At 70.8% G+C, this 115343-nt stretch carries 101 protein-coding genes and 1 tRNA gene (2 of these 102 cut by a window edge); 38 read left to right on the top strand and 64 right to left on the bottom strand.

Annotated elements, in window-relative coordinates; translation table 11 throughout:
• On the bottom strand, positions 1-871 hold the 5' portion of the coding sequence (locus tag FSY98_RS05185) for a 3-keto-5-aminohexanoate cleavage protein (protein WP_144874570.1). Its footprint begins 62 nt before the window's first position; 871 of the gene's 933 nt are visible here — the first part of the coding sequence; the start codon lies at positions 869-871; its stop codon lies off the left edge, out of view.
• A 6-nt stretch (positions 872-877) separates the two neighbouring features.
• Positions 878-1882: a DUF6282 family protein gene (locus FSY98_RS05190; protein ID WP_186307550.1), complete on the bottom strand. Its 1005-nt coding sequence runs from the start codon at positions 1880-1882 to the stop codon at positions 878-880.
• Between the two features lie 199 nt (positions 1883-2081).
• Here FSY98_RS05190 and FSY98_RS05195 point away from each other — a divergent pair, with 199 nt between their 5' ends.
• The 7 genes from FSY98_RS05195 to FSY98_RS05225 all read left to right on the top strand — a co-directional run bounded on the left by FSY98_RS05195 (position 2082) and on the right by FSY98_RS05225 (position 8782).
• Positions 2082-2846: an IclR family transcriptional regulator gene (locus tag FSY98_RS05195; RefSeq protein WP_144874572.1), complete on the top strand. Its 765-nt coding sequence runs from the start codon at positions 2082-2084 to the stop codon at positions 2844-2846.
• Positions 2847-2863: 17 nt separating this feature from the next.
• Positions 2864-3736 carry an ABC transporter permease gene (locus FSY98_RS05200; protein ID WP_144874574.1) on the top strand — a complete coding sequence of 291 codons (873 nt, stop codon included), beginning with the start codon at positions 2864-2866 and terminating at the stop codon, positions 3734-3736.
• Between the two features lie 2 nt (positions 3737-3738).
• Positions 3739-4608: an ABC transporter permease gene (locus FSY98_RS05205; protein ID WP_144874576.1), complete on the top strand. Its 870-nt coding sequence runs from the start codon at positions 3739-3741 to the stop codon at positions 4606-4608.
• A 21-nt stretch (positions 4609-4629) separates the two neighbouring features.
• Positions 4630-5784 (top strand): ABC transporter ATP-binding protein, encoded by a 1155-nt coding sequence (locus FSY98_RS05210; protein WP_144874578.1) that lies wholly within the window; start codon positions 4630-4632, stop codon positions 5782-5784.
• A gap of 114 nt (positions 5785-5898) precedes the next feature.
• Positions 5899-6996, top strand: a complete 1098-nt coding sequence (locus FSY98_RS05215; RefSeq protein WP_144874580.1) for an extracellular solute-binding protein — start codon at positions 5899-5901, stop codon at positions 6994-6996.
• 4 nt (positions 6997-7000) lie between these two features.
• The gene (locus FSY98_RS05220; RefSeq protein WP_144874582.1) at positions 7001-8014 is read left to right on the top strand and encodes a cyclase family protein; all 1014 of its coding nucleotides are present in this window, start codon (positions 7001-7003) and stop codon (positions 8012-8014) included.
• A 21-nt stretch (positions 8015-8035) separates the two neighbouring features.
• Positions 8036-8782 carry an IclR family transcriptional regulator gene (locus FSY98_RS05225; protein ID WP_144874584.1) on the top strand — a complete coding sequence of 249 codons (747 nt, stop codon included), beginning with the start codon at positions 8036-8038 and terminating at the stop codon, positions 8780-8782.
• Between the two features lie 63 nt (positions 8783-8845).
• On the opposite strand, the gene FSY98_RS05230 is transcribed toward FSY98_RS05225, so the two are convergent.
• Complete coding sequence (locus FSY98_RS05230) at positions 8846-10477, bottom strand: amidohydrolase (RefSeq protein WP_144874586.1); 1632 nt, start codon at positions 10475-10477, stop codon at positions 8846-8848.
• A gap of 98 nt (positions 10478-10575) precedes the next feature.
• A complete protein-coding gene (locus FSY98_RS05235) occupies positions 10576-11844 on the bottom strand; it encodes an MFS transporter (protein ID WP_222119111.1) in 1269 nt (422 codons plus the stop codon).
• A 150-nt stretch (positions 11845-11994) separates the two neighbouring features.
• Between FSY98_RS05235 and FSY98_RS05240 the strand changes: the two genes are divergently transcribed.
• The 8 genes from FSY98_RS05240 (at position 11995) to FSY98_RS05275 (ending at position 20536) form a co-directional block, all read left to right on the top strand.
• The gene (locus tag FSY98_RS05240; protein ID WP_144874590.1) at positions 11995-12891 is read left to right on the top strand and encodes a LysR family transcriptional regulator; all 897 of its coding nucleotides are present in this window, start codon (positions 11995-11997) and stop codon (positions 12889-12891) included.
• 186 nt (positions 12892-13077) lie between these two features.
• Positions 13078-13554: a GtrA family protein gene (locus FSY98_RS05245; protein WP_144874592.1), complete on the top strand. Its 477-nt coding sequence runs from the start codon at positions 13078-13080 to the stop codon at positions 13552-13554.
• Complete coding sequence (locus FSY98_RS05250) at positions 13551-15032, top strand: glycosyltransferase (protein WP_144874593.1); 1482 nt, start codon at positions 13551-13553, stop codon at positions 15030-15032. The genes FSY98_RS05245 and FSY98_RS05250 overlap by 4 nt, the downstream gene beginning before the upstream one ends.
• Positions 15029-17041 carry a glycosyltransferase family 39 protein gene (locus FSY98_RS05255; protein ID WP_144874595.1) on the top strand — a complete coding sequence of 671 codons (2013 nt, stop codon included), beginning with the start codon at positions 15029-15031 and terminating at the stop codon, positions 17039-17041. Before FSY98_RS05250 ends, FSY98_RS05255 begins: the two co-directional genes overlap by 4 nt.
• Positions 17042-17103: 62 nt before the next feature.
• Positions 17104-17952: a DUF4397 domain-containing protein gene (locus FSY98_RS05260; RefSeq protein WP_144874597.1), complete on the top strand. Its 849-nt coding sequence runs from the start codon at positions 17104-17106 to the stop codon at positions 17950-17952.
• The gene (locus tag FSY98_RS05265; RefSeq protein ID WP_144874599.1) at positions 17952-19109 is read left to right on the top strand and encodes a glycosyl hydrolase family 8; all 1158 of its coding nucleotides are present in this window, start codon (positions 17952-17954) and stop codon (positions 19107-19109) included. The genes FSY98_RS05260 and FSY98_RS05265 overlap by 1 nt, the downstream gene beginning before the upstream one ends.
• Positions 19109-19726, top strand: coding sequence for a class F sortase (locus FSY98_RS05270; protein WP_144874601.1), 618 nt, complete (start codon positions 19109-19111; stop codon positions 19724-19726). The genes FSY98_RS05265 and FSY98_RS05270 overlap by 1 nt, the downstream gene beginning before the upstream one ends.
• A gap of 18 nt (positions 19727-19744) precedes the next feature.
• Complete coding sequence (locus FSY98_RS05275; protein ID WP_144874603.1) at positions 19745-20536, top strand: polyprenol monophosphomannose synthase; 792 nt, start codon at positions 19745-19747, stop codon at positions 20534-20536.
• Positions 20537-20582: 46 nt separating this feature from the next.
• Here FSY98_RS05275 and FSY98_RS05280 read toward each other — a convergent pair whose 3' ends face one another.
• On the bottom strand, positions 20583-21425 hold the full coding sequence (locus tag FSY98_RS05280) for a MerR family transcriptional regulator (protein ID WP_260857287.1): 843 nt from the start codon (positions 21423-21425) through the stop codon (positions 20583-20585).
• Between the two features lie 141 nt (positions 21426-21566).
• Between FSY98_RS05280 and FSY98_RS05285 the strand changes: the two genes are divergently transcribed.
• The gene (locus FSY98_RS05285; protein ID WP_144874605.1) at positions 21567-22676 is read left to right on the top strand and encodes a hypothetical protein; all 1110 of its coding nucleotides are present in this window, start codon (positions 21567-21569) and stop codon (positions 22674-22676) included.
• 21 nt (positions 22677-22697) lie between these two features.
• Here FSY98_RS05285 and FSY98_RS05290 read toward each other — a convergent pair whose 3' ends face one another.
• Complete coding sequence (locus FSY98_RS05290; RefSeq protein ID WP_144874607.1) at positions 22698-23261, bottom strand: TetR/AcrR family transcriptional regulator; 564 nt, start codon at positions 23259-23261, stop codon at positions 22698-22700.
• Between the two features lie 78 nt (positions 23262-23339).
• Between FSY98_RS05290 and FSY98_RS05295 the strand changes: the two genes are divergently transcribed.
• Positions 23340-24476, top strand: a complete 1137-nt coding sequence (locus FSY98_RS05295; RefSeq protein ID WP_144874609.1) for a zinc-binding alcohol dehydrogenase family protein — start codon at positions 23340-23342, stop codon at positions 24474-24476.
• A gap of 18 nt (positions 24477-24494) precedes the next feature.
• Here the strand turns inward: FSY98_RS05295 and FSY98_RS05300 are convergent, their stop codons facing one another.
• From FSY98_RS05300 to FSY98_RS05330, 9 genes are all read right to left on the bottom strand, one after another.
• Positions 24495-25394, bottom strand: a complete 900-nt coding sequence (locus tag FSY98_RS05300; protein ID WP_144874611.1) for a siderophore-interacting protein — start codon at positions 25392-25394, stop codon at positions 24495-24497.
• A complete protein-coding gene (locus tag FSY98_RS05305; protein ID WP_144874613.1) occupies positions 25391-26212 on the bottom strand; it encodes an ABC transporter ATP-binding protein in 822 nt (273 codons plus the stop codon). The genes FSY98_RS05300 and FSY98_RS05305 overlap by 4 nt, the downstream gene beginning before the upstream one ends.
• Positions 26209-27270 carry an iron chelate uptake ABC transporter family permease subunit gene (locus tag FSY98_RS05310; RefSeq protein WP_144874615.1) on the bottom strand — a complete coding sequence of 354 codons (1062 nt, stop codon included), beginning with the start codon at positions 27268-27270 and terminating at the stop codon, positions 26209-26211. The genes FSY98_RS05305 and FSY98_RS05310 overlap by 4 nt, the downstream gene beginning before the upstream one ends.
• On the bottom strand, positions 27267-28301 hold the full coding sequence (locus FSY98_RS05315; RefSeq protein ID WP_222119112.1) for an iron ABC transporter permease: 1035 nt from the start codon (positions 28299-28301) through the stop codon (positions 27267-27269). The genes FSY98_RS05310 and FSY98_RS05315 overlap by 4 nt, the downstream gene beginning before the upstream one ends.
• A gap of 8 nt (positions 28302-28309) precedes the next feature.
• A complete protein-coding gene (locus FSY98_RS05320; RefSeq protein WP_144874617.1) occupies positions 28310-29341 on the bottom strand; it encodes an iron-siderophore ABC transporter substrate-binding protein in 1032 nt (343 codons plus the stop codon).
• A gap of 175 nt (positions 29342-29516) precedes the next feature.
• Positions 29517-30137 carry a zinc-binding dehydrogenase gene (locus FSY98_RS05325; protein ID WP_144874619.1) on the bottom strand — a complete coding sequence of 207 codons (621 nt, stop codon included), beginning with the start codon at positions 30135-30137 and terminating at the stop codon, positions 29517-29519.
• The gene (locus FSY98_RS17020; protein WP_396652343.1) at positions 30107-30325 is read right to left on the bottom strand and encodes an alcohol dehydrogenase catalytic domain-containing protein; all 219 of its coding nucleotides are present in this window, start codon (positions 30323-30325) and stop codon (positions 30107-30109) included. Before FSY98_RS17020 ends, FSY98_RS05325 begins: the two co-directional genes overlap by 31 nt.
• Positions 30326-30328: 3 nt before the next feature.
• Complete coding sequence (locus FSY98_RS16640; RefSeq protein WP_186307551.1) at positions 30329-30496, bottom strand: hypothetical protein; 168 nt, start codon at positions 30494-30496, stop codon at positions 30329-30331.
• A gap of 85 nt (positions 30497-30581) precedes the next feature.
• Positions 30582-30672 (bottom strand) — tRNA-Ser (locus FSY98_RS05330).
• 203 nt (positions 30673-30875) lie between these two features.
• Here FSY98_RS05330 and FSY98_RS05335 point away from each other — a divergent pair.
• Positions 30876-31652 (top strand): hypothetical protein, encoded by a 777-nt coding sequence (locus FSY98_RS05335; RefSeq protein ID WP_144874621.1) that lies wholly within the window; start codon positions 30876-30878, stop codon positions 31650-31652.
• 185 nt (positions 31653-31837) lie between these two features.
• Here the strand turns inward: FSY98_RS05335 and cydC are convergent, their stop codons facing one another.
• The 5 genes from cydC to FSY98_RS05360 all read right to left on the bottom strand — a co-directional run bounded on the left by cydC (position 31838) and on the right by FSY98_RS05360 (position 38523).
• The gene (gene cydC, locus FSY98_RS05340) at positions 31838-33517 is read right to left on the bottom strand and encodes a thiol reductant ABC exporter subunit CydC (RefSeq protein WP_144874622.1); all 1680 of its coding nucleotides are present in this window, start codon (positions 33515-33517) and stop codon (positions 31838-31840) included.
• Positions 33514-35220: a thiol reductant ABC exporter subunit CydD gene (gene cydD, locus FSY98_RS05345; protein ID WP_144874624.1), complete on the bottom strand. Its 1707-nt coding sequence runs from the start codon at positions 35218-35220 to the stop codon at positions 33514-33516. The genes cydC and cydD overlap by 4 nt, the downstream gene beginning before the upstream one ends.
• A gap of 91 nt (positions 35221-35311) precedes the next feature.
• A complete protein-coding gene (gene cydB / locus FSY98_RS05350; protein WP_144874625.1) occupies positions 35312-36340 on the bottom strand; it encodes a cytochrome d ubiquinol oxidase subunit II in 1029 nt (342 codons plus the stop codon).
• A gap of 14 nt (positions 36341-36354) precedes the next feature.
• Complete coding sequence (locus FSY98_RS05355) at positions 36355-37770, bottom strand: cytochrome ubiquinol oxidase subunit I (protein WP_144874627.1); 1416 nt, start codon at positions 37768-37770, stop codon at positions 36355-36357.
• Between the two features lie 90 nt (positions 37771-37860).
• Complete coding sequence (locus FSY98_RS05360; protein WP_144874629.1) at positions 37861-38523, bottom strand: metalloregulator ArsR/SmtB family transcription factor; 663 nt, start codon at positions 38521-38523, stop codon at positions 37861-37863.
• A gap of 100 nt (positions 38524-38623) precedes the next feature.
• On the opposite strand from FSY98_RS05360, the gene radA reads away from it, so the two are divergent.
• Complete coding sequence (radA, locus tag FSY98_RS05365; protein ID WP_144874631.1) at positions 38624-39991, top strand: DNA repair protein RadA; 1368 nt, start codon at positions 38624-38626, stop codon at positions 39989-39991.
• A 24-nt stretch (positions 39992-40015) separates the two neighbouring features.
• Here radA and FSY98_RS05370 read toward each other — a convergent pair whose 3' ends face one another.
• The 5 genes from FSY98_RS05370 to FSY98_RS05390 all read right to left on the bottom strand — a co-directional run bounded on the left by FSY98_RS05370 (position 40016) and on the right by FSY98_RS05390 (position 45527).
• A complete protein-coding gene (locus tag FSY98_RS05370; RefSeq protein WP_144874633.1) occupies positions 40016-40426 on the bottom strand; it encodes a dehydrogenase in 411 nt (136 codons plus the stop codon).
• 701 nt (positions 40427-41127) lie between these two features.
• Positions 41128-41820, bottom strand: a complete 693-nt coding sequence (locus tag FSY98_RS05375; RefSeq protein WP_144874635.1) for a hypothetical protein — start codon at positions 41818-41820, stop codon at positions 41128-41130.
• Positions 41821-41861: 41 nt separating this feature from the next.
• Complete coding sequence (locus FSY98_RS05380; protein WP_222119113.1) at positions 41862-42920, bottom strand: ABC transporter permease; 1059 nt, start codon at positions 42918-42920, stop codon at positions 41862-41864.
• Positions 42917-44416 carry a sugar ABC transporter ATP-binding protein gene (locus FSY98_RS05385; protein WP_144874637.1) on the bottom strand — a complete coding sequence of 500 codons (1500 nt, stop codon included), beginning with the start codon at positions 44414-44416 and terminating at the stop codon, positions 42917-42919. Before FSY98_RS05385 ends, FSY98_RS05380 begins: the two co-directional genes overlap by 4 nt.
• Before the next feature lie 73 nt (positions 44417-44489).
• Positions 44490-45527 (bottom strand): substrate-binding domain-containing protein, encoded by a 1038-nt coding sequence (locus FSY98_RS05390; protein ID WP_144874639.1) that lies wholly within the window; start codon positions 45525-45527, stop codon positions 44490-44492.
• Positions 45528-45772: 245 nt separating this feature from the next.
• Between FSY98_RS05390 and FSY98_RS05395 the strand changes: the two genes are divergently transcribed.
• On the top strand, positions 45773-46663 hold the full coding sequence (locus tag FSY98_RS05395; protein WP_144874641.1) for an AraC family transcriptional regulator: 891 nt from the start codon (positions 45773-45775) through the stop codon (positions 46661-46663).
• Between the two features lie 19 nt (positions 46664-46682).
• On the opposite strand, the gene FSY98_RS05400 is transcribed toward FSY98_RS05395, so the two are convergent.
• From FSY98_RS05400 to FSY98_RS05420, 5 genes are all read right to left on the bottom strand, one after another.
• Entirely contained in the window at positions 46683-47615 is a 933-nt protein-coding gene (locus tag FSY98_RS05400) for an aldose 1-epimerase family protein (RefSeq protein ID WP_144874643.1), read from the bottom strand.
• Entirely contained in the window at positions 47612-50590 is a 2979-nt protein-coding gene (locus tag FSY98_RS05405; RefSeq protein ID WP_186307552.1) for a DUF5107 domain-containing protein, read from the bottom strand. Before FSY98_RS05405 ends, FSY98_RS05400 begins: the two co-directional genes overlap by 4 nt.
• Positions 50591-50791: 201 nt before the next feature.
• The gene (locus FSY98_RS05410; RefSeq protein WP_144874647.1) at positions 50792-51754 is read right to left on the bottom strand and encodes a hypothetical protein; all 963 of its coding nucleotides are present in this window, start codon (positions 51752-51754) and stop codon (positions 50792-50794) included.
• 347 nt (positions 51755-52101) lie between these two features.
• Positions 52102-52602 carry an amino-acid N-acetyltransferase gene (locus FSY98_RS05415; protein WP_144874649.1) on the bottom strand — a complete coding sequence of 167 codons (501 nt, stop codon included), beginning with the start codon at positions 52600-52602 and terminating at the stop codon, positions 52102-52104.
• A gap of 99 nt (positions 52603-52701) precedes the next feature.
• Complete coding sequence (locus FSY98_RS05420) at positions 52702-55227, bottom strand: ATP-dependent Clp protease ATP-binding subunit (protein ID WP_144874651.1); 2526 nt, start codon at positions 55225-55227, stop codon at positions 52702-52704.
• Positions 55228-55452: 225 nt separating this feature from the next.
• On the opposite strand from FSY98_RS05420, the gene FSY98_RS05425 reads away from it, so the two are divergent.
• The 3 genes from FSY98_RS05425 to FSY98_RS05435 are packed head-to-tail and all read left to right on the top strand — an operon-like array spanning position 55453 to position 57070.
• Positions 55453-56070, top strand: coding sequence for a hypothetical protein (locus FSY98_RS05425; protein ID WP_144874653.1), 618 nt, complete (start codon positions 55453-55455; stop codon positions 56068-56070).
• A complete protein-coding gene (locus FSY98_RS05430; protein ID WP_144874655.1) occupies positions 56070-56843 on the top strand; it encodes a hypothetical protein in 774 nt (257 codons plus the stop codon). The genes FSY98_RS05425 and FSY98_RS05430 overlap by 1 nt, the downstream gene beginning before the upstream one ends.
• A complete protein-coding gene (locus FSY98_RS05435) occupies positions 56840-57070 on the top strand; it encodes a helix-turn-helix transcriptional regulator (RefSeq protein WP_144874657.1) in 231 nt (76 codons plus the stop codon). The genes FSY98_RS05430 and FSY98_RS05435 overlap by 4 nt, the downstream gene beginning before the upstream one ends.
• Positions 57071-57086: 16 nt before the next feature.
• Here FSY98_RS05435 and FSY98_RS05440 read toward each other — a convergent pair whose 3' ends face one another.
• A complete protein-coding gene (locus tag FSY98_RS05440) occupies positions 57087-57461 on the bottom strand; it encodes a YbjQ family protein (protein ID WP_144874659.1) in 375 nt (124 codons plus the stop codon).
• Between the two features lie 106 nt (positions 57462-57567).
• On the opposite strand from FSY98_RS05440, the gene FSY98_RS05445 reads away from it, so the two are divergent.
• Positions 57568-57906 carry a hypothetical protein gene (locus FSY98_RS05445; protein WP_144874661.1) on the top strand — a complete coding sequence of 113 codons (339 nt, stop codon included), beginning with the start codon at positions 57568-57570 and terminating at the stop codon, positions 57904-57906.
• A 176-nt stretch (positions 57907-58082) separates the two neighbouring features.
• Positions 58083-59498, top strand: a complete 1416-nt coding sequence (locus tag FSY98_RS05450; protein WP_144874663.1) for a dicarboxylate/amino acid:cation symporter — start codon at positions 58083-58085, stop codon at positions 59496-59498.
• Between the two features lie 185 nt (positions 59499-59683).
• On the opposite strand, the gene FSY98_RS05455 is transcribed toward FSY98_RS05450, so the two are convergent.
• Positions 59684-61417 carry a sodium:proton antiporter gene (locus FSY98_RS05455; RefSeq protein ID WP_144874665.1) on the bottom strand — a complete coding sequence of 578 codons (1734 nt, stop codon included), beginning with the start codon at positions 61415-61417 and terminating at the stop codon, positions 59684-59686.
• Between the two features lie 212 nt (positions 61418-61629).
• Between FSY98_RS05455 and FSY98_RS05460 the strand changes: the two genes are divergently transcribed.
• Both FSY98_RS05460 and FSY98_RS05465 read left to right on the top strand, forming a co-directional pair.
• Positions 61630-62718: an LLM class flavin-dependent oxidoreductase gene (locus FSY98_RS05460; RefSeq protein WP_144874667.1), complete on the top strand. Its 1089-nt coding sequence runs from the start codon at positions 61630-61632 to the stop codon at positions 62716-62718.
• A gap of 121 nt (positions 62719-62839) precedes the next feature.
• Complete coding sequence (locus tag FSY98_RS05465; RefSeq protein WP_260857288.1) at positions 62840-63046, top strand: methyltransferase; 207 nt, start codon at positions 62840-62842, stop codon at positions 63044-63046.
• Positions 63047-63101: 55 nt separating this feature from the next.
• Here the strand turns inward: FSY98_RS05465 and pheA are convergent, their stop codons facing one another.
• Positions 63102-64052, bottom strand: a complete 951-nt coding sequence (gene pheA / locus FSY98_RS05470) for a prephenate dehydratase (RefSeq protein WP_144874670.1) — start codon at positions 64050-64052, stop codon at positions 63102-63104.
• A 150-nt stretch (positions 64053-64202) separates the two neighbouring features.
• Between pheA and pgm the strand changes: the two genes are divergently transcribed.
• A complete protein-coding gene (gene pgm / locus FSY98_RS05475; RefSeq protein WP_144874672.1) occupies positions 64203-65846 on the top strand; it encodes a phosphoglucomutase (alpha-D-glucose-1,6-bisphosphate-dependent) in 1644 nt (547 codons plus the stop codon).
• Positions 65847-65881: 35 nt separating this feature from the next.
• Here the strand turns inward: pgm and FSY98_RS05480 are convergent, their stop codons facing one another.
• From FSY98_RS05480 to FSY98_RS05505, 6 genes are all read right to left on the bottom strand, one after another.
• Positions 65882-66982, bottom strand: coding sequence for a glycerate kinase (locus FSY98_RS05480; protein ID WP_144874674.1), 1101 nt, complete (start codon positions 66980-66982; stop codon positions 65882-65884).
• On the bottom strand, positions 66979-68037 hold the full coding sequence (locus tag FSY98_RS05485) for a LacI family DNA-binding transcriptional regulator (RefSeq protein WP_144874676.1): 1059 nt from the start codon (positions 68035-68037) through the stop codon (positions 66979-66981). Before FSY98_RS05485 ends, FSY98_RS05480 begins: the two co-directional genes overlap by 4 nt.
• Before the next feature lie 130 nt (positions 68038-68167).
• On the bottom strand, positions 68168-69031 hold the full coding sequence (locus FSY98_RS05490) for a sugar phosphate isomerase/epimerase (RefSeq protein ID WP_144874678.1): 864 nt from the start codon (positions 69029-69031) through the stop codon (positions 68168-68170).
• Positions 69028-70206, bottom strand: coding sequence for a dihydrodipicolinate synthase family protein (locus FSY98_RS05495; protein WP_144874680.1), 1179 nt, complete (start codon positions 70204-70206; stop codon positions 69028-69030). Before FSY98_RS05495 ends, FSY98_RS05490 begins: the two co-directional genes overlap by 4 nt.
• On the bottom strand, positions 70203-71366 hold the full coding sequence (locus tag FSY98_RS05500) for a Gfo/Idh/MocA family protein (protein ID WP_144874682.1): 1164 nt from the start codon (positions 71364-71366) through the stop codon (positions 70203-70205). The genes FSY98_RS05495 and FSY98_RS05500 overlap by 4 nt, the downstream gene beginning before the upstream one ends.
• 215 nt (positions 71367-71581) lie before the next feature.
• Positions 71582-72607, bottom strand: a complete 1026-nt coding sequence (locus FSY98_RS05505; RefSeq protein WP_260857289.1) for a LacI family DNA-binding transcriptional regulator — start codon at positions 72605-72607, stop codon at positions 71582-71584.
• Positions 72608-72743: 136 nt separating this feature from the next.
• Here FSY98_RS05505 and galT point away from each other — a divergent pair, with 136 nt between their 5' ends.
• The 3 genes from galT to galE all read left to right on the top strand — a co-directional run bounded on the left by galT (position 72744) and on the right by galE (position 76201).
• A complete protein-coding gene (galT, locus tag FSY98_RS05510) occupies positions 72744-73928 on the top strand; it encodes a galactose-1-phosphate uridylyltransferase (RefSeq protein WP_144874684.1) in 1185 nt (394 codons plus the stop codon).
• The gene (galK, locus tag FSY98_RS05515) at positions 73925-75109 is read left to right on the top strand and encodes a galactokinase (protein ID WP_144874687.1); all 1185 of its coding nucleotides are present in this window, start codon (positions 73925-73927) and stop codon (positions 75107-75109) included. The genes galT and galK overlap by 4 nt, the downstream gene beginning before the upstream one ends.
• A 114-nt stretch (positions 75110-75223) precedes the next feature.
• On the top strand, positions 75224-76201 hold the full coding sequence (gene galE / locus FSY98_RS05520) for a UDP-glucose 4-epimerase GalE (protein ID WP_144874689.1): 978 nt from the start codon (positions 75224-75226) through the stop codon (positions 76199-76201).
• Positions 76202-76246: 45 nt separating this feature from the next.
• Here the strand turns inward: galE and FSY98_RS05525 are convergent, their stop codons facing one another.
• The 4 genes from FSY98_RS05525 to FSY98_RS05540 form a co-directional block, all read right to left on the bottom strand.
• Positions 76247-77572, bottom strand: a complete 1326-nt coding sequence (locus tag FSY98_RS05525) for an MFS transporter (RefSeq protein ID WP_144874691.1) — start codon at positions 77570-77572, stop codon at positions 76247-76249.
• Complete coding sequence (locus FSY98_RS05530) at positions 77569-78477, bottom strand: polysaccharide deacetylase family protein (protein ID WP_144874693.1); 909 nt, start codon at positions 78475-78477, stop codon at positions 77569-77571. The genes FSY98_RS05525 and FSY98_RS05530 overlap by 4 nt, the downstream gene beginning before the upstream one ends.
• A complete protein-coding gene (locus tag FSY98_RS05535; protein WP_144874695.1) occupies positions 78474-79616 on the bottom strand; it encodes an ROK family transcriptional regulator in 1143 nt (380 codons plus the stop codon). The genes FSY98_RS05530 and FSY98_RS05535 overlap by 4 nt, the downstream gene beginning before the upstream one ends.
• A gap of 78 nt (positions 79617-79694) precedes the next feature.
• Entirely contained in the window at positions 79695-81128 is a 1434-nt protein-coding gene (locus FSY98_RS05540) for a gamma-aminobutyraldehyde dehydrogenase (protein WP_144874697.1), read from the bottom strand.
• Positions 81129-81228: 100 nt separating this feature from the next.
• On the opposite strand from FSY98_RS05540, the gene FSY98_RS05545 reads away from it, so the two are divergent.
• Genes FSY98_RS05545 through FSY98_RS05555 form a run of 3 tightly spaced genes read left to right on the top strand, consistent with a single transcriptional unit; the run spans position 81229 to position 83496 of the window.
• Complete coding sequence (locus tag FSY98_RS05545; protein WP_144874699.1) at positions 81229-81696, top strand: Lrp/AsnC family transcriptional regulator; 468 nt, start codon at positions 81229-81231, stop codon at positions 81694-81696.
• 49 nt (positions 81697-81745) lie between these two features.
• Positions 81746-83152, top strand: a complete 1407-nt coding sequence (locus FSY98_RS05550) for an FAD-binding oxidoreductase (RefSeq protein ID WP_144874701.1) — start codon at positions 81746-81748, stop codon at positions 83150-83152.
• Positions 83149-83496 (top strand): cupin domain-containing protein, encoded by a 348-nt coding sequence (locus tag FSY98_RS05555; RefSeq protein WP_144874703.1) that lies wholly within the window; start codon positions 83149-83151, stop codon positions 83494-83496. Before FSY98_RS05550 ends, FSY98_RS05555 begins: the two co-directional genes overlap by 4 nt.
• 198 nt (positions 83497-83694) lie before the next feature.
• Here FSY98_RS05555 and FSY98_RS05560 read toward each other — a convergent pair whose 3' ends face one another.
• From FSY98_RS05560 to FSY98_RS05640, 17 genes are all read right to left on the bottom strand, one after another.
• Positions 83695-84297, bottom strand: a complete 603-nt coding sequence (locus FSY98_RS05560; RefSeq protein WP_144874705.1) for a hypothetical protein — start codon at positions 84295-84297, stop codon at positions 83695-83697.
• A 781-nt stretch (positions 84298-85078) separates the two neighbouring features.
• The gene (locus FSY98_RS05565; RefSeq protein WP_144874707.1) at positions 85079-86542 is read right to left on the bottom strand and encodes a carboxylesterase/lipase family protein; all 1464 of its coding nucleotides are present in this window, start codon (positions 86540-86542) and stop codon (positions 85079-85081) included.
• Positions 86543-86570: 28 nt separating this feature from the next.
• Positions 86571-87593 (bottom strand): site-specific DNA-methyltransferase, encoded by a 1023-nt coding sequence (locus tag FSY98_RS05570; protein WP_144874709.1) that lies wholly within the window; start codon positions 87591-87593, stop codon positions 86571-86573.
• Positions 87572-88621 carry a lipoyl protein ligase domain-containing protein gene (locus tag FSY98_RS05575; RefSeq protein ID WP_144874711.1) on the bottom strand — a complete coding sequence of 350 codons (1050 nt, stop codon included), beginning with the start codon at positions 88619-88621 and terminating at the stop codon, positions 87572-87574. Before FSY98_RS05575 ends, FSY98_RS05570 begins: the two co-directional genes overlap by 22 nt.
• Before the next feature lie 40 nt (positions 88622-88661).
• Positions 88662-89399, bottom strand: a complete 738-nt coding sequence (locus tag FSY98_RS05580; RefSeq protein WP_144874712.1) for a DUF1684 domain-containing protein — start codon at positions 89397-89399, stop codon at positions 88662-88664.
• 411 nt (positions 89400-89810) lie between these two features.
• Positions 89811-90665, bottom strand: coding sequence for an alpha/beta fold hydrolase (locus FSY98_RS05585; protein WP_144874714.1), 855 nt, complete (start codon positions 90663-90665; stop codon positions 89811-89813).
• 43 nt (positions 90666-90708) lie between these two features.
• Positions 90709-91464: a copper homeostasis protein CutC gene (locus FSY98_RS05590; RefSeq protein ID WP_144874716.1), complete on the bottom strand. Its 756-nt coding sequence runs from the start codon at positions 91462-91464 to the stop codon at positions 90709-90711.
• Between the two features lie 49 nt (positions 91465-91513).
• Positions 91514-93136, bottom strand: coding sequence for a CdaR family transcriptional regulator (locus FSY98_RS05595; protein WP_144874718.1), 1623 nt, complete (start codon positions 93134-93136; stop codon positions 91514-91516).
• Between the two features lie 16 nt (positions 93137-93152).
• Positions 93153-94259 carry an o-succinylbenzoate synthase gene (gene menC, locus FSY98_RS05600; protein WP_144874720.1) on the bottom strand — a complete coding sequence of 369 codons (1107 nt, stop codon included), beginning with the start codon at positions 94257-94259 and terminating at the stop codon, positions 93153-93155.
• Entirely contained in the window at positions 94256-95065 is an 810-nt protein-coding gene (locus FSY98_RS05605) for a GNAT family N-acetyltransferase (RefSeq protein ID WP_222119114.1), read from the bottom strand. The genes menC and FSY98_RS05605 overlap by 4 nt, the downstream gene beginning before the upstream one ends.
• Positions 95053-96192: a M20 family metallopeptidase gene (locus FSY98_RS05610; RefSeq protein ID WP_144874722.1), complete on the bottom strand. Its 1140-nt coding sequence runs from the start codon at positions 96190-96192 to the stop codon at positions 95053-95055. Before FSY98_RS05610 ends, FSY98_RS05605 begins: the two co-directional genes overlap by 13 nt.
• On the bottom strand, positions 96189-99554 hold the full coding sequence (locus FSY98_RS05615; protein ID WP_144874724.1) for a serine hydrolase: 3366 nt from the start codon (positions 99552-99554) through the stop codon (positions 96189-96191). The genes FSY98_RS05610 and FSY98_RS05615 overlap by 4 nt, the downstream gene beginning before the upstream one ends.
• Before the next feature lie 55 nt (positions 99555-99609).
• Entirely contained in the window at positions 99610-100359 is a 750-nt protein-coding gene (locus FSY98_RS05620; protein WP_144874726.1) for an ABC transporter ATP-binding protein, read from the bottom strand.
• Entirely contained in the window at positions 100356-102197 is a 1842-nt protein-coding gene (locus FSY98_RS05625; protein ID WP_144874728.1) for a dipeptide/oligopeptide/nickel ABC transporter permease/ATP-binding protein, read from the bottom strand. The genes FSY98_RS05620 and FSY98_RS05625 overlap by 4 nt, the downstream gene beginning before the upstream one ends.
• Complete coding sequence (locus tag FSY98_RS05630) at positions 102194-103189, bottom strand: ABC transporter permease (RefSeq protein WP_144874730.1); 996 nt, start codon at positions 103187-103189, stop codon at positions 102194-102196. The genes FSY98_RS05625 and FSY98_RS05630 overlap by 4 nt, the downstream gene beginning before the upstream one ends.
• Before the next feature lie 40 nt (positions 103190-103229).
• The gene (locus FSY98_RS05635; RefSeq protein ID WP_144874732.1) at positions 103230-104807 is read right to left on the bottom strand and encodes an ABC transporter substrate-binding protein; all 1578 of its coding nucleotides are present in this window, start codon (positions 104805-104807) and stop codon (positions 103230-103232) included.
• Positions 104808-104876: 69 nt separating this feature from the next.
• Positions 104877-106298 carry a serine hydrolase gene (locus tag FSY98_RS05640; protein WP_144874734.1) on the bottom strand — a complete coding sequence of 474 codons (1422 nt, stop codon included), beginning with the start codon at positions 106296-106298 and terminating at the stop codon, positions 104877-104879.
• 143 nt (positions 106299-106441) lie between these two features.
• Between FSY98_RS05640 and FSY98_RS05645 the strand changes: the two genes are divergently transcribed.
• From FSY98_RS05645 to FSY98_RS05655, 3 genes are all read left to right on the top strand, one after another.
• The gene (locus tag FSY98_RS05645) at positions 106442-106882 is read left to right on the top strand and encodes a MarR family winged helix-turn-helix transcriptional regulator (protein ID WP_144874735.1); all 441 of its coding nucleotides are present in this window, start codon (positions 106442-106444) and stop codon (positions 106880-106882) included.
• Positions 106883-106887: 5 nt separating this feature from the next.
• Complete coding sequence (locus FSY98_RS05650) at positions 106888-108240, top strand: MFS transporter (RefSeq protein WP_144876620.1); 1353 nt, start codon at positions 106888-106890, stop codon at positions 108238-108240.
• Positions 108241-108308: 68 nt separating this feature from the next.
• Entirely contained in the window at positions 108309-108740 is a 432-nt protein-coding gene (locus FSY98_RS05655) for a hypothetical protein (protein ID WP_144874737.1), read from the top strand.
• Positions 108741-108904: 164 nt separating this feature from the next.
• Here the strand turns inward: FSY98_RS05655 and rocD are convergent, their stop codons facing one another.
• From rocD to FSY98_RS05670, 3 genes are all read right to left on the bottom strand, one after another.
• On the bottom strand, positions 108905-110116 hold the full coding sequence (rocD, locus tag FSY98_RS05660) for an ornithine--oxo-acid transaminase (protein ID WP_144874739.1): 1212 nt from the start codon (positions 110114-110116) through the stop codon (positions 108905-108907).
• A complete protein-coding gene (ddaH, locus tag FSY98_RS05665) occupies positions 110113-111003 on the bottom strand; it encodes a dimethylargininase (RefSeq protein WP_144874741.1) in 891 nt (296 codons plus the stop codon). The genes rocD and ddaH overlap by 4 nt, the downstream gene beginning before the upstream one ends.
• A gap of 218 nt (positions 111004-111221) precedes the next feature.
• On the bottom strand, positions 111222-114875 hold the full coding sequence (locus tag FSY98_RS05670) for a proline dehydrogenase family protein (protein ID WP_144874743.1): 3654 nt from the start codon (positions 114873-114875) through the stop codon (positions 111222-111224).
• Between the two features lie 21 nt (positions 114876-114896).
• Between FSY98_RS05670 and FSY98_RS05675 the strand changes: the two genes are divergently transcribed.
• Positions 114897-115154, top strand: coding sequence for a hypothetical protein (locus tag FSY98_RS05675; RefSeq protein ID WP_144874745.1), 258 nt, complete (start codon positions 114897-114899; stop codon positions 115152-115154).
• 2 nt (positions 115155-115156) lie between these two features.
• Here FSY98_RS05675 and FSY98_RS05680 read toward each other — a convergent pair whose 3' ends face one another.
• Positions 115157-115343 carry the final stretch of an SDR family NAD(P)-dependent oxidoreductase gene (locus FSY98_RS05680; RefSeq protein WP_144874747.1) on the bottom strand. It continues 674 nt past the right edge of the window, so 187 of the gene's 861 nt are visible here — the last part of the coding sequence; its start codon lies beyond the right edge, outside the window — the gene reads right to left on this strand; it ends in the stop codon at positions 115157-115159.

Genomic DNA, 115343 nt, shown 5'->3' on the forward strand with positions numbered 1-115343 from the left:
CGATCTCGCGGCCGAGGTCCTCGACGACGGATCGGATCTTCTGCACCTGTTCGGCGTTGCTGCGGGCGAGCCTGCCGCGGCCGATCCACAGGCTGTCCTCGAGCCCCACACGCACATGGCCGCCCAGCCACGCCGAGTGCGTCGCGAACTGCATCTGCGCGCGCCCCGCGGCGAAGGCGGAGAACTGGTAGTCGTCGCCGAACAGCGTGTCGGCGATGCGCACCATGTGCTCGAGGTTGGCGTGGTCCGCCCCGATGCCGCCCAGGATGCCGAAGACGCCCTGGATCATGAACGGCGGCTTCGCGAGGCCCTTGTCGACGAAGTAGGCGAGCGAATAGAGGTGGCCGATGTCGTAGCACTCGAACTCGAAGCGCGTACCTCTCTTCTCGCCGAGCTCCCGCAGGGTCTGCTCGATGCGATCGAAGCTGTTGATGAACGGGTGACTGTACGTCCCCCGCACATACGGCTCCTCCCAGTCGTGCTTCCACTCGGTGACCTTGTCGGCGATGCCCGAGTAGACGAAGTTCATCGACCCCATGTTCAGGCTCGCGAGCTCGGGGCTGAACCGGTTCGCCCCGGCGAGCCGCTGGTCCATCGTCATCTGCGACGATCCGCCCGTGGTGATGTTGATGACCACGTCGACCTCGTCGAGGATGCGCGGCACGATCTCCTCGTAGATCTCCGCCTCCCAGGCCGGGCGTCCGTCCGGATGCCGGGCATGGAGGTGGATGATCGCCGACCCCGCGGCGGCGGCGTCGAGCGCCGACCGCACCACCTCGTCGGTGGTGATCGGCAGGTGGTCGCTCTGCGACGGCACGTTGACGCTGCCCGTCACCGCCGTGGTGATGATGACCTTCTCCGCGATGTGCACGGCGACCTACGCTCGGCCGACGGTGTCGCCCGACCACGGGAGGACGCGGCTGCCGGTCTGCGCCGACGGCTCAGGCGAGTCCTCCAGGCCGAGGAGGTAGGCGGGGTTGTGCACGATCATCCGCCGGACGTCCTTCTCGGAGATGCCGTGATCGAGCAGCGCCTGCACCACGTAGAGGTAGCCCTCGGTGGGCGGCGGGTTGTCGCGCTGGCCGAGATCGGAGTCGATGACGGTGCGCTCGGGGCCGATCCGCTCGATCCAGTCGATCAGACGGGAGATCGGCCACCCGGGCGCTGGGACGCCCGGGTGGTACATGGACATCTCGTGCTCGACGAAGGCGCCGTAGGAGAGGATCTCCTTCACGTTGCTCTCGCTCGCGCCGATGATGAAGTCGGGGTGGTGCAGCAGGAGCCGCTTCACGCCCTGTTTCTGCGCGGTGGCGAACCAGGCCTTCTGCGACTCCACGTCGAGGTGGCCGCCGGTCAGCAGGATGTCGGCCTCCGCCACGAGCTGCGCGACGCGCACCGTCTCTGCCGAGACGTCGCCGTTCTCGTCGAAGATCGACTCCTCCTTCTCTTCGAGGTTCGACCCTGCCGACGGGAAGCCGTCGTCGTGATTGTGCGCATCGATGTGCTGCTTCGCCGAGACGGTCGGCCCCCACACCGCGCGGCCGCCCATCTGGATGGCGACGGCCACCGCCGAGGGGTTCACCCCGCCGACCTCGGTGTTGAGGGCCACGCCGCCGTATGCCGGGACGGGCGCCTCGCGGAGCTGATCGCGCATGGCGAGGAGGTCCATCACGGTGTTGTGGTGGTGCGACTTGATGAGGATCGCTCGCAGACCGATGCGGCCGGCGTCGTGCGAGGCCTCGACGTGGTTGAGGCGGCGCGGGAACGGGCTGGGGCCGGAGTGCGTGTGCAGATCGACGGCGCCGTCGATGACCTTCAGCAGAGCGGGCGTGGGCTCTGTGGCCGTGTACGACGGCATGTCGTGTGCGTCGGTGGTGCTCATCCGACGACCTCCTTGTGTTCGGATTGTGAATAGCTGCGTTCACCATATGACACACATCCCGGCTTGTCCATCGCAACTTTCCCGTCGCTGTTACTGCGACACGACCTGTTGACATCGCCGATCAGACACCCGTATCGTTCATATTCTGAATACCGCGGCTGTAATGTGAACGTCACGACCACTCGACGAGGAGGTGGGCATGGAACTCGACGACGACGAGGAGACCCCGACGTCTCTTCCCGAGATCGAGCGAGGCGCGATCCAGTCGATCGAGCGCGCGTCGGCCGTGCTGGCGCTTCTTGATCAGGACACCCGCACCCTGACCCCCGCCCTGGTCGCCGGACGGCTCGGACTCAACCGCACGACCGCGCACCGCTACCTGCAGTCGCTGCAGGGCGCCGGATTCCTGGATGCCGGCTACGGCCTCGGGCCGCTCTTCGATCAACTGGCCGCCCTCATCTCCGGGCGACAGCAGATCTTGAGCCTCGCACCGGGGATCATGCGCGAGCTCTCGGATGCCGCGGAGTCGACGTGCGTGCTCAGCATGCTCGGACGCGGCGGCGCGGTGGTGACCCTCGTCGAAGAGGCACTGCGGGGCACGATCATCCTGACCGTCAAAGTCGGGACGAATCTCGAGGTGCGCGCGGCGCAGTCCCGCGCCCTCCTCGCGTTCCAGAGCGACCCCGACGTCGTCGCCCGCGCGCACGCCGGCCTCGCGCCCGCCGAGATCGCCCGGGAGTCCCAGGAACTCGCGCGCGTGCGCCGAGAGCGTGTCGCCTGGGGCGACCTCGGGCGCATCGGGCTCTCGTCGGTCGCCGCGCCCGTGTTCGGCGCCCACGACATCCAGGCGGCCATCGCGCTGCTCGGCACCAGCGCGATGCTGCCCTCCGGGGAGTCACGCACCGAGAAGGTGCAGCTGCTCCGCGACGCCGCAGACCGCCTCAGCGACCTTCTCACCCCCTGACCGGCCCGGAGAGGACCATGACGACATCACAACGACGGCGACCACGGGCAGCATGGCTGCTCCTCGTGCCGGCGCTCGCCCTGCTGGCCGGCGTGCTGCTGATCCCGCTCGGACAGAGTCTCGTGCGCAGCTTCCAGCTGCCTCCGAGCGCGGGCGGCGGATGGACCGTGGCGAGCTACGTCCAGCTGTTCACCGACGGGGTCACCCTCACCGTGCTCGGCCGCACCGCCACCACCGCCCTCATCGTGACGATCGTGGCCTTCGCCCTCGGCTACCCCTACGCGTACCTGATGACACGGGTGAGCGACACCACCAGGGCGCTGCTGCTGGTGGTCGTCCTCATCCCGTTCTGGACGTCGGTCATGGCCCGCAACTTCGCCTGGCTGACCATCCTGCAGCGCGGGGGACCCGTGCACACCGCACTGTCCTGGATAGGACTCGGCGACATCCAGCTCGTGGGGTCCCAGATCGGCGTCACGATCGCCATGAGTCAGGTGCTGCTTCCCTTCATGGTGCTGCCACTGTTCTCGTCGCTCAGCGGCATCGACCGCCGGCTCCTCCTCGCCGCGCGCGGACTCGGTTCATCCCCGCTGGCCGCGTTCTGGAAGATCTACTGGCCGCTGTCCCGCGGCGGCGTCGTCGCCGGACTGATCCTCGTGTTCACCCTCAGCCTCGGCTTCTACGTCACCCCCGCCCTGCTGGGGTCGCCGCAGCAGTCGCTCATCGCCCAGCTGCTCGCGCAGCGCACCACGCAGCTGCTCGACTTCGCCGGCGCGAGCGCGCTCGGCATGCTCGTGCTCGTCGTCACCCTGGCCCTGGTCTGGTGGGCCAACCGGGTGGGCGGGGCCGTATCCGCGATCGGCGTCGTCGCGACGTCGGGGAAGAGCTGATCATGACCGACCTGAAGCCGAGGGTCGACGACGCGACCGAGACGGCGACCATCACCGCCGGTCGCCGCGGCCGACGTCGCCGCGACCGCTCCGTCGACCCCATCCCGTGGTGGCTCATCGTGATCGGCGCAGCCGTGGCCCTGTACTTCGTGCTGCCGACGCTGTTCGTCATCCCGATGAGCTTCGGCGGATCCGGCAGCTTCCAGTTCCCACCGCGCGAGTGGTCGCTCGACCTCTACCGCAACTTCTTCACGAACCCGAAGTGGATCGGCTCCCTGGGCAATTCGCTCCTGGTCGCCGTACTGGCCTCGCTGTTGGCGACGACGGTCGGCACGGCCGCCGCGGTGGGGCTGTACTCGCTGTCCGGCCGGCTGCCGCAGTTCGTCCGCACACTGCTCATGGTGTCGATGGTCACGCCTGCGATCGTCGTGGCGGTCGCCGTCTACATCACGTTCCTGCAGTGGCACCTGGTCGGATCCCTCGGCGGCTACGTCCTCGCGCACGCCGCGTTGGGCGTGCCGTTCGTCCTCGTGTCCGTCACCAGCGCGCTGGGCGGCTTCGACGCCCGACTGCTGCGCGCCTCGGCGTCGCTCGGCGCCTCGCCCGCCCGGACCTTCGTGCGGGTGACGCTGCCGCTGATCGGACGCGGCGTGCTCACCGGCGCCATCTTCGCCTTCGTGACCAGCCTCGACGAGGTCGTGATCGCGCTGTTCCTGCGATCGCCGACCTTCCAGACGCTGCCCGTGCAGATGTACACCGCGGTGACGGTCGAGGTCGACCCCACCATCGCCGCGTCCTCGAGCCTGGTGGTGGTCACGGTGACCCTCCTCCTGCTCATCCCCCTCCTCGTCCGCCGCACGCGGCGCCGCTGAGCCGCCCAGAAGGAGCCTCCGATGACCATCACGACCACCGCCGCCCAGGCGATCACCGACACCCGACAGGGCACCGAGATCCGGCTGCAGAACGTCACCAAGGAGTACGGCTCGGCACAGCCGGCCGTCGACGCCATCTCGCTCACGATTGCCCCCGGCGAGTTCATGACCCTGCTCGGCCCGTCCGGATCCGGCAAGACCACCACGCTGAACCTCATCGCCGGGTTCGAGACGCTGACCGACGGCTCGATCGCCCTCGACGGCACCGACGTGAGCGCGCTCCCTCCGCATCGCCGCGAGCTGGGCATGCTCTTCCAGAGCTACGCGCTCTTCCCGCACATGACCGTCGCCCAGAACGTCGCGTACCCGCTGAAGGAGAGGCGGATGCCGCGCGACGTGATCGCCGCGAAGGTCGCCGCCGTGCTCCAGCTCGTGCAGCTCACCGGTCGCGACGACGACTACCCGACCCAGCTGTCAGGCGGGCAGCAGCAGCGGGTGGCCCTGGCCAGAGCCATCGTCTTCGACCCGAAGGCCCTGCTGCTCGACGAACCGCTCGGCGCGCTCGACCGCAATCTGCGCGGAGCGCTGCAGACCGAGATCCGCCGCATCCACCGCGAGGTCGGCTCGACGTTCGTGTTCGTCACGCACGACCAGGAGGAGGCGATGAACCTCTCCGACCGCATCGCTCTGTTCAACGCGGGGCACATCGAGCAGGTGGGCAGCCCGGAGCAGCTCTACCGCGAGCCCGAGACGCTCTTCACGGCCCGGTTCCTCGGCGATTCGAACGTCTTCGCCCTCGATGGCGGGGTCGGCGGCGGGATCGACGGCGCCCGCGGCGGCGAGCGCGAGACGGTGTGGGAGGACCGCAACTGGGGCGTCGACCCGACCACGGTCGCCGCGCACCCCGGCGTGCGGACGCGTGCGGCGATCGTGGTGCGGCCGGAGGACGTCGGCCTCGCCGCCTCCGCCGCCGACGTCCCCGCCGGCGCGAACGCCGTGTCCGCCCGCGTGACCGACGTCGAGTACATGGGCTCGTACCGCACCGCGCAGCTCGCGCTCGGCACGTCCGAGACCCCGGGGCAGGCGCGTCTCGACGCCGTGGACGCGACGGTCGCGCCCGGCGACCTCGTGATCGCGCACTGGCGCCCCGGGCGGCAGCGCATCGTCGCCGCCTGACAGACCTCGCGGACGCCTCGGCGGACGCGACCCCTCGACGGCTGGGACTCCGTCGACAACTCCGAGAACGGCTCCGGAACGGAGCACCACACACCAACCAGGAGGTGGACAGCGATGTCCCAGATCACACCCATCCCCCGCCGCGGCGCCATCGCCGCGGTCGGCGCGCTCGCCGTCACCGCAGTGCTGTCCGGCTGTGCCGGCTCGGCCGCGCCCGCCACGTCGGAGTCGGGCGCACCCGCCGCCGGCCCCGTCACGATCACCTACGTCGGATACGGCGGGGCGGGTCAGGACGCGCAGATCGAGGCGTGGCAGAAGCCCTACACCGAGGCGCACCCCGAGGTCACCTTCGTCAACACCTCGCCGCCGGACGTCGCGCAGGTGAAGGCTCAGGTCGACGCCGGCGCCGTGCAGTGGGACGTCATCGCCACCGCACCCTACGCCGCCGAGCAGAACTGCGACACGCTCTTCGAGCCGCTCGAGATCGAGCTCACGGTGCCGGAGGGCGACCTCGTCGACGGTGCCGTCGGCGAGTGCTACACGGCGAACTGGATCAACGCGACGCCGCTCGCCTACCGCACGGACGCCTTCCCCGACGGCGGCCCCGAGACGATCGAGGACTTCTTCGACGTGGAGAAGTTCCCCGGGTCGCGCGGCATGGTGACGAACCTGCAGAACGGCATCCTCGAGTACGCGGCGATCGCCGGCGGCGCCGACCACGACGACCTGTACCCGCTCGACGTCGACGCAGCGCTGGACGAGCTCGACACCATCCGCTCCTCGACCACCTTCGCCCCGAACGTCGGCGCACTGCAGCAGGCGGTGTCATCGGGTCAGGTCGACATGTTCTTCCTGCCGGATTCCCGCATCGTGCCGCTGCTGCAGGAGGGGACGGACGTCACGGTCGTGTGGGATGTGACGATCGCTTCGATCAACGCGTTCGCCGTGCCGAAGGGGTCGCCGAACAAGGCGGCCGTCGAGGACTTCCTCGCGAGCGTGATGGAGCCCGGGCCCGTGGCGAAGATCTCGGAGCTGCTGGGCGTCGCGCCGATCAACTCGGCGGCCGAGCCGACGCTCGACGAGTTCACCTCGACGGTCGAGGCGTACAACACCGACACGAACACCGGCACGACGGTCCTGCAGGACATCCCCTGGTACACCGAGAACTTCAACGACGCGTCGACGAAGCTCACCAACTGGCTGGCCGGCTGAACCGATGACCACCGACCTCCCCGCCGGGCGGGGACTCCCGCCCGGCGGGGAGTCGCACCCGCGGTACGACGACCTGCCCGACGGGGCGAGCTGGGATCACTTCGGTCGAGGAGACCAGCTCGGCACCGTCAACTTCCTCACCCCCGAGCGCGTGGCGGCTGCCGCATCGCTCATCCGATCCGGGCGACGCTTCGGTCTCGACTACCCGGTCGACGCCTTCGAGCCGTACCCCACCGGCACGCGGCGCCCGATCGAGCACCATGTGTTCTCCGGCAACGAGTTCCACCGCGACGACTGGGTCGATTCGTTCTACCTGCAGTCGTCGTCGCAGCTCGACGCCCTGCGCCACATCGGGCAGCCTGGCAGGGGCTTCTACGGTGGGCTGTCGCCCGCGCAGAACACGCAGACGTCGACGGCCCTCGGCATCCATTCGTATGCGGAGGCGGGGATCGCCGGGCGCGGGGTGCTGCTGGATGTGCCCGCGTACTTCGCCGCGGAGGGGATGCCGTACACCGCCGACAGCACGATCGCGCTCGATGCGCCCCTGCTCGACCGCATCGCCGCTCACCAGGGCGTGCGGTTCGCGGGCGGCGACATGCTGCTGCTGCGCACCGGATGGGCGGAGAACCATCTCGCGAAGTCGGTCGACCAACGCGCTGCGACCCCCTGGCGGCTCTCACCGGGGCTCGCCCAGCGACGCAGCGTGCTGCGATGGCTGTGGGACCACGAGATCGCACTCGTCGCCGCCGACAATCTGGCGGTCGAGGCCGACCCGGTCATCGACAGCGACTTCCGCTCCCCCGACGACCGCCCGCCCGAGCGGGGTGTCGACCACGCAGGCATGCTGCACCGCCCCCTGATCGCCCTGCTCGGAATGGCCGTGGGCGAACTGTGGCGTCTCGGCGAGCTCGCGGCCGACTGCGCGCGCGACGGGCGGTACGAGTTCTTCCTCACCGTCAAGCCGCTCCATCTCGTCGGCGGTGTCGGCTCGCCGCCGAATGCGATCGCCATCAAGTGACCCGGGTGGTTGACTTGGCCCATGCCCAGCACCACCCCCACGAACGCGGACGACCGCGGACCGATCCAGTCGATCGATCGCGCGGCCGCTGTGCTGGGTCTCTTCGACGAGAACACGCGCGCACTGACGACCGCGCTCGTGGCCGACCGGCTCGGCATGAACCGCTCGACCGCGCACCGCTACCTGCACGCGCTGCAGACCGCGGGGTTCCTCTCGCCGGGCAACGCACCGGGTCCGCTCATCGATCAGCTCGCCGCCCTCGTCTCCAGCCGGCAGCAGGTGGTCGCGCTCGCGCCGCCCATCCTGCGCCGCCTCGCCGACCGGGTCGGCCTGACCGCGGTGCTGAGCTTCCGCGCCCGCGAGGGGGCGGTCGTGACCCTCGTCGAGGAGGCCCCAGAGGGCACCATCCTGCTGACGGTGCGGCCGGGCACCGTGCTCGAGCTGCGCGCGGCGCAGACCCGGGTGCTCCTCGCGTACCACACCGAGCCGTCGGCGGTGGCCCGAGCACTCGCCGATCTGACCCCGGCGGAGGCCCGCCTCGAGCAGGCCGAGCTCGCGAAGGTGCGGCGCGACCGACTCGCCTGGGCCGACCTGCGCCGCACCGGACTGGAGTCCGTGGCCGTCCCCGTGTTCGGAGGCGGCAACGACGCGGTCGCCACGATCGCCCTGATCGGCACCACCGCTCTGCTCGGGGGCTCAGCGGGCGAGCCGCGGGTCGAGGCGCTGCGCGCCGCCGGCGAAGAGCTCACCGCGGCGCTCGCGCTCTGACTTGTCTCCCGCGGAGGACGCCCGGCACTCAGCCGCTCCGCGCCGGCATCCGGCCTCCGGCACTCAGCGCTGGAAGACCACCTCGCCGCCGACGACGGTCGTCGTGACCTGCTGGTCGGAGATGCGCTCGGGCGCGATCTCGTAGAGGTCGTCGCTGAGCGTGATGAAGTCCGCCAGCATCCCGGCCCGCAGGGTGCCTGTGGCGTGTTCCTGTCCCACCGCGTAGGCCGACCCGAAGGTGTACGCCCGCACGGCCTCGTCGACGCTCACACGCTCACGCTCGCCGAGCACGGCTCCGCCGCTCGTCCGCCGCAGCACCATGTCGCGCAGCGACACCAGCGGATTCGCGTCGGAGATCGGGGAGTCGGTCGATCCGTTCAGCACGATCCCCGCATCAGCGAGCGACTTCACCCGGTAGATGTCGTCGCGACGGTCGTCGGCGACAGCCGCGGCCATGCCGTCGCCGAAGTCCGAGACGAACACGCCTTGTGGCACCGGGATCACCCCGAGGCGCGCCGCCCGGGCGATGTCGTCGTCGCTCGCGAGCGCGAAGTGCTCGATGCGGTGCCGCACGTCCGGCCGCGGCGCGATGCTCTGCGCGTGCTCGATCGCGTCGAGCACGTGCGTGATGGCGCGGTCGCCGATCGCGTGGGTCGCGACCGTCCAGCCGGCCAGATGCGCACCGACGATGTAGTCGCGCAGCGCCTCCGGCTCGTGCAGCAGCACTCCGAAGTTGTCGGCCTCGCCGTGGAAGCAGGCGTGCATCGCGGCGGAGCGTCCGATGAACGATCCGTCAGCGACGATCTTCACCGGCCCCACGCGCAGCCTGTCGTCACCGAGTCCGGTACGGATGCCGAGGTCGAGCCCCAGCACGTCCTTGTCCGGCAGATCGGTGAACGGGTGCAGCACCGTGATGTAGGGCATCAGGGTCGTCCGCACCCGCAGCTGCCGCTGCTCGACGGCGGTCTGATACGCGTGGTAATCGAGCGGGCTGTTGCCCACCATGCGGATCTCGCCGATGCCCGGTTCGGTCACCGAGGTGAGGCCGTAGCTCAGCGCCTGGTCGCTCGCGAGACCCAGGTTGCGCTGCACCTCGTCGAGTCCCATCGGCCGCACGAGAGCGAGGAGCGGAGCCATCGCGGACTCCTGCAGCAGCCCCTCCGGTCGCCCGTCTCGGTCGCGCGGGATGCCGCCGCCCGCGATGTCGGGGAAACCATCGCGCCCCGTGTATCCGGCGAGCTCGAACGCCCGGGTGTTCACGACCATCATGTGGCCGGAGACGTGCTCGAGGATCACCGGTCGGCCGCCCGCCACCCGGTCGAGTCCCTCGGCGGTCGGGTGCCCCTCGAGGAAGTTCTGGTCGTACCCCGACCCCCGCACCCAGGCGTCGGGCGCGAGTCCCGCGGCGTGCTCGCGCACGGCCTCGTAGAGCTCGGCGAGCGAGTTCACGGCGCCGGGCCGCAGGTTCAGCGACGCGAGGCGGAACCCGGTCAGCGACAGATGGTGATGCGCGTCATGGAAGCCCGGCAGCACCGGCTGCCCGCCGAGGTCGACGACCTGATCCGCATCGACACCGTCGAGCTCCTCGTCGAAGCCGACGATGCGCCCGTGCAGGGTGCCGATGCGGCGGGCCGTCGGCCGCGCCGGATCGAGCGTGCGGATGCGGGCGTTGGTGAAGATCGTGTCGACGCGCATGGTTCTCTCTCGCGGTTCTGGTCGGGTCAGCGGACGGGTGGCCAGCGGACGGGTGCCCAGCGGACAGCGGGTCAGCGGACGGGTGGCCGGCGGGCGGGTCAGCGCACGGCGGCCGCGGTCTCGGCGTGCGCCGTCCGCGTGATGCGCCGCTGCAGACCCCAGACGCCGGCGATCGTGACGAGGATCATCACGGCGTAGAACGCCGCGACGGCCCACACGCTGCCGCCGGAGGAGTTGAGGATCCACTGGGCGACCAGCGGCGTCGACCCGCCGAACACGGTGGCGCACAGCTGGTACGCGAGCGAGACGCCCGAGTAGCGGATGCGCGCGGGGAACGCGGAGGCGAGCAGGGTCGCGAGCAGGGCGTAGTAGGCCGTGCTGCCGAGGATCGTGACGTAGAGGGTGACCGTGATCCACAGCGGCGACGCCGCCTGGATGGCGAGGAAGTACGGCACGGTCAGCACCACGCTCAGCACGAGTCCGGCGAGCATGACCCTGGCGATGCCGACGCGCTCGGCGATCTTCGCGGCGATCGGCTGCCAGATGAACTGCAGCACCGCCATGCCCAGGAGGATGTTCAGCATGAGCTGACGGTCGATGCCGAGCGAACCGGTGGTCCAGGCCAGGAGGAACGTGTTCGAGAAGTACGCGTTCGAGATGCCCATGACCGAGGCCAGCACCCCGAGGCCGATGAGCAGCGGGGCGGTGCGGATCGCGACGAGCACCGGGGCGCTGACGACCTCCTGCGACTGCTTCGCCGCCTCGAAGTCCGGCGACTCCTCGACCTTGACGCGGATGACGAGTCCGACGATCACGAGGATCGCCGACACGAGGAACGGGACGCGCCAGCCCCACGAGATGAACTGCTCGTCCGGCAGCAGGCCGACCAGCAGGAACATCACTGTGGCGAGGATGGAGCCGGCCGGCGAGCCCTGCTGCACCCAGGCGCCGGCGAGGCCCTTCTTCTCGGCACGGGCGTTCTCGGTGGACAGCAGCACCGCGCCGCCCCACTCGCCGCCGACCGCGAAGCCCTGCAGGCCGCGCAGCACGACGAGGAGGATCGGGGCGAGGATGCCGATCTGGGCGTACGTCGGCAGCAGGCCGATCAGCGTGGTGGCCGAACCCATGAGGATGAGGGTGAGCACCAGCACGTTCTTGCGGCCGAACTTGTCGCCGAAGTGGCCGAAGACGAGACCGCCGACCGGACGCATCAGGAAGCCGACCCAGAAGGTCGCGAAAGAGGCGAGCAGAGCGGCGCCGGGCGCCACCTCGGGGTAGAACACACGGCCGAAGACGAGGGCGGCGGCGGTTCCGAAGATGTAGAAGTCGTACCACTCGATCGCCGTGCCGACGAAGGCACCCACCATCGAACGACGTTGCCGGGCAGGACTGATCTCAGTGCGTGAAGTAGCCATCGGGGGGGCTCTCTGTTCGGAGGAGTCGGGATCTGCTCATCCTCACCGGCTCGGCCCATGCTCGTCCAATGAGAAAAGCGGGTCTCGACATACGATTCTCGTATGTACGGTGAACGTGAGCTCGAGGCCTTCGTGGCCGTCCTCGACTGCGGATCGGTGAGCCTCGCAGCAGAACGCCTGATCAGGACGCAACCCACGGTATCGCGGCAGATCGCCTCCCTGGAGCGTCAGGTGGGCGCCGCGCTGTTCCGTCGGATGCCGCAGGGCATGGTCGCGACCTACGCCGGCGACCGGCTCGAGCCGATGGCCCGCGACCTCGTGCGGCGCGGGCGTCGGGCGCGCGAGGTGATGAGCGGCATCGTGCAGGACGAGCGCTCCTTCGTCGCCGCCGCCCCCGAGATGACCAGCGTGCTCGTGCTCGCGCCGTTCATCGCGCGCGGCGGACCGATCTCCGACGTCGTGGTCGCGACACCGGCCGAGACCTACGACCGCCTGCGCTCCGGCGCCGATCTCGCCGTGACGACCAGTCCTCCGGATTCGCGTCTGCGCAGCATCCGCATCCTCGATCTGCCCCTCTACTGCCAGCTTCCGTCCGCGCACCCCCTCGCCGCGGGGGAATCGGTCGAGCTCCGCGACCTCCTCACCGGCCCATTCCTCACGTCCGGCGTCGGCTCAGCCGCGTGGACGCAGATCCAGCGGGCGGCCGAGAGCGAGGCGTGGTCGCTCGAGATGGCGAGCTTCGGTGCGGACGCCCCGATCGTGCAGGCCCGATCGGCCGCCGGACACGGTCCGTGCGTGGTGGTCGAGCCCCCGCGCTTCGGCCTGGTCTCCAAGCCCCTCCATCACCGCGGCGCCCCCATGCAGTGCGCGCTCTACGCGAGCTGGGAGCGCACGCACTACGCCCGGGACGACATCCGCGCCGTGATCGATCAGCTCGCCGATTTCGTCGCCGATCACGTGTCAGGACTGCACGAGAAGGCCGCGCTCCGCTCCGCCTGACGACGCCCCGGCCACCGCCGCGAGGGCTCCGAGCACGTCCGAATCGGGTGCTGCTTTACGTCCGGTCCTTTCATTCTCGGGGGGCGGGGTCCGTGAAAAAAACTTCCTGCTCGTATCCGTGCAGACACGCCGCCGAGGCCGGACCTCCCGGCAATCCGCCCTGGGGTGTGCCTCCGAACCGGGACTATGACGCTCTCCCCCTCCGCGCCATTCCTTCGGCTGTCCCGGCTCTCCGCCGCGGTGCGGCGAGCCGTGCCGCAGCTCGCCGCGTTCGGCGGTGTGGGTCTCATCGCCTTCGTCGTCGACGTCGGCGGCTACAACCTCCTCCGCTCGACCGTCATGCCCGATCAGGTCATCTGGGCCAAGGTCATCTCGGTCTCCGTCGCCACGGCTGTCGCGTGGCTCGGTCATCGCTATCTCACCTTCCGTCACACACGGCGACCCGCCGTCGCGAAGGAACTGCTGCTCTTCGTCCTCGCGAACGGCGGCGGGCTGCTGGTCGCCGCCGGCTGCCTGTTCGTCTCGCACTACGTGCTCGGCTTCACCAGCCAGCTCGCCGACAACATCGCCGGGAACGTGGTCGGCCTGATCCTCGGCACCGCGTTCCGCTATCTCACCTACCGATTCCTGGTCTTCCGGACGCCTCAGGAGGCAACACCATGACTCTCCTCGCGCACGCCCTGTTCCACCCCTTCGAGAGCGACCCCGCTCCGGGTCCGCTGCTCCCCCCTGCACCGGACGATGCACCGGCACCCGGGGTACCCAACCGCGAAGTCCTCGACCCCGGTCTGGTCGAGACCTCGCAGAGCGCCTCGGGCGTCGACTGGCTCGCCGTCGCCGGGCACGTCGGGCTCGTCGCCGTCGCGCTCGCCCTCACCGCGGTCGCCGTGACGACGCTGTGGTGGATGCTGTACGCCTGGCGCTCCAAGAGCACCTACGACAGCACCGCCTTCTCGCGGGAGCCGCGCCCCGCGCAGCACACCTTCACCCTCCTGGTGCCGGGCCGGCACGAGGAGGAGGTCATGGGCGAGACCCTCGATGCCCTGGCCGCGCAGACCCACCCCGACGTGCAGATCATCGCGATCGTCGGCGACGACGACCCCGGCACGACGGCCGTCGTCCGTGCGGCCGCGGCGCGGCACCCCGACCGCATCGAGGTCGTGGTCGACGACAGCGTGCCGAAGAACAAGCCGAAGGCGCTCAACCGCGCCCTCGCCTACGCCGGGGGTTCGATCGTCGGCGTGTTCGACGCCGAGGACGAGGTGCACCCTGAGCTCCTCCGCCACATCGACTCGCGGTTCACCGAGACCGACGCCACGGTCGTGCAGGGCGGCGTGCAGCTGATGAACTTCCGCTCCTCGTGGTGGTCGCTGCGCAACGTCCTCGAGTACTACTTCTGGTTCCGCTCGCGGCTGCACTTCCATGCCGGAGCGAAGTTCATCCCGCTCGGCGGCAACACGGTGTTCGTGAAGCGCGACGCCCTCGAGCGCAACGGCGGGTGGGATGCCGAGTGCCTCGCGGAGGACTGCGAGCTCGGCGTGCGCCTCTCCAGCCAGGGCGAGAAGGTCGTCGTGGCCTACAGCCCCGAGTACGTGACCCGTGAGGAGACCCCCGGCACGCTGCCGTCGTTCTACAAGCAGCGCACCCGCTGGAATCAGGGCTTCCTGCAGGTGCTGCGCAAGGGCGAGTGGCGTGCACTGCCGACCCGCGGTCAGCGCATGTTCGCGCGCTACATGCTCGCCATGCCGTTCCTGCAGGCCGCAACGGGGCTGCTCATCCCGCTCTCGCTCTTCCTGATCTTCGTGGTGAAGGTGCCGACCATCGTCGCGCTTCTCACGTTCATCCCCCTCGCTCCGACGCTCGTGACGGTCGCGGTCGAGATCGCCGGACTCGGCGAGTTCGGTCGCCTGTACGGCGAGAAGGTGCGCGTCCGCGATTACGTACGACTGGTGCTCGGCACCATCCCGTTCCAGGTGCTCCTCGCCGGTGCCGCCATCCGCGCCGTGTACCGCGAGCTCCGCGGCGAGCGCGGCTGGGAGAAGACCGAGCACAGCGGGGCGCACCGCGAGCCCGCGGCCGCGGGAGCCGCCGCACCCGCCCCCGCCGCATCCGCTCCGATCCGCGAGGAGGTCGCCGCATGAGCACGACACTCGAGAAGACCGCCGAGATCGAGCGGGAACCGGCCGGCTCCTCCACGCCCACGGTCGACGGGGCGTCCGCGAAGACCCCATCCGGCCCCGGCCGCGTGTCGCTGTGGTTCCGCACGCACGGAGGAGACCTCCTCTGGCTCCTCCCGGTGCTGCTCGTCAGCGGTGTGGTGAACTTCCTCAACGTGGGCGGCTCGCCGCAGCGCATCGACGACGAGGGCACCTATACCGCGCAGGCCTGGGCGGTGACCCACCTCGGCGAACTCGCGCACTACACGTACTGGTACGACCACCCACCGCTCGGCTGGCTGCAGATCGCCGGCTACACGCAGCTGACGGGCGCGTTCGAGCGCTGGGACGTCGCCGTGCTGGCCGGCCGCGAGGCCGTGCTCGTCGCCGCACTGATCTCGATCGTGCTGCTGTGGGCCCTCGCCCGCCGGCTCGGGATGTCGCGCTTCGCTTCGGCTGCGACGGGCCTCGTCTTCGCCGTCTCTCCCCTCGCGCTGCAGTTCCACCGCACCGTCTACCTCGACAACATCGCGGTGCCGTGGCTGCTGCTCGCATTCTTCCTGGCCACGAACCGGAGGGGTCAGCTCGCCGCGTTCGCAGGATCCGCCCTGGCGTTCGGCATCGCCGTCCTGACCAAGGAGACGTTCCTGCTCGCCCTGCCGATCCTCGCCTGGGTGATGCTGCGCAGCGCACGCCGCGAGACCCGCCGGTACACCCTCTCGGTGGCCGCCAGCATCCTCGTGCTGATCGGCGGCAGCTATCTCCTGCTCGCCGCGGTCAAGGGCGAGCTCCTCAGCGGTGCCGATCGGGTGAGCCTCATGGAGGGCATCACCTTCCAGCTGGCGTCGCGCGAGAGCAGCGGATCGATCGCCGATCCTGACTCCCTCATCAACCGGACGCTGAGCATGTGGTGGCAGCTCGATCCGGTGTTCATCGTGGTGAGCCTCATCGCGGCCGTGTACGCCCTGCTGCTGCCGCGACTGCGCCCGTACGCGGTGCTCGTGCTCGCGATGACCGCGTTCATGTTCCGCCCCGGCGGGTACCTGCCCGTGCCGTATGTGATCATGCTGATCCCCTTCGGCGCCCTCCTCATCGCCGGTGCTGCGGACAGCGCGGTGGTCCGCTTCCGTCACAAGTCGGCGACCCGGCGCGGCCTCGCGGCCGGGTTCGTCGCGGTCGCAGCCGTGGGCGCGATCGTGGCGGTGCCGCTGTGGAGCACTCAGCTGCGCGGCTTCGTGCTCGCCGATCTCGACGCTCCGCTCCGGGGCGCGGAGCAGTGGCTCGACGAGAACGCCACGACCGACCAGCGCATCATCGTCGACGACGCGATGTGGGTCGACCTCGTGCGCGCCGGCTGGGATCGCGACAACGTGATCTGGTACTACAAGCTCGACACCGACCCCGCCGTGCAGGCCGACTCGCCCAACGGCTGGCGCGACGCCGACTACGTCGTCACGACCGACTCCATGCGCACCTTCCCCGGCGCGTTCCCGCAGGTGCAGGAGGCGATCGACAACTCGGTCGTCGTGGCCTCGTTCGGCACGGGACCGCAGGCCGTCGAGGTGCGCCGCGTGACGATCGACGGCGCCGAGCAGGCCGCGATCTCGCAGGAGGATGCCGTCGCGCAGCGCGCACAGCTCGGCGCCCAGCTCGCGACGAACCCCGCAGTGGTCCTCACGGGCGCGGATCGCGACCGGCTGGTCGCCGGTCAGATCGACGTGCGCATCATCTCGGTGCTCGCCGCGGTCGCCGGCACCGGCTCGGTCTCCGTCGCGGGCTTCCCCGTGGTGGATGGCGAGGGCGACGAGTCGTTCCGGCAGCTCGAAGTCTCGGCGATCGGCGGATCGCCCGTCGCCGAGGGCGGCCGGGTGACCCCGGAGGGTCGTGCGTTCCTCGACTCTCTGACCGGCGCCTACGAGCCGACGGAGGTCGCCGTCTCCGACGACACCGTCGTCCTGCGGTACCCGATCTCGCTGCAGCCCGTGCTGCCCTGACCACACCCCCTCACCGACCGACCTGCACCACGCACGCACGATCCATCGAGAAGGAGCACATCATGACGAATTCACGATTCCCGCACCTGAAGACCGGCATGGCATGGGGAGCGGCTGCACTGCTCGTCAGCGTCGCCGCCCCGCTGCCGGCCGCGGCGCAGACCGCTGCCGCCGACGCCCGTCCGGCTGCCGCCCCGACGGCGGTCGACGCCACCGCCGGCTGGCTGCGCCTCGGCCACCTCTCGCCCGACACGAAGTCCGTCGACGTGCGGGTCTCGGCCGTCGCCGGCGGGTCGACCCAGTTCGAGCTCGACGGCGTCGGCTACGGCGACGTCTCGTCGTATCAGGAGCTGCCTGCCGGGTCGTACACGGTGAGCATGGTCCCGGCCGGGTCGTCGGGCACCGACGTCCCGGTCATCTCGCAGACGGTGACGGTCGACGCCGGCACCGCCACGACGGTCGCCGCCTACGGCCCGACCGACGACCTGCAGGTGCGCGCCTTCGACGACGACCTATCCGAGCCCGCCGCCGGATCGGCGCGCATCCGACTCATCCAGGCCTCGACGACCACCCCCGAGGTCGACGTGACCACCGCCCAGGGCGACCCCATCGCGAAGAACGCGAAGGCCGGCTCGGCCACCGGGTACGCCGAGATCCCCGCCGGGGACTGGACCCTGGACCTCACCGGGGAGGGCGTGGAGGACACGGCCGACGTGTCCGTGGCGCCCGGCAGCGTCACGACGCTGTTCGTGCTCGACACCTCGAGCGGCGGTCTGACGATCCTGCCGATCCTCGACAGCGCCTCCGTCGGAGACGTGCCCGACGGTGGGGTCGACACCGGCGGCGGCTACCTCGCGGATGCGACGGTCGACGCACAGGCCCCGGCGAAGCAGGTGCGGGAGGCGTTCTGATGCGCCGCTCAGCCCTGATCGGCATCGCTGCGGGCGCCGTGGTGGTCACCGCGGGCACCGCGGCGATCGCCGTCGGCCTGCACGCGGCCGACACGGGTCCGCCGGATTCGTCGCCCGCGGCGACCTCATCGCCTCTGCCGCCCGACGAGACCGTCGCACGGGACATCGTGGCGGCGGATCTCGCGACCTCGTTCCTCGACGAGTGGGTCGAGGACGGCCGTGTCATCCGCCGCGACGAAGGCGGCGACACGGTCAGCGAGGGGCAGGCGTACGGACTGTTCGCGGCCGTCATCGCCGATGACGAGGAGCAGTTCGACGAGATCTGGGACTGGACCACCGCCGAGCTGGTGCGCGAAGACGGGCTCCTGGCCTGGCGCTGGGACGACGGGAAGGTGGTCGACGACGAGCCCGCGACGGATGCCGATCTCGACGCGGCGCGCGCGCTCGTGCTGGCTGGCGATCGCTTCGGCCGCGACGACCTGCTGGCCGACGGCGTGGAGCTCGCGACGGTGATCGCCGACCGCCTCACCGCGCAGACCGCGCAGGGGCGCATCCTTCTTCCCGGCCTGTGGGCCGCCGACCGCGAGCCCTACGCATACAACCCCAGCTACGCCTCGCCCGTCGCGTTCGACGTCCTCGGGGCGGCGACCGGGGATCCGCGCTGGGCGGAGCTGCAGGCGGGCAGTGCGCAGGTCACGAGCGACATCCTCGACGCCACGGATTTGCCGCCGGACTGGGCACAGGTGCACGCCGACGGTCTCATCGAGCCCATGCCGGGCCCGCGGGGTGGAGGCGAAGCCGTGCAGTACGGGTTCGACGCGCCCCGACTGCTCCTTCGGTTCGCCGAGTCGTGCGATCCGTCCGAGGTCGCGCTCGCCGGACTCCCGCTCGACACCCTCGACCGCGTCGACCAGGTGGCGTCCCGCCTCGACCTCGGCGGCGGCCCCCTGACGTCCGACGAGTCCGCCTTCGCGTACACCGCGCGAGCGGCGTCGGCGTACGCGAGCGGAGACGGAGACGCCGCGGCATCCGACCTCGAGCGCGCCGCGCAGTTCAGCGGTCGGTACCCCACCTATTACGGCGCGGCCTGGGTCATGCTCGGCGCCGCGATGCTCACCGACGACGCCCTCGGCGGCTGCGGGACGGGAGAGGTCTGATGCGCCGACCGGGCGGGATCCACATGCTCGCGGCGATCGGCGTGCTCGCTGCGACGCTCGTCGTGTCGGCGTGCGGCACCGCCGACGTCGCGGCGCCCGCCCCCACCGCGACTCCGAACGGATTCTCGGCGGGCGGTCTGCAGGACCCGGCCACCCCGGCACCGCCGGCGGAGGATGCCGTGCCGACGCGGGTCTCGATCCCCGCGCTCGGCGTCGACTCGGCGTTGGAGGACCTGTCGCTCGACGGCACCGGTCGCCTCACCGCTCCGGTCGACTACGACCTCGCCGGGTGGTACTCGGGCGGAGTCGTGCCGGGCGAGGTGGGGCCGGCGATCATCGCCGGCCACGTCGATTCGCCGTCGGCTCCCGCGGTGTTCGCGGGGCTCGGCTCGCTCGCCGCCGGTGACGAGATCGTCGTCACGCTGTCTGACGGGTCGCAGAGCGTGTTCACGGTCAGCGACAGCATCCAATCGGCGAAGGCGGAGTTCCCGACCTCGTCCGTGTACAGCAACGTGCCCACTCCGGAACTGCGCCTCATCACCTGCGGGGGGATCTTCGACCCCTCCACGGGTCACTACCTCGACAACCTCATCGTCTTCGCCGAACTGCAGAGCTGACCTCCGAAAGGATCCACCATGAACGAGACGCTCGTCATCATCCCCACGTACAACGAGATCGAGAACCTCGAGTCGATCGTCGGCCGGGTGCTCGCATCGGCGGACGTCGACATCCTCGTCGTCGACGACGCGTCGCCCGACGGCACCGGCGAACTCGCCGATGCGCTGGCCGCGCGGCACCCCGAGGTCTCGGTGCTGCACCGCACCGAGAAGAACGGTCTGGGCGGCGCCTACCTCGCCGGCTTCGCCCTGGGGCTCGAGCGCGGCTACGGGGCGCTCGTCGAGATGGATGCCGACGGCTCGCACCGGCCCGAAGAACTGCCCCGCCTGCTGGAGCAGCTCGTCGACCACGACCTCGTGCTCGGGTCGCGGTGGGTGCCCGGTGGCAAGGTCGTCAACTGGTCGCGGCATCGCGAGGTGCTGAGCCGCGGCGGCAACCTGTACGCCCGACTGGCTCTGGGGATCGACGTGCGCGACTCGACCGGCGGCTACCGGGTGTTCAGCGCGTCCGCGCTGCGGCGCATCGATCTCTCCGAGGTCGCGTCCCAGGGGTACTGCTTCCAGGTCGATCTGCTGTGGCGCGCGCTGGAGCGGGGGCTTCGTGTCGTCGAGGTCCCGATCATGTTCGTCGAGCGCGTGCACGGCGAGTCGAAGATGAGCGGCTCCATCGTCGCCGAGTCGCTCAGCCTCGTCACCTGGTGGGGGCTGCGACGGCGTCTGTCCGGAATCTCGCTCTTCGTGCGACGCGGCCAGCGGCTGCGGTCGGTGCGCGCGCTGTCGCACCGGATGCTCCCACCAGTGCAGTCCTGAGCCGCGGCGGCGGGCTCGCGCATCGGGCGAGCCCGCCGTCGTAGCGTCACACCTTCTCAACCGGCGCCTGCAGCTCGGTGAGCCAGTCGGGACCCGGTTCGTGCCCATCGGCCTCCAGGTAGACCTCGCGCGTGGGGCCGACGATGCGGTAGCCGTCGGCGACGATCTGCTGCATCAGCGTCGACCACGACTCCTCGATGCCGCTCATGTCGCCCCGATGCTGCAGCGTCGCCGCGGTGGGGATCTCGGGGAGCTCGACCACGTCGTAGCCGTCGCCGGCCACCGGCTCGGCCTCTGCGGGGTACGAGACGTGCACGCCGACCTTCTCGTCGTCGGCGGCGTCGTACCAGAAGATGCCCGGCTCGAGTAGCGGGCGGCCCGCGGCTTCGAGAGCTCGATCGAGCCCCTCGATCAGGGGGCCGATCAGCGGGCTGACGTTCTCCGGGCCCATCCCGGGAGCCGTGCCGTGCGCGGCGTAGACCGTGACGGCGGGAACGTGCGTGTAAGCGACCTGCGACATGATGTCTCCTTCGAGGTGACGGAGGCGCCGCTCGATCCGGGCGATGCGCAGGCGGTCCGCGGCGATCGACCCCTCGAGGTCGTGCCGGCGCTCGACGAGCAGGGTGCGCAGCGCGGCGTCCTGATCGTCGGCCGCCGTCAGCTCCGCGATGCGATCGAGCCCGATGCCGAGTTCTCGCAGCTCCACGATCGTCAGCAGCAGCGGCAGCTGGTCGATCGAGTAGGAGCGGTAGCCCGTGCGGGCGTCGACCCGCGTGGGCGTCAGGAGACCGATCGCGTCGTAGTGCCGCAGCATGCGCACGCTCACCCGGCCGAGGGCGGCGAATTCTCCGATGGTGTACATGATGTCGACCACACTCGACCATGACACAGTGTGAGGGTCAACAGTCCGGCCGCGACGGATTTCCGCGCCTCCGACCCGCTCGACCCGATAGGTTGCAGAGAGAGGCGGCCGGCCCGGCACTGCAGACGGGTACGGTCGGGTCATCGACGGTCTGGGGAGACGGTGGGCATGGGGACGGAAGACAGCAGAGCGCAGGGGCGCGGCATCCTCACCCCGCTGGCCGTGGGGATCGCACTCGCGGTGCTCAGCGCCGGGGCGGCGGTGGCCTCCACGTTCTTCATCGCCGATGTGCGAGTCGGCGTCCTCGCGGCGATCGTGCTGTCGTTCGGCTGCGTCGGCGTCGCCGCCGGGCTCCTGCTCGCTCGGCGGGGAAGCTGGGCGAACCGGACCTGGCCTCCCGAGCCGCGGTCGACGACCCCCAGCGCCCGCCGCACTCGTCGCGCCACCCTCCTTTACGGCCTCTTCCTCCTGCTGGTGGCTCTCGGCAGCACCGCCGGACTGCTGGTCACGAGGCCCGACGAGAGCGACCACGTGTCGCGGACCTGGGTCCTCGTCGGCCTTCTCACCATCGGCGGACTCGCGATGATCGTCGTCGGCGCACGACGGGTGCCTGAGCCGGTGCGCGCCTCCGAGCGCCCGGTCGGCTCGGCGATCGACGGCGACGCGGAGTGGATGCCGATGGGCCCGCCCCGCCCGGGCGGACTGTTCTCGTGGTGGGCGCCGCTCGCCGTCTCCACCGAGCCCTTCTTCCTCGTCCTGCTGCTCTCGACGCTGTTCCCCCTGGCGTCCCTGCGTCTCGATCCGGTGACGTGGGTGTCGATCGTCGCGGGGCTGGCCCTGCTGGCGGTCATCCTGGTCGTGGTCCTGCGACGGCGGTCCGGTCAGCCGCTCCTCTCGCGCGACGGCGCCCGGGTGCGCGTCGGGAAGAGGGAGGTGCCGACGGCGGATCTGATCAGTGCGATGGCGATGCCCTCCCGGTGGGAGCCTGACGCCACCGAGCGCAGCCTCGCGATCGTCCTCGCCACGGCGGCGAAGACCCGAGCCGTGGTCACCCTGCGGCACCGCGGGCGCATGGCGCTCACCGACGAGCAGACGGCCGCTCTCGCCGCGGCGCTCGAGCAGTCGCAGATCGAGTTGCCGCACGACAAGGACGACCCGAACGGACGGTTCTCGCGGACCCTGTACCCGAACTATCTGACGAAGCGACAGGCGATCGAGATGGTGGAGTACCCACCGGGCGACGGCGAGCCCCTCGGGGTCGCCCCGCCGTCTGCGTGACGAACGGCGTCGAGTCGCTCCTCATTCGCCCATCGAGTCGCGGACCTCGTCCCAGACCGACACGAGGACGTCGTCGAGCGGGAGGTCGGGCGGACCTTCGAGCCACCGGTCGATCGCGAGGTCGAAGCACGTCACCGCGATGGCCGCGAGTGCGTGCGCTCGTCGAGGGTCGGTGCCGCGCTGCGTGAGGGACTCCTCGATGGCGCGGGCGAGGTGATGACTGCGCAGGAGGTCGCGCTCGTGCAGGGCCGGCTCGCTGCGGACGATGCTGCGCCGCCGCGCGATCGGCTGGCGCCACTGCTGGATGCCGCGGCATGCCGCCTGCAGGCCGGCGCGCACCGTCGCCGCTCCGGCGCTCTCGGGTGCGGCCGACTCCATGAACTCGCTCACCGCCTGGGGGAACTCGCGGTCGCGGAGGAAGAGCACGTCGCGTTTGTCGGAGAAGTGGCGGAAGAACGTCCGCGTGGTCAGTCCGGCCTCTGCCGCGATCTGCGGAACCGTGGTCTTCGCGAACCCCTGTCGCTCGAACAGCACCATCGCCACGGCTTCGAGCCGCAGCGCGGCATCCGGTGACCATCGAGGCATTCGTCCATGATGTCACGTCGTGTCGTCAGGTGTACAGTGATGACACGAGATGTCATCACTGTACGAAGGTGGACCGGAATGAGCGACAACACTGCGGCATGGATCGATTCCCCCTACGCGGACCTGACGATCCGCGAGGCTCCCCGACCGACGCCGGGGCCCGGCCAGCTGCTGATCGCCGTGCGCGCCGTGGCGGTGAACCCCCTCGATGCGATCATCCAGTCCAACGGCACCGTGATGTACGGGTGGCTGCGCTACCCCGTGATCCTCGGCGAAGACGTGGCAGGGGTCGTCGTCGAGACCGGTGCGGACGTGGTCGGCTTCTCGATCGGCGATCGCGTCGTCGCGTACGCGATCGGCCTGGAGAAGGGCAGGGATGCCGTCACCGAGAGCGGATTCCAGACCTACGTCGCCGTCGATGCGAGCCTCGCCGCTGCCCTGCCGGATGCGATGCCCTTCGAGGACGCGGCGGTGCTGCCGCTCGCGCTCTCGACCGCGGCGGCCGGTCTCTTCGAAGAGGATCAGCTCGCCCTCGACCACTCCCGACTCGGGCAGTCCGCACCGCGCGACGAGGTCGTCGTCGTGTGGGGCGGGGCGACAGCCGTCGGCGGCAACGCGATCCAGCTCGCCCGCGCGGCCGGATACCGCGTCATCACGACCGCCTCGCCCCGCAATCACGAGCGGATGAGGGAGCTCGGGGCGGAGGCGGCCTTCGACTACCGCGACCCCCGTGCGGTCGAGCGGATCGTCGGAGCCGTGAACGGATCGCCCGTCGCCGGCATCCTCGCCGTCGCCGTCGGCTCGGCCGAGCCCTGCCGCGAGATCGCGCGACTCACCGGCGCCGGGCGGATCGCCATGGCGAGTCCCCCGGTCTCGTTCTACGAGCAGCCCCGCAGGCCGGGACTCTCGCTGCAGCGGATCCGCCTGTTCCTGCGCCTCGGCACACGGACGGCGCTGATGCAGGTCCGCAGCCGCATCCGCGGCATCCGCCCCTCGTTCATCTGGGGCAGCGCCATCGCCGGCTCCGCCGTGGGTCCCGCCGTCTGGGGAGCGTACCTCCCTGCGGCGCTCGCGGCGGGCAGCCATCGCCCGTACCCCGAGGCCCGCGTCGTCGGCGAGGGCCTACCCGCGATCCAGGGAGCAGTCGACACCCTGCGCGGCGGAGTGTCGGCCGAGAAGCTCGTCGTCACGCTCCCCGCGCCGGCCGACTCCTGAGCTCGGCACCGCCGCGGGTCAGGCGCCCTCGGCGCGACCCGCCTTCCAGTAGCCCATGAACGCGACGTCCGTCCGCGAGATGCCGAGCTCGCGCACGAGATGGCGGCGGAGACCCGTGATGACGGTCGCTTCGCCCGCCAGCCAGGCGTAGTCATCACCGGCGGGTCGATCCGTCACCTCCCAGAGCAACGTCTCCGGCGCGAGGTCCTCGACCGGCTCCCCCGACTTCCCCGAGCGGTCCTGCCCCCAGCCGATCACCGCCTCACGCAGCACCTCCCCGTACGGCCGACCCTCGCGAGGCAGCCAGACGACATCGACACCCGAGCGGTTCGCGACCGGGATCCGATCGTCGACGCCGGGCACTTCGATGAAGGCGACCCCCCGCGCCTCCTCGGGAAGCGACTCGACGATCCCGCAGATCGCCGGACCCGCGGTCTCGTCGCCGGCGATGAGCAGCGACCCGGCATCTCCCGGATGCCACTCCGCTCCGCCGCGGTGAGGTCCGTCGGCGCGCCGGTCGGGTCCGATGAGGGTGATCTCGTCACCCACCCGCGCCCGGTCGGCCCACGCCGAGGCGGGGCCCTCCGTGCCGTGCAGGACGAACTCGATGTCGACCTCGCCCGTGGCGGGGCGCACGGTGCGGAGGGTGTAGGTGCGCAGCGGGTTGCGCTCGGCATCCGGCAGGTCGCGCCAGCGCTGATACCACTCGGTCACGAGGGGGCGCGGCTCCGCGAAGAGCCCGAAGTCCGTCTCGGTCCCGTCCTCGAAGGGGATCAGCAGCTTCACTCGCTGATCGGGACCTCGCAGCACGAGGTGCTGCGACTCCGGCCCGGCGAACGTGAAGCGCACGAAGTGCTCGCTCAGCCGGACGATGCGCTGGACGGTGAGACGATAGGCCCGACTCGGAGCGAAGGTCATGACACGCCCCCGGGGTTGTCGAGCTGATGGTGTCGCCCGATCGGCAGCATGAGCGGCTTCCCCGACGTCGGATCGATGATGATGCGGCTCTCCATGCCGAACAGATCGCGCACCACGTCCTCCGTCAGCACGTCGACCGGATCGCCGAGCGCCCGCAGCCGGCCCCCTTCGAGCGCGATGAGGTGGTCGGCGTATCGCGCGGCGAGGTTGAGGTCGTGGAGGACCATGACGACCGTCGTGCCGCGAGACCGGTTGAGGTCGGTGAGGAGGTCGAGGACCTCGACCTGGTGGCTGACGTCGAGGAAGGTCGTCGGTTCGTCGAGCAGCAGCACCTCGGTCTCCTGCGCCAGGGCCATCGCGATCCACACGCGCTGGCGCTGGCCTCCGGAGAGCTCGTCGACAGGGCGATCGGCGAGCGCGGCGGTCTCGGTCGCGTCGAGCGCACGGGCCACCGCGAGGTCGTCGTCGTGCGTCCAGCGGGTGAACATCCCCTGGTGCGGATGCCGCCCGCGACCGACGAGATCGGAGACCGTGATGCCCTCGGGGGCGATCGGCGACTGCGGAAGCAGGCCGAGCGTGCGCGCGAGTTCCTTCGCGGGCATCCGGTGCACCTCCTTGCCGTCGAGCAGCACGCGTCCGCCCTGCGGAGCGAGCAGACGGGACATCGATCGCAGCAGCGTCGACTTCCCGCACGCGTTCGGGCCGACGATGACGCTGATCCGCCCCGCGGGGATCTCGAGGTCGAGGTCGCTGATGACGGCCCGGTCGGCGTAGCCGAGAGTCAGATCCTCGGCAGCGAGTGTGTGCGCGGACGTCACAGGGATCCCCCGTTTCGGTTGGTGCGGATGATGAGGTACACGAGGTAGGGCGCGCCGAGCGCGCCGGTGACGACGCCGACGGGGAACCGGGTGCCCAGGGCGTACTGCCCGATGAAGTCGGCGACGAGCACGAGGATCGCGCCGACGAGCGCGGACGGCACGAGCATGGATCCGTTCGGCCCCACGATGCGCGCCGCGATCGGCCCCGACAGGAACGCGACGAAGGCGATCGGCCCCGCGGCCGCCGTGCCGAAGGCGATGAGACCGACGGCAGCGATCACGACGATGATGCGGGTGCGCTCGATCCGCACACCCAGCGCCGCCGCTGCGTCGTCGCCGAGCCGCATCGTGTGCAGGTCGCGCGACTGCGACAGCAGCACGGGGCCCAGCACGGCGAGGGCGATCAGCGCCGGCAGCGTCGCCTGCCAGCTCGCTCCGTTCAGGCTGCCACTGAGCCAGCGGACCGCCTCCTGCAGGTCCCACTGCCCCGCCTGAGACAGCACGTACGCCGTGACGCTCTCGAGCATCGCGGCGACGCCGATCCCGATGAGGATCAGTCGCGTGCCCGCCACTCCGCTCCGGCTCGCGAGAGCGTAGATGAGCAGGGCGACGATGAGGCCGGCGGCGATGGCGATGACCGAGACGGCCGTGCTGCCCAACGACAGCATGACGATCGCGAACGCCGCCGCCGCGCTGGCGCCCGCACTGATGCCGATGACGTCAGGGCTGGCAAGAGGGTTTCGCAGCATGGTCTGGAAGCTGACGCCGGCGAGCCCGAAGCTCGCGCCGGCGACGACGGCGAGCACGGCCCGGGGCAGTCGCAGCCGACCCACGGTGAAGGTCGCGCCGTCGACGTCGTGCCCGAGGATCACGCCGATGACGTCGCCGAGCGAGTACACCGTGCGCCCGAAGACCAGGGAGCAGACGAAGACCACGACGATGACTGCGACGAAGACGGCGATCACGGTGCGTCGGCGGCGGGACCTGCGGACCCGGCTGCCTGCGACGAGCGCCACGGTCGCCTCGTGGCCGGTGTCGGCGAGGACGGGGGCGGTCACAGTTCGCGCACTTTCTGCCTGCGGACGATCGCGATGAAGACCGGCCCGCCGATGAGGGCGGTGAGGATGCCGACGTCGATCTCACTCGGACGGGCGATGACGCGCCCGATGATGTCGGCGAGGAGGAGCAGGGCGGCGCCGCCCGCCGCGGAGAACGGGAGCAGCCACCGGTAGTCGGGGCCGAAGAGGAGGCGTAAGAAGTGCGGGACGACGAGTCCGACGAACGCGATGGGGCCGGCGAGCGCCGTCGCGGCACCGGCGAGGATGACGGCACCGAGGGCGGCCAGGCCCCGCGTGACGGCGACCCGCTCGCCGAGCCCGGCCGCGAGATCGTCGCCCAGGGCGAGGGAGTTGAGACCGCGACCGGAGGCCAGGCTGAGAACGAATCCCGCGAGGAGGAAGGGGAGCACGAGGGAGAGCGACTCGAACGTCGCGCCGCCGACGCCGCCGATCTGCCATGAGCGGATGGTCGCGGAGAGATCGGCTCGGGGAAGAGAGATCGCGGTCACGAAGGAGGCGAGCGCGGCGGATGTCGCCGCGCCGGCCAGCGCCAGCTTCAGCGGGGTGGCTCCCCCGCGTCCGAGCGACCCGACCACGTAGACGAACACCGCGGCGACGGCGGCTCCGGCGATCGCCGTCCAGATGTAGGCCGAGGCGCTGGAGAGACCGAACCACGCGATGCTCGCCACGATCGCGAGGGAGGCGCCCATGTTGACGCCGAGGATGCCGGGATCGGCGAGCGGGTTGCGGGTGACTCCCTGCATGACCGCACCGGCCAGGCCCAGTGCCGCACCCACGAGGATCGCCATCGCGGTGCGGGGCAGACGGGTCTGCACAGCACCCTGGCCGAGGTTCTCCACCGTCCCCGAGAGCCCGGCGACGATGTCGTCCCACGAGACGTCACGCGACCCGACGGCGACCGACAGGAGAACGAGCACGACGACCGCGGCGACGACGACGAGCAGCCAGAGGAGACGCTGACGATTCGGACGCCGCACCGCATGCACAGTGGCGACGTCCGAATCGATCACGGTCCTGGTCACTGGGCGTTGTCGGCCGCGGCGCTCAGGAGAGACAGGTAGTCGTCGAGCACGTAGGAGATCGCGAGAGGCGTCGGGTTGGCGGCCGTGCCGAGCGTGTCGGAGCCGAGCAGCACCATCGACCCGTTGGCCACAGCGGGCATCTGCGACAGGAGCGCGTTGCCCTCGAGGGTCTTCACGAGCTCCTCGTCGCCGTACGTGACGATGATGTCGACATCCGAGAAGGTGTCGACCTGCTCCGCGCTGATCGTTCCCGAGAACTTGTCCTTATCCTCCGACGCCTCGGCGATGCTCGCCGGGGTCGACAGGCCGAGGTCCTCGAAGAAGGCCGCGCGCGTGTCGTTCGCGGTGTAGAAGCTGACCTCGCTGAGATCGCTGGGGTCGACGTGGGTGAGGAACATCGTCGACTTGCCCTCGAGCTGCGGGTGCTCGGCCATCGCGTCCTGGATCTCGCCCTCGATGTCGGCGACGAGCTGCTCACCCTCCTCGGCCATGCCCATGCCCATCGCGTTGTACTCGATGACATCGCGCCACGACGTCGCCCAGGGGCCCTCGGGGTAGGCCACGACCGGCGCGATCTCACTGAGCGTGTCGTAGTCCTCCTGGGTCAGGCCCGAGTACGAGGCGAGGATCACGTCGGGGTCGGTGTCCGCGACCGCTTCGAAGTCGATGCCGTCGGTCTCGTCGAACAGCACGGGGGTCTCAGCGCCGAGCTCGTCGAGCTTCTCCTTGACCCACGGGAGCAGCCCGTCGCCGTCGTCGTCTCCGAAGTTCGCCGCGGCCATGCCGACGGGCACGACGCCGAGCGCGAGCGGGACCTCGTGGTTGGCCCACTGCACGGTGGCCACGCGCTCGGGCTTCTCGGTGATCTCCGTCGTGCCGAGCGCGTGCTCGATGACGATGGGGTAGCCCTCCGCGGAGGCGGAGCCCGTGTCCGCGGAGTCCGAGTCGGGGGTCGTGCTGCAGGCGGCGAGGCTGACGACGAGGGCAGCGACCGCTGCCCCCGCAGCCGCGAGACGATGAGCGCGCATGAGTATCTCCAGTGCGTGAGTGAGGGTGGGGTGCCGTGACCGGAACACCGCGCGAATGATCGGAGCGCAGCTTAGGTGAGGCTTACCTCACGCTAGCGTGCGTGCCGAACCCGACGCAAATGCGCGGCGAGCCGTTGCCCTGTGTGTGTGCGGGGCAGAACGGCGCCGACCGTCTTCAGGCGTCGAGGTCTGCGGAGCTCTCGTCGGCGATGACCACGATCTTGCCGACCGCGCGACCGGTGACCGAGCGGGCGTAGGCGTCTCGGACGCGCTCCAGCGGATACCGGGAGTCGATGGGCACCTCCACATCGCCTCGCACGATGAGGTCTGCGAGCTCGGCGAGTTCCGCCGTGCCGGCGTCCGCACCGCCGACTCCTCGCACCGCGTGTGTCGCGAGGGCGTCGTAGTCGGCGATGGTGTTGATCCGATGCGCCATGACGCCGAGTCGCAGGGCTGCGTCCACGGTGCCGTGGCCGACGGTGTCGAACACGGCGGAGATGCCGTCGGGTGCGGCTGCCCGCAGCCTGTCGACGAGACCCGGCCCATGGGCGATGGGTTCGACCCCCAGTCGCCGCAGCAGCGGATGATTGGCGGTCGACGCCGTGCCGAGCACGCGCGCCCCGCCGATACGGGCGAGCTGAGCAGTGAGTATCCCGACCCCGCCCGCTGCCCCGCCGACGAGCACGACGTCGCGTGCTGTGACCTGTTGCGACCGCACGCTCGCGACCGCGGTGCGCCCCGCCACGTTCAGCACACCGGCGATCGTCAGCGACATGCCGTCGGGAACCCGCGCCACCTGCTGCGGATCGATGAGCAGGTGGTCGGCTTGCGCGTGGAAGCGCAGTCCCCGAACACCCGGTCGCCGGTCAGCCAGTCCCCCGCGACGCGGGCACCCCGAGCCACGATCGTGCCGGCGAAGTCGTACCCGGTCCCCGAGGGCAGCGACCGGTCGTACGCATCGTGCAGCGGTTCGCCGCTGAAGATCTTTCAGTCGACCGGATTCACCCCGGCGGCCGCCACACGGACGAGGACCTCCGTCGGCCCGGGGACGGGCACGGGGCGCCGTTCGATCTCGAGCACCTCGGGACCGCCGAAACGGCGATACACCACCCGCCGAGAAGTCCCGCCGTCCGCCCCGCCCGCACTGGTCGCCATGGATCCACGCTACGCCGACGCTCGTCGGCTCGGAACGACGAAGGCCCCGCATCCCGGTCGTTTCGACGGGGCGGGGCCTTCGTGGTGGCGGTGACGGTGGGATTTGAACCCACGGTAGGGGGTTACCCTACACAACTTTTCGAGAGTTGCACCTTCGGCCGCTCGGACACGTCACCGCGGACTAGCTTACGACACGGCGCGCCGCGGCGCGAATCGGCATCCTCCCCTCCTTCGGTCGGCACCCGCTGCCGCAATTCCCGTTGAATTCCCGCAGGAGGGGCCACCTCGACGGGCGCGTCGCGAGGTTTTCTCCGGCCGCGGGGTCCCGGCGTCGCCCCGGCGACCAAGTTAGGATTGCCTAAACGGGAGGATCCGCATCATGGCTTTCATCACGTCGGCGGCTCTCGCCGAGACCGGATACGTCGTCCTCGACGACCACGACCAGGCCGCCGACCCCGCCGAATGGCTCGACCTGCAGTACATCGGCTGGCGGTCGTCGGGCGTGACCCGCTTCGCCCCTCTCGCGAGCTATGCGGGCGAGATCGAGTGCAACGGGTTCTGGAACCAGACGCCGCCGCGCACCGACAAGGACGGCGTGTGGGTGCCGTCGCAGGTCGCGCTCGCGCCGACCCTGCAGCGCCGCGCGCTCGAACCGGGCGCCGGCGTCGGCCGCTGCCGCGTCATCGAACTGCAGCCGAACACCTACGCCGACGCGATCTACAACCTCCACCAGGACGACAACAACCGCCTCAATGACGACGGCTCCGGGTGGGTCGTCCGCGGCTACTACAACCTCACCGACGACCCCGACTCGCTGCTCATCCTGCGCTCCGACCGCTTCGACCCGGCGACCGAGATCAGGATGCCGTTGCACGCCGGCTCGCGCATCGTCGTCGACACGCAGCGCTTCTGGCACGCGGTGTGGCATCGGGGCGCCGCCCCGCGCTTCGCGCTCATCACCTCGTGGACCTCCGGCCCTGAGCTCGACGCGTACATCGCGGCGAACCACGGAGATCCCCACCCGGTGACCGTGAACCTCGACCCCGGGCTCGTCGACGAGGCTCAGCAGGAACTCCATCGCCGCATCGAGGAGCGCCGCCGCGTCTTCGAGGCGCAGGGGATCGTCATGGAGCCCCGCGCCGACCTGAGCGTCTGACGCGCCACTGCCCCCGCACGACGCTCACCGCGTTTCGTCTCGTCGCTGCGCTCCTCGCTCAACGACCCGCGAAGGAGGCACACCCGCGAACCTCAGTGCTCCGCGCTCGACGACCCGCAAGCCCCCCGGTCGTTGAGCGAGCGAAGCGAGACGAAACGCGCCACACCCCGCGGAACCTCGTCGTGTCAGACCGTGCGTCCGTCGACGAGCCGCACGACGCGGTCGACGCTGCCCGCGGGCGGGGCGACGTGCGAGATGAGCAGCACCGACTGGTCCCCCGCGGCGCCGAGCAGATCAGCGAGCAGGGCATCCGATGCCTCCGGATCGACCCCGGCCGTCGGCTCGTCCAGCACGAGGACCGGGAACCCGCGCAGCAGCGCCCGGGCGAGCGCGATGCGCTGGGCCTGCCCGCCCGATACGAGGCCACCGCGGTCGCCGACCCGGGCATCCAGTCCGCCGCGCTCGTGCACCCACGCCCCGAGCCCGACCCGGTCGAGCACGGCGAGCAGCTCCTCGTCGGTGGCGGTGTCGCGGGCGAACAGCAGGTTCTGCCGCACGTCCTCGTCGAACAGCTGCGGACTCTGCTCGCACAGCCCGATGGTCCGCCGCAGCGCCGGACCAGACAGCGCCGACGCGTCGACCCCGCCGATCGTGTACGAGCCCTCCGCACGCAGGAACCCGACGAGCACGGCGGCGAGAGAGCTCTTGCCGGCGCCGCTCGGCCCGGAGACGAGCACCCGCTCCCCCGGCCTCAGCTCCAGATCGACGCCGCGCAGCGCCGGGGCACCGCCCGGCCACTCGGCCCTCACGTCGCGCAGACGCACAGCGGGCGTGCCCTCGATCTCGGTGTCGTCTCCGTCGTCCGGCCGCAGCTGCTCCGGCATCCGCTCGGGCAGCACGTCGACGATGCGCTCGGCGCTGCCGCGCACGCTGCGCCAGGATGCCGCGGCGATCGGCACCGCGCCGAAGACCTCGAACACCACCATCGGCACGAGCACGGCGACCGCGAGCCACGGACCGTCGATGGCTCCGGTGATGAGACCGGGAGCGGCGGCGGCGAGCGCCCAGACGGACGCTGCCCCCGCCACGGCCGACACGACTCCCGCGGCGACGGCCTGCGCGAACGACGCCCGGCCGACGGCCTGGCGCAGCGCGGCATCCGCCTCCTGCACGCGCTCTCGAGCCCGGGGCTCTGCCCCATAGGCGAGCAGCACGTCGAGGCTGCCGAGGTAGTCGGTGAGTGCGGCGGTCAGGTCGCCGCGCCTGGTCGACACGACGGCTTCGGCCCGCGAGCCGAACAACCAGCCGAGGCCGACGGCGGCCAGCGCAGCCACGACGAGGCACACCGCGAGCGTGACGGCAGCGGGCACCGACACGAACAGCAGGAACCCGACCGCGCCGAACGCGACGACTGCGGACACGGCGAGCGGCTGCACGACCCGCAGCGGCAGATTCTGCAGGTTCTCGACGTCGTCCACCAGGGCCGACAGCACACGTCCGTGGTCGGTGCGTCCGAGTCCGGCGGGTGACAGGGGCGTGAGTCGGCGCACCATGTCGGCGCGTGTCGTGGAGAGCTGCCGCAGGGCGGCGTCGTGTCCGCTCAGGCGTTCGAGGTAGCGGGTGACGGCACGGGTCACGGCGAAGAACCGCACACCGACGACGGCGACCGACAGGGGCACGAGCGAGTCCACGATCGAGGCGCTAACGATGAGCCAGCCGCTCACCGCGAGCAGGCTCACGGCGGCACCGGCCGACAGCACGCCCCAGATCAGCCCGGGCAGGAACCGCCGGAACGGCGGCTGCGCGAGCCGCAGCACATCCCGGATGCGGAGGGCGCGCGATTCGGAACGGATGCCGTCGCTCATACCCGCACCCCCAGCTCGACGACCTGGTCGGCGATGCGTCGCGCCGAGCGGCGGTGCGAGACGACGAGCACCGTCGCGCCCGCATCCGCCCGCACGCGCAGTGAATCCCACAGCCGCTGCTCGGTGTCGGCGTCCAGCGCGCTCGACGGCTCGTCCAGTGCGAGCACCGCCTCGGGTCGCCGCGCCTGCCGGTACAGCGCCCGGGCGACGGCGACGCGCTGCGCCTGTCCGCCGGAGAGTCCGCTCCCCTGCACGCCGAGCTCCAGCCTTGGATCGAGGTCGGCGCATGCGGCGTCGAGCGCGCGGCGTACCCCTGCGGCATCCTCGTCATCGCCGAGTGCCACGTTCGCCGCGATCGTGCCGCGGCTCAGCTGCGGCCGCTGCCCCGCCCACGCCATCCAGTCGGCGGGCGACAGCTCGCGCACGTCGATGCCGCCGACGCCGGCCGACCCCTCGAATGCGACGGCGCCGCGCAGCGCGGCCAGCAGACTGGACTTGCCGGATCCGCTCGGACCCTCGATCAGGGTGACCGTGCCAGGGGAGGCCGTGAACGATACCGGCGGGAGGTCGCGCACGCGCAGGTCATGAACGATGAGCGGACCACGGGGAGGCGCGCTGCGCCACGAGGCGCGTTTCGTCTCGTCGCTGCGCTCCTCGCTCAACGACCTTCCCCCGGTCGTCGAGCGAGCGAAGCGAGCGCCGTGCTGAGCGAGCGGAGCGAGTCGAAGTGACGAAACGTCGAGCCCCGCCTCCGCAGCCCCCGCCTCGTCGAGCACCGCGAACACGTCTTCCGTCGCCGCGACGCCCTCCGCGGCGGCGTGGAACTGCACCCCGACCTGGCGGATCGGCAGGAACGCCTCCGGGGCGAGCAGCAGCACGAAGAGCCCGACCTCGAGCGACAGGTCTCCCGACAGCAGGCGGAAGCCGACGGCCACTGCGATGAGCGCGACGGCGAGCGAGGCCAGCAGCTCCATCGCGAAGCCCGACAGGAAAGAGAACCGCAGCACCTTCATGGTCTCGCGGCGGTACTCGTCGGCCGTGTGCTCGATCTGCGCGGCGGCGCGGCGATCGCGTCCGAACAGCCGCAGTGTCGCGAGCCCCTGCACGGTGTCGGCGAACCGCGCGGCGAGCCGCTGCAGCGTCTGCCACTGCCGACGCTGCACCGTGCGGGTCGCGATGCCGATGAGGATGAGGAAGAGCGGGATCAGCGGCAGGGTGATCGCGGCGGTGAGTCCGCTCGGCCAGTCCTGCCACCACATCACCGCGAGGATCACCGGCGTCGCGACGACGGTGAGCACGAGCTGAGGGATGTATCGGGCGAAGTACGCGTCGAGCGCCTCGAGCCCGTGCCCGGCGGTGACGGCGAGCTCGGTGCGGTTGCGCTGGGCGAGCCAGCCCGGGCCCAGTCGGCCGATCGCCGCGAGGAGTGCGGCGCGCAGCTGCATCCCCGTCTTCGCCGCGGCCCTGGTGCCTGCCGCGTCCGACGCGGCGATCAGAGCCCCGCGCAGCAACGCCAGCCCCAAGAGGCACAGCAGGGATGCCGTCACGTCGCGCCCGGCGAGGGCGCCGGTCACGGCATCCGTCAGCATCCAGGCGAAGGCGATCGTGACCGCCGTCTGCACGACGCCGATCATGCCGGACAGGAGCAGGAACCCCCGCGCGGCGCTCGCGTACCGGATGAGCCGGATGTCGACGGGTTTCACGCCTGGCCCCGAGACGTCGTTCCGGTCGCAGTCCGTGCCGCCGCCGACGCGAACTCGCGGCACGAAGTGCGACCGGAACCCCGAAGATCACTCACGCGTGCGCCGGAGCCCCCTCGATCGAGCGACGGGTGACGCGCTTGCGGAACACCCAGTAGGTCCACGCCTGGTAGGCGAGCACGAGCGGGGTCGCGATCAGCGCCGTCCAGCTCATGATCTCCAGGGTATATCGCGTGCTCGAGGCGTTCGCGATCGTCAGGCTGTTCGCGTCGGCCATGGTCGAGGGCATGACGTACGGGAACAGCGCGGCGAACAGCATCACGACCGCGAGCATCACCGTCACCATGCCCGCGAAGAACGCCCAGCCGTCCCGGCGCACGAGCGACAGGCCGACGGCCGCGACGAGCGCGACGGCGGCGAGCGCACCCGCCCCGAGCACGAGCCACAGCAGCGGCGCCTCGCGGTTCATCGCGATGACGGCCGTCCAGACCACGGTGCCGGCCGCGGCGAGGATCGTCGGACCGGCGGCGAGCTTGGCCAGCCGATGCGCGTCCTCGTGCACGGGTCCGTCTGTCTTGAGCGCCACGAACAGCACGCCGTGCAGGAAGAACAGCAGCAGCGTCGTGACGCCGACCAGCAGCGCGTACGGGTTGAGCAGCGCGAAGAAGCCCCCGACGTAGACGTGGTCGGCGTTCAGCGCGACGCCCTGCACGATGTTGCCGAACGCGACGCCCCACAGCAGCGCGGGGACGACCGACCCGATCACGATCATCCGGTCGAAGCCGCGCTTCCACGCCGCGCTGTCGCGCTGGTGGCGGTACTCGAACGACACCCCGCGCAGGATCAGCGCGAGCAGGATGAGGAGCAGCGGCAGATAGAACCCGCTGAACAGCGTCGCGTACCACTCGGGGAACGACGCGAACAGCACGGCGCCGGCCACGATGACCCACGTCTCGTTGAGGTCCCACACCGGGCCGATCGTGTTGATGACCTGGCGGCGCGAGACGTCGTCCTTGCCGAGGAACGGCAGCGACATGCCGACGCCGAAGTCGAACCCGTCGAGCACGAAGTAGCCGACGAAGAAGAAGGCGACGATGAAGAACCAGAGCGTTGCGAGATCCATGGTGTTCCTTCCTCTCAGTACACGACCGACGGCAGCTGGGCCGTCTCCTCGTGGGGTTGCTCGTCGGTGTCAGGACCCTTCTGCGCGGCCTTGACGATGAGGCGCACCTCGACGACCGCGAGCGAGGCGTAGATCGCGGTGAACGCGATGAGCGAGATCAGCACGTCGACGCCGGTGACGCCGGGTGAGACGCCGTCCTGGGTGGTCATGAGCCCGAAGACGATCCACGGCTGGCGGCCCATCTCGGTGAACACCCAGCCCATGATGTTGGCGGCGAGCGCGAGCGGGAACGACCAGATCGCGAGCTTCCACATCCACGGCGCCGGCGGCTTCTTGGCGCCCTTGCGGGTCAGCCACAGGCCGACGACCGCGACGAGGCCGGCGGCCATGCCGAGGCCGATCATCCAGCGGAACGCCCAGTACGTGACCCAGAGGATCGGGGCGAACTCGGTGAGGCCGGTGTCGGCGAACGTCGTCGCGTACTCGGCGTTGAGGTCGTTGATGCCGTGCACGCACGCGTCGAACGTGTGCGTCGACAGGAGCGACAGCAGGTACGGCACGCGGATGCTGAACAGTTCGGAGCTGCCGTCGGGGGTGCCGAGCGTGAAGAGGCTGAACGCGGCATCCGGTCCGCAGACCGTGTTGAACGTCGCCTCGGCCGCGGCCATCTTCATCGGCTGCGCCGCGTACATCGCGAGGCCCAGCTGGTCGCCCGTGAGCACGACGCCGGCGGTCGCGACGATCATCGACCACAGGCCGAACTTCAGCGAGATGCGCATGGTGTCGAAGTGCTGCCCACGGGCCAGGTGCCAGGCCGACACCGAGATCACGACGCCGGCGGCGAACATCAGCGCACCGAAGATCGTGTGCGGGAACGCGGCGAGCGCGACCGGGTTCGTGAGCAGCGCCCAGAAGTCGGTGAGCTCGGCGCGGTTCGTCTCGGGGTTGAAGACGTAGCCGACCGGGTTCTGCATGAACGCGTTCGCCGCGATGATGAAGTACGCCGACAGGATGCTGCCGATCGAGACGCACCAGATCGTGGCGAGGTGCAGCTTCTGCGGGAGCTTGTCCCACCCGAAGATCCACAGCCCGATGAACGTCGCCTCGAAGAAGAAGGCGAGCAGTCCCTCGAACGCGAGCGGGGCGCCGAACACGTCGCCGACGAAGCGGGAGTAGTCAGACCAGTTCATGCCGAACTGGAACTCCTGCACGATGCCGGTGACCACGCCCATGGCGAAGTTGATGAGGAAGATCTTGCCGAAGAACCGGGTGAGATGCAGGTACTGCACCTTTCCGGTGCGCACCCACGCGGTCTGGAAGATCGCCGCCACCAGCGCCATGCCGATCGTGAGCGGCACGAAGAGGTAGTGGTAGACGGTCGTGAGGCCGAACTGCCATCGGGACAGTGCGAGCGGGTCGAGCCATTCCATGCGACCACTCCTTCTTCTCTGTCTGCGGGTACGCCGGGGAGAGGTCTGCCGCCCCCGTCGGGCGGCTGACCGTTGATCAGGTGACGCGCGCTAGGCGGCGGTCATCTCCGTGAGACGCAGCTGCACGATGCACTCCTCCGGCGGCGGGCAGTCCGCCGCCCGGTCGGAGGTGCGCACGGCCTCAGCGGCGAGCGGCCCGCCGGCTTCGGCGAGCACCCCCTGCATGAGGCCGAGGTGCACGGAGCACAGCATCGGACGGTCTTCGGCGCGGCCCGCGGCGTGCGGGCAGGGGCTGAGGTCGACCGTGAGCTGCTCGTCGTCGACGACGGGCTCGAAGCCGCTCTCCTCCAGGTGTTCGATCAGGGCATCCAGCTGGTACGTCGCGTCTCGGCCGAGGGCGGATGCCGTGGCGGGCAGCATCCGACGAAGCAGATCGCCGCGTTGCGCGGCGGCCTTCGCCTTGTCGCGCGCGATGGGGCTCGACGCGTCGCCCGCCCCGGTGGCCGCGCTGTACAGGGTGCGCGGGCGGCCGCGGGTGGTGCGGTGCTCGGTGGCCTGGATGACGTAGCCGCCCTCGATGAGGCGCTGCAGGTGCTCGCGCACCGTGTTCGGATGCAGTCCTGTGGCCTCGCACAGCTCGCCGATAGTGCGCTCGGCGCGGCTCTGCGAGGTGCCGCACTCGAACAGCGTGTGCAGGATCCGCACCCGGGAGAACGTCGAGATCGGCCCGCAGACGGGCGCTCCGTTGGCCATGGATCCAGTATCCCGCGAGGACGAGAGCCGTTCGAGGCTTCCGGCCGTGAATAATGCCCGCCGCGATAGGGATGTCGGATACCGGCGATAGCCTGGCTGCATGGCTGCCCGTAAACCCGCTCCTCCCGCGTACGTCTGCACGGAATGCGGGTGGACGACGGCGAAGTGGGTCGGCCGCTGTGCCGAGTGCCAGCAGTGGGGAACCGTGCAGGAGCAGGGGGCGCAGACCGGCATCCTCAGTCGCGTCACACCGCTCGCCCCCGGCGCCGATCGCGCCGCGCGGCCGATCACGCAGATCACGACGACCGATGCACCGCGACGCACGAGCGGGGTATCGGAGTTCGACCGCGTGCTGGGCGGCGGCATCGTGCCCGGGGCGGCGATCCTGCTCAGCGGCGAGCCCGGCGTCGGCAAGTCGACGCTGCTGCTCGAGGTCGCGGCGCGCGCCGCGCACGCGGGGCGGCGCGTGCTGTATGCGAGCGCCGAGGAGTCACCTGCCCAGGTGCGGCTGCGCGCCGAGCGGACCGGGGCGCTGCACGACGAGCTGTACCTCGCGAGCGAGACCGACCTCGCGACCATCCTCGGCCACATCGACCAGGTCGCCCCGCAGCTCGTCATCGTCGACTCGGTGCAGACGGTGTCGTCGTCGCTCATCGACGGAGCCGCCGGCCAGCCGAGCCAGGTGCGCGAGGTCGCCGCGACGCTGATCCGCATCGCGAAGGAACGAGGGCTGCCGATCATCATCGTCGGTCACGTCACGAAAGACGGCCAGGTCGCCGGGCCCCGCGTGCTCGAGCATCTCGTCGACGTCGTCTGCCACTTCGAGGGAGACCGGCAGACGTCGCTCCGTTTCATCCGCGCGCTCAAGAACCGCTTCGGCCCGACCGACGAGGTCGGATGCTTCGAGATGACCGGAGACGGCATCGCCGAGGTCCCCGACCCTTCGGGGCTGTTCCTCTCGCAGGGCGAGACCGAGCCGGGCACGTGCGTCGCGATCTCGCTCGAGGGGCGGCGGGCCCTTCCCGTCGAGGTGCAGGCGCTCACGGTGAACACCACCGCGCCGAATCCGCGTCGCGTCGTGAACGGGCTCGACTCATCGCGGGTGGCGATGGTGCTCGCGATCCTCGAGCGTCGAGCGCAGATCAAGACGAGCACGCTCGACGTCTACGTGTCGACCGTGGGAGGGGTGCGCTTCACCGAGCCCGCCGCCGATCTGGCGATAGCGATCGCCGTGGCGGGGTCGATCCAGCAGATCTCCGTACCGCGCACGGTCGCGGTCGTCGGCGAGCTGAGCCTGGCCGGCGAGATCAGGCCCGTGACCCAGTCGGCGCAGCGCCGGTCCGAGGCGTCGCGCCTCGGCTACGAGCAGGTGGTCGATGACCGCTCGAAGACGCTGCGCGCGGCGCTCAACGACGTCCGGGCGCGCAACACGTCGCGCCGCCGCGAGGGCGACATCCCGCCCTTCTGACTCAGGCGTCGAGACCCTTCTGACTCAGGCGTCGAGAGCCTTGAGGATCTCCTCGGGCGAGGCCTGCATCGGATGCGGCCCGGCGATGTCGAGGAACACCGTCGTGATCGGGTGCGCCGAAAGGAACGTCCGCAGCCAGTCGGCGCCGAAGACACCGACGCCGGGCGGCAGGTTGGCCGGCTTGTTCTTCGCGTCACTGAACAGCAGCAGCGCGAGGTCGCCGCTGTTCGGGTCGCGATAGGTCCATACTTCGCCGCTGTCGAGCGGGTTGTCTCGCGCGCCCGGTGAGAGCAGGGGCACCACGGTCGTGCCGTGGCGCAGGGCGAGGGCGACCGCCGCGACATCCTGCTTCTCGAGCGCCTGGGCGAGAGCATCCGACCGGAAGTCCTCGGGTGCGGGCTTGCTCTTGGCGGGCTTCGCCTTCTTCGCTGCCATGCCTCCAGCTTATGGCGACGCGGCGTATCCGCAGGCGGAGGGCCCGGCGGGTACCGCAGGTCTCGGCGGGCCAGCGGGCGACGAGGGCATCGGCGGGCAACGCGAGCATCGGCGGCCCAGCGGGCAACGCGAGCATCGGCGGGCCAGCGGGCAACGGGGCCAGCGGGCGTCGCGGGCGACGGGATCGGGCCGGAGACAGAATGGGGCCCTCTCGAGTCCTCCATTGGGGACTGGGGTACTCGAGAGGGCCCAGGCTCTCGTGGCGGCAGTGTCGAAGCGCTGGGGACGCTGTGAGTCGACGCCATTGGGGATGGCATAGTGCCGCAAAGATCTGGAGAGCCATGGCAATGGTATCCCAAAGATGCGAGCGCGTCACCATCGAAGCTGAACGCGGGTCGGTATTCACCCTCCGGACACGTGCGGGACACCTCCCAGCATCCGCTCTTCACCCGCAATTCCCCCGACCCCCGACCCCGAGATCAGGAGGATGCGCCGAGATCAGGACGATCCGGGCCGAAGTGTCATGATCTCGGACGAACCTCCTGCTCCCAGGGCGCCCTCCCAGGACGCCGACCCAGGGCGCCGACCCAGGACGCCGACCTCGAAACAGGAGGATGCGCCGAGATCAGGACGATCCAGGCCAGAGCGTCCTGATCTCGGGCGAACCTCCTGCTCTCAGGACGCCGCCCAGGACGCCGACCTCAGTACAGGAGGATCTGCGTGGTCGAGGCGGCGGCGAACCCGCCGATCTCGACGGCCACGTGGTACGACGAGCCGCCGCCCGGCGCGCGGGGGCGGTTCTCCTGCGCGCAGGTGTCGACGCTCGAGCGCGTGCGATCCCAGACCACGGGTACCTTGCTCGTCACGGTCGCGCCGGCCGAGAGCGTGGCGATCATGCTGCTCGGGTTCTCCTGGCAGTCGGTCGACCGCCACCACACGTCGGCGCCGCTCGAGACGGTGAACCGCTGTGTGCTCGATCCGACGTCGATCGTGCAGTCGGTGGGGCCGTTGTTGGTGAGCGAGATCGACAGGTTCGGCAGCTGGCCCGCGGCGTAGGTCTCGGCATCCGTGACGGCCGTGACCACGACGTCCTTCGCTTCGCACGCCACGATGCCGGGGGTCTCTTCCGCCGTCGGTTCGTCCGACGGTCCGTCCGACGGTCCGTCCGACGGCTCACCAGTCGGGGTGTCGGACGGCGAGGCCGATGGCGTGGCGCCGTCCGTCGCAGCGGGCGACGCCGAGGGGCTCGGCTGCGGTGCGGTCTCGGCCGCGCTGGCCCAGGGCCGCGAGACCAGCAGCCACACCGAGACGCCGACGACGGCGACGAGCACGATCAGTGCGACCATCATCACCAGTCGCCGACGACGGTAGACGGCGGCGGACTGACGAGGCATGTCTCTAGGTTAAGCGATCGACCTGTCGATCCCCCGGAGACTCAGCCGGGGATCCCGATGCGCCGCTCGCCGGAGCGCAGCTGCTGGATCACGACGGCGATCACGAGCAGCGCGCCCTGCGCGACGTTCTGCCAGAACGAGTTCACCCCGAGGATGGTCATGCCGTTGGTCAGCACACCGAGCAGGATGACCGCGAGGATCGTGCCCGAGATGGTTCCCTTGCCGCCCTTCAGCGCCGCGCCGCCGAGCGCCGCAGCCGTGATGGCCTGCAGCTCGAGTCCCTCCGACCCCGAGATCGGCTGGCCCGATCCGGTGCGGGCGGTGATGAGGATGCCGGCGATCGCCGCCACCGCGCCGGTCACCATGTAGACGCCGATGATGTAGCGGTTGATGTCGATGCCCGCGAGGCGCGAGGCGATGTTGTTGCCGCCGACCGCGTAGATGTTGCGGCCGACCGAGGTGTAGCGCAGCACGATGTGCGCGAGCAGCGCCACGAGCAGCAGCACGAGGATGAGGGTGGGGATGCCGCCGATCGCCCCTCGTGCGAGGAACACGAAGAACGGGTCGGCGCCGGTGTACCCCTGCGCGCGGCCGTCCGAGATGAGCTGCGCGATGCCTTTGAACGCCGCGAGGGTCGCGAGCGTGGCGATCACGGGGTTGACCCGGCCGAACACGATGATGCAGCCGTTCACGAGGCCGCAGAGCACGCCGATGCCGATCGCACCGGCGACTCCGAGCACGGGGCCGGCCGCGGTGAAGATCATCGCCGACGTCACCGAGGTGAGACCCGCGATCGACCCGACCGAGATGTCGAGCGCTCCGAGGATGATGACGATGGTCTGCACGACGGCAAGCAGTCCCATGATCGCGATGGCCGTGCCGATGACCTTGAGGTTCGCGACGCTGAAGAACAGCGGGTTCTGCAGGCCGATGACGGCGACGACCAGCACGATCGCCAGGATGAGCGAGACGTTCTGCACGCCCACCCCTCCGAGGATCCGCCGCAGGAGCGACGGACGCTCGGCGGCCGGCCTCTCGACGGTGTCCGTCGCGGCCGCTCCTGTCTTCATGACTTCGGGGTTGTCGACCTTGTCGCTCATGCGGCGACCTCCTCGTCCATCGCGAGCGCGAGAATGCTCTCTTCGGTTGCCTCGGCGCGCGGGAGTTCCCCGGTGATGCGGCCGTGGGCCATGACATAGATGCGGTCCGAGACGCCGAGCACCTCGGGGAGTTCGCTGGAGACCACGATCACGGCGACGCCCTCGTGCGAGAGGCGGTCGATGATCGCGTAGATCTCGGCCTTCGCGCCGACGTCGATGCCGCGCGTCGGTTCGTCGAGCAGCAGGATGCGCGGCGCGGTGGCGAGCCAGCGGGCGAGCACCACCTTCTGCTGGTTGCCTCCCGACAGTCGCCCGACGAGCTGCTCGGTGCCGGGGGTCCGGATGCGGAGGGAGTCGACGTAGCCCTGAGCGAGCGCCGTCTCGGCGGAGTCCTTGACGAAGATCCAGCGCGACAGCGATCGGAGCACGGCGAGCGCGGCGTTGTCGCGCACGCTGCGTTCGAGAAGCAGCGCCTCGGCCTTGCGCTCCTCCGGTGCGAATCCGATGCCGGCCCGGATGCTGTCGCGGGGGCTGCGGAATCGTCTGACCTTCCCGTCGACGGCGATCGTGCCGGCCGTGATGGGCAGGTCACCCGCGATCGTCTTCATGAGTTCGCTGCGTCCGGCGCCGACGAGGCCGGCGATGCCGACCACCTCGCCCGCCCTGACCGACAGGGAGACGTTCTGCACGAACTCGTTCGTCACGTCGTCGAGCTCGAGCGCGACATCGCCGAGCGCCGCGGGCTCGCGGTGGAAGAACTGGGTGAGATCGCGCCCGACCATCATGCGCACGAGCTCGTCGTGGTTGGTCTCGCCCACGGCCTTCGTGCCGACGAAGGCGCCGTCGCGGAGCACGGTTATTCGGTCGGCGAGCTGGAAGATCTCGCCCATGCGGTGCGAGACGTAGCCGATCGCCACGCCCTCCTCCTGCAGCTGGCGGATGAGGGCGAAGAGCAGCGCGACCTCTTCGTCGCCGAGAGACGAGGTCGGCTCGTCGAAGCAGATGACCTTCGGGCGTGCGATGACGGCGCGCATGATCTCGACGATCTGACGCTGCGCCGGCGACAGATCGGCCCCGAGGGTGCGGGCGTCGATGACGCGGTCGAACCCCCAGCGGCGCAGCTCTGCGGTGGCGGTGCGCTCGAGCCGGCCGCGACGGTATCCGCCGGCGCCGAGCGCGCCGATGTAGATGTTCTCGGCGACCGATACCCACGGGACGATCTCGGGCTCCTGGGCGATGACGCGCAGCCCGGCATCCCGAGCATCGGCGGGGCCGGAGAACGACACGGCCTCCCCGCCGAGCGACAGCTCGCCGCCGTCGGGCTGGTAGTCGCCGCCCAGGATCTTGAGGAGCGTCGACTTGCCGGCGCCGTTCTCGCCCATGAGCGCCGTGACCTCGCCGGCGCGCAGCTCGAGTTCGACGCCGCGCAGAGCGCGCACGGGGCCGAACGACTTGGTGATCGCCTGTGCGCGCAGCGCGACGGCCGGATCGGTCATGGTGTCCTCTCGTGTTCATGTACTGGGGAGGCGGGGGCGGTCGTGTTCACGGCCGCCCCCGCGCGGAGGGACGTCAGGTGCAGACGACGCCCTTCGCCTCCCAGTTGGAGGCATCGACGATCTCGGTGTTGGCGACGGTCTTCGGCGGCAGGTCGGTGCCGTTGCGCAGCAGGTCGACCATCGAGGTGACGGCGGCCTTGCCGACCTCGACGCCCGAGATGAACAGCGCCGACTTGTTCCCCGTCTCCTGACCGGCGTTCCAGTCCTTGCAGGTCAGGTAGGCGCCGAGTCCGACGCCGACGATGTCGGCCGGGGCGACGCCGGAGTTCTGCAGGGCCGTCACGACGCCGGTCTCGTTCTCGTCGTTGCAGCCCCAGACGACCCAGTGCTTGACGCCGGAGTTCGCGGTGATGACGGCGCCGGCCTTGTCCTGCGCGTCGGTGGCGGAGTTGTCGGTGCCGACCTCGATGACCTCGGGGCCGTCGGGCACGGCCTGCGAGAAGGCGTCGATCGCACCGTCGACGCGCTCGACGCAGTTCGGCTGGTCCTGCTTGTAGGCAGAGAGGATGCGGGTGTCGGCGGCCGCCCAGCCGGCCTCCTGGTAGAGGCGGGCGGCATCCGCTCCGACCTTCTCGCCCATCGAGGTGCCGTCGAAGCCGGTGAACGGGGCGGCGTCGCCCTTCGCGTCGACGATCGGATCGTCGGCCGCCATGAGCGGGATGCCGGCGTCGGCGGCGAGCTGGATCACCTGCGGGCCGATCTGCGTGTCGGGCACGACGATGATGATGGCGTCCACGCCCTGCGCGATCGCGGCCTCGACCTCCGAGATGGCCTTGTTCGAGTCGGTGCTGACGTCGACGACGTTGATTGTCACATCGCCGTCCTCCTTCGCCGCCTCCTTCGCGCCGTCGGCTTCGTCGATGAAGTACTGCTGGTCGCCCTGCTTCTGGATGAGGGCGATGGTGAGCGGGCCGTCCGACGTGCCTCCGCCGCCCGCGGCGGGCTCGGCAGTCTCCATTCCGGACGAACAGGCGGTGAGTGCGGCGAGCGCGAGGACGGCGGCGCCGCCGGCGGCGGTCCGCGCCCAGAGGCGGCTGCGGGTGGCGAACATTGAGACTCCTTCGTCTTCGTGCGTGACCGGCCAGGACAGCCGGCAGGTGTGCGGAACAGATCGAACGTACATCGCCCGGCCGGTGCGCGTGGAGGACGATCAAACGGATCATATGGACGTTCCTCTGACTCCACCACGCCGCGGTTCACACAGGCCCGGTCGGCACTGTGACCGCGTCGGGGCATTAGCCTGGCAGTATCGGTCGCCACGGCCGTGTGAGTCGCCGCCGACCTTCAGGACACCTCATGGACGAGACGCCTATCACTCCTCCCCCGCACTATCGGATGGAGGGTTTCGAGCACCAGCGTCTGTGCGTGCTGCCCAGGCCGCTCGTCGACAGCGCTCTGAACACCGCCGGCACGAGGCGGCTGCTCGTCACGGACGCCGGATACTTCCCGCAGGCGCGCGGGCACCGCCGGGTGCGGCCCCGCGGAACCGTCGAGACGGTGGTGCTGCTGTGCGTCGCAGGACGAGGCACCGTCACGGTCGCCGGCGAGGCACACGTCCTCACCCCGTCGACGTCGATCGCGATCTCCGCCGGCACCCCGCACTCGTACGAGTCGTCGGACGACGACCCGTGGAGCATCTGGTGGCTGCATGTGCGGGGAACGGATGCCGCGGAGCTCGCCGCCCAGACTCTCGGCAGGCAGAGTCCGACGACGCGGCTGCGGTCGATCGACCGCGTCGTCGCGCTGTTCGACGAACTGGTCACGGTGCTGGAGAGGCGGCTGTCGCCCCCACAGCTGCTCGTCGCCTCAGGCATCGCCTGGAATCTGCTGACGCGCATCGCTGCCGACAGCATCCTCCCCGGCGAGGGGTCGGCGCTGGAGCGGGCGATGCGGTACCTGGAGTCACGAGTCGACGGCAACATCCAGGTCGCCGAGCTCGCGGCGCTCGTCGGCATGTCGCCGTCGCATCTGAGCGCGCTCTTCCGGCAGGCCACCGGCAGCGGGCCGGCGGCGTTCCACACCTCGCTGCGTATGACTCATGCCCGCAACCTGCTCGACACGACCTCGCTGTCGGTACGCGAGATCGCGACCGCAGTCGGCTACATCGATCCGCTGTACTTCTCGCGGCACTTCCGCCGTCTGCACGGCGTGAACCCGACGAGCTACCGCGCCCAGCACAAGGGCTGAGCAGGAGACGGATGCCGCGTCACCGCCCGACGCGGCGGATGGTCCACCCCGCGCCCACCGACCCGCCGGGAGGCACGACGAGCAGATCGTCGCCTGATCGGAACGCGTCGGGCGGACAGGTCGTGGGTTCGACGGCGAGACCGACCCGGTGGTCGGCGCCGACGCCGTGGTCGGCCGTGTAGATCTGCACCCATGGGCACCGCTCGTCCCACTCGACCTCGACCCCGCGACCCTCGGCGTCGGTGAGGCGCGCGCGGGCACGGCCGTCGCGGAAGACCAGCCCGGTGAACGCGTTGTTCACGACGAGGTCGCCGAGGTGTCGACCGCGGCGGAAGTCGCGGCCCCCGGGGTCTTCGGAGACCGCGACGAGGCGATCGGGCAGCATCCGATCCTCCGTCACGAGCAGCACGCGTTCGGCGTCGAGTTCGAAGGTCAGCGCGTCGATGGCACGCGCACCGGCGGGCGCCGCGGTGAGGTACGGATGCCCGCCGAGCCCGACCGGGGCAGCGGTGTCGCTCTCGTTCGTCGCCGTGACCTCCTGGGCGAGCCCGTCCGGTCCGAGCCGGAACTCGACGTCGATCCGCAGCCGCCACGGATACCCGGGCTGCGGAGCGACCACCGCGGTGAGCACGGCGTGGTCGGCGGCCGACTCGGTTACCGCGAAATCGCTCCACCCCGCGAGGCCGTGGGCGGCGGTGCGGGTCTCGGGTTCGTTCTGCACGAGCCGGTGCACCTCGCCGGCGAACGTGTATTCGCCGTCCGCGATCCGGTTCGGCCACGGAGCGAGCAGCGCTCCGCGCATCGCCGGACGCAGCTCGTCGGCCGCGAAGGGAACGATCAGGTCGACGCCGTCGTGCTGCAGCGTCCGCAGCGCCGCTCCGACGCTCGCGATCGAGGCGCGGTAGCGACCCGCACGCAGGTCCACCGGGATGCCGGAGAGCGGCACCGTCACGACTCGTCCTCGCCCACCTGCGTGAACAGCAGCAGTTCGGGAAGGCTCGTGGCGAAGTAGTCGGTCACGCCGTCGTCGTGCTTCGCGACCGGCGGCACGTACGTCGCGCGGGCTTCGCCGAGCGACGCGGGCGGATCGGTGCGCGGCATCCCCAGCCGGTCGAGGGTGAGGTCCCAGGTCGCGATGGCCTGCCCCTCGCCGCCCTCCCAGGGGCGGAACGAGCGACCGAGCAGGATCGCGTGCGCACGGGCCGCATCGCCCTCGGCCACCAGCAGCCTCGCGTACTCGATCGTGAAATCGTCGCGGGTGAGCACGAGCTCCTCGACCGGACGGAGCGCAGAGAGCCGGTCCGACGGGACGTGACCGAGACGGGCGGCGAGCTGGTCCTGCTCGTAGCGGATCCTCGCGTCGCGCGGTGCGAGCTCGACGGCCTCGGCGTACAGCGCCGACGCCCGGTCCTCGTCATGCTCGACGTTGTAGGCGGCGAGGCCCGCGTTGCGCAGCAGCACGGCATCCCGGTGCCCGCTGTCTATCGCACGGTTCCAGGCCGCGGCGGCGTCGCGTCGGCGGCCGTGCGCGTACAGCAGCATGCCGATGAGTGAGAGGGCGACGCCGTCGGCGGGATCGGCTGCGATCGCGCGTTCGAGCGCTTGCAGCGCATCGAGGCCGAACGGGAAGGCCCAGCGCTGATCTGCGGCGCGGGCTCTGCGGCGGTGCCGCGCGGCCTCATCGTGCGCGCCGCGGTCGTCGAGGATCGCCGCCGCCACATAGTCGGCCACCGGGCGGACGTTGCCCGACCGGCGCACCGGCGCCCCGACGGCGGCCTCGAGCAGCGGCAGCGCGTCGTCTCCTGCGCCCGCGTGGGTCAGGTCGAGCGCGACGTCGAGCAGCAGTCCGGCGTCGTCATCGAGGCCCTCGCCTGCGAGCACCCTCAGGGTGGCGTCGAGCGGGTCGACGATGAGCGCCGCACGGGCGATTGCCGCGGCTTCGGCGAGGTCGCCGTGCGCGCGAAGCGCCATCACCCGCAGAGCGATGCGACGGGTGTCGTGGCCGACCGTGGCATCGAGCTGGTCGAGCACGCGCAGGGCGGCGCGGACCCGTCCGGTGCGCAGCAGCGACCGCACGAGCTCGACGCCCGCCGCCGCCGCCCACGTTCCGTCCCACCCGGCCTTCCCGAACATCTGCTGCGCCTCGTCCTCGCGGCCGAGCCGGGCGAGTGCGAGACCGGCGAGGTAGTACGCCTCGGTGTCCGTCGGGTTCGCGTTGCGGCGGGTCAGCCGCGCGATCGCCGCGCGAGAGTGCTCCAGCGCCACCTCGAAGCGTCCGCTCCGGTGCGCACGATCGGCGAGAGCGAGGTGGGTGCGCGCGTCGCCGGGGTCGATGCGCAACGCCGCGCGCCAGTAGGGCAGCGGCGAGCGCGTGGGATGCCGGTTCTGGGCGAGGTGCAGACCCGTGAGGTACAGCTCCTCGACGCTGTCGATCTCGTCGGGGCCGGGCGGCTCCTCGGCGACCCACGGCTCCTCGTCGGGGGCATCCGACAGCGCCCATCGCACGAGCAGACGGCCGTCGGCGTCGACGAGCTCGACCGACAGAGCCGGCGAGTCCGCGGCATCCGATTCCAGCGTCTGCGGTTCGCCCGGCACGAGATCGGTCGTCCGCTCGGCGACCACGCGAGCGCCGTCGAGGATGCGGAGGACTGCGCCGGGGCGCGGGCTCGTCACGGCGAACCGGGCGGACACCGCGCCGTCGCGGTCGACGTGCACGGCCGCATCCGGCGTTGCCTGGTGCGCGGCGCCGATCGCGGGGATCGGGTACCAGAACTGCGAGAACACCTTGGTCTCGCCCGGCAGCAGCCACGCGAAGTCGGGCTGGTTGTCGGTATAGACGCCGGCCATGAGCTCGACGTACGGGCCGTCGGCATCCGTCAGCTGCGCATCCCAGGCGTGTCCGAAGGGCGCGTCGCCCCACGTCCACTGCTTCTTGCCCGGCGCGTGCCGACGCTCGGCCCAGTGCACGAATCCTGCCCCCGCGGCATGGTCGTAGCCGCCGAAGAAGTCCTGCTGCGAGTCGACGATCATGTACGAGGTCGGCACCGGGATGTTCCGGTAGAAGTCGATGCGGTCTGCGCCCTCGTGCTCGGCGGCGAGCGCCGGATAGTCGACGCCGTAGTACGGGCGGTCCGCCCGCGGGAACGCCGTGAGTGCGCGGCGCGCGTGATCGGCGACGTACCGCACGTCCTCCGGGAAGAACGACTGGTACTCGTCGTGCACCCGCGCCGCCACATTCGCCCACCAGAGGAACGACTGCCGCTCGCTCGTGCGGTTGTGCAGGCGCGCGACGAGTTCGACCACCGAGCTCCCCGGACGCAGGCGGATGCCGTGCTGCGCCGACATGCGGGTGAACGGATCGTGGTCGTGGCACCACACCGTGACCGAGCCGTCGTCGGCGTTCTCGATGGTCGTCTCGACGGGCAGGTAGGTGCCGGGGCGGTGGTGCTGCGGCCAGTTGAACTCCACGCCGCCGCTGATCCACGGCCCCGCGAGTCCGACCAGCGCCGGCTTGATGACGTTGTTCCGGTAGAAGAAGTCGTAGCCGGTGGTCTTGTCGAAGCCGATGTGGATGCGACCCCCGAGCTCGGGCAGCACGACGAGGCGCAGATACTCGTTCTCGAGATGGATCGCCTGCCAGGCGCGCATCACCGGCTCCTCGGCGATGCGCTCGGTGAACGGGATCGGATACACCTTGCCGCTCGAGCCCTGGTACACCCGCTGGTCGAGATAGAGCGGATGGATGCTGGGCTCCCCGGCCTCGTAGGTGCGGATCTCGAGCGGCTCGCTCCACGCCACCGCCGCGCCGTCTTCGAGCGCCTGACGCGTGGCGCCGGTCGCCTCGGGGAGGACGATCCTGCGATCGGCCTGCGGCTCCGTCGTATGCGGGTCCATGGTCGATCCGACGTCGAGGCGGGGGTCGTTCATCTGGGAGTCCTCCGTGCAGCAGCGTGCCGCCGACATCGCTCCATCGACGACAGGACGCATGGTCCTGCCACGAAGCTAGCCGCGCCCCGAGCGCGTCCCCATGGGGCGAACGGGGGAGAACATGGACGATCCGATGGATCGTCCCGCCTCAGAGGGGCGGCGATCCGTCTCGCCGCCCCTCAGGGGACCAACGTCAGAAGATCACTTCCTGCACCTCACGATCGAGGGGATCATCGACGGAATGTCGAGCTGTAGGCACCTTCCGTCGCCGACGGCGTTCGATGCGGTCGTGGCGATGATGCCGACCGCCGCCGCAGAGGCGGCGTACACCGCGGCCACGATGGCCGGAGCCGCAGGACCGGCCGCCGCGGCGATGGCCGCCCCCAAGCCGACAACGCCCGCAATGATCACTCCCTGGTCGCGCATCCCCCGGGTCTCAGCCTTTGAATACGTTAGTCGAATGAAGTATCCCATCCACTTCACTTCGGGATCCGCCACCACCGGAAATGCCGTCACCGCGTCGAAGTCGATCGACTGCGTCAGGGTTGAACCATTCAGATGGTACGAGGTCGGAATCGACACGCCGTTCGCATCTACAGCCCAGGCTGGCTCGATCTGGGCAATGACCATCTCGACTTCTACATCGCCCGTCTGAGCCTCTTCCGGCCCGGGCGCAACGAGATCGATACCTCCGTCCGCCCGAGGCTCCGCGGCGACGCCGTGAGGAACCTCGATCGCGAAGTCGTAGGACGACGGCGCCGCCTCATCGGGAATCACCACGACTGCCCGCGCTGAGATCGCGCCGCCGCTATCAGACTCTGCGCGGGGCTGGGTGTATTGCGCCGTCACCAAGGGTTCATCTCCCAGCGTCTGTGAGGTGTCATCGGTGAATTTCGCGTTACTGGGCATACCTATCGACATGGCGTTTCCATCAGCGTCCTCGAATTCGATGCTCTCAGCATTCGCGTCTCGCGATACCGACAGGTTGAGGTCGGGAACCAGCGCGTGACTCTCGAGCACGCGGTCCGCACCGGGTGCTCCCGCGAGCAATTGCTCGATACTCGGCTCAGCGGTGCTCTCATCCGCGACTGCCGTGAGCGAACCAGTCAACGACAAGGTGACTACCGCAGCGATGGAAGTCGCTGCGCGGAGTTTGGAGTCCATCTTTTCTCCTTGATTGCGTACGATGATGCCGTGGAAATAATGTGGATGACCCTCATCATTCTCGCCAGCTTCGGCGTTATTTCTCTTGCAGTGCGACGCAAGAGATGACGCCGACCCTCGGTACCGAGAGATGAGGTCAACGTACGCGTCAGGAGCGAGGTCGAATAGCCCCGACGGGACGGATTGCAAATTGCGTTCCGGAATATGGGAATTTTGATTTCACTGCGATTCCCGCGAAGATCGGCGGCGACACTGGCTTGCGCCTGAGATCAAGTCGCATGGCGATCCTCGGCGGCGGCAATCGCCCTGCGCGATCCGATGGATCGCCGCGCCTCAGCGAGGCGCGATCAGAGCCGCTTGAGCATCCGCGTGTTGCCGAGTGTGTTCGGCTTCACGTGCGCGAGATCGAGGAACTCCTCGACACCCGCGTCACCGCTGCGCAGCAGCTGGGAGTACACATCGGAGTCGACGACCTGCTCGCCGATCGGGGTGTAGCCGCGGCGTCCGAAGAAGTCGACCTCGAACGTGAGGCAGAACAGGCGGCTGAGACCGAGCTCCCGCGCCTGCCCCTCCAGACGATCGACGATCGCGCGACCGACACCGTGGTGCAGCCAGTCCGCGCGCACCATGAGCGTGCGCACCTCGCCGAGGTCCTCCCAGAACACGTGCAGCGCGCCGCAGGCGATGAGCTCGCCGTTCGCCTCGGCCACGACGAACTCCTGGACGGCTCCGTAGAGCACGGCCAGATCCTTGCCGAGCAGGATGCGCTGCTCGACCATCGGCTGCAGGAGATCGCGGATGCCGACGATGTCGGCGCTCCGCGCCGGCCGCACGATGTATTCGCTCATCCCTCCAGCCTAGACACGAAGATTCACCGCCCGCCGGGAACACCCCGGGTACGACAAAGGGGCGGATGCCGCAGCATCCGCCCCTCTCGTCGTCTCTGATCAGTCGTTGCCGGTGATCGCGAGGTCCGGCGTCGCCGTGATCTCGCCGCCGGTGTTCACGCCGACCGCGACCTTCTCGCCGCGCGGGCCGTGCTCGAACAGGAACTCGCCGTCCTTCGCATCGACCTTGACGTGGTCACCGGGGTTGAGCTCGCCGTGCAGGATCTTCTCCGACAGACGGTCCTCGACCTCGTGCTGCATCGCGCGACGCAGCGGTCGGGCGCCGAGAGCCGGGTCGAACCCGATCTCGATGAGGCGCTCCTTGGCGGCCAGCGAGAGCTCGATCGTCATGTCGCGGTCCAGCAGACGCTCGCCGAGGCGCTTGGTGAACAGATCGACGATCTGCACCAGCTCCTCCTTGTTCAGCTGCGGGAACACGATGATGTCGTCGACACGGTTCAGGAACTCGGGCTTGAAGTTGCGCTTCAGCTCCTCGTTGACCTTGCCCTTCATGCGCTCGTAGGTCGTGGCGTTGCTGCCCTCGATCTGGAAGCCCACCGGACCACCGGCGATGTCACGAGCACCGAGGTTGGTGGTCATGATGATGACGGTGTTCTTGAAGTCGATCACGCGACCCTGGCCGTCGGTCAGACGACCCTCTTCCAGGATCTGCAGGAGCGAGTTGAAGATGTCCGGGTGCGCCTTCTCGATCTCATCGAAGAGCACGACGCTGAACGGCTTGCGGCGCACCTTCTCGGTGAGCTGGCCGCCCTCTTCGAATCCGACGAATCCGGGAGGGGCGCCGAACAGACGCGAGACGGTGTGCTTCTCACCGAACTCGCTCATGTCGAGCGAGATGAGGGCTGCCTCGTCGTCGAACAGGAACTCCGCGAGGGCCTTGGCGAGCTCGGTCTTTCCGACACCCGTGGGGCCGGCGAAGATGAACGAACCGGAGGGGCGCTTGGGGTCCTTGAGTCCGGCGCGCTGACGGCGGATGGTCTTGGAGAGGGCCGCGATGGCCTCCTCCTGACCGATGACGCGCTGGTGCAGCGCCTTCTCCATGAAGACGAGCCGGGAGGACTCCTCCTCGGTCAGCTTGAACACGGGGATGCCGGTGGCCTGGGCGAGCACCTCGGCGATCAGGCCCTCGTCGACGACCGCCTGGGTCGCGACGTCACCCGAACGCCACTGCTTCTCGAGGCGCAGGCGCTCGGCGAGGAGGCTCTTCTCCTCGTCGCGCAGCGATGCGGCCTTCTCGAAGTCCTGCTCCTCGGAGGCGATCTCCTTCTGCTCGCGCACGGCGGCGATCTTCTCGTCGAACTCGCGCAGCTCGGGCGGGCTCGACAGGATCGACAGACGCAGGCGGGCGCCGGCCTCGTCGATCAGGTCGATGGCCTTGTCGGGCAGGAAGCGATCGGACACGTAACGGTCGGCGAGGTTGGCCGCCGCGACGATCGCGCCGTCGGTGATCTGCACCTTGTGGTGCGCCTCGTAGCGGTCGCGCAGTCCCTTGAGGATGTTGATCGCGTGGGGCAGGCTCGGCTCGTTCACCTGGATCGGCTGGAACCGGCGCTCGAGCGCGGCATCCTTCTCGAAGTGCTTGCGGTACTCGTCGAGCGTGGTGGCGCCGATGGTCTGCAGCTCGCCTCGTGCGAGGAGCGGCTTGAGGATGCTGGCCGCGTCGATCGCGCCCTCGGCGGCACCCGCACCCACGAGGGTGTGGATCTCGTCGATGAAGACGATGATGTCGCCGCGGGTGCGGATCTCCTTGGTGACCTTCTTCAGGCGCTCCTCGAAGTCACCGCGGTAGCGGGAACCGGCGATGAGCGAGCCGAGGTCGAGCGAGTAGAGCTGCTTGTCCTTCAGCGTCTCGGGCACATCGCCCTTGACGATCGCCTGGGCGAGGCCCTCGACGACGGCGGTCTTGCCGACGCCGGGCTCACCGATCAGGACCGGGTTGTTCTTGGAGCGGCGGGAGAGGATCTGCATGACCCGCTCGATCTCCTTCTCGCGCCCGATGACCGGGTCGAGCTTGTTGTCGCGCGCGGCCTGGGTGAGGTTGCGACCGAACTGGTCGAGCACCTGCGACCCGCCCTGCGCGGCGGGAGTGTCGTTGGACTGGGCGCCGACGGATGCCGGCTCGCGGCCGGGCGCACCCGACAGGAGCTGGATGACCTGCTGGCGCACCTTGTTGAGGTCCGCGCCGAGCTTGACGAGCACCTGCGCGGCGACACCCTCGCCCTCGCGGATGAGACCGAGCAGGATGTGCTCGGTGCCGATGTAGTTGTGGCCGAGCTGGAGGGCCTCGCGGAGGCTGAGCTCGAGCACCTTCTTGGCGCGCGGCGTGAACGGGATGTGCCCGGTCGGCTGCTGCTGACCCTGGCCGATGATGTCCTGAACCTGCTCGCGGACGGCGTCAAGGGAGATGCCGAGACTCTCGAGCGCCTTGGCGGCGACGCCCTCGCCCTCGTGGATGAGACCGAGCAGGATGTGCTCGGTGCCGATGTAGTTGTGGTTGAGCATCTTCGCCTCTTCCTGGGCGAGGACGACCACACGACGGGCTCGGTCGGTGAATCTCTCGAACATGCTGTGACTCCTTATTCGCACGGGGGCGAAGCGGGGATTCCTCGACGGTCTCCGCGCCTGTACATCGAGAGTAACCACCGTGCGGAGGCAGTATGCCCGTGTTCGCCCTGGGCATAGCGCCGGGGCGTCTGCCGGCCGATCGCCCGGAGGAGCTGTTGACGGACATATCGAGAGTCGTTATGTTAACGATTGTCGGTAACAACGATAGTCGATAAGGAGCGGACCATGTCCTCCATGAAGAACGACCGCACGCTGAGCCGCGGCGACGTCGCATCCCTCGTCGGGTTCTGCATCGCCGGCGCCGTCATCGCCCTGTACTTCACGGTCTTCTCGATCATGCGGATCATCGAGCTCGTTCGGGGGACCGACGTGGCGGTGCCGGTCGAGTTCATGGGCGACAGGGTCGACCTGCCCCTGACCACCGGCGGAACCGTCGCGGTCGAACTCGGCAGCGGCACGATCGTCGCGCCGCAGCTCCCTCTCGTCGCCGTCGTGCCGGGGGTCATCGCGCAGATCGTGCAGATCATCGCCGTGGTCGTCGTCATCGCGTGCCTGATCCTGCTGGCCCGCAGCACGATCAGTGGGAGGATCTTCGGCCGTGGCCGGACGGCGCTCGTCGCGACCGCCGGCATCACCGGCCTCGTCGGCTTCTCGGCGGTGCGCTTCTTCGACAACATGCTCGCGAACGCCGCAGTGTCGCGCCTCACCGAGAACGGCATCGACAACGCCGTCATCACCGTCGAGCCCTTCACCTTCATCCTCGCCGCATTCGTCGTGGCCCTCATCACCACGGTCTTCTCGATCGGCGACCGCCTGCAGAAGGACACGGAAGGACTCGTCTGATGTTCACCTTCACCTCGCAGACCGTCTGGCCCGCGCTCGCGAACATCGCGATCGCTCTCGCAGTGTTCGCCCTCGTCATCCTGCTCGTCGTGTGGATCGGGCGGCGCCGCGGCAGCACCACGATCGCCCTCGACACGACGCTCACCCTGACCAGCGTGTGGGTGCTCGGCTCCGTCGTGGGAGCGGTGATCCACGTCGTCAAGGCCTTCGCCGTCGACTGGGCCGAATTCGACGGCGCGACCGCCGTGTACCTGGACTGGCCCGACGGCATCCCCTGCTCGATGTTCGGCGATGCCGCGACCACCATGCTCACCTGTGGCTCGGAGCAGCTCACCTCCTTCACCGTAGGAGACGCCTCGCTCGGGCTGCGTCTGCTGGCCGCCGCGGCGCACATCGCCGTCCTCCTCTGCCAGACCACCCCGGTCGCCGTGCTGGCCGTGATCTGCTTCAACACGCTGCGCGGACGCGCCTTCACCCGGACGCTCACCCGCGCCCTCGTCGGCGGAGCCATCGCGATGCTCGTGTTCGGCATCGCGGCCGACCTGCTGAGCGGCATCGCCGCCACGGCCGGCCTGCGTGAGGCGCTGCCTGCCGACAGCGAGTGGTACCCGTGGGGATACCAGGTCACCGTGACACCCCTGCCGTTCATCGGAGCGCTCCTGCTCGCCGCTCTCGCCGGCGTCTTCCGGGTGGGGATGAGACTGCAGCAGGAACGCGATGCGCTGCAGCGCGAGAACGAGACGCTCGCAGACGACACCAGGGGCCTCGTGTGAGCCCGGCCGAGAACGACGACGAGCTGACCGGCATCCACTGCCGTCTCGACGAGCTTCTGACCGAGCGCGGCATGACGCTGACCGAGTTGAGCGCCCGCGTCGGCGTGAGCATCGTGAACCTGTCGGTGCTCAAGAACGACCGGGCCAGGGCGATCCGGTATTCGACTCTGCGGGCGATCTGCGATGCGCTGGAGTGCGAGGTCGGCGACCTGCTCGTGCTGGCCTGAGGGCCGGATGCCGGGGTCAGGCGACCGGCGGCACCGGCGGCTGCGGCGGCTGCGGCGGCTGCGGTGCCGGTGGAGTGAGCGGCTCGACGACCACCGCGGTGCCGTACGCGCAGATCTCGGTGAAGTTGGCGATCGACCCGGCGTCGAACCGCATCGCGACGATCGCGTTGCCGCCGCGCTGCTGCGCCTCGGCCCACATCCGGCCCATCACCACCTGACGCGCCTCGTACATGACCTGGGTGTACTCGGGGATCTCGCCTCCGCCGAGCGAGCGGAACCCCGCCGCGAAACCCTGGCCGAAGTCGGTCGACCGCACGGTGAGGCCCATGACCTCGCCGAGCACCTGGGTGATGCGGTAGCCGGGGATGTCGTTCGTCGTCACCATGAACATCTCGCCATCGTGACAGAACGCGAAGCGGGGGAACAGATTCTGGCGTGGGGATTTCTCCCCATGCAACCCCCTCTATGAATTCGCTGTGCACCAATATTCTGGATGCATGAAGCTCAACGACCGGAACCTGCGCCCCACCTCTCGCCTCCTCATGGCGCTGCCCATCGCGGCACTCGCCTTCTCCCTCGCCGCCTGCGGCGGCCCCGGCCGTCCGTCCGCCGGTGATGTCTCGGAGGGCCTCGGACAGGTCTTCGAGGACCAGGGCATGGGTGACATCGTCACCGACGACGTCGCCGACTGCTTCGCCGAGAAGCTCGTCGACTCCGACCTCAGCGACGAGACCCTGCGCTACATCGCCAACGGCGAGGACAAGCAGGCGAACGAGGACGACAAGGCCCTGACGACGAAGATCATCACGGACAACCTCCAGGAGTGCGCGGGCTGATACCGGCGGTTCCACCCGAAGGATGACGGATGCCTCAGCATCCGTCATCCTTCGTCATATCCCCCCGGGGAATGTCGGCCCGCTCCTAGCGTTGAGCGATATGGCGTGCATCCGCGCGCATCGTTCTGTCACGCGCGCACCCCCATTCGCGCACCTATCCCGGAGTTCCCCACCCCATGAGCACCACTGCGCGCACCAAGGCGCCCGACACCCGCGGGCCCGTCCGGAAGCTGCTGACCTCGTTCGGCTTCCAGATCCTCGCCGCCCTCGTCCTCGGCATCGCCGCGGGCCTCATCGCCCGCCAGCTCGGCGCGACGGCCACCGAGCCGAACGGCCTCTCCGCCACGCTCGACACGATCGGCAGCTCGTACGTGACGCTGCTGCGGGCCGCCGTCGTCCCGCTGATCTTCACCGCCATCGTCGCGAGCATCTCGAACCTGCGCCGCGTGCAGAACGCCGCCCGCCTCGCGGGACAGACCCTGCTCTGGTTCGCCATCACCGCCTTCATCGCGGTGACCATCGGCATCGTGCTGGGGCTCGTCCTCCAGCCGGGCTCCCGCGCCGGCGACGGCCTCGAGCCCAGCGAGCCGTACACCGTCGGCACCTGGTGGAACTTCCTGCTCGGCCTGATCCCCCAGAACTTCCTCGGGCTGAGCGTGAGCTCGAACGCCGACTTCGACGCGCAGACCGTCACCTCGAGCGTGAGCTTCAACATCCTGCAGGTGATCGTCGTCGCCGTCGCCGTGGGCATCGCCGCGCTTAAGGCCGGCAAGAAGGCCGAGCCGTTCCTCGCGTTCACCGAGTCGCTGCTCAAGGTCATCCAGCGCGTGCTGTGGTGGATCATCCGCATCGCCCCCATCGGCACGTTCGGCCTGATCGGCGCCGCGGTCGTCAAGTACGGCTGGGAGAAGCTCGCCGCGCTCGGCTGGTTCGCGATCGCCGTGTACATCGGCCTCGCGATCGTGCTGTTCGTCGTCTACCCGGTGCTCGTGAAGACCCACGGCCTGTCGATCAAGCAGTACTTCTCGGGCGTGTGGCCAGCCGTGCAGCTCGGCTTCGTGAGCCGCTCGTCGATCGGGACGCTGCCGCTCACCGAGCGCGTCACCGAGCGCAACCTCGGAGTGCCCCGCTCGTACGCCTCGTTCGCCGTGCCGTTCGGCGCGACGACGAAGATGGACGGCTGCGCCGCGATCTACCCCGCCATCGCCGCGATCTTCGTCGCGCAGTTCTTCGGCATCGAGCTGAACTTCGTGCAGTACCTGCTGATCGTTCTCGTCTCGGTCGTCGGATCCGCCGCAACCGCCGGCACCACCGGCGCGACCGTCATGCTCACGCTCACGCTGTCGACCCTGGGGCTGCCGCTCGAGGGCGTCGGCCTGCTGCTCGCCATCGACCCGATCCTCGACATGGGCCGCACCGCGGTCAACGTCGCCGGTCAGGCGCTCGTCCCGGCGATCGTCGCCAAGCGCGAGGGCATCCTCAACGAGGAGCTCTACAACGCGCCGCGCGAGGGCCTGCCCTTCGCCGACGACAGCGACGACGAGGCGGATGCCGCGGCATCCGAATCCGTTGCACCGGCCGGAGCGCGCTGACCGACCGCTCCGCATCGCGAAGCGCCTGCTTTACGCGGGCGCACCACGCCGAGGCCCCTGCCCCGCTACGACGCCCCCTCTCATTCACGTCATTGAGAGGGGGCGTCGGCGTTCAGCAGGGGCGTCGACGACGGTGGGATGCTGCGCGGCGCGTGGTGCGGCTGCGTGTGCGGCGCGGGGGATGCTCAGGCGCGGCCCTGCTGGCGGGTGGCGCCGCGGGTGTCGAGCGCCAGCTCCTCGGCATCCATGGCGGCGAGCAGCTCGCGCATGACCTCCTCGTCGAGGTTGCCGGCGTCGCGCTCCTCGAGGAGGATCTCGCGACGCACCTTCAACCAGCCTCGTGAGAGGGCCGCGAGATCGTCGTAGGAGGGGCGCTTCTGCACGGCATCCTCCACCTCCTGCGCCTCGTCGGTGTCGCGCTCGACGCGGGTCATGCGCCTCGTGAACGCGTCGAACATCTCGAGGTCGACGTGGCCGTGCGTCGCCTCCCACTCGGCGCGCTTCTCGTCGAGGTACTTCTTGCCTGCCTCACGGCTCTTCGTCTTGATCGCGTCGAGGGCCTTCTCGTCGTCCTGCTCGTCGACGTCGCTCGCGATGCCGAGTCCGCGGATCAGCACCGGCAGCGTCAGCCCCTGCAGCAGCAGCGTGCCGACCGTCACGATGAACGCCACGACGACGATCGCATGCGACGGCTCGGTGCCCAGCGTCGCGAGATCGGCCGCGGCGAGCGCCGTCGCCAGCGTCACCACGCCGCGCATTCCCGCCCACGAGATGATCGCGTTGTCCTTCCAGGTGAGCTGGAGTCCCGCCATCCGGTCGCGCACGATCTGGGAGCGCATCTCATCCGGGTCGTACTCGCGCCACCGTTTCGATTCGCGGCGACGACCCTCGAACGCTCCCGACTCGACCGCGCGATCCCAACGGGCGAGGCGCCGTCGGTCTTGGAAGTTCGCCCATGCATTCGTCGGATAGACGTAGAGCGGCCGCATCACGAGCACCACGAGCAGCACGGCTCCGGAGAGCAGCAGGATGCGGCCGACCTCCTCGCCGCCCAGGTCGCGGAGCACCCGCGGGAACTGCAGGCCGATGTACGCGAACACGAAACTCTCGAGCAGCAGGTCGGCCGACAGCCACAGCGGCTTCTCCTGCTGACGGGTCGTGTAGTCGGTGCGCGGCGAGTTGTAGCCGACGAAGAGGCCCATGGCGACGACGGCCAGCACCCCGGATCCGAGCAGGTGCTCGGCGATCGCGTAGGCGCCGAACGGGGCGAGCAGCCCGAACGTGCCGATCACGACCGCATCGTTGATGCGCATGCGCAGCTGATGCAGCACCGCGCCGAACAGGAGCCCGACCGCGACGCCCACTCCGACGGCGACGAGGAACTGCCAGATGCCGTCCCACACGGTGAGCGTCGCGCCGGCGAGGATCGCGGCGAACACCCGGTACAGCGTCAGCGAGGTCGCGTCGTTGATGAGGCTCTCGCCCGACAGCACCGTCATGATGCGGCGAGGGAGCCCGAGCTTGCGGCCGATCGCGGCGGCCGAGACGGCGTCGGGCGGGGCGACGATCGCCCCGAGCAGCAGTGCGCCGGGCAGGGTGAGCGACGGCAGGATCCACCACGCGACGAAACCCACTGCGAGCGCGGTGAGCAGCACGAGAGTCACGCCCAGACGCCGGATCTGCGGCAGGCTGCGCCGGAACCCCACGAACGACACGTCGAGAGCCGCCGAGTACAGCAACGGCGGCAGCACGATGTTCAACAGCAGGTGCCCGTCGATCTCGACATCGGGCACGAACGGGAGGAAGGATGCCGCGAGCGCCGTGACCGTCACCAGCAGCGGCGCCGGCCAGCCGCGCCATCGGGCGATCGCCGCCACGACGACGGCACCGACCAGCACGTAGAAGATCTCGGCATCCATGCCCCTAAGTTACTGCGCCGCCTTCGCTCGGCTCGTCACGCACCCCCACCGCGAACGCCGAGCCATTCCCGCGCGCGAGCCACACCCGTGGGTACCGTGCGCATGGGGGTGGCTCGCGGGACGAGAGGTGGCTCGACGCGGAAGACGGGAAGACCCGGGGGAAGACGGGGAGGGAGGGGCGGGGGAATGTCCTGGCCCGCCCGACGGTTGGGGTGGGGGTGACTGCTCTCTCCGTTCTCGACCTCGTCCCGGTGCGCACCGGGCAGACCAGCGCCGAGGCCATCGCGGCCTCCCTGTCCCTCGCCGAGACGGCCGACCGTCTGGGATATCGCCGCTTCTGGTTCGCCGAGCACCACAACATGCCGGCCGTGGCGTCGACCACTCCCCCGGTGCTCATCGCGGCCGCGGCCATGCGCACCTCGACCATCCGGCTCGGTTCGGGCGGCGTCATGCTGCCCAACCACGCCCCGCTCATCGTCGCCGAGCAGTTCGCGGCGCTCGAAGCCATCGCGCCAGGACGCATCGACCTCGGCCTCGGTCGGGCTCCCGGCAGCGACCCCGTCATCACCCAGCTCCTGCGCGGATCGGGCACGACCAGCGATGTCGAGCAGTTCCCCCGCCACGTGCAGGACATCGGCGCGCTCGTGTCGGGCGATGGCGCGACCCTGCGGTTCACGTCGGGTGGCGAGTACACGGTGCGCGCCACGCCCGCCCCGACCGGCTCGCCCGAGGTGTGGCTGCTCGGATCGAGCGACTACTCCGCACAGCTCGCAGCCGCCCACGGACTGCCCTACGTGTTCGCGAACCACTTCTCGGGGCAGGGCCTCGAGCGGGCACTCGATCTCTACCGCAGCGGTTACCAGCCGAGCGAGGATCACCCCGAGCCGCGCACGTTCCTCACGGTCAACGTCGTCGCATCCCCCACGCAGGAGGAGGCCGAGGCCCGCGCCCTGCCGCAGCTGCGCATGATGGCTCGCCTTCGGCTGAACAAGCCGCTCGTCGCGCTCGAGACGGTCGAAGAGGCACTCGCAGCCGAGACGGATGCCGCGACCGATCAGGTCGTCGAGGCCGCACGGTCGCGGTGGTTCGTCGGCACCGGTGAGTCGGTGGCCGACGAGGTGAGCGCGTTCGCCTCGACCTACGGCGTCGACGAGGTCATGCTGTCGCCGGTCGCCGGGGCATATGAATCCGAGCCGCGCGACAGCGCCGCCGGCCGCGCCCAGACGCTCGAACTCGTCGCCGCGGCACAGCAGCGCACGGCATCCGCCACCGCCGCCGCAGCTGCGCCCGCCGCCCGGTAGCGCACGGCATCCACCGCCACCGCCGCCGCCCCCGCCGCGCACGGCATCCTCGTGATCCTGCAAGGGGTGGCTTTCGTGCGCCGGCGGGCGTAGCGTCAGCCGCAACGGAAGGGGTTCGATGATGAGCACCAAGACCCTGGCACTCTGGGTGGCCTACGGGACGAACGGCGTGGTCGGCAGCATCCGCCATGATGACGAGGGGTACACCGTCGTCATGGCCGGTTCGGATGCCGCGAGCGGCACCTACCCGAGCCTCGAGTCGGCGAAGGGAGCCCTGCACTCGAAGATGCGGCCGGGCAGCTCCTGGCCGCGGTTCGTCGAGCACTGACCCGGGCGGCCGGGCCGAGCGGCCCCGGGCGGGTCCGCCAGCGACCCGGGCGGGGCTACGCCTCCGGCTCGCCGGAGAGGATGCCGCGCAGCCAGTCCCGCGCCTCGACGAACACGTCGTCGGCGTAGCGGTCGGGGTACTGCACGATCTGCCGATCGGCCCGCGGGTACGAGCCGAGGAACACGACGCGCGGGCTGAACCGACGGATGCCGAGCAGTGCGTCGGCCATGCGCTCGTGCGAGATGTGCCCGTCGGCGTCGATGACGAAGCGGTAGCGGCCGAGTTCGTCGCCGATGGGCCGCGACTGGATCAGAGAGAGGTTGATCCCTCGGGTCGAGAACTGCTCCAGCATCTCGAGAAGAGATCCGGGGTGGTCGCCCGGGAGCTCGACGATGAGCGAGGTCTTGTCGGCGCCGGTGGGCGCCGGTGCCGTGGTCGTGCGCGTGACGAGCACGAAACGGGTGACGGCCTGCGCGTTGTCGCCGATGCCCTCGGCGAGCACGTCCACGTCGAGGTGATTCACGACTCCCGGAGCGGCGATGGCCGCCTGCGCCGGCAGCGACCCGTCGAGCACGCCGATCGCCGAGGCGACGTTGCTGGCCGCCGGCACGTGCGAATGCGTCGGCACATTCGCGCCGAGCCAGCCGTGGCACTGCGCATACGCGACCGGGTGCGCGGCGATCACCTGCACGTCGGCCAGCGTCGTGCCTCGCGGGGCGACGAGCACGAAGTTCACCGGCACGAGGTACTCGCCGATGATCCGCAGCCCGGGAATGGTGGCGAGAGCGTCCTGGGTCGTGGAGACCCCGCCCTCGACGGAGTTCTCGATCGCGATCATCGCCGCGTGGCTGCGCCCCTCCAGCACGTCGGCGAGCGCCTCGCCGACGTTGTGCACGGCACGCCGGTCCTGACCCCGCGCCTCGGCGACCTGGTCGAGCGCTGCCTCCGTGAACGTTCCGGCAGGGCCCAGATAGCTGTAGGTGCGGCGTTCGGTCACGCGTTTCACCTTAGCCCTGGTCGAGAATCGCTTTCGAATCGCGCAAGTGGCTGTTTCCGGAGCGGAAACGCGACCACTTGCGCGATTCGAAAACCAAGACGGGTCGAAGGCCATGTCAACGGGGATGCACTCCGGCCGCCCAGGGGGCAGACTGTCTGCATGACGAGCCGTGCCGGCCTCCCCGCGGAGGACACTGACCTGATCGACGTCGACGAGCTGATCGCCGCCTACTACGATCGGACGCCGAATCCCGACGTCGCCGCCGAGCGGGTGGTCTTCGGCACGAGCGGCCATCGCGGCTCCTCGCTCTCGAACAGCTTCAACGAGAACCACATCCTCGCCACGACCCAGGCGATCGTCGACTACCGCACCGCGCAGGGCATCACCGGCCCCCTCTTCCTCGGCCGCGACACGCACGCCCTGTCGCTGCCGGCCGAGCGCAGCGCCATCGAGGTGCTCGTCGCGAACGGCGTCGACGTGCGCGTCGACGCCCGTGACTCGTGGGTGCCGACCCCAGCGCTCAGCCACGCGATCCTCACCTTCAACCGCGACCTCGCTGCGGATGCCGCGGGGCGCGCCGACGGCATCGTCGTCACCCCGTCGCACAACCCTCCGCGCGACGGCGGCTTCAAGTACAACCCGCCGCACGGCGGCCCCGCAGACACCGACGCGACCGGATGGATCGCCGACCGGGCGAACGAGCTCATCGCGAACGGCCTCGACGGCGTCAGGCGCGAGAGCTTCGCCGACATCGACTGGGATGCCCTGCCGAGCTACGACTTCCGCGACGCCTACGTGCGCGACCTCGCCACGATCATCGACCTCGACGCGATCCGCCGTGCGGGCGTGCGCATCGGCGCCGACCCCCTCGGCGGCGCGTCGGTCGACTACTGGGCGCACATCAAGGACGTGCACGACCTCGACCTCACCGTCGTGAACCCCGAGGTCGACCCCACCTGGCGCTTCATGACGCTCGACTGGGACGAGAAGATCCGCATGGATCCGTCGTCGCCGTCGGCCATGGCCTCGCTCGTCGCCAAGAAGGGCGACTTCGACGTGCTCACCGGCAACGACGCGGATGCCGACCGCCACGGCATCGTGACCCCTGACGCCGGGCTGATGAACCCCAACCACTACCTCGCGGTCGCGATCGACTACCTCTTCTCGCACCGCGCCGAGTGGCCCCGCGACGCCGCGGTGGGCAAGACGCTCGTGTCGTCGATGATCATCGACCGCGTCGCCGAGTCGCTGGGTCGCCGTCTGCTCGAGGTTCCGGTGGGCTTCAAATGGTTCGTCCCCGGACTGCTCGACGGATCCGTCGCGTTCGGCGGCGAGGAGTCGGCCGGCGCATCGTTCCTGCGCAAGGACGGCAGCGTCTGGTCGACCGATAAGGACGGCATCCTGCTCTGCCTGCTGGCCGCCGAGATCATCGCCGTCACCGGCAAGACGCCGTCGGAGCGGTACCGCGAGCTCGAAGAGGCCTTCGGCTCGTCGGCGTACCAGCGGGTCGACGCCCCGGCCACCCCCGAGCAGAAGGCGACGCTCGGCAAGCTCGCACCGGATGCCGTCGCCGCCACGACCCTCGCGGGCGAGGAGATCACGGCGAAGCTGTCGCAGGCCCCGGGCAACGGCGCCGCGATCGGCGGCCTCAAGGTGCAGACCGAGCACGCGTGGTTCGCCGCACGTCCGTCCGGCACCGAAGACGTCTACAAGCTGTATGCGGAGAGCCTGCGCGGCCCCGAGCACCTCGCCGAGGTGCAGGAGGAGGCGCGAGCCGTCGTCTCCGCCGCGCTCGGGGGCTGAGTCCCGGGCGCGGGTCACCGCCCGACGAGACGCACTCAGCGCGAGCGGGCGAGCGCTGCGCCGGCGTCGCGGAGCCAGCGCGCGGGCTCCGCGAGCGCGGCATCCGACGATCCGGCGAGCTCGGTGAGCGAAGCGGATGCCGTGAACAGCGTCGTGTCGGAGTCATCGGTGATGCGCCCGGCGGCGAGCATGGCGGTCGCTCCGGCGGAGGCTGCGAGGCCGGCGATGAACGACGGGACCTTGCCGTCGCCTGACTGCCCGTCGTAGGAGCCCTCACCGGTGATGACGAGATCTGCTCCGCGGATCGCCGACTCGAGGCCGACGAGTTCCGCGACTTCGGCTGCACCCGGGGCGAGGGCAGCACCCCAGGCGACGAGCGCTGCGCCGGTGCCGCCCGCTGCGCCGGTGCCGGGCGTCGCGGGGTCGAGGCCGAGCAGATCGGCGAGACGCGCCAGCGCGGCATCCACCGGTCCGATGTCCGAGAGGAGGAGCCCCTTCTGCGGGCCGAACACCGCCGCGGCTCCGCGCGGACCGACGAGCGGGTTGGTGACGTCGGTGAGCACCCGCACCTCGGGCGCGGCGCGCAGCGCCGTGAGATCGACCGTCGCGACGTCGAGGAGTCCGCGGGCACCTCGTGCGACCGGCTCCCCCGCGGCGTCGAGGAACCGCGCGCCGAGGGCGGTCAGCATCCCCATCCCGCCATCGGTGGATGCGCTCGATCCGATGCCGACGATCACGCGCGAGACGCCGTGGTCGAGGGCGGCGGCGACCGCCTGACCGACACCGGTCGTATCGGCGTCCCAGGGGCGCAGCTCGGCGAGGAGCTCGATGCCCGACGTCGAGGCGAGGTCGACGACGCCGGTGCCGCCCGGGGTGTCGCCGCCCGGCGGAAGGAGCAGCCACCCCGTGTCGATCGGCGATCCCGCCGGTCCGTCGACGGTCACGGGCATCCGCCGCGCACCGGGCACCGCCGCGGCGAAGGCCGCCACCGTGCCCTCCCCGCCGTCGGCCATGGGCCGGTGCACGAACTCCGCGTGGGGGTCGACGATCGCCCACCCCTCGGCGAGGGCCGCGGCGGCATCCGCTGCCGTGATCGTGCCCTTGAAGCTGTCGGGCGCCAGCACCACCCTGGTCATGCGGCGACTCCCGGGGTGCTGGCTCTGACGATGACCTCGAGCGGCAGCGGTGTCTGCTGCCAGTCGGCGTCGACCGTCGCACGGAAGGCCTGGTAGCCGATGTCGCTGAGTGGCATCCGCACCGTCGTGAGCGCGGGGGTGACATCGTTGCTCGCGGGGACGTCGTCGAAGCCGCACACGGCGATGTCGGCGCCGACTTCTCGGCCCGCCGCGCGGATCGCCGACATCGCGCCGATCGCGATGACGTCGCTCATGCCGAACACGAGGGTGCCAGCTGCCACCCCGTCGGCGAGCGCCGTCGCCATCGCTTCGACTCCGGACTCCCGGCGGAAGTCTCCGCGCAGTACCCGATCCACCCTGCCGCCCGCCTGTTCGAAGCCGCTCGTGAAGCCGCCGAGGCGTTCGTCGGACGTCAGCACGCCCGGCGCCGCGCCCACGACGATCGCAGAGCGGTAGCCGAGCGCGGCCATGCGCCGGCCGAGGTCTTCTGCTCCCGAGCGGTTGTCGATCTCGACGTGCCGGTGATCGTCCACCCGGGCGCCGAAGGTCACGACCCTGCTGCCGAAGCGGCCGAATCCGTCGAGTTCCACCTCGGTCGCGGAGTCGCTTGATCCGGTCGTCCGGGAGGCCGCGATGATGAGCCCCTGCGGCCGCTGCCCGCGGAGGGCCCGCACGATCCGGGCCTCACGCGCGGGGTCGCGCTCGGTCACGGCGATCGTGACCACCAGGCCGTCTTCGTCGGCCCCTTTGGCGACCCCGGCGGCGATGAGACCGAAGTACGGGTCGGCGATGTCGGCGACCAGCAGCGCGATCACCGGCGAGGTGCCCCGCGCGGTCGCCTGCGCCGAGACGTTCGCCGTGTACCCGAGGGCGGCGGCTGCCTGCTCGACGCGCTCGCGGAACGACTCGGCGACCTTGCGGTCGGAGCCGTTGAGCACGCGGGATGCCGTCGCCAACGACACCCCCGCTTCGCGCGCGACATCATGAAGCGTCGGGGTGGCGCCTCGCGGCGTCCGCGGCTGGCGCGCGCGGGAAGGGCTTTCCGGCACGGTCATGCCCCGAGCCTAGTGGCCGGTGCGGCCGTCGCGGTGTGCCCGTTCGGCTGGCGTTCCCCCGCGTGGCGGGCGGGATGCCGGCATCCGCCCCGCCATCCGGGATTCAGCCAGCCATCCGGCCCCGGAAGGCTCACGGCAGGTGCGGAGACACCGCGGCGGCGAACGCCTCGGCCGTGCGGCGGACCACCCGCGCCGGGTCGTCGGCCCACACGTCGGCGTGGAAGATCTCGACCTCGATGTCGCGGTCGTATCCGGTGTCGACGACGGCGCGGGTGAGCGAGCCGAAGTCGATGACCCCATCGCCGGGGTAGTGCCGCGACAGCAGCACGTCGGCCGGCAGGGGGGTCTTCCAGTCGCACACCTGATAGGTGGCGATGCGCCCTTCGCGCCCGGCGCGGGCGATCTGCTCGAGCACCTGCGGATCCCACCAGACGTGGAACGTGTCGACCGCCGCGCCCACGACGTACGGGGCGAAGTCGGCGGCGAGGTCGAGCGCCTGGCCGAGGGTCGAGACGACCGCGCGGTCGGACGCGAACATCGGATGCAGCGGCTCGATCGCCAGCGTGACGCCGGCCGCCTCGGCATCCGGCGCCAGCGCTCCGAGCGCGTCGCGCACCCGCTCGCGCGCGCCGATGAGGTCGCGGGAACCGGCGGGGAGTCCTCCCGCGACGAGCACGAGCACGGCCGTCGACCCCTCCGCGCCCGCCGCCGCGAGCGTCGCGGTCTCTTCGATCGCCCGCCGGTTGTCGTCGAGGGCCGCGACCCGCTCCGGCCCGTCGGGGAGTGTGAAGAACCCGCCGCGGCAGTGCGTCGTGAAGCGCAGCCCCGAGTCGCCGAGCATGCGCGCCGCGACGTCGAGGCCGACTTCGTTCACGGGCTCGCGCCACAGGCCGATGGCCTGGATGCCGGCATCCGCCGTCACGCGCAGGGCCGTCGCGAGGTCGGCGTGCTTGATGGTCGCCTGGTTGATGCTGAGGCGCGGGTCGACGGTCATGCGCCGGCCTTTCCGAGATCGAGGCCGTTGAGGCGCAGCATCCCGTGCCATCGTTCCCGAGCGAGCTCCGGGTCCTCCAGCGCGAGCGAGGCGTTGGCGAGTTCGACGATGCGGCTGAGGTGCGGGAGGCTGCGAGCGGAATGCAGGCCGCCGACCATCTGGAAGGCGGGCTGATGCCCGTTCAACCACGCGAGGAACGCGACGCCTGTCTTGTAGTAGAAGGTCGGGGCGGCGAACACCTGACGGCTGAGCTCCTCGGTGGGGCCGAGGATGTCGAGATAGCGCTGCGGATCATCGGCGTCGAGCGCCTGGATCGCGGCGGACGCGACCGGGGTGATCGCCGCGAACGCGCCGAGCAGGGCGTCGGATTGCCCGCGCCCGTCAGCGCCCAAGATGAGGCCCACGTAGTTGAAGTCGTCGCCGGTGAACATGCGCACGCCCTCCGGCAGGCGTTCCCGGACGGAGATCTCGGATTCGGCGTTCAGCAGGCTCATCTTCACACCGGCGACCTTGTCGGAGTGCTCGCCGATGATGTCGAGGAGCACCGCGGATGCCGTCTGCCAGTCGATCGCACCGAAGTAGCCCTCGAGCTCAGGGTCGAAGGCCGGCCCGAGCCAGTGCAGCACGACCGGCGTGCTCGCGCTCGCCAGCACTTCGCGGTAGACGCGGCGGTAGTCGTCGGCATCCGTCGCCGCCCGCGCGACGTGACGCGAGGCCATGAGAACCGGGCCCGCCCCCTGCTCCTCGGTGAAGTGCAGCTGCTCCTTGTACGCGTCGATCACCTGGTCGAGGGAGATGCGGTGCTCGTCGATGTGGTCGGTGTTGACCCCGACGACGACCGAGGCTCCCTCCTCGCGGGCGACCTCGGCGCTGCGGGCGATGAGCTCGCGCACGGCGGCCGGGTCGAGGCCCATGTTGCGTTGCGCGGTGTCCATGGCGTCGGCGACGCCGAGCCCCCACGAGTACACGTTGCGGCGGAACGCGAGCGTCGCGTCCCAGTCGATGTCGGCCGGCTGGCCGGGCGTGTTGTCGGCGTGCGCCTTGGGCACCACATGCGCCGCGGCGTAGGCGACACGGCTCCGCAGCGGAGCGGTGGGGCGCGCGTAGCCGGCGCCGTCCTGCAGCTCGGCGTCGGAGAGCGACCCGTCTGGCGCGAGCAGTCGGAGCGCGGTCATCGCAGCGTCAGCGGCTCGAGCGGCACCTTGCGCCCCTCGGCGGAGGAGGTGAGGCCGGCCTCGGCGAACTGCACGCCGCGGGCACCGGAGAGCAGGTCGAACGGATACCGGGTGCCCTCGACGTATGAGACGAGGTACTCCTGCCACTGCTGGCGGAACCCGTTCAGGAACACGTCGTTCGTCGGCACCTGCTGCCAGTCGGCGTCGTAGTCGTGCGTATCTTCGAGGTCGGGGTTCCAGACAGGCTTTGGGGTGGCGTTGCGGGGCTGGATCTTCGCACCGAAGAGCCCGACGACGGCGGATCCGTGCGTGCCGTCGACCTGGAACTCGACGAGCTCGTCGCGGTTCACGCGCACGGTCCAGCTGGAGTTGATCTCGGCGATGACACCGCCCTCGATCTCGAAGATGCCGTACGCCGCGTCCTCGGCGGTCGCGGTGTAGCGTTCACCCCTCTCGTCCCAGCGGTCGGCGATGTGCACGGCCGCCTGTGCGTACACGCTCTTCACCTCGCCGAACAGGTTCTCGAGCACGTAGTTCCAGTGCGGGAACATGTCGACGATGATGCCGCCGCCGTCTTCCGAGCGGTAGTTCCAGCTGGGTCGCTGCGCCGGCTGCCAGTCACCTTCGAACACCCAGTAGCCGAACTCGCCGCGCACCGAGAGGATGCGGCCGAAGAACCCCGAGTCGATGAGGCGCTTGAGCTTCTGCAGCCCGGGCAGGTACAGCTTGTCGTGCACGACACCCGTCTTGACCCCGGCGTCGTCGGCGAGGCGGGCGAGCTCGATGGCCTCGTCGAGCGACTCGGCGGTGGGCTTCTCGGTGTAGATCGCCTTGCCGGCGGCGATCGCCTTGCGGAGCGCCGACGCCCGGGCCTTGGTCACCAGGAAGTCGGCGTAGATCTCCCACTGCGGGTCGGCCAGCGCTGCGTCGAGATCGGTCGTGTAGTCGTCGATGCCGTGCTTCGCGGCGAGCTCGGCCAGCTTCGCCTCGCTGCGGCCGACGAGCAGCGGCTTCACGGTGACGCGCGAACCGTCGGGCAGCTCGATGCCGCCCTCATCGCGGATCGCGAGGATCGACCGCACGAGGTGCTGCCGATAGCCCATGCGCCCAGAGACGCCGTTCATGATGATCCCGATCTCGCGGGTCGTGGCCTGTGCCATGCTGGTCCGTCCTGTCGATGCGTCGCGACCTCGGCCGCTGTGGGTAAGCGCTTTCCGAGATCATGGCATGGCCCGTGGAGGTTACGCAAGCGCTTTCGTCCGGCGCGGAACCGAGTCGGCGCGGGCAGGGGCGCGGAGCGCGTCAGGTGCGCGGAGCGCGTCAGGTGCGGAGCGCGTCAGCGGGTGCGGAGCGCGTCAGCGGGTGCTCGGGCGCGTCAGCAGGTGCGGAGCGCGTCAGCGGTGCTCGCGCGCTCGACGAGCACGGCCGGCACGACGGATGTCGCGGCGACGGGCGCACCCTCGATCTCGCCCACCAGCACCTCGACCGCGCGCTGCGCGAGGGCCGCGAAATCCTGCCTCACGGTCGACAGCGGGGGGCGGTAGTTCGCGGCATCCGGCACATCGTCGAAGCCGATCACGGCGACGTTCTCTGGGACGAGGCGGCCGACGTCCGCGAACGCGCGCAGGAGCCCGAGCGCCATCTGGTCGTTCGCGCAGAAGACCGCGGATGCCGCGGCCAGCGCCTCGCCCGCTGCGTACCCCGTCTCGGCGGACCAGTCTCCGCGCACCGGCTCAGGGGGCTCGATGCGCGCCGCACGCAGCGTCTCACGCCAGCCGCGCTCACGCTCGGCGGCGGCGAACGACTCTGCGGGGCCGGCGAGGTGATGCACGGTGCGATGGCCGAGATCGAGCAGGCGCTGTGTCGCGACGGCGGCTCCGCCGGCGTGATCGCTGTGCACCACGACCAGGCCCGACTCGGCGGGAGCGTCGACGACGACCAGCCGCAGACCGGCCGGGCGCTGTGCCGACGCCACCAGCGCCGACGCCTCGTTGAGCACGATCGCACCGTCGACGCCCTGCTCGGCGAGCCTCTCGAAGGCGTCATCGACACCGGTGCCCGCGGTCACGAGGGTGAGGGCGTACCCGCGGTGCGCCGCGGCCTCGGCCGTGGCCTGCAGCATCCGCGAATTGCCGATCGTCGCGAGCGTGGTCACCACGAGACCGATCGTCTGGGAGCGCCCGGTGCGCAGCGCGCGGGCGGCGCGGTGCGGCCGGTAGCCGAGGTCGGCCATCGCACGCTCCACCCGCTCCCGCGTCGCGGGGTCGACCCGCGGACTGCCGTTCACGACCCGCGAGACCGTCTGCCCCGAGACGCCGGCGCGACTGGCGACCGCGGCCATCGAGACGCGGTCACCGCCGGAGACGCGGCGCGCCTCGGCGGGCTCGGTGCCGTTACTCATCCTTCGCCTCCCGGTGGTACAGGCCATCGCGGACCGTTGTCTCGTGCTCTCCACGCCCGGCTCCGGAAGACCGTCGTGGGCATCGTCCGGCGCCGCCGTGTTGACGTTACCACGCGCCGCGATCTACCATGTTGACGTGAACACGGACGAGACCTCCGCATTGCCGGCCGAGACCCTGACCGCGGGCGTCGTCAAGCGCCGCACGACCCTGGCCGACGGGCGGGAGCTCCTGTACTTCGACGACCCCGACACCGAGCTCGGCCCCGACCGCGCCGTCGACACCAGAGCACTCGACGCGCGCGGCGAGACCGCCACCATGCGCCTCGACACCCTGACCGGCGACTGGATCACGGTCGCGGCGAACCGCCAGAACCGCGTCATGATGCCGAGCGCCGACGCCGACCCCCTCGCCCCGCAGTCGCCGACCAACCCGTCCGAGGTGCCGTCGCGCTACGACGTCGCGGTCTTCGAGAACCGCTCCCCCGCTTTCGGGCCCGCCCTCGCCGAGGCGACGGGCACGGCCCCCGAGGCCGGCAATGCGCCCCGCGGACTCGACGACCTGGCCGCGCTCGGCCTCGGCCGCACTCGCACCTCGGTCGGCCGCTGCGAGGTCGTCTGCTTCAGCCCTGAGCACACCGGATCGTTCGGCACCCAGACCGTGACCCGGGCCCGCACCGTGATCGAGGCGTGGGCCGACCGCACTGCGGCCCTGTCGCAGCTGCCCGGCGTCGAGCAGGTGTTCCCGTTCGAGAACCGCGGCGAGGCGATCGGGGTCACCCTGCCGCACCCGCACGGTCAGATCTACGCCTACCCGTACGTGACGCCCCGCACCACGAGGCTCCTCGATTCGATCGACCGCACGGCGCCCGATCTGTTCCAGCGGATCCTCGACTCCGAGCGCGACTCAGAGCGCGTCGTGCTGCGCGGCGAGCACTGGACCGCGTTCGTGCCGTTCGCCGCACGGTGGCCGCTCGAGGTGCACCTGATGCCGCACGAGCACGTGCCCGACCTCGCCGCCACGACCACCGCGCAGCGCGACGAGCTGGCCCCGCTGTACCTGCGGCTGCTGCGCGGCGTCGATGCGCTGTACGACACGCCGACGCCGTACATCGCCGCCTGGCACCAGGCACCGGTGCACACCGGGCGCGACACCGTGCGACTGCACCTGCAGCTCACGAGCCCCCGACGCGCCGCCGACAAGCTGAAATTCCTCGCGGGCTCCGAGGCCGCGATGTGGGCGTGGGCCGCCGAGGTGACCCCCGAGCAGGGCGCGGCGCGACTCCGCGAAGCCGTCGAGAGCGTCGGCGAGGTGACGGCATGACCGCCGCGGGCGCCCGCGCCGACGCGATGACGCTGCTCGCCGACCTCTCCGACGCTCCCAGGGAGGGCGTGTGGTCGGCACCCGGCCGCGTCAATCTCATCGGCGAGCACACCGACTACAACGAGGGCTTCGTGCTGCCGTTCGCGATCCCGCACCGCACGGTCGCCGCAGCCGCACGACGGGACGACGACCGCATCCGCGTCGCGTCGACGTTCGCGCCCGAGCCCGTCGAGGTGGCGCTGGCCGAGCTCGACGAGCTGTTCCCCACCGCCACCGGAGCGAGTCCGCGGGTGCCCGAGTGGGCCGCCTATCCGCTGGGCGTCGCGTGGGCCCTGCGTCAGGCGGGGGCACGGGGCTCCGGCGTCGACCTCGCGATCGCGTCCGACGTGCCGGTCGGTGCCGGACTCTCGTCGTCGGCGGCGATCGAGAGCGCCACGGCATCCGCTCTCAACGACCTGTGGGGAGCCGGCCTCGATCGCACCGCGCTCGCCCGCATCGGGCGCCGGGCCGAGAACGAGGCCGTCGGCGCGCCGACCGGCATCATGGACCAGATGGCGTCGATGCTGGGCGAGACCGACGCGGCGATCTTCCTCGACTGTCGATCGCTGGAGGCCGAGGCGGTGGCCGTCGGCGTCATCGACGCCGGACTCGAGGTCCTCGTGATCGACACCCATGTCTCGCACGCCCACTCCACGGGCGGGTACCGGGAGCGGCGGGCGTCGTGCGAGAAGGGCGCTGAGCTGCTCGGCGTGTTGAGCCTGCGCGACGTCGACACCGCCGACCTCGCTCGCGCCGAGCGGGTCATGGACGACGTCACCTTCCGCCGCGTGCGGCACATCGTCACCGAGAACCAGCGCGTGCTCGACACCGTCCGCACCCTCCGCGAGCACGGTCCGCGGGCGATCGGCGACCTGCTGGTGGCGTCGCACGCCTCGATGCGCGACGACTTCGAGATCTCCGTGCCCGAACTCGACACCGCGGTGGAGTCCGCCCTCGCCGCAGGCGCCCTCGGTGCGCGGATGACGGGCGGCGGCTTCGGCGGCGCGGCGATCGCGCTCATCGAACGCGACGCCGAGCAGGCGGTGACGGATGCCGTGCGCGCCGCGTTCGCGGCATCCGGCTACGCCGAGCCGACGGTCTTCACGGTCGTGCCATCGGCCGGCGCGCAGCGCGACGACTGACCGTTTCGAGTAGCGCGAACGGCAGCCCGACGCCCCTCGGAACGGCAATTCACGCGATTCGAAAGCGCCTGAGAAGATGGACCGAGCCGCGGACGCCGCGGCAGGAGGAGGATCATGTCCTGGATCGTGACCGGCGGCGCCGGCTACATCGGAGCCCACGTCGTGCGAGCACTCGCGGATGCCGCACTCTCGCCCGTCATCATCGACGACCTGTCCAGCGGCGTCGCCTCCTTCGCCCCCGAGGGGGTGCCGTTCGTACGAGGCACCATCCTCGACCGCGAGCTCGTCGAGCGGACGCTGCGCGAGCACGACGCCGAGGGCGTGATCCACGTCGCCGGGTACAAGTACGCGGGGGTCTCGGTGCAGCGCCCACTGCACACCTACGCCCAGAACGTCGAGGGCACCCGCGTGATCCTCGAGGCCATGCAGGCGACCGGCGTGCGCAACATGGTCTTCTCGTCGTCCGCCGCCGTGTTCGGCACGCCCGATGTGCCCCTCGTCGTCGAGGACACCGCGAAGCGCCCCGCGAGCCCCTACGGCGAGTCGAAGCTCATCGGCGAGTGGCTGCTGCGCGACCAGGCCACGGCGACGGCCGACACCGAGGCGCCGCTGCGCCACACCTCGCTGCGGTACTTCAACGTCGTCGGCTCCGCCGATCCCACCGTGTACGACGTGAGCCCGCACAACCTCTTCCCGATCGTGTTCGAGGCGCTGCTCCGCGGCGACACCCCGAAGATCTTCGGCGACGACTACGCCACGGAAGACGGCACCAACGTGCGCGATTACGTGCACGTCGGCGACATCGCCGCCGCGCACGTCGCCGCCGCCCAGCGCCTCGCGGCCGGAGACCCGATCGAGCCGGCCTACAACCTCGGCTCGGGCGACGGCCTCAGCGTGAAGCAGATCATGGATGCCGTGGCCCGCGTCACCGGCATCGACTTCACCCCCGAGATCGGTCCCCGTCGCCCCGGCGACCCCGACCGGATCGTCGCGACCGGCGAGCTCGCCGCCCGCGACCTCGACTGGAGGATGCGCTACTCGGTCGACGACATGGTGCGCACGGGCTGGGAGGCGCGTCGGCGCGCGTCCTGACGTCGCGTGGCGACCCGCGGCGGTCACCGCGTTTCGTCTCGTCGCTCAGAGGTCGCGCGTGCGGATCGGGTAGAGCCAGAAGCAGACCCATGCGAGCGCGGTGAACACGAGCGGCACGACCGCGACCATGATCCGGATGCCGCCGTCCACCGCCTCGGGCTGCGCGTCACCGAGCGACGCATCGAACCCCGAGGTGGTCAGCACGGCCGCGGCGACGACCGCCTGCAGCACCACCGACCCCCGCACGATGAAGCCGTTGACTCCGAAGTACGCCCCCTCGCGGCGGTGGCCGGTGCGCACGGCATCCTCGTCGATGATCTGCGCCAGCACGACCTCGAGCAGCTGCAGCAGCCCGCCCACGCCGACTCCCACGGCGACGCCGATCAGCGCGGCGGCGAGCACGCTCGTCGGCAGCAGGTAGCCGAGCACGGCGACGCCGAACACCGCGGCGCTCCACAGCAGGGCGGTGCGCGGCGAGGTGCGGCGCACGACGGCGCTCCAGAGCACGATCGACGGGATCGCGGTGACGAAGATCGCCCCCAGCAGCAGGCTCCCGTCGCCTTCGGCCGCGCCCAGCGAATACCGCACGTAGAAGGGGATCGCGGCGAGGATCACCGCGATCGACGTCTGCATGAAGAGCGAGCCGAGCACGTAGGGCACGAAGGCGCGGTTGGCGAACGTGTAGCGCAGCTGCGCACTCCAGCGCATCGCTTCCGAGGAGGCCTCAGGCACCCGCCGCTCGACCATCCCGCCGGCGAACGACGAGACCAGCAGCACCAGGCACACCGCCGAGAGCACGACGGCCATGCCCGGCCAGCCGATCGACCCGTACAGAGCGGGCGCGCCGGCCGTGCCGAGCACGATGCCGAGGATCGCGAAGATCTGCCGAGGCACGTTGCCGCGGGCGCGCTCCTCGGTGGTGCGGAAGATCTCGGGGAACAGGGCGGAGATGTTCAACACCACGACGACGAAGGCGACGTCGTAGACGGCCACGACGACGAGGAACCACACGATGAGTCCGGGGACGGGCAGTTCGGGCGGCATCCAGACGAGCGCGAAGGCGACCACGAGCGGCACGATGCCGAGCCCGATCCACGGGATGCGCCGACCCCACGGGGTGCGGATGCGGTCGGACAGCGCCCCGACGACGGGGTTCAGCACCGCGTTGAGGACGCCGTGCGCGATCATCGCCGCGGCGACCCACTCCGGGGGCACCCCGAGGTGCGTGACGTAGAAGTAGACGACGAACGCCGAGAACGTCTGCGTCATCAGCTGCGTCGGGAATCCGGAGGCTCCGAACGCGATCGTCTGCGCCCTCGACGGAGCGGCGTCGAGGCGTCGATCGCGCAGGCGCGTGGTGAGCGAGGTCATGCGCGTCCTCTCCGCTGCAGGTCGCGGAGGTCGCGCCAGCCGATCCGCACCAGTCCTTCGTCGGCGATCGTCCGGTGCACGACGGGATCGGACAGCAACCGCAGTTCGTGCCCGCGCTTCTCGGCGGCGAAGTCCACGAGAGAACGCAGCTCCACGTCGTCGACCATCGGATGCAGGTAGATCTCGGTGACCCCGGCCGGCACCGCGCGCAGCAGCGCGAGGAATCCGTCTCGGACCTGCTCGTACGTCTCCCCCGGCGCCTGGTCGAACGGATGCGTCCACAGCCGATCGACGATCTCCACGCCCCGCGCATCGGCCGCGGCCGCCGTCTCCGCGAGCTTCGTCCGCAGCGCCCCGTCGCCGACGGACCCCGTCATGTCGCGCGGGAGCCGGAACGGCAGACCGTGCCGGGCGGCGATGTCGAACACCGGTCCGAGGAAGTGGCGCCCGGTGAGCAGCCCGTACACCGAGCCCATGTGGTTGTCGAGATGCGTCACGTCGACGCCGGCATCCAGAGCCGCCTGCAGCTGGGCCTCGAGTTCCGCGGCGACATCGGCCTCGGAGGCCTGCTGCTCGACCGAGAGCACCTCGGCGGGGAAGAACCCGGCGTCGTCGACGAGCGTGGTGCCTACTCCGGTGAGCGGGCGCCACCGGTACCTGGTCCACTCGCTCGTGAGCACGAGGTGCACGCCCACATCGAGATCACGACGGGATGCCGCGAACGACAGCGCCTCCGGCGACCATGCGCACGGCACCATGACGGTCGCAGAATCGATGGCCCCATCGTGGAGCAAGCGCACGATCGCCGTGTTGGCCGCATGGCACATGCCGAAGTCGTCGGCGTTGATGATGACCGCCCGCGTCCCCGCCGCGAGGCCGAGCCGGGCGGCCAGGTCGGATGTCATCGACGTCCGACCCGCTCGGCCGACGGTACGACGCGCGAGAACACCGAGGCGCGCAGCGCGGCAGCCGCCTCCTGCACCGCGCCGACGAGCGGAGCCTCCGGGCCGAACGACGAGACGAGGAAGCGCATCGGCAGCTGCGCCGCGAACTCGTCGGCGACCCGCCTGACCGCGTCGACGAGCACCGGGTGCGCCGCCGACCCGCCGAGCACGAAGGCCTCCGGGTCGAGGATGAGCGCGACACTGCCCGCCGCGATCGTGAGCCTGCGGCCCATCTCGGCGGCCATGGCCATCGCGGCCTCATCGCCCTCGGCCGCCGCGTCGAGGTGCTGATCGATCGTGGCATCGGGGTCGCGGCCGTGCGTCAGCGCGAGATCGCGCACGACGGCGTCGCCGAGCACGGGCGCTCCGACCGGCAGTGGGGACTGCGGCAGGTACATGACCTCGCCCGCCACCCCGGAGAAGCCGCGGTGCAGTCGTCCGTCGATGACGATCCCCCCGCCGAGGCCGCCGTCGAGCAGCAGCAGCGCGAAGCTCGCCAGCTCGGCGCCGCGGCCGTCGCTGAGCTCGGCGAGCGCGGCGAGGTTCACGTCGTTCTCGACCCGCACCGGGCAGCCGAGCCTGGCCGAGAGCGCCGCGCGGAACGCACCGCCGTCTGGGCCCTGGTCGTCGCGAATCCCGCCGTCGGCCGTGACGATGCCGGGGACGCCGACGACGGCGACGTGCAGAGAACCGCTCTGCGAGGCGAGACAGGCGTCGATGAGCCCGGCGATGTGCTCGACGCGGTCGCCCCGCGGCGGGAAGGGCGCGTGATTCTCGACCCTGACGCCGCCGGTGGCATCCACGAGCGCGACGTGCGCCGCGCAGGTGTCGACGTGCACGGCGACCCCGAAGCCGAGCGCCGGGTGCAGGGCGACCCGCCCGGCCGCTGGACCGCGCGTCTCACGGTCGACGCCGGCGGAGGCCACGGCATCCGATCCTTCGAGCATGCGCAGCACCTGCGTCACCGCGGTGCGCGAGAGTCCGGTCTCGGTCATGAGCTCCGCCCGCGTGAGGGGCCCGCGGCGTGCGAGCGATTCGAGGATGGCACGTCCGTTGAGAGTGCGCAGCAAGGTCTGAGGACCGGCGAGCGGTCGTGCCATGAGGATCCCCCCGGAGTCGACGTGCGACCCAGCATAGACACATCGCGTCTGACCGGTCGAGCGGTCATTCCGGTGCGCTCAGTCCAGTGCGGTCATCACGTGCTTGAGGCGCGTGTAGTCGTCGAAGCCGTACTGCGAGAGGTCCTTGCCGTAGCCGGAGTGCTTGAAGCCGCCGTGCGGCATGTCGGACACGAACGGGATGTGGGTGTTGATCCACACGCAGCCGAAGTCGAGGTCGCGCGAGAAGCGCATCGCCCGCGTGTGCTCGCGCGTCCAGACCGACGATGCGAGGGCGTACGGCACGTCGTTCGCCATCGAGAGCGCCTGCTCCTCCGTGTCGAACGGCTGCACGGTGAGCACGGGGCCGAAGATCTCGCTCTGCACCGCCTCGTCGCCCTGGTGCAGACCCGTCACGATCGTCGCCTCGTAGAAGTAGCCGCGGTCGCCCTGACGACGCCCGCCGGTCGCGATCGTCGCATGCGCAGGAAGGCGGTCGACCACGCCCGACACCTGGGCGAGCTGGGCAGCACTGCTGAGCGGGCCGTAGAGCACGCCCTCCTCGTGCGGACCGCCCGTGCGGGCATCCGTCTTCGCCTTCTCGACCAGCGCGGCGACGAACTCGTCGTGCACCGACGAATGCACGAGCACGCGGGTGGCGGCCGTGCAGTCCTGCCCGGCGTTGAAGAACGCGCCGGTGACGATGCCCGAGGCCGCCTTGTCGAGATCGGCGTCGGGGAACACGATCGCTGGCGCCTTGCCGCCGAGCTCGAGATGCACGCGCTTCACGTCGGCGGCGGCCGACCGCGCCACCGCCATGCCCGCCCGCACCGACCCCGTGATCGCGACCATCTGCGGCGTCGGATGCTCGACGAGCGCCACTCCGGTGTCGCGGTCGCCGAGCACGACGTTCAGCGTGCCGGCCGGCGTGTGCACGGCCACGATCTCGGCGAGCAGCAGCGTGGTGAGCGGGGTCGACTCGGCGGGTTTCAGGACCACCGTGTTGCCAGCGGCGAGCGCCGGGGCGATCTTCCAGACCGCCATGTTCAGCGGGTAGTTCCACGGCGTGACCTGACCGATGACGCCGATGGGCTCGCGGCGGACGAACGAGGTGTGGCCGGCGAGGTACTCGGCAGCCGCCCGGCCCTCGAGGCTGCGGGCTGCCCCGGCGAAGAACCGCAGCTGGTCGATCGACTGCAGGATCTCGTCGGTCACGAGACTCGCGCGCGGCTTGCCGGTGTCCTTCGATTCGAGGTCGGCGAACTCCTCGGCGCGGGCCTGCATCTCGTCGGCGATCCGGAACAGCGCCAGCTGCCGGTCGGCCGGCGTGGTGTCGCGCCAGATCGGGAACGCGGCGGCGGCTGCGGCATAGGCCGCGTCGACGTCGGAGGCGTCAGAGACCGGCAGCTCGCCGTACGTCTCCTCGGTGGCGGGGTCGATCAGCGGCATCCGCCCTGCGCCGTTCACTGGGACGCGTCGACCGCCGATGAAGTTCTGCAGGGGTTCTGTGGCCATGCCCGCCATGCTAGCGAGCAGATCACGAATACAGAAGAGTATCCTGACAATGACGATGGAATCAGTTGCCAAACCCTCAGTCGCCTGTCAATATCGACATATGAGCGGCCCAGCGAAGCATCCGATGCTCGACGACATCTCGAAGCGCATCGTCGAGCTCCTGCAGGAGGACGGGCGCCGCCCCTATGCCGAGATCGGCCGAGAGGTCGGACTCAGCGAGGCGGCCGCCCGCCAGCGCGTGCAGCGCATGACCGAGGCGGGCATCATCCAGATCGTCGCAGTCACCGACCCGATGCAGCTGGGGTTCCACCGCATGTCGATGATCGGCATCCGCGTCACGGGTGACCCCCGGGCGGTCGCCGAGCAGCTGACCGAGATCACCGAGCTCGCCTACGTGGTGGTGACCCTCGGCACCTTCGACATCCTCGTCGAGGCGGTGTGCGAGAGCGACGCCGACCTGCTCGACCTCATCGCGACCCGCATCCGCACCATCCCCGGCGTCATCCACACCGAGAGCCTGCTGTACGCCGGGCTCTACAAAGACCTCTACAACTGGGGCACGCGCTGACCGCGCACCCCTCACGTCCGTTCATCAGCCGATCCGCACCGGAGTGATCATGGGAACCACCGTCTTCGAACGCCACCGCCCCTCGGATGCCGTCATCGACGCGTCGCTGCAGGGCACCGCGCTGAGCGTCTTCTGGCTCGACGACGTCGACCGCCCGTCGCACCCGCGGCTCTCCGGGACGATCTCCGCCGACCTCGTCATCGTCGGCGGCGGATACGCCGGTCTGTGGACCGCGGTGCGCGCGAAGGAGCGCGACCCGCAGCGCCGGGTCGTGCTGCTCGAGGCGTCGCGCATCGCGTGGGCGGCGTCCGGGCGAAACGGCGGCTTCTGCGAGGCGAGCCTCACGCACGGCCATGAGAACGGACTGACCCGCTGGCCGCAGGAGATCGACCGACTCGAAGAGCTCGGCCTGGAGAACCTCGACGGGATCGCTCGAACGGTGGAGCGATACGGGATGGATGCCGACTTCGAACGCACCGGTGCGATCACGCTCGCCGTCGAGCCGCATCAGATCGAGTGGCTGCGCGAGGAGGAGGGCTTCCTCGACCGCGAGGCCGTGCAGGCCGAGGTGCATTCGCCGACCTTCCTCGCCGGCGCGTGGGACCGCGAGGCCACCGCCCTCGTGCATCCCGCGAAGCTCGGCCTCGAGCTCGCGCGCGTCGCCGCCGACCTCGGTGTGGAGATCTTCGAGCACTCGCTCGTGCGGAGCATCGAGGGCGACGGAACGGGACCCATGACGGTCGTCACCCGCGACGGCGGACGCGTGGTCGCCGACGACGTCGCCCTCGCCACGAACGTCTTCCCGTCGCTGCTCAAGCGCAATCGGCTCATGACGGTGCCGGTGTACGACTACGTGCTGATGACCGAACCGCTGAGCTCCGAGCAGCTCGCGTCGATCGGCTGGTCGAACCGCCAGGGACTCGCCGACAGCGCGAACCAGTTCCACTACTACCGCCTGACCGCCGACAACCGGATCCTCTTCGGAGGCTACGACGCGGTGTACCACTTCGGCGGGAAGGTTCGGCCGGAGTACGAGGACCGGATGGAGAGCCACCGCAGACTCGCCTCGCACTTCTTCACGACCTTCCCGCAGCTCGAGGGGATGCGCTTCTCGCACCGCTGGGCAGGCGCCATCGACTCGTCCAGCCGGTTCTGCGCGTTCTTCGGCACCGCACGTCGAGGCCGCGTCGCCTATGCCACCGGCTTCACCGGCCTCGGCGTCGGCGCTGCCCGGTTCGCCGCCGACGTCATGCTCGACGAGCTGTCGGGGGCGAAGACCGAACGCACCGAGTTGGCGATGGTGCGCGAGAAGCCCATCCCGTTCCCGCCCGAGCCCGTCGCGTCGATCGGGGTCAATCTCGTCCGGGCCGCGATGGACCGCGCCGACCACAACGAGGGCAAGCGCAACCTGCTGCTCAAGACGCTCGACGCGGTCGGCATGGGGTTCGACTCGTGAGCGCGCTCGCAGCCGGGGCGGGGGTGGATGCCGCGGCGTTGCCGCTCGCGCACGCACCGCTCCCGGCATCCGATGTCGTGTCGGGGTCTCCGACGACCGCGACTGCCGCGCTCGGAGAGATCCGCGGCGTCGAGGTCGGCGTGTGGGAGATGACGCCGGGCACCGCATCCGACACCGAAGCCGACGAGATCTTCGTCGTGCTGTCGGGACGCGGCCGCATCGACTTCGTCGACCCGGCGGCACCGTCGATGGAGGTGGGCCCGGGGTCGATCGTGCGTCTCGCCGAGGGCCAGCGCACTGTCTGGACGGTCACCGAGACGCTGCGCAAGGTCTACATCGCCTGAGGCGGTGCCTCGTCCTTCAGTTGGCACCTCCTGCCGCAATTCCTCGCGAATTCCCGCCGTAGGCGCCAACTCAGCCGCCGCGCGCGGGGATAGTGCACGTCTGCACCTGCCGGCCCGGGGTTCAGTTGGCACCTCGTGCCGCAATCTCCCGCGAGTTTCCGCCGGAGGTGCCAACTCAGCCACCCTGCGCAGGCACCCTCAAGGTCGCCATCCCCGCCGCGTCAGCACCTCTCGCACGATTCGAGCGGCGACAGGCACAGCGCCGCGAATGTGGGCCGCAGTCAGCCGGACTACCTCGTACCCTTCGGCGACATAGGCGGCGTATTTCTCGATGTCACGGTTCCACTGACGGCGCGAGGTGCGGTGATGATCGCCTTCGATCTCGACGAGAACGCGAAACTCCGGGTAGGCGATCTCCGTGATACCGAGAAGCCTGCCCCACTCGTCGCGGATCTCGACGTCGAGCGAAGGTTCCGGCAAGCCCGCTCGCTCTGCGAGCAGGCGGAAGTCGGTCTCCAGGGGTGACGAGCTGCCGACGCGGATGAGAGTCAGGGCGGCCCGCATCCGCGCGATGCCGCGCCGACGCCCGGCATCCGTCGCACGCCGCAAGTCGTCGATGGAGGCAAGTGCGCCACCAGGATGCCGGAACCCGCCGGTCCCGCGAGGCTCGCGCACGATCGCGTCGCCGATGCGTACCAGCTCGTGCATCGACATCTCGGCTGCGAGAAGCGCCCAGGTCGACGCCGGATCGGACGCCCGCACCCCTTCGACCTCGACCACGGCGACGAGTCTCTGCGACACCTGGCGACTTCGGATGCCATGGCGGCGAGGTGCACGATGCGGAGACGGCACAGCCACCTCCAACGGGCCCGAGGAATCGACCGGCAGCCCCCAGAGCGCTGCGGCAGTGCGACCGGAGAAGAACGCATGCGCCACCATCAGGCGGCTGTAGAGTCGCGCTCGGTCTAGAAACTCCGCGCGCGGTGCGCGATCACCGGCGAAGGGGTCAGCGCTGTCACCGAAGCCGTCGCCGCGCGAGGCACCGGCGGGCGTCACTAGGAGGCCGCGATGCGGATGCGCGACGTCCCGAGCCCGCAGCCGCCCAATGGACACCCCGGCGGCGCGCGCTTCCTCCCACGTGAACACCGTGCCCAGCGACGAAGGAAGGGGAGTCGGATGCCGTGCCATCGCCCGAGTATCCCGGCCGCCACCCCACGCAAGCCCGGTCGCGAGCGCCAGGGGACGGCATCCGGGGAGAACTCCGACCTGGCCACGCCTGTGCAGAGGCGTCGGCCCCTCGCTCGCTTGGCACCTCCGGCGGCAATTACGTGCAGATTGCCACCTCGGGCGCCAACCGAACAGAGGGGACGGGGCACCCCTGCGCCGGGATCCCGACAGAGCCCCACTCAGGTGGCACCTGCTGCGGCAATTACGTGGAAGTTCCCACCTCAGGTGCCAACCGAACAGAGGGGACGGAGCACCCGACGAGCACCCGACGGAGCACCAAGCGAGCACCCGACGAGCACCAAGCGAGCACCCATCCATCAAGCACCCGACGGGCGCGAAGCTCGCACCGTACCGGTCATACCCCCAGCGGCCGGACGGAGGCGTAGGCGTCGGCGACGTCGCGGGTCTCGCTGTCGTACACGCGGACCATGCCGGCATCGCCCTCGTGTCGCGGCCACCCCGGATCGCCGTCCGTGACGAACGAGACGGCCGCCGCGTGCACCTCGTCGGCGAGCCTCTGCGGCGGGTTCGGCCCGGCGAGGTTCTCGATGCGCGGGCCGTCGAGGCAGTCGAAGAAGAAGGGCACGTCGAGGCAGTGCTCCGCGAAGCCGAAGCGTCCGGACGGCCACGAGAACCGGTACACCCAGGTCGGAGCGTCGCCGCGGTCGGACGAGACGCGCAGCACGCCGACCCGGAACATCCGGTCCGTGAGCACTCGACCGGCGAGCCGCGGCTTGCCGAGCCGCACGATGTCGTTGTTCGCCGCCAGGTACTCGGCCCGCACCGCGCGCGGCAGACCGAGCCGATCGAGCACGACGTTCCGCGGCACCCAGCGCAGAGCTCTCGCCACCGCCCCACCGAACACCATCGTGAACTCGTCGTCGGTCGCCCCGAGCACCAGCGGCTTGTCGGCGCCGACACCGGCTCGCAGCGACTCTCGCGTCGGCTGCGCGACGACGTCGCCGTCGACCACGGGCCCGAGCGGCAGCCCCTGATCGACCAGGCTCGCGATCTCGCGCGGGTTCAGGTGCGTCGCCCGCTTCTGCAGCGCCAGCAGCCGCAGCTCGTCGACTCCGGACAGTCCCGCGACCGTCGGATCGACGCCGGCCGAGGCGGCGAGCGCGCGGCCGAACGTCTCGGAGCGGGACGCAGCGACATCCGTCAGCGCGGGCGACACCGCGTACACGCGGTGGAAGAGGTGCTGCGCACTCCTCATGCCGAGCAGGGTGAGCACTGCCCCGCCGCCCGCCGACTGTCCGGCGATCGTCACGTGCGCTGGGTCACCGCCGAACGCGGCGATGTTCTGTTGCACCCACTCGAGTGCGAGCAGCCAGTCGCGCACCCCGCGGTTCGACGGCGCATCCTCGACCCAGCCGAACCCCTCGAAGCCCAGGCGGTAAGAGATCGTTACCGTCACGATCCCGTCGCGGTTGAAGTTGCGTCCGTCGTACCAGGGGCTCGCGGGCGAGCCGGTGGTGAAGCCGCCGCCGTGGATCCAGACGAGCACGGGCAGGCCGGCGGCATCCGGGTCGGGAGTGAAGACGTTCACGTTCAGGGTCGACTCGCCCTCGACGCTCGGCTCGGGGATGAGCGTGTCGCCCTGGTCGCCGCGCTGCGCCGTGGCCCCGAACTCCAGCGCATCGCGCACCCCTTCCCAGGGCGCATGCGGCACCGGGGCCGCGAACCGCAGCGACCCGACGGGCGGCTCGGCGAACGGGATGCCGAGGAACGCGGCAGACGCACCCTGCCCTCCCGTGCCGGGGCGCCAGCGCCCGCGGACGCGCCCTGCGGCGGTGTCGACCTCGACGTATTCGCTCATCCCGGCAGTCTGCCTGACGTGCTCGGGATCAGCCGCGAACGACGTCGGCGTGCGGCATCCGCGCGGTCATCACTCGCACCGCTTCGGGATTGTCGTCGACGAGCACGGCGTCGCGCCCGAGCGCCGAGGCCACCGCGCCGGTCGTGCCGCTGCCGGCGAAGAGGTCGAGCACCCGGTCGCCCGGCCGACTGGATGCCGTGACGATGCGCCGCAGGATCCCCTCGGGCTTCTGCGTCGGATACCCCGTCTTCTCGCGCCCGGTCGTCGGCACGATGGTGTGCCACCAGACGTCGGTGGGGAGCTTGCCCCGCGCGGCCTTCTCGGCCGTGACGAGCCCGGGAGCCATGTACGGCTCGCGATCGACGTCGTCGGAGTTGAACACGTACTCTCGCGGATTCTTCACGTACACGAGGATCGTGTCGTGCTTGGTCGGCCAGCGCCGCCGCGACTTCGCCCCGTAGTCGTACGCCCAGATGAGCTCATTGAGGAAGCAGTCGCGGCCGAAGACGGCATCCAGCATCACCTTGGCGTAGTGCGCCTCGCGGTAGTCGAGGTGCAGGTAGAGGGTTCCGTCGTCGGCGAGCAGCCGCCACGCCTCCTCCAGCCGCGGCATGAGGAAGTCGCCGTAGTCGTCGAAGCGGTCGTCGTAGGCGCGCAGCATCCCGCGCACGCGCTCGTACCGGTGGCCGTGAAACCCGTGCCGCACCTCGGTCGGCGGGGTCGGCGGTATCGGCGGTGTCGGCGGTGTCGGCGGTTCATCGCGCCTCAGAACCGCGACAGCTACGGCATCCCCGACCCCGGATCCCGCGGTCTCCCCGACGGACGCGTCCGGATCGTGCGGAGTCGTGGACGTGCGGCGTGCGGTCACGACCTGCCGCTCCTGGGCCCGACCGGTGTTGAAGGGCGGGTCGAGGTAGACGAGGGTGAACGAGCCGGAAGGCAGCGTCGCGGCGACGGCGAGATTGTCGCCCTCGATGACGGTCACGGCGCCGGGGGCGGATGCCGGAGCAGAATCCCGAGAGGGGTCGGTCACGGAACCCGGTGCAGCCATGCCTCGGTCGCGAACTTCGACTCCACGAGGTCTTCGGCGGCGGCGTACTCCTCGGGCGAGACCGTGCCGTCCTCGGCGTCGGTCAGCGACCGGAAGGTCTCGATGAAGCGCTCGATGATCGTCTCGCGCGTGAGGCCCGTCTGGCTGCGGAGCGGATCGACGCGCTTCGCCGCCGACGTGGTGCCTTTGTCACTGAGCTTCTCGCGGCCGATGCGCAGCACCTCGGTCATGACCTGACCGTCGAGGTCGTACGAGAGCGAGGCGTGGTGCAGCACCCCTCCGTTGGCGAGGCGCTTCTGCGCGGCTCCGCCGATCTTGCCACTGGGGCTCGCGATGTCGTTGAGCGGACGGTACACCGCGTCGATGCCGACCGAGCGCAGCGCCTGCAGCACCCAGTCGTCGAGGAACGCGTACGAATCGGCGAACGTCATGCCGGCCACGAGCGATGCCGGCACGTACAGCGAATACGTGATGATCTGCCCCGCGGGGATCAGCATCGCCCCGCCGCCCGAGATGCGGCGCACGACGTCGAAGCCGTGACGGGCCGCACCCTCGGGATCGACCTCGTTGCGGTACGACTGGAAGGAGCCGATCACGACGGCCGATCCGTCCCACTCCCAGATGCGCAGGGTCGGACGCCGGCGTCCCTCGCCGACACGGGAGGTGAGCACCTCGTCGAGCGCGAGGTTCATCTGCGGCGAGACGGCCTTGTCGTGCACGATCTCCCAGTCGAAGTCGCGCCATCCTGGGGCTGTGACGAGGGCGCGGCGCACCGCGGTCCCGACAGCCTCGGGAGTGAAGCCGAGCAGCTGGGCTCCGTCGGGGAGCGCCTGGCGCACCGCGGTCGCGATGGCGGTCGAGTCGGACTCCACCGGCAGCCCGTTCACCGCGGCGTTGATGTCGTCCAGCGCCGCGTCGGGCTCGAGGAAGAAGTCCCCGGCGAGGCGGAACCGGGCGATCCTGCCGTCCTCCACCTCGAGGTCGACGACGACGAGCTTTCCCCCTGGGACCTTGTATTCACCGTGCACGGTTCCAGCTTAAGGCGCTGCCCGACCGGTGTCCCGGGTTTCAGCGTCCGAGGACGACCGCGCGCTCCCCCGCCCGGATCGGCAGCGACCAGCGGTTGGCCGCAGGCGGCTGCGGGCACAGGTACTGATCCGAGAACGCGCACGGCGGGAGATAGGCGCGGTTGAAGTCGATCAGGGCCGCGCCGTCGGCATCCGGCTCCTCGATCGGCAGGAACCGGAACCGGTAGGTCTCGGTGCCGTTGGTCCCGTCGGCGAACACGGCGGTGAGACCGCCCTGCGACGCCCGTGTCGCCGACAGGGTGAGAGGGATGCCGTCGAGCTCGAAGTGCAGTCGACCGGCGAGCTCCTGCTCATGCGTCGCCCCGTCGATCGCGGTGATCGACACGGTCTCACCCGGCGTCGCCTCGAACCGCGCCGCGACCCGCCACCCCTCCCGTGGCGGGTACGCGTCGATGCCGCTGAAGCGCTCGCGCTCGGGTCGCCGCGGATCGAAGACCCGCAGCGCGACCGCCCCCCGACGGTCGAAGACCCGCAGTTCACGACGCCCGAGCCGCAGGGTCTGCGGTCCGTGCAGGGTGACGGTCGACCCCGCTGTACCGAGGTCGCTGCCGCGGATCCCCCCGTCTCCCGTGAGCGCCCAGAGCCCCGGGATACCCTCCACGGCCGCGGGCTCGGTGATGAGCCAGTTCGTCGACTCGAGCGCGGCAGGGCCGTACTCGGCGCCGGCATACCGCTCGCGCGACGCATGCCAGCCGCGCCAGTCCTCTTCGAAGCCCACCGCGATCCCTCCTCGCCGATCGACGCCCTCTGGCCGCGAATCTATGCGGAGGGACGGATGCCGGGCGCGCACCGCGTCACGCGGATTCACCCGCTGTCATACGGGGTCATCGGGCGTCATGCGGCGACGCATGGCGCGACGCGTCGCTCCGCGTGGGGAGGCATTCTCCGCGTAGGGAGGAGTTCTCCGCGTAGGGAGGCATTCTCCGCGGATAGGTTCCTCCCCACGGGGAGTTCTCCGCCCCACGGGTCAGCGCGGGGATGCCTGCGCCCGGATCAGCGCGGGGATGCCTGCGCCCGCATCAGCACGAGGATGCCGGCGCCCCCGCTCCGCGTAGGGAGGCATTCTCCGCGTAGGGAGGCATTTTCCGCGGATAGGTTCCTCCCCACGGGGAGTTCTCCGCCCCACGGGTCAGCGCGGCGGGATGCGGGCATCGAGCCAGGCCAGCACGTCGGCGCGGACCTCGGCCTGATTCAGCTCCGCGAAGATCTCGTGGCGCGCATCGGGGTAGACGAGAGTGGTGATGTCGCTGAGGCCGGAGCGGCTGCGGTACTCCTCGGCGAGGCGGTGCACGCTGCGGGGTCCCCCGACCGGATCGTCTCGACCGACGAGCAGCAGCAGTGGGATGTCGTGACCGAGGTCCTTCCGCGGTCGGCCGTAGAGCCGCGCGGCCTCGATCGGGCCGAACAGCTTCAGCAGGGGCACCTCGGTCGTGAGCGGGTCGTCGTGGAAGGCCGCCCAGACCTCGGGGTCGCGGCTCAGCCATTCGAGGCCGGTGGCGTCTGGCCCCGCCCAGCGCGCGTTCAGCGGCGCCGCATTGAGCGACCCGGGCACGCGCAGCGCCGACCCCGACAGGATCACGGCGTCCCATGCCTCGGGGTGGTCGTTCACGAGCATCTGAGCGAGGAACGACCCCCACGAGTGCCCCAGCAGCACGAGAGGCAGATCGGGGTGCTCGTCGGTGATGATGCCGGTGAGCTGCCAGACGGCGGCGACCGCCGCCCGCAGACCGCCCATGCCGAGACGGCCGAGCTTCGCCGGACCCTCGTGCTGACGGATGCCGGTGCGACCGTGTCCGCGGTGGTCGTCGGCGTACACGTGGAACCCGGCGCCGGTGAGCGCCGTGATCAGTGCGCCGTACCGACCGGCGTGCTCGCCGACGCCGTGCAGCAGCTGCACGACCCCCCGCGCCTCGCCGACCGCCTCGTGCACGTCGTAGACGATGGCGATGCCGTGGGCGTCGGTGAACTCGCGTGTATCCGTCACGTCCCCACCCTAGTGACCGGCATTCAGCCCTGGTGACCGATATTCAGCGCGATGACGCGAGCGCCGCAACGACCGCGCGGGCGGTGTCCAGGTCGGTGACCTCGTATCCGCCGACGCCGTCGGCCGCCGACCCCATGCGCACTCCGCCCTCTTCGCGCACGGTGCGCTTGGCGGAGAAGTGCAGGGCGTCGACGCCGATGGCGGCGAGGGCGGCGGCGCTCGCGGCATCCACTCCGCTCCCGGCCATGACCTCGATGGCACCGGCCGCCTCGGCGACCATCGCCCGCAGCGTCTCGACCCCGTCGATCGCCGCGGACGCGCCGCCGGAGGTGAGCACGCGGCGCATTCCGAGCGATCGGGCAGCGGCGAGGGTCACCACGGGGTCGGCGGTCACGTCGACCGCCCGATGCAGGGTGACGGATGCCGCGCCCGCGGCGTCGCGCAGCCTGGCCATCGCGGTGATGTCGAGGGCGCCGTCGGCGTCCAGCGCTCCGACGACGACCCCGTCGGCCCCGGCATCGACCGCTCGGCGGATGTCGCGCTCGGTGACCGCGATCTCGTCGGCGTCGTAGTGGAAGCCGCCCGGGCGCGGACGCACGAGCACGTGCACCTCGACACCGAGGTCGCGGGCGGTCTCGATCGCGAGCTCCAGGATCGCCGGCGACGGCGTGAGGCCGCCGAGCGGAAGCGCCTGCGCGAGCTCGATCCTCGTCGCACCGACCGCCCCGGCGACCCGCACTCCCGCGAGGTCCTGCACGGCGATCTCGACGGCGATGCCGGGGGCGGATGCTGAGGTCATGCGTCCATTCTGCCCGAGCGCCGCGAGCGCACAGGAGGCATGCGGCCCGTCAGCGCACGGGCAGCGTGCGTATCTCCAGCATGGCGGCGAAGCGCGCGTCGGCGTCGTCGAGATCGAGGTCTCCGACCTCGGCGACGCGTCGCAGGCGGTACCGGAAGGTGTTGGCGTGCACGAAGCACGCGGCAGCGGCGGCGGTGACGTCGCCGAAGTGGTCGAGCCAGGCGGTGAGGGTGTCGACGAGGTGCGCGTCATGGCGGGCGTCGTAGTCGATCAGTCGCGCGAGCGGACCAGAGGCGAGGTCGCCGCGCGCGCTGCGCAGATCGCGCAGGTCGAGCAGCAGCGAGTCGGTCTCGACATCGGCGATGCGGGCGAGGCTGCGCTGCCGAGAGGCGCGCTCGACCACGACACGCAGCGCCCGGTGCGCCTCGGCGCGGGAGCGCGCGATCTCGGCCACGGTCGCCGCGGGGCGGCCGATGCCGATCACCGCGGGGATGCGGTCGCCGACGCGCTGCAGGAAGTCCTCGGCGAGGCGGACCGACCGGTCTTCGGCCGCGGCATCGGCCACCGGCAGGATGCCGTACACGGTGTCGCCGACGAGGGCCACGGCCGCACCCTGCTGCACGGCCGACAGGTGCAGGGCGAGGGCGTCGGTGAGCCGTTCGCGCTCGGCGATGGAGTCGTGCTCGGTGCCGTCCTCGCCGCGCGGCGCGAGCGCCGTCGCCATCACCCAGACGCGGCGGCCCGCGAGCCCGAGGCGTCCGAGCGCGTCCTGAGCGTCGGGCCCGCCGTCGACCGCGCGGCTGACGAGCTCGGCGCGGAGACTGCGCTGCGCGTCGGCACCCGCCCGGATGCGCAGCAGGTGCAGCGCCACGAGCGTGGTCGCGTCGCGCAGGGTGGCGGAGCGCTCTTCCGTGAGCGGCCCGTCCATGGCGGCCCAGATCGAGCCGAGGACCTCGTCGCCTGCGCGAACGGCGATCGCGATGCGCTGCGTCGACACGCCCTCGCCGAGCCGGACGGGATCGACGACCACCGGCGCATCGCCGCGGTACAGGTCGCGGAAGACGCCCATCTCGGTGAGCACCCGCGCGTAGCGGTCGGGCACCTGCCGGCCGATGATGGTCTCGACGCGCGAGGGGTCGGCCGCCTCCTGTCCGCCCGAGAAGGCGAGCACGCGCGACGACCGGTCCTCGATCGTCACGGGGGCGTCGAGCAGTGCCGCGATCGCGTTCGCCACGGCGAAGAGGTCGCCCGACGAGACCCCGCCCAGCGACTCCGCCGGTGTATGACCAACGTCGTCCTCGGCGAGGAGGGACCGCAGCAGAGCGGCCAGCTGCGTCCACGTCGCTCCGCGGGCGAGGCCGAGGATCGCGACGCCGGCGCCGTCGGCGGCATCCCGCACGCTCGGCGCGAGTTCCGTCGATGCGCGGACGACCACCGCGACCGCGCCGCGCTCCCCCGCCTCGCGGACCAGAGCCGCGAGCTCGTCGGCGTCGCGCAGCGCGACCGCGAGCACCACGGCGCCCTGCGGGTAGACCGGCTCGTCGAGCGGATCGTGGATGACGATGCCGCCGATCTGCCGGTCGACGTCGATGCGCCCGTAGGCCACGTCGAGCAGCGTCACGCCGAGATCGTCGATCACGCGACCCCAGCTCGACCGTGACAGCGCGCTCATATCGGCGAGCATAACCTCACATCGGAAGCCATTCGGTCCAGGTCGTGAGCTCGTCGAGGATCTCCGGGATCGGGGTCACTCCGAGCCCCGGACCCTGCGGCACCGCGAGGCTGCCGTCGTGCATCACGAACGGCTCGGTGAGGTCGACCCGGTAGAAGCGGTCGCTCGCCGAGACGTCGCCGGGCAGCACGAATCCGGGCAGGGCGGCGAGCGCGACGTTCGCGGCACGCCCGATGCCGCTCTCGACCATGCCGCCGCACCACACGGGCACGCCCTGCGCCACCGCGAGGTCGTGGATGCGGCGCGCTTCGAGGTATCCGCCGACGCGGCCCGGCTTGATGTTGATGACGCTCGTGGCGCCGAGGCGGATCGCGGCGGCGGCGGTCTGCGCCGAGGTGATCGATTCGTCCAGGCAGATCGGCGTCTTCAGCATCCGCGCGAGGTCGGCGTGCCCCATGATGTCCTCCTCCTCGAGCGGCTGTTCGATGAGGAGCAGGCCGAAGTCGTCGAGGCGGGCGAGGTGCTGTGCGTCGCGCAGCGTGTACGCCGTGTTCGCGTCGACCTGCAGCAGCACGTCGTCGCCGAAGCGCTCGCGGACCGCGCGGACGACGTCGACGTCCCACCCCGGCTCGATCTTCAGCTTGATGCGGACGTAGCCCTCCGACAGGTAGGCGTCGACCGCGTCCAGCAGCCGCGGCACCTCGTCCATGATGCCCACCGACACCCCGCACGGCACGGTGTCGTGCACGGCGCCGAGCTCGCGCGCGAACGACCGCCCCTCGGCGCGGAGCTCGGCGTCGAGCACGGCCGTCTCGACCGCGGCCTTCGCCATGCGGTGACCCTTGAACGGCGCCAGCAGCTCGCCGATCATGTGGGCGCCGGTGATATGGGCCCCGGTCAGGGCCGGCACGATGTAGCGGCGGATCATGTCGACCGCGCCCTCGGTGTACTCGGGCGAGTAGACGGGGTCGGGCAGCGTCACGCACTCGCCCCACCCGTCGACGCCGTCGACCACGGCCCGCACGAGCAGGATGTCCTTCGCGGTCTGGGTGCCGAACGATGTGCGGAACGGGGAGACGAGCGGCATCGCCACCCGTCGCAGCTCGATCCCGTCGATCTTCATGCCGTGGTCCTCTCCGGTCGGATGATGTACCCCTCGGTGCGATCGAATCCGACGATCCGTCCACCGGCGTCGAGCGCCCCGGTGAGCTGTTCGCGGATCCGGAATCGCCAGCGCTGCGCCTCGGCGCGGTCATCGCGTCGCAGTCGCTCGATGTCGGGCGGCACCGCGACGGTGCGGTCGCCGGGCATCCGCGTCTCGGGCTGCGGCGAGCTGCCGTGCGCGCGGAGCACGACGCCCGCGTCGCGGAGCTCCCACCGCATCAGCAGCCGGTCGGTCTCGTCGTCGCTGTTCACTCCGTCGGTCATCGCGCCGTAGAAGTCCGAGAGGTACTCCTGGGGCCGCGCGCCGAGCTTGGTGATGTTGAAGTGGGCGTTGCGGGCGACGAGCGGGTCGAACGTCCACTCGATCGCGTCGACGCCGCGGCCGAGGGCCCAGGCTCGCTGATGCTGCTTGAGCGCGAACCCGATCGAGCGCCCGGCGCTCTCCGCCGAGATCCCCGCGATGTGGCTGTACAGGGCGTGCCGCTCCGGGTCGGCGTGGAACGCGATCGCGACACCGACGAGGCGGTCGCCGGCGAACGCGCCGCCGATGTAGTTGCCGGCCTTGCTCAGCGCCCGCATGAGCTCGGGCGGCACGACCGGGTTCTCGGGCGAGCGCCGCCAGATGCGCGACAGCAGCGCGATGGCCTCGGCATGCTCGCCCACCGCTCCGAGCTCCCTGATCGAGACGCCGGATGCCGCGGCTGCGCGGTCCGCATCGTGCTGCGCGGACGACACGACGGCGTCGTCGTGCATCAGTTCTGCCATGATCGGTCCGTTCTCGAGATCTCTGCGGCCATGTCGGCCAACAGGCGCGTCCGCGGCAGGATCTCCGCCACGATCGCGTGTTCGTGGTCGGCGTGCGCACCGCCCCCGACGGCCCCCATGCCGTCGAGGGTCGGCACCCCCGCACCCGCCGTGAAGTTGCCGTCGCTGCCCCCGCCGACGGCGACCGCGCGCACGTCGCCCAGCCCGTGTGCCGCCCCGAGCCTCGCCGCGAGATCGGCCAGGCCCTGCGACATCTCCCGCGCGAGCGGCGGACGGTTGATCCCGCCGTGCACGGTGATCGCCGCGTCGGGCACGGGCGAGGCGTAGGCGCGGAGCGCCGCATCTACCCGCTCGAGCTCCGCCGCCGACCATGCCCGCACATCGATGCGCAGCAGTGCCTCGGCCGGGACGGTGTTGCCCGTCGTCCCCGAATCGGCGCGGGTGGGCGTCACCGTCGTCCCGGCATCCGCATCGGCGAGGTCGCCGACCGCCAGCACCAGGTGCGCGAGCGCGACCGTCGCGTTGACGCCCTTCTCGGGTTCGAGCCCCGCGTGCGCAGCCCTGCCTCGCACGGCGACCTCGTACATGCCGACGCCCTTGCGGGCGCCCTTCCAGTCCCCACCCTCCGACGCCTCGGTGACCAGCGCTGCCGCGGCACCGCGGGCCGTCTCCTCGATCAGTGCACGGGACCGCACCGACCCCGTCTCCTCGTCGCCGGTGACCAGCACCGTCACGCCGTCGCGGTCGTCGAGCGCGGCGACCGCGTGCAGCACCATCGCGAGGCCGGTCTTCATGTCGAACGACCCCGGGCCGCGCATCACCCCGTCGACGATGCCGAAGGGCAGCCGATCGAGGGTGCCGTGCGGCCAGACGGTGTCGTGGTGGGTCAGCAGCAGCACCCGCGTCTCGGCGCCGAAGCGCCACCGCAGGTGGGTGCAGCCGTCGACCACGAGCCGCTCGGGCTCGACACCCAGCAGCTCGGCGCCGACCTCGGCCACGATGTCGGCCGACCGCGCGACGGCAGCGTCGTCGCCGGAGGGCGACTCGCACTCGATCAGCCGGCGGATCGTGGAGACGAGCGCCGCCTCCGTGAGCGCACCGGTGACGAGCGGGGAAGGGATGCTCATGCGCTGCTCGACACCTTCGGGGTCGCCCGCGCGCCGAAGTGCAGGTACTCCTCGCCGGTGGGCAGCGTGTAGAACGTCGCCGTCATCCACGTCTGCGTGCCGGGGGCGCGGAGTGCGAAGACGCCGTCACTGTACGGGGTGAGCGCATACTCGTCGACCGGGTCGGGCTCGAGCTCGGCGAGGGGTCCGAGCACCGTGGTGCGCAGCACCGGCCCGTCGTCGCCGACGAACACCTCCGCCCGCACCGAGGCGCGCTCGTAGGTGCCGACGAACGGCGTGATGTCGACCTCGACGGGCTCTGCGGGCGGCTGCACGGTCGACTGCATCGTGACGCCCGACAGCTCGGCGAAGATCTCGCGGTAGAGGTCCTCGTAGAGGTCGCGCGTGTGACCGCCGTTCGTGAGCAGCGTCACCGCGACGCCGGACTCGGCGTGCACGCGCAGGAAAGCGGCCTGACCGATCGTGTTGCCGTCGTGGCCGTACAGGCGCTCGCCGTTCCAGTCGAAGCGGATCCAGCCGAGCCCCCACGAGTCGCCGAGGATGTGCTTGTCCGGCACCTCGGCCTGGAACGCCTGCATCTCGGCCACCGTCGACTCCTCGAGCAGGCGGGTGCCGTCCGCCGCGACGCCGCCGGCCAGGTGCAGCCGGGCGAACGCGAGCACGTCGGCAGCACGCGCGGTGATGAGTCCGGCCGGGCCGAGAGAACGGGGCAGCGCCCACACCGGTGCGATCACCGGGTTCTCGCCTGACTCGACGTGGCCGACCGCGGCGGAGTGCAGGATCGCCTCCTCGGGCAGGGTCACGGTGTGCGTGAGGCCGAGCGGCGTGAAGATCAGGTCGCGCATCGCGGCATCCCACACGTCACCCGTCGCGCTCTCGATCACGCGACCGAGGAGCGAGAAGCCCGAGTTGCAGTACGACCAGGTCGCGCCGAGCGGGTGGTTCACGCCGATCTCGGGGAACAGACCGGCGTACTTCTCCAGGCAGTCGTCGCCACGGCCGGTGTCGGTGAACACGTCGCCGTCGATGCCGCTCGTGTGGGTGAGCAGGTGGCGCACCGTGACGCCCTGCGTGAACTCCTCTGTGGCGAGCTGCAGACCGGGCACGATGTCGACGACCGGGGTGTCGAGAGTGAAGGCGCCCTTCTCGATGAGGCGCATCACCGCCGTGGCCGTCCACACCTTCGAGATCGAGCCGATCTGGAAGACCGAGTCGGGCAGCACGGTCGCCGACGCCGCCGGGAGACCGGCGTTGAGTGTGCCGGTCGCCGCCGTGACAACCTCGTCGCGCCCCTCGGGGTCGTAGCGGAGGATGCCGAGCTGCGCACCCGGCACGTCGTGCAGCCGCGCGAGCTCATCGAGCCGGTGCTGCCAGTGCGCGGCGTCGATCGCTGCCGGGCGCGCACCGCGGGTGCTGCCCGCGAACCGCTCGACCCAGTCGACGATGCGGCGCGCGTAGTCGACGCGGTGGCTCGGCGCCCCGAGCAGGGGGAAGACGTGGCTGCCGCCCGGGTAGATGACGAGTTCGGTCGGCACGCCGCGCTCGCGCAGCGCGTAGTGCCACTGCTGCGCCTGATGCACGGGGCACCGCAGATCCTTCTCGCCGTGGAGCACGAGCGTCGGCGTCGTCACGTTCTCGACGGCCGAGTACGGCGACATCGCGGTGAGGGTCTCGCGGTCGGCCGAGGCCCAGGGCATGACGCCCAGTTCGAGCACGCTGAGCATATGGGCGTCGTCGCTCGTGCCGCCCATGCTGAACAGGTCGGCGACGATGCCTCCGGCGACCGCGGCCGCGAACCGGTCGTCGTGTCCGGTGAGGTACGCCGTCATGTAGCCGCCGTAGCTGTACCCGGCGACGGCGAGGCGCGCGGCATCCGCGGTCCCCTCCGCGACGAGCTCGTCGACCGGCTCGAGGAAGTCCTTGGCGTCCGAGACGCCCCACGCGCCGTTCACCCCGCGCCAGAAGTCCTCGCCGTATCCGTCACTGCCGCGCGGGTTGATCATGAGGATCGTCCAGCCGTCCGCCGCGAGCTGCTGGTGGTACAGGTGCATCTCGTCGACCGCGCCGTTCCATGCGTTGTGCGGTCCGCCGTGGATGTCGACGAGCAGCGGGGTCGCCCCCCGGGCCGCCGGGTCGCGCACGATCCAGCCCTGGACGACCGTGCCGTCGCTGATCGTGAACTCGCGGCTCTCGCGCACGAACAGCTCGGCGCCGTCCGGCGCGTCGCCGTGCGCGGTGAGCACGGCGCTCGTGCCCGCCACGAGGTCGAGGCGCAGGATCTCGCCGAACGACGTCGGGGTCGAGAGGGCGACGGCCGCGACGTCGCCGGCGACCGACAGACCGCTCACGACCTCGTCGGTGCCGCCGAAGACATGGCGCGGCGCTCCGCCCGAGGCGGCCACGGCGTAGAGGTGGGTCGCGCCACGGTCGCGGATCGCGAAGAGGATGTCACCGGATGCCGTGATCTGCGGCAGCGCGCCGGGGTAGGCGGGGGCGCCGGGCATGACGTTCCGGTCGAGGTCGCCCGCGGCGTCGACGACGTCGCCGGATGCGAGGTCGACGACGAAGAGGCCGGCGTGCCCCTCCGGTTCGCCGTTCCAGCCGATGACGACGAGGCCCGCGCCATCGGGCGTGAACGACACGGTGCCCGCGTAGCCGTCGGCGAACGCGAGAGTACGAGGGCGGGCCGCGGGGTCGGCGGGGTCGAGCGCCTGCACCGACGAGCGGAAGGCGAGGTCGTCTGCACCGTCGGGGCGTGCGACGTAGGCGAGGGTACCGCCGTCGGGCGACCATGCCGGGCTGCCGACGCCGGAGACGCCGTCGGTGAGGCGACGGACACGGCCGTCCTCGACATCGAGCACGTGCAGCTGATCGGTCACGCCGCGCGTGAACCACGCGCCGTCGACGAGGTAGTCGATCCCGCTCGTGACGATCGGGGCCTTCTCGCGCGCCGCACGTTGCTCGTCGCTCTCGCCCGCGCCGGGCGCCGACAGCGGCACGACCGACGCCGTGAACGCGATACGCGCGCCGTCGGGACTCCACACCGGTACACCGGCGCCGAGCGGGAGTGTCGTCCGCTGCTGCGGCTCGCCGCCGGCGAGAGGCAGCGTCCACAGCTGGCCGTCGCGGAGGAACGCCACTTGCGCACCATCGGGCGAGAGCACGGGGCTCGAGTCGGACGGGCCGCGCGTGAGCGCCCGCGTGCCGCCGTCCTCGGCGATCCACAGCGAACTCGTGCTGCGGTCCTCGTCGACATCGGTCGCGCCGAGCACGTAGACCACGCGGTCTCCGGCGGGCGACAGCGTCGGCTGACTCGGCACGGTCAGAGCGAGAGCGTCGTCGATACTCATTCGGCGGGTCACGGGGACTCCTTCGGTTGCGGCGCTCGTGGCACCGGCTGGCGTGTGGGTCTGGCGGTCAGGGGGTGTACTGGATCGGACGGGGGATCGCGGCGAGCAGCTCCCGCGTGTACGCGTCCTGCGGATCGTCGAGCACGGCGGCCGTCGCCCCCTGCTCGACGACGCGACCGTCGCGCATGACGGCCATGTGCGAGGCGACGTACCGCACGACCGCGAGGTTGTGCGAGATGAAGAGCATCGAGAACCCGAGCTCGTCCTGCAGTTCGCGCAGCAGGTTGAGGATCGCGCCCTGGATGAGCACGTCGAGCGCCGAGGTGATCTCGTCGGCGATGAGCACCCGTGGGCGGCCGGCGAGCGCACGGGCGATCGCGATGCGCTGACGCTGCCCGCCCGAGAACCGCGAGGGGCGCGAGTCGGCTTTGTCGGGGTCGAGCTGCACGAGTTCGAGCAGTCGGGCGGCCTCGGCCGCGCGCTCCCGTCTCGTCATGCCGGACGGCATCATCTCGGCGATGCTGGCACCGATCGGCATCCGCGGGTCGAGCGACGAGTACGGGTCCTGGAACACCATCTGCAGCGGCCGCGCACCCCGCCTCGGGATCGGTGCGCCGTCGAGCAGGATGCGCCCGGAGTGCACGGGCACGAGCCCGACGGCCGCCCTGGCCAGCGTCGACTTGCCCGAGCCCGACTCACCCACCACGCCGGTGACGCCGCCCTCGGGAACAGTGAGCGAGACGCCGTCCACCGCCGTCATGGCGCCGCGGCCGACGCCGTACCGCACCGTGACCTGGTCGAACACGAGCTCGCTCATCGGGTGCCCACCTCCTCGTGATCGCCGCCGGCGGCATCGACCGGGGCAACTGCCTCGGCATCCGCCTCGCTGTCGGCATCCGTCGCCCGCCCCTCCTCCGCCGCGAGCGTCGCGAGGGTCGCGAGCGGGCGGTCGAGGTCGGTCGCCATGTGCGGCACGGCGGCGAGCAGGGCACGCGTGTACGGATGCCGCGCCGACGAGAGGTCGCTCGCCGGCAGCGACTCGACGATCTCGCCGGAGCGCATCACGAGCACGCGATCGCACAGCTCGGCGACCACCGAGATGTCGTGGCTGATGAAGAGGATCGACGCACCGTCCTCGTCGCGGATGGCCCGCAGCAGATCGAGCACCTGACTCTGCACCGTGACGTCGAGGGCCGTGGTCGGCTCGTCGGCGATGATGAGGCGCGGCGACACCATGAGGCCCATGCCGATCATCGCCCGCTGACGCATGCCGCCGGAGAACTCGTACGGGTACTGCCGCACGCGGCGCTTCGGCGCGGTGATGCGCACGGCGGCGAGCCGGTCGGCCGCCCGGTCGAGCGCCTCGCGCCGGCTGAGCCCTGCATGCTCGGTGGCGACCTCGGCGAGCTGCGCGCCCATCCGCATGGTCGGGTTGAACGACGACATCGGGTCCTGGAACACCATCGCCATCGACGTGCCGAGCAGGCGCCGCAGCGCCGGCCCCTCGGCCGCCTGCAGATCGACGCCGAGGAAGCGCAGAGCGGATGCCGTGACCCGCCCCGGCGCGTTCACGAGCCGGGCGACGGCGAGCGCGGTCATCGACTTGCCCGATCCGGACTCCCCGACGATCCCGACGATCTCGCCGGCCCGCACCTCGAAGTCGATCCCCCGGACGGCGTGCACCACGGTGCCGTCGGCGGCCTCGAAGTCGACGCGCAGGCCCTCGACCTCGAGCACGGCGCCGTCCTCCGCCGCGGGCGTGACGGCCGGCGCGGCGGTGCGGCCGAAGGGCGTCCGGCGGCGGATGCGGGTCGCGGTGCGCAGCAGCGCGTCGTCGGCGAGGCCGAGGCTGCGCGCGGCCGACTCGCCGGTGAGGTTGAAGGCGAGACCGGCGATGACGACCGCCAGGCCGGGGGCGAGGGCGGCGAGCGGGTTCGCGTAGATGCCCCGCAGTCCGTCCATCATCAGGCGTCCCCAGTCGTACTCGGGCGGCTGCACGCCGAGACCGAGGAACGAGAGTCCCGCGAACGCGAGCAGCGTGCCGCCGGCGCCGATGGTCGAGTTGACGATGAGCGGCTCGCCGATGTTGGGGAGGATGTGCCGAAACAGCACGCGCACGCGGCCGATGCCGCCGACCCTGGCGGCCGCCACGAAGTCGCGCGCCTCGATGCCGGCGATGAGGTTCTGGCAGAGGCGGGCGAACGACGGGGCGCCGGCGAGTCCGAGCGCGAACACCGCGGCGGTGGCCGTGCTGCCGAAGATCGCGGCGAAGAAGAGGGCGAGCAGCAGTCCGGGGAACGCCACCGCGATCCCGGTGAACCAGGTCATCGCGCGACCGAGCACCGGGCCGAGCAGCAACGGGGCCACGCCGAGGATGAGTCCGGCGACCACCGCGACGAGGGTGGCGAGCAGCGCGAGCACGATCGAGAGGCGCGTGGCCACGATCGTGCGCAGCAGCAGGTCCCTGCCCAGGTTGTCGGTGCCGATGAGGTGCTCGGCTGACGGGCCGGCGAGCAGGTCGCCGGTGTCGGTGACGTCGGCCTGCTCGCCCCAGATCAACGGCGCGACGATCGCCGTGAGCATGACGAGCGCGAGCAGCGCCAGCGCGAGCGCCCCGAGCGGGGTGCGGACCATGTTCGTCAGCGCGCGCCTCATGCCTCGGCCGCCGTCGACTGGGGGTCGAGCACCGCGAGCGCCGCGTCGACGAGGGTGTTCACGAGCAGCACACCCACGCCGTAGACGAGCACCGTCCCCTGCACGAGCGGGTAGTCCTTGGTCTGGATCGAGCTGACGATCGTGCTGCCGAGCCCCGGCCACGCGAACACGGTCTCGACGAGCACGGTGCCCGCGACGAGGCCGCTCAGCAGCAGCCCGCCGAGCGTGAGCGTCGCCGTCACGGCATTGGGCAGCACGTGCCGGAGCGTGATGCGAGGGGAACGCAGTCGCTTGGCGTGCGCGGTTCGCACGAAGTCGGCGTCGAGCACCGACAGCGCCTCGATGCGGAGGATCCGGGCGAGGATCGCGGCCGGCCCCAGCGCGAGCGCGAGCACGGGGAGGATGTACGACAGCGGCCCCCCCCTACCGGCGACGGGCAGCCACCCGAGCTGCACCCCGAACACCGCCACGAGGGCGACGGCCAGGAGGAAGTCGGGGATCGACCCGATCACGACGCTCGTCGAGCTGAAGCCCACCTCTAGGCCCCGCGCCCGGCCGCGCTGCGTCGCCACGGCGACGGCCATGCCCAGCGGGATGGCGATGAGCACGGCGAGCACGAAGGCCAGCAGGGCGAGCGTGAGCGTGGCGGGAAGCCGCTGCGCGATCGTGTCGGCGACGGGCAGCTGCGACCCGATCGACACCCCGAGATCACCCGTGAACACGCCCCGGATGTAGTCGAGGTACTGCTGCCAGATCGGGTCGTTCAGACCCAGCGACTCCCGCCTCGCCTCGACGACCGCGGCCGGGGCGGTCGGCCCCAGAGCCGCCCGGATCGGGTCGCCCGGCACCAGGTGGATCATCAGGAAGGATGCCGTGATCAGGATCCACAGCGAGACGAGCAGCCGACCGGTGCGGCGCAGGGCGAACCGCAGCCAGCGGTGGTCGCGGACGCGCGTGTCGTCCTCGGCGAGGCGGGTGGTCACTGTCGTCATGTCGTCGATTCGATCCGGTGGTCGAGGGCGGCCGTTGCTCTCAGCCGACCAGGCGGATGCTGGTGGGCTCGATGACGCCCGTCCAGTCGAACTCCGCGCCGTTGCCGAACATGTACACGGTCGCGTTCGCGAACGGCACGAGGTCGGCCGCGGCGAACAGCGCGCTCTCCGCCTCCTGCCACACGTCGCAGCCCTCGCTGCCGTTGAGCTCCGACGCGCGGGCGACGGCATCCGTGTACTCGGCGTTCTCGATCGCCGAGAAGTTCGACCCCTCGGGCGGCACCGTGCCGCTCACGAAGCCGATGGCCTGGTCGGGGCTGTTGACGCTGAGCGTGAGCCAGCCGATGTCCCAGGCTCCGGTGCTGAACGTGGCCTCGAGCAGCGCGGTCTCGTCCTGCTGCTTGCCGTCGACCTCGGCCCCGATCTCCTTCCACGCCGAGAGCGCGAGCTCTGCGGCCGCGGCCGCGGCCGCGCCGAGGCTGTTCTCGTAAAGGAAGGTCAGGCTCAGGCGCTGTCCGTCCTTCGCCCGCACCCCATCGGCCCCGCGGACCCAGCCGGCCTCGTCGAGCGTCGCGTTCGCCGCGTCGACGTCGAACTTCGGGCGCGAGGTCGAGATCGCGTCGTAGGTGCAGACGGTCGGCTCGACGACGGCGAGCGCCGTGGCCGGTCCGCCCTTGCCCGCGGTCATCACGTTGGCGAGCTCGTCGAGGTCGACGGCCTGGGTGAGCGCCATGCGCACCGCCGGATCGCTCGTGGGGTGACCCTCCGCGTGGTTGTACCACTGCTCGCCGGCGATCGCGGTGCCCTCGCGCTGGAAGAGACCGGCACCGATCGCGCGGTCGGCGTCCGGTCCGGTGAGCTGTGCAGCGTTCGCCTCGCCCGAGAGCAGCAGGTTCGCGGCGGTGGTGCCGTCGGAGACGACGCGCACGTTGACCTTCGCCGGGATGCCCTCCTCGTCGACCGTGGCGCCGCCGGGGCCCCATGCGTAGTCCTCGCGCAGCTCATAGGTGTAGTGGTCGTTCGGCACGGCTTCGGTGAGCACGTAGGGCCCGGTGCCGTCGGTGCCTGCGGCGAGACCGTCGCGCTCGTTCAGAGAGGTGTCGCAGACCATCGGCAGACCCGAGAGCCCGAGCAGCAGGAACGGCGATGGGCTCGACAGGGTCATCGTGACCGTGTCGCCCTCCGCCGCGCTGGTGACACCGACCGGCAGGAACGCGCCGAGGAAGCCGCTCTGGTTCTCGGGGTCGGAGATCCAGTTGAGGTTGTCGGCCGCGCTCTGCGCGGTGAACGGCGTGCCGTCGCCGCAGGTGATGCCGTCCTGGATCTTCAGGGTCGCCGTGGTGCCGTCGACCTCCCACTCGGTGGCGAGCTGGCTGCGCACCTCGCCGTCCGCGCCGACGCTGACCAGCGTGTCGTAGGCGAGCTTGCTGATGTCGAACAGCGCGCTGCCGGCTGACAGCTGCGGGTCGAGGCTGCCGGGGTCGGAGCCGAGGATCTCGGTGAAGGTGCCGCCGGCGACGGGCTCTCCCCCTCCTCCGTCGGTCCCGCACCCGACGAGCACGGTGGCGAGGGCTGTGACGCCGACGACGGCGATGGCAGCGGTGCGATTCGGTGTCATGACGTTCCTCCAGGCAGTGGTTTCGTGCTTATCGGGGTGCACGCCGCGTGGCGACGAGGGTTCGGGGTGTCAGCGCGACCGCGGGACGGCGCGGCCGAAGTGGATGTACGCGGCGCGGCCGTCTGCATCCGGTTCGAGGAACGCGAGCACGAGGTGCATCCCGTCCTTGCGTTCGCGAGCGATGAGCGATGCGTCGCCGTATGGCACGAACTCGTCGGTCGACGGCTCGGCGCCCAGCGCACGCAGTTCGGGTGTCGGACGCTGCTCGAGCCACAACCGCCCCTCCGCGTCCTGCGACACCTCCATCTCGACGGTGGAGTTCGCGTACACGCCGAGGTAGCCGCTGACCTCGGCGGCGACCGGATCGGATGCCGCGGCAGCCGCGTCCGCCGGGGGCTCGGGCGCTTCGGGCAGACCCGCTCCGGTGAGCTCGCGCAGCAGCGGCTCCACCAGATCGTGGAAGAGACCGGCGCCGTCGCCGCCGTTCGTGAGGAGCACGACGGCGACTCCTGCCTCCGGCGCGATGCGCAGGAACGACGACTGGCCCACCGTGTTGCCGTCGTGCCCGTAGAGCACCACGTCGGCGTCGCGGTCGATCTCCCAGCCGAGACCCCATGCCGCGCCCATGCCGGCGACCCGTGGAAGACGCACCTCGGTCGTGCGCATCGCGGTCGCAGAGGCCTGCGAGACGATCGCCTGTTCCTCGTCGGATGCGGGCGAGGAGCCGTCCGCCGCGCGGAGGTGCGCGCGGGCGAAGACGGCCAGGTCCTCGGCCGTCATGGCGAGCATCGAGCCGGCGGGCTCGTTCGACCGCGCCATCGCCCAGAACGGCGCCGGCTGCGGTTCGCCCCCGTCTCCGGCATCCACATGTCCGACCGCGACGCGATGCAGGATCGCCTCGTACGGGCTGGGCGACACGCTGCCCAGGCCGAGCGGCGTCGCGAGGTGCGTGAGCAGCGCCTGCTCCCAGGTCGTGTCGCGCAGCCGCTCGATCAGTCGGCCGAGCACGACGTAGCCCGCATTGCTGTACGAGAACAGCGAGCCCGGCGTGAAGATCTGCGCCGCCTCGGCGAGCAGGGCGATGTACTTCTCGACGGCGTCGTCGCCGCGGCCGGTGTCGGTGAAGATGTCGCCCTCGATGCCCGAGCGATGGCTGAGCAGGTGACGCACCGTGATCGCGGCCGCAGCGTCGTCGTCGGCGAGGGCGAACTCCGGCAGGTAGGTGCGGACGGGGGTGTCGAGGTCGACGAGCCCCTCGTCGACGAGCTGCATGACGAGGGTCGCCGTCCACACCTTCGTGATGGAGCCGATCTGGAACACGGCATCCGTCGTCGCCTCGATGCGGGTCGCGGTGCTGAGCAGCCCCTCGGCGTGGGTGACGATCTCGCCGTCGACGACGACCGCCACGGATGCCGCGGGCACTCCGCGCACGTCGATCAGGGATCTGAGGGTGGACCGCAGGTGTTCGCCGATCGCGTGGGGGCTCTGCATGGCCTCACTCTAGGCACCGGGTCGTCGATCGACGTTCGTCGTCAACTACGGAACCGCTCCGTTCGATTGGTCCGTTTCGACGAAGTCGCGAGGCGCGACCCGTCCCTTGTCCGGGAGAGAAAATTAGATAGACTATCTAAGTAATGTCTGCGTCCGATGAATCCCTCCACCTCACGGCGACAGACCTGCGCCACTCCACCTTCCGGCTCGCCCGGCGCCTCCGCGGCGCCCGCGCGGTCGACGCGATGAGCGATGCGCAGCTCGCCGTGCTCGCGACGCTGCGTCTGCACGGCCGCCGCACCATCACCGCCCTCGCGGCTGCCGAGCGGGTCACCGCCCCGTCGATGACGAACATGATCAACGGCCTCGTCGAGCAGGGCCACGTCGTACGGATCCCCGACGAGGAGGACCGCCGGCGGGTGCAGGTCGACATCACCGAGACGGGGGCGGCGATCGTCGCCGAGACCATTCACCGTCGCGACGAGCTGCTCGCCGGCATGCTCGCCGAGCTCGACTTCACCGAGGCCGAGCTCGCGACGTTGCGCGCGGCGAGCGCCCTGATGCGCAGGGTGGTCGACCGATGAGCGCCATGTTCCGTTCGTTCGCGAACATCAACTACCGCATCTGGTTCGCCGGCGCCCTCGTCTCGAACGTCGGCGGCTGGATGCAGGCCACCGCGCAGGACTGGGTCGTGCTCACCGAGCTCACCGACAACGACGCGGCGGCGATGGGCGTCACGATGGCCCTGCAGTTCGGCCCGCCGCTCGTGCTCGTCAGCCTCACCGGATGGGTCGCCGACCGGTTCGAGCGCCGCCGCATCCTGCTCGCCACCCAGTCCTCGCTGCTCGTGCTCGCGATCGCCGTCGGCATCCTCCTGCTGAACGGGCTCATGACGCTGCCGATGATGTTCGGCTTCGCCGCGGCCTTCGGCGTGGTGAACGCGTTCGACGCACCCGCGCGCCAGGCCTTCGTCTCCGACATGGTGTCTGTCGGCGACACCTCGAACGCCGTCGCCCTGAACTCGGCGTCCTTCAACCTCGCCCGCATGATCGGTCCGGCGGTGGGCGGTCTGCTCATCGTCGCGATCGGCTCCGGCTGGGTGTTCATCGCGAACGCCGTGACGTTCCTCGCGATGCTCGTCGCCCTGCTCCTGCTGCGCACCGGTCAGCTCGCGCCTCGCCTCAAGGGACGCAGCCGCGGGGGTCTCGCCGCCGGGTTCCGCTACGTCTGGGGCCGCAGCGATCTGCGCGTCGTGTTCGTGACCGTGTTCCTCATCGGCGCGTTCGGCATGAACTTCCCCATCTTCGCCTCCACCATGGCCCTGGAATTCGGATCCGGCGCCGACGGCTACGGCGTGCTGAGCTCGATCCTCGCCATCGGATCGCTGGCCGGCGCCCTGCTGGCCGCTCGGCGTGAACGCGCGAGAGTACGGGTCGTGATCTTCGCCGCGGGCGGATTCGGCGTCGCCGCGTTCGTCTCGTCGGCCATGCCCACCTACGCCGCGTACGCGGTGACCCTCATGTTCACCGGCTTCATGATCGTCACACTGTTGACCACCGCTAACGGGTACGTGCAGATGACGACGGATCCCGCGCTGCGCGGACGTGTGCTCGCGCTCTACATGGCCGTCATCATGGGCTCCACCCCGGTCGGCGCGCCGATCGCCGGCTGGGTCGCCGACACGTTCGGCCCCCGCAGCGCGATCATGCTGGGCGGCACCGCCGGTCTGGTCGCCTGTGCGATCGGAACGATCTGGGTCATCGCCTCCGGACGCCTCCGGCGGTCCGAGGATCGCCGGTTCCGGCTCACGCTCGACGAGACCCGCCCGCTGAGCGTCATCGACGAACCCGAGCTGGCCGAACCGTCGGCATCCGCCGAGCCCGTCGACTACACCGAGAAGGCCACCGCGACGACGCCGATCCGCATCGCGAAGCAGGACTGAGGCGGATCGGCCGGCGCGGGTTTGTCAACCCCTCGCCGCCCCCCGCGCACCGGCGTAACGTCGCGCACATGGACGACAACACAGGACGCACCCCGCACCCCGAACAGCCCGCCGAGGGCTCCCCCGACATCATCCCGGAGCACAACACCGCTCCTGACGGTCAGAGCACCGGCGAGGGCGGCGACGACCTCGACGGCGGCGCCCAGGGCGCGGCCCAGGGCGGAGCGATCCAGGGCGACAACGCACACGGCGACTCGCCGCGCGGCGCGATCCAGGGCGAGGCAGCAGACGGCGACCCGCAGGGTGCGTCGCAGGGGGGAGCGATCCAGGGCGACAGCTCGCACGGCGAGTCGCCGCACGGCGCGATCCAGGGCGACGCCAACCCCGATCGCGACGCCCCCCTGGGCGGCGACGACACCACTGCCGCACAGCTCGACGCCGACAACGAGGTCGAGCGCGACACGCTCCGCACCCTCGACCCCGAGGACCCGCCGGCCTGAGTCGCGGGCTCTCGCCCGGTGCCCCCGTCCCCTACTCGGGCGCTGAGTTGGCACCTCCTGCCGCAATTCCCGCGGAATTCCCGCAGGAGGTGCCAACCGAAAGCAGAGCCGGGGCGCCGGCGGGCCGGGGCTCGGGCAGGCCGGGGCTCGGGCCGCGGGCGGAACTACGCGCCGAGCACGTGCTTGAGCTGCTCCACCGCCCAGTCGAGCTCGGTGGCGCGGATGACGATGGGCGGCGCGATGCGGATGGTCTGCCCGTGCGTGTCCTTCACGAGCACACCGCGCTCGAGCAGCCGCTCCGCGATCTGACGTCCGGTGCCCTTGGCGGGGTCGATGTCGACACCGGCCCAGAGTCCGGCGATGCGCACGGCGGTCACGCCATGCCCCTTCAGCGGCTCCAGGGCAGCGGCGAGGTGCTCCCCCAGCGCGCGGGCTCGCTCCTGGAACTCGCCGCTCTCGAGCATCTCCACCACGCGCAGGCCCACCGCGGCCGCGAGCGGGTTGCCGCCGAACGTCGACCCGTGCTCACCGGGCTGGATGACCCCGAGCACCTCGCGGTCGCCGACCACGGCCGAGACGGGCAGGATGCCGCCACCCAGCGCCTTGCCCAGCAGGTACAGGTCGGGCACGACGCCCTCGCGGTCGCACGCGAACGTCTCACCGACGCGGCCGAGGCCCGACTGGATCTCGTCGGCGATGAACAGCACGTTCTTCTCGTCGCAGATCTCGCGGATGCGGCGCAGGTACCCCTCCGGCGGGATGATCACCCCGCCCTCGCCCTGGATGGGCTCGATCAGCACGGCGGCGGTGTCGGCGGTGATGGCCGCGGCGACGGCATCCGCGTCCCCGTAGGGAACCACGTCGAAGCCGGGCGTGTAGGGGCCGAACCCGTCGCGGGCCTGCTCGTCGTCGCTGAAGCTCACGATCGTCGTCGTGCGTCCGTGGAAGTTGCCGGCCGCGACGATGATGCGCGCCGCGCCGTCGGCGATGCCCTTGACCCGGTAGCCCCACGCACGGGCGACCTTGATGCCGGTCTCGACGGCTTCGGCGCCCGTGTTCATCGGCAGCACCATGTCCTTGCCCGCGAGCTGCGCCAGGGCGGCGGCGAACGTCTCCAGGCGGTCGCTGCGGAACGCCCGGCTCGTCAGCGTCACTCGGCCGAGCTGCTCGGTGAGGGCGGCGACGAGGGCCGGATGCCGGTGGCCGAAGTTCACGGCCGAGTACGCCGCGAGCAGGTCGAGGTAGCGCTTGCCCTCGACGTCGGTGACCCACGCGCCCTCACCGCGCGCGATCGTGACCGGCAGCGGGTGGTAGTTGTGCGCGACGTGCGGCTCGGTGCCCTGCTCGGCCACGGCGCTCGTGTCGACCGTGGTCACTTCGCACCCCGCAGCTCGAGCGTGCAGCACTTGATGCCGCCGCCCCCGAGCAACAGCTCGGAGAGGTCGACCATGATCGGGTTGTAGCCCCGCTCACGCAGCTGCTTCTCGAAGCCCACAGCGCGAGGCGAGATGACGACGTTGTAGCCGTCGCTCGCGGAGTTCAGGCCGAACACGGCGCCGTCCTCGTCCGACACGAGGATCGCGTCGGGGAAGCGCTTCTCGAGCTCGGCGCGGCTCGCATCGTCGAAGGCGTCGGGCAGGTAGGCGATGTTGGCGTGCTCGGGTCCGCCGTTCTCGACGCCCTGCACGGGGTCGAGCACCGCGATGGCCGTGTCGAGGTGGTAGAACCGCGGGTCGACGAGGTTCAGCGACACGACCTCGCGACCGAAGACCTCGCCCACCTCGCGGTGGCTGTCGCCGGTGGAGCGGAACCCGGTGCCGGCGAGGATCACGTCGCCGACGAGCAGGAAGTCGCCCTCGCCCTCGTTGACCTCTTCGGGCATGACCGTGTCGAAGCCCGCGCCGCGGAACCACTCGGCGAACGCGGGTGCTTCGCCCTGGCGCTCTACGAAGCGGAACTCCGGCACGTACGCGCGGCCGTCGATCACGAAACCGCCGTTGGCGGTGTAGACCATGTCGGGGTACCCGGCGAGCGGCTCGATGAGCTCGACCTCGTGACCCAGCTCCACGTACAGGTCATGCAGCTTCTGCCACTGCGCGACGGCCCTCTCGGTGTCGGTGGGCTTCGACGGCTCCATCCACGGGTTGATGGAGTAGTTCACGGTGAAGTGCGACGGGGTGCACATCAGGTAGCGGCGGTGGTGCGCGGTGCGCGCGGGGGCCTCGGTGGCGGTGGCCTCGGACGCCGTGGTTTCGACAGACATGGAGCTCCTCGAACGGATGCGGCGGACGCTGTCCAGGGGCCCGGCGGTCCTTCGACCCTTGCCGCTCCGGAGGAGTCGGCGTTCGGGGAAGATGCGACTCGAGCACGCCGGGGTCCATTCTGTCACCCGCACTTTCGAATCGCTTGATTTGCAACTTCGAAGGCGATCCAGTGGTAAATCGCGCTACTCGAAACGGCGGGGATGCCACGCCCACCCGCTCAGATGACCTCGGCGCTCCAGTCGTCGGGGTTGCCGTAGCGGTGGGCGGTGATCGCGATGGCCTGCTCGTGCACGAACGGCAACAGCTCGATGCGGGCGGCCGACGTGACCTCGCCGTCGTACACCGCGAGGTCGGGGTCGCCGTCGACCGCCACGGCGAGCGACCGGTGCAGCACGCCGACGGACTCGCGCGTCCCGACGAGCCGCACCCGCGACGGACGGCCGTCGGCCTGCATCCGTACGACCCACTCGTCATCGGTCTCGAGGTGGACCGTCGCCCCCACATCGGCGAGCACATGGCGCACCGCGGCGGGCAGCCCGACCGGGGTCGACAGCGTGAAAGGCGCCCCGGCGCGCACCGCCGCGATCACGACGCGCAGCAGCTCCTGCCACCCCGCATCGCCCGTCGCCCGGATGCCCACGGGCACCGGTCGGTACCGGAAGAGGTTCCGCTCGACGCCGAGCCGCGACACGTCACGCACTCTGCCGAACTCGCGATCCCAGGCGAGCGCGTCGGAGAGCGCCGAGCGACGCAGCCACTCGAACGACTCGTAGTCGAGCGACGGCTGCGCCGACTCGATCAGGGCCGTGATCCGGGCGTCGAGGCCGCGCAGGTGCAGCGTGCTCGACACGGCGCCGGAGGCCCGCGACCGCCACGAGCCGAGGCCGATGAGGTAGTTCGGCCCACCCGCCTTCGCGCCGGGTCCGACCGATGAGCGCTTCCAGCCGCCGAACGGCTGACGCTGCACGATCGCCCCGGTGATGCCGCGGTTGACGTAGAGGTTGCCTGCCTGGACGCGGTCGAGCCACAGCTCGAGCTCAGCCGGATCCTGCGTGTAGAGCCCGGCGGTGAGGCCGTAGGCGACGGCGTTCTGCAGCTCGATCGCGCGCTCGAGCGTCGGGGCATGCATGACGCCCAGCACCGGCCCGAAGAACTCCTCGGTGTGGAAGCGCGACCCAGGCTGCACGCCGATGCGGATGCCGGGGCGCCACAGTCGCCCGGACTCGTCATCGGTCGATACGGCCGGCTCGATGAGCCACTTCTCCTCGCCCTCGAGCTCGGTGAGCGCCCAGGCGAGCTTGCCCTGCGGGCGCTCGATCACCGGCCCCACCTCGGCGAGCGGGTCGGTCGGCCAGCCGACGTGCAGCGACCTCGTCGCGTCGGCGAGCTGGCGGGCGAACCGCTGCGAACGTCCGACCGGTCCGACGAGGATGGCGAGGGATGCCGCGGAGCACTTCTGCCCGGCATGCCCGAACGCACTGCGCACGAGATCCGACACCGCGAGGTCGAGATCGGCCGACGGGGTGACGATCATGGCGTTCTTGCCGCTGGTCTCGGCGAGCAGCGGCAGATCCGGCCGCCACGAGCGGAACAGCGCCGCGGTCTCCCAGGAGCCGGTCAGGATGACGCGGTCGACCCCCGGGTGCGCGATGAGCTCCCGCCCCAGCTCGTCCTCCGCGACATCGACGAGGACGAGCACGTCGCGCGGCACTCCCGCCTGCCACAGCGTCTCAGCGATCACAGCGGCGCAGCGTCGCGACTGCGGTGCCGGCTTGAACACGACGCCCGACCCCGCGGCGAGCGCGGCGAGCACCCCGCCTGCGGGGATCGCGAGGGGGAAGTTCCACGGCGGGGCGACGACGGTGACGCCGGCAGGCACGAACGAGGCCCCGGCGACGGCATCCAGCTCCCGAGCGGTCGCGGCGTAGTACCGCGCGAAGTCGACGGCCTCGCTGACCTCGACATCCGCCTCGGCGAACACCTTCCCGGTCTCGGACGCGGCGACCTCGATCAGGTCGGCGCGTCGGCTCTCGAGCGCGGCCGCGGCGCGCAGCAGCACCTCGGCGCGCTCGGCGGCCGGCCGGGCGCCCCAGTGCGCACCGGCAGCGCGGATGCGCGAGATCGCGCCGTCGAGGGCACCGGCGTCGTCGATGCGCGCTGCCGCGATGGTGTCGTCGCCGAGGGTCGACGACGCGACACGACTCAGCACGCCTGCGGCCCACTCGCGGTTGGCGGGCAGTGAAGGGTCGCTGTCAGCCGTGTTCACGAATCCGGGGGCGCCGCCGCCCGCGCGGTCGAGCTCGCGCGGCGAGTACACCGCGGTCTCGAGGAACGGGGCGTCGGTGTCGTCGGAACCGCGCGAGATGCCGAGCACGGCCTTCGTGAGACCCTCCTCCGCGGCCGTCGCGACCGACGTCGGGCGTACCGACTCGTGCACGGGGGCGAGGCGATCCTGGGTGCGGCGTGGCCCCGTGGGCAGTGTGGGCGACGCCGCGCGGTCGAGCGCGTCGAGGAACCGGTCCTGCTCCCGCACGAACAGCGCCTCGTCGTCACCGAGCCGGAACGCCGCGGAGAGGAAGTTCTCGGGCGAGGCGTTCTCCTCCAGGCGTCGCACGAGGTAGCTGATCGCGACGTCGAACTCGTCGGGCTTCACGACCGGCACGTACAGCAGCACCTCGCCGACCTCGCGCGAGACGGCCTGCACCTGCCCCTGCGCCATGCCCAGCAGCATCTCGAACTCGATCGGGGGCTGCGCTCCGGCGGCCGCATCAGGATCAGCCGAGCCGCGCACGCCCCGCTCGCCCGCGAGCAGCCAGGCGTACGCGATGCCGAAGAGGTTGTGTCCGGCGATGCCGAGGCGCACCGCGGCGACGTTCTCGGGGCGCAGCGCCCAATCGAGGCAGCGCAGGTAGTTCGCGTCGGTGTCGACCTTGGTCTCGTAGGTCGCGGTGGGCCAGCCGTGCATGGTGGCCTCGACGCGCTCCATAACGAGGTTGGCGCCCTTCACGAGCCGCACCTTGATCGGTGCGCCGCCGTGGGCGATGCGATCCTGCGCCCAGGCGGTCAACTCCTGCAGCGCCGGCAGGGCGTCGGGCAGGTACGCCTGCAGCACGATCCCCGCCTCGAGCCCCTGCAGTCGAGGGTCTTCGAGGACGCGCGTGAACACCGCGATGGTCAGATCGAGGTCGCGGTACTCCTCCATGTCGAGGTTGATGAAGGTGCGGTCGGCCGCCGCCGTCAGATACAGCGGCAGGAGACGGTCGACGACGGCATCCACCACCTCGTCGAACGCCCACATCGAGATGTGGCTGATGATCGCCGACACCTTGACCGAGACGTAGTCGACGTCGCCGCGTCTGATCAGATCATGGATGCCGTCGAGCCGACGCCGCGCCTCGGTCTCGCCGAGCACGGCCTCGCCCAGCAGGTTGAGGTTAAGGCGGGCACCCGATTCGCGGATCCTCGCGATCGCCGGGCCGAGCTTCGCCGGGCGCGCGTCGACCACGAGGTGCCCGACCATCTCGCGCAGCGCCCGCCGGGCGATCGGCACGACGGGAGCGGGGAGGATCGGTGCGATGCCGCCGCCGACCCGCACGGCGGAGCGCAGATACCAGGGCAGGAACTCGGGCACGATCGGCGCGATGCGGTGCAGTCGGGATGCCGCGGCGCCCAGGCTCTCCGGTCGCATGACGCCGTCGACGAAGCCGAGCGTGAAGGGCAGCCCGTTCGCATCCTGCAGGACTCCGGCGAGGCGCTCCGCGGCCGGGTCGACGTCGGCCGCCGCAGCCTCGGTCACCCACCGGCGGGCGAGTTCCACCGCGCGGTCCGCGAGCGAGTCGGTCGAGTCTGCAGACGGCATCGGGTCGGCCATGTGCTCAGCCTAGGACTGCGCGTGCTCGTCGCCGCGTCCCCGCGCCGGGTGGCCGAGCTCGCGCCGTTCGGGGGCTTCACCTCGGGGGCCGCCTTCCTCCCGCGCACCCTCCTCCCACCGACGCCCCTGCTCGGCGACGACGCCCCCGCTCAGTTGCGCAAATGGGAGGGGGCGTCGCAGCCCTATAGGGGCGTCGAGCCGGGTCGAGGGTGGCGGCAGGGCGAGGGTGGCGGCAGCGCGAGGATGGTCGCCGGGAGGATCCTCGCGGGGCGAGGATGACCTCAGACCTCGAGCATCGCGTCGTAGCCCTCTCGGAACGTCGGGAACGCGAGGCCGTCGAGCATCGCGTGGGCGCGGGTGCCGTCGAGCACGGTGCCGCCGCCGACCTCCGGGCTCGTGTGCGGCGGAACGTCGACGCCGAGACGCGCCGCGATGTGCGCCACGACCTCGCCGAGCCGCACGGGTTCC

The sequence above is a fragment of the Microbacterium sp. 1.5R genome, assembly GCF_007667425.1.
In the GTDB taxonomy this organism is placed as follows: domain Bacteria; phylum Actinomycetota; class Actinomycetes; order Actinomycetales; family Microbacteriaceae; genus Microbacterium.

What these genes read in the sequence shown, in the direction of transcription:
- FSY98_RS05300 (WP_144874611.1), bottom strand. Translation starts at nt 25,394, where the DNA reads ATGACCTTCGCTCCGAGTCGGGCCTATCGTCTCACCGTCCAGCGCATC.
- FSY98_RS05295 (WP_144874609.1), top strand. Translation starts at nt 23,340, where the DNA reads ATGAGCGACAACACTGCGGCATGGATCGATTCCCCCTACGCGGACCTG.
- FSY98_RS05450 (WP_144874663.1), top strand. Translation starts at nt 58,083, where the DNA reads ATGAGCACCACTGCGCGCACCAAGGCGCCCGACACCCGCGGGCCCGTC.
- FSY98_RS05195 (WP_144874572.1), top strand. Translation starts at nt 2,082, where the DNA reads ATGGAACTCGACGACGACGAGGAGACCCCGACGTCTCTTCCCGAGATC.
- FSY98_RS05235 (WP_222119111.1), bottom strand. Translation starts at nt 11,844, where the DNA reads ATGGTGGGTGCCTTCGTCGGCACGGCGATCGAGTGGTACGACTTCTAC.
- FSY98_RS05390 (WP_144874639.1), bottom strand. Translation starts at nt 45,527, where the DNA reads ATGTTCGCCACCCGCAGCCGCCTCTGGGCGCGGACCGCCGCCGGCGGC.
- FSY98_RS05490 (WP_144874678.1), bottom strand. Translation starts at nt 69,031, where the DNA reads ATGACCGTCGACCCGCGCCTCAGCATCAACCAGGCGACCATCAAGCAC.
- FSY98_RS05250 (WP_144874593.1), top strand. Translation starts at nt 13,551, where the DNA reads ATGACTCTCCTCGCGCACGCCCTGTTCCACCCCTTCGAGAGCGACCCC.
- radA (WP_144874631.1), top strand. Translation starts at nt 38,624, where the DNA reads ATGGCTGCCCGTAAACCCGCTCCTCCCGCGTACGTCTGCACGGAATGC.
- FSY98_RS05590 (WP_144874716.1), bottom strand. Translation starts at nt 91,464, where the DNA reads ATGACCTCAGCATCCGCCCCCGGCATCGCCGTCGAGATCGCCGTGCAG.
- FSY98_RS05215 (WP_144874580.1), top strand. Translation starts at nt 5,899, where the DNA reads ATGTCCCAGATCACACCCATCCCCCGCCGCGGCGCCATCGCCGCGGTC.
- FSY98_RS05650 (WP_144876620.1), top strand. Translation starts at nt 106,888, where the DNA reads ATGTTCCGTTCGTTCGCGAACATCAACTACCGCATCTGGTTCGCCGGC.
- FSY98_RS05395 (WP_144874641.1), top strand. Translation starts at nt 45,773, where the DNA reads ATGGACGAGACGCCTATCACTCCTCCCCCGCACTATCGGATGGAGGGT.
- FSY98_RS05570 (WP_144874709.1), bottom strand. Translation starts at nt 87,593, where the DNA reads ATGGCTGCACCGGGTTCCGTGACCGACCCCTCTCGGGATTCTGCTCCG.
- FSY98_RS05500 (WP_144874682.1), bottom strand. Translation starts at nt 71,366, where the DNA reads ATGGCACAGGCCACGACCCGCGAGATCGGGATCATCATGAACGGCGTC.
- FSY98_RS05385 (WP_144874637.1), bottom strand. Translation starts at nt 44,416, where the DNA reads ATGACCGATCCGGCCGTCGCGCTGCGCGCACAGGCGATCACCAAGTCG.
- FSY98_RS05505 (WP_260857289.1), bottom strand. Translation starts at nt 72,607, where the DNA reads ATGAGTAACGGCACCGAGCCCGCCGAGGCGCGCCGCGTCTCCGGCGGT.
- FSY98_RS05595 (WP_144874718.1), bottom strand. Translation starts at nt 93,136, where the DNA reads ATGAGCGCGCTGTCACGGTCGAGCTGGGGTCGCGTGATCGACGATCTC.
- FSY98_RS05270 (WP_144874601.1), top strand. Translation starts at nt 19,109, where the DNA reads ATGCGCCGACCGGGCGGGATCCACATGCTCGCGGCGATCGGCGTGCTC.
- FSY98_RS16640 (WP_186307551.1), bottom strand. Translation starts at nt 30,496, where the DNA reads ATGGCGACCAGTGCGGGCGGGGCGGACGGCGGGACTTCTCGGCGGGTG.
- FSY98_RS05200 (WP_144874574.1), top strand. Translation starts at nt 2,864, where the DNA reads ATGACGACATCACAACGACGGCGACCACGGGCAGCATGGCTGCTCCTC.
- FSY98_RS05445 (WP_144874661.1), top strand. Translation starts at nt 57,568, where the DNA reads ATGAAGCTCAACGACCGGAACCTGCGCCCCACCTCTCGCCTCCTCATG.
- cydB (WP_144874625.1), bottom strand. Translation starts at nt 36,340, where the DNA reads ATGGATCTCGCAACGCTCTGGTTCTTCATCGTCGCCTTCTTCTTCGTC.
- FSY98_RS05320 (WP_144874617.1), bottom strand. Translation starts at nt 29,341, where the DNA reads ATGCGCGCTCATCGTCTCGCGGCTGCGGGGGCAGCGGTCGCTGCCCTC.
- FSY98_RS05285 (WP_144874605.1), top strand. Translation starts at nt 21,567, where the DNA reads ATGGGGACGGAAGACAGCAGAGCGCAGGGGCGCGGCATCCTCACCCCG.
- FSY98_RS05420 (WP_144874651.1), bottom strand. Translation starts at nt 55,227, where the DNA reads ATGTTCGAGAGATTCACCGACCGAGCCCGTCGTGTGGTCGTCCTCGCC.
- FSY98_RS05375 (WP_144874635.1), bottom strand. Translation starts at nt 41,820, where the DNA reads ATGCCTCGTCAGTCCGCCGCCGTCTACCGTCGTCGGCGACTGGTGATG.
- FSY98_RS05335 (WP_144874621.1), top strand. Translation starts at nt 30,876, where the DNA reads ATGGCTTTCATCACGTCGGCGGCTCTCGCCGAGACCGGATACGTCGTC.
- FSY98_RS05210 (WP_144874578.1), top strand. Translation starts at nt 4,630, where the DNA reads ATGACCATCACGACCACCGCCGCCCAGGCGATCACCGACACCCGACAG.
- FSY98_RS05410 (WP_144874647.1), bottom strand. Translation starts at nt 51,754, where the DNA reads ATGGACTCCAAACTCCGCGCAGCGACTTCCATCGCTGCGGTAGTCACC.
- FSY98_RS05355 (WP_144874627.1), bottom strand. Translation starts at nt 37,770, where the DNA reads ATGGAATGGCTCGACCCGCTCGCACTGTCCCGATGGCAGTTCGGCCTC.
- FSY98_RS05425 (WP_144874653.1), top strand. Translation starts at nt 55,453, where the DNA reads ATGTCCTCCATGAAGAACGACCGCACGCTGAGCCGCGGCGACGTCGCA.
- FSY98_RS05260 (WP_144874597.1), top strand. Translation starts at nt 17,104, where the DNA reads ATGACGAATTCACGATTCCCGCACCTGAAGACCGGCATGGCATGGGGA.
- FSY98_RS05645 (WP_144874735.1), top strand. Translation starts at nt 106,442, where the DNA reads ATGTCTGCGTCCGATGAATCCCTCCACCTCACGGCGACAGACCTGCGC.
- FSY98_RS05530 (WP_144874693.1), bottom strand. Translation starts at nt 78,477, where the DNA reads ATGACATCCGACCTGGCCGCCCGGCTCGGCCTCGCGGCGGGGACGCGG.
- FSY98_RS05495 (WP_144874680.1), bottom strand. Translation starts at nt 70,206, where the DNA reads ATGACCGCGCTCCGACTGCTCGCGCCAGACGGGTCGCTCTCCGACGCC.
- ddaH (WP_144874741.1), bottom strand. Translation starts at nt 111,003, where the DNA reads ATGTCTGTCGAAACCACGGCGTCCGAGGCCACCGCCACCGAGGCCCCC.
- FSY98_RS05630 (WP_144874730.1), bottom strand. Translation starts at nt 103,189, where the DNA reads ATGACGACAGTGACCACCCGCCTCGCCGAGGACGACACGCGCGTCCGC.
- pgm (WP_144874672.1), top strand. Translation starts at nt 64,203, where the DNA reads ATGACGAGCCGTGCCGGCCTCCCCGCGGAGGACACTGACCTGATCGAC.
- FSY98_RS05245 (WP_144874592.1), top strand. Translation starts at nt 13,078, where the DNA reads ATGACGCTCTCCCCCTCCGCGCCATTCCTTCGGCTGTCCCGGCTCTCC.
- FSY98_RS05440 (WP_144874659.1), bottom strand. Translation starts at nt 57,461, where the DNA reads ATGTTCATGGTGACGACGAACGACATCCCCGGCTACCGCATCACCCAG.
- FSY98_RS05480 (WP_144874674.1), bottom strand. Translation starts at nt 66,982, where the DNA reads ATGACCAGGGTGGTGCTGGCGCCCGACAGCTTCAAGGGCACGATCACG.
- FSY98_RS05415 (WP_144874649.1), bottom strand. Translation starts at nt 52,602, where the DNA reads ATGAGCGAATACATCGTGCGGCCGGCGCGGAGCGCCGACATCGTCGGC.
- galE (WP_144874689.1), top strand. Translation starts at nt 75,224, where the DNA reads ATGTCCTGGATCGTGACCGGCGGCGCCGGCTACATCGGAGCCCACGTC.
- FSY98_RS05275 (WP_144874603.1), top strand. Translation starts at nt 19,745, where the DNA reads ATGAACGAGACGCTCGTCATCATCCCCACGTACAACGAGATCGAGAAC.
- FSY98_RS05625 (WP_144874728.1), bottom strand. Translation starts at nt 102,197, where the DNA reads ATGAGGCGCGCGCTGACGAACATGGTCCGCACCCCGCTCGGGGCGCTC.
- FSY98_RS05640 (WP_144874734.1), bottom strand. Translation starts at nt 106,298, where the DNA reads ATGCAGAGCCCCCACGCGATCGGCGAACACCTGCGGTCCACCCTCAGA.
- FSY98_RS05635 (WP_144874732.1), bottom strand. Translation starts at nt 104,807, where the DNA reads ATGACACCGAATCGCACCGCTGCCATCGCCGTCGTCGGCGTCACAGCC.
- FSY98_RS05535 (WP_144874695.1), bottom strand. Translation starts at nt 79,616, where the DNA reads ATGGCACGACCGCTCGCCGGTCCTCAGACCTTGCTGCGCACTCTCAAC.
- FSY98_RS05430 (WP_144874655.1), top strand. Translation starts at nt 56,070, where the DNA reads ATGTTCACCTTCACCTCGCAGACCGTCTGGCCCGCGCTCGCGAACATC.
- FSY98_RS05230 (WP_144874586.1), bottom strand. Translation starts at nt 10,477, where the DNA reads ATGCGCGTCGACACGATCTTCACCAACGCCCGCATCCGCACGCTCGAT.
- FSY98_RS05525 (WP_144874691.1), bottom strand. Translation starts at nt 77,572, where the DNA reads ATGACCTCGCTCACCACGCGCCTGCGCGATCGACGCCTCGACGCCGCT.
- FSY98_RS05485 (WP_144874676.1), bottom strand. Translation starts at nt 68,037, where the DNA reads ATGACCGTGCCGGAAAGCCCTTCCCGCGCGCGCCAGCCGCGGACGCCG.
- FSY98_RS05610 (WP_144874722.1), bottom strand. Translation starts at nt 96,192, where the DNA reads ATGAGCATCCCTTCCCCGCTCGTCACCGGTGCGCTCACGGAGGCGGCG.
- FSY98_RS05405 (WP_186307552.1), bottom strand. Translation starts at nt 50,590, where the DNA reads ATGAACGACCCCCGCCTCGACGTCGGATCGACCATGGACCCGCATACG.
- FSY98_RS05565 (WP_144874707.1), bottom strand. Translation starts at nt 86,542, where the DNA reads ATGAGCGAATACGTCGAGGTCGACACCGCCGCAGGGCGCGTCCGCGGG.
- FSY98_RS05455 (WP_144874665.1), bottom strand. Translation starts at nt 61,417, where the DNA reads ATGGATGCCGAGATCTTCTACGTGCTGGTCGGTGCCGTCGTCGTGGCG.
- FSY98_RS05620 (WP_144874726.1), bottom strand. Translation starts at nt 100,359, where the DNA reads ATGAGCGAGCTCGTGTTCGACCAGGTCACGGTGCGGTACGGCGTCGGC.
- galK (WP_144874687.1), top strand. Translation starts at nt 73,925, where the DNA reads ATGACCGCCGCGGGCGCCCGCGCCGACGCGATGACGCTGCTCGCCGAC.
- FSY98_RS05380 (WP_222119113.1), bottom strand. Translation starts at nt 42,920, where the DNA reads ATGAGCGACAAGGTCGACAACCCCGAAGTCATGAAGACAGGAGCGGCC.
- FSY98_RS05220 (WP_144874582.1), top strand. Translation starts at nt 7,001, where the DNA reads ATGACCACCGACCTCCCCGCCGGGCGGGGACTCCCGCCCGGCGGGGAG.
- FSY98_RS05190 (WP_186307550.1), bottom strand. Translation starts at nt 1,882, where the DNA reads ATGAGCACCACCGACGCACACGACATGCCGTCGTACACGGCCACAGAG.
- FSY98_RS05240 (WP_144874590.1), top strand. Translation starts at nt 11,995, where the DNA reads ATGTACGGTGAACGTGAGCTCGAGGCCTTCGTGGCCGTCCTCGACTGC.
- FSY98_RS05655 (WP_144874737.1), top strand. Translation starts at nt 108,309, where the DNA reads ATGGACGACAACACAGGACGCACCCCGCACCCCGAACAGCCCGCCGAG.
- FSY98_RS05265 (WP_144874599.1), top strand. Translation starts at nt 17,952, where the DNA reads ATGCGCCGCTCAGCCCTGATCGGCATCGCTGCGGGCGCCGTGGTGGTC.
- FSY98_RS05370 (WP_144874633.1), bottom strand. Translation starts at nt 40,426, where the DNA reads ATGGCAGCGAAGAAGGCGAAGCCCGCCAAGAGCAAGCCCGCACCCGAG.
- FSY98_RS05540 (WP_144874697.1), bottom strand. Translation starts at nt 81,128, where the DNA reads ATGGCCACAGAACCCCTGCAGAACTTCATCGGCGGTCGACGCGTCCCA.
- FSY98_RS05545 (WP_144874699.1), top strand. Translation starts at nt 81,229, where the DNA reads ATGAGCGGCCCAGCGAAGCATCCGATGCTCGACGACATCTCGAAGCGC.
- FSY98_RS05550 (WP_144874701.1), top strand. Translation starts at nt 81,746, where the DNA reads ATGGGAACCACCGTCTTCGAACGCCACCGCCCCTCGGATGCCGTCATC.
- FSY98_RS05255 (WP_144874595.1), top strand. Translation starts at nt 15,029, where the DNA reads ATGAGCACGACACTCGAGAAGACCGCCGAGATCGAGCGGGAACCGGCC.
- FSY98_RS05205 (WP_144874576.1), top strand. Translation starts at nt 3,739, where the DNA reads ATGACCGACCTGAAGCCGAGGGTCGACGACGCGACCGAGACGGCGACC.
- FSY98_RS05360 (WP_144874629.1), bottom strand. Translation starts at nt 38,523, where the DNA reads ATGGCCAACGGAGCGCCCGTCTGCGGGCCGATCTCGACGTTCTCCCGG.
- FSY98_RS05670 (WP_144874743.1), bottom strand. Translation starts at nt 114,875, where the DNA reads ATGGCCGACCCGATGCCGTCTGCAGACTCGACCGACTCGCTCGCGGAC.
- FSY98_RS05465 (WP_260857288.1), top strand. Translation starts at nt 62,840, where the DNA reads ATGAGCACCAAGACCCTGGCACTCTGGGTGGCCTACGGGACGAACGGC.
- FSY98_RS05605 (WP_222119114.1), bottom strand. Translation starts at nt 95,065, where the DNA reads ATGGCAGAACTGATGCACGACGACGCCGTCGTGTCGTCCGCGCAGCAC.
- cydC (WP_144874622.1), bottom strand. Translation starts at nt 33,517, where the DNA reads ATGAGCGACGGCATCCGTTCCGAATCGCGCGCCCTCCGCATCCGGGAT.
- menC (WP_144874720.1), bottom strand. Translation starts at nt 94,259, where the DNA reads ATGAAGATCGACGGGATCGAGCTGCGACGGGTGGCGATGCCGCTCGTC.
- FSY98_RS05225 (WP_144874584.1), top strand. Translation starts at nt 8,036, where the DNA reads ATGCCCAGCACCACCCCCACGAACGCGGACGACCGCGGACCGATCCAG.
- FSY98_RS05290 (WP_144874607.1), bottom strand. Translation starts at nt 23,261, where the DNA reads ATGCCTCGATGGTCACCGGATGCCGCGCTGCGGCTCGAAGCCGTGGCG.